General features: G+C 57.3%; 117 protein-coding genes and 3 tRNA genes (1 of these 120 cut by a window edge). 60 read left to right on the top strand and 60 right to left on the bottom strand.

Going from position 1 to position 111,959, the window contains the following annotated elements:
• Both GOX66_RS04550 and GOX66_RS04545 read left to right on the top strand, forming a co-directional pair.
• Positions 1-932 carry the end of an FtsX-like permease family protein gene (locus GOX66_RS04550; protein ID WP_170760025.1) on the top strand. The gene continues 1,483 nt to the left of window position 1, outside the view, so 932 of the gene's 2,415 nt are visible here — the last part of the coding sequence; the start codon falls outside the window, past its left edge; the stop codon is at positions 930-932.
• Complete coding sequence (locus GOX66_RS04545) at positions 922-1,962, top strand: lipocalin-like domain-containing protein (protein ID WP_170760024.1); 1,041 nt, start codon at positions 922-924, stop codon at positions 1,960-1,962. Before GOX66_RS04550 ends, GOX66_RS04545 begins: the two co-directional genes overlap by 11 nt.
• Positions 1,963-1,964: 2 nt before the next feature.
• Here GOX66_RS04545 and GOX66_RS04540 read toward each other — a convergent pair whose 3' ends face one another.
• From GOX66_RS04540 to GOX66_RS04530, 3 genes are all read right to left on the bottom strand, one after another.
• Positions 1,965-2,396, bottom strand: a complete 432-nt coding sequence (locus GOX66_RS04540; protein WP_170760022.1) for a universal stress protein — start codon at positions 2,394-2,396, stop codon at positions 1,965-1,967.
• A complete protein-coding gene (locus tag GOX66_RS04535; RefSeq protein ID WP_170760020.1) occupies positions 2,393-5,002 on the bottom strand; it encodes a TRAP transporter permease in 2,610 nt (869 codons plus the stop codon). The genes GOX66_RS04540 and GOX66_RS04535 overlap by 4 nt, the downstream gene beginning before the upstream one ends.
• A gap of 99 nt (positions 5,003-5,101) precedes the next feature.
• Complete coding sequence (locus GOX66_RS04530) at positions 5,102-6,070, bottom strand: TAXI family TRAP transporter solute-binding subunit (protein ID WP_170760018.1); 969 nt, start codon at positions 6,068-6,070, stop codon at positions 5,102-5,104.
• Between the two features lie 393 nt (positions 6,071-6,463).
• Between GOX66_RS04530 and GOX66_RS04525 the strand changes: the two genes are divergently transcribed.
• Positions 6,464-7,957, top strand: a complete 1,494-nt coding sequence (locus GOX66_RS04525) for a BCCT family transporter (RefSeq protein ID WP_170760016.1) — start codon at positions 6,464-6,466, stop codon at positions 7,955-7,957.
• Between the two features lie 204 nt (positions 7,958-8,161).
• On the opposite strand, the gene GOX66_RS04520 is transcribed toward GOX66_RS04525, so the two are convergent.
• Positions 8,162-9,355 carry a tetratricopeptide repeat protein gene (locus GOX66_RS04520; protein ID WP_170760014.1) on the bottom strand — a complete coding sequence of 398 codons (1,194 nt, stop codon included), beginning with the start codon at positions 9,353-9,355 and terminating at the stop codon, positions 8,162-8,164.
• A 1,041-nt stretch (positions 9,356-10,396) separates the two neighbouring features.
• Complete coding sequence (locus GOX66_RS04515) at positions 10,397-10,687, bottom strand: hypothetical protein (RefSeq protein ID WP_170760012.1); 291 nt, start codon at positions 10,685-10,687, stop codon at positions 10,397-10,399.
• A 117-nt stretch (positions 10,688-10,804) separates the two neighbouring features.
• Here GOX66_RS04515 and GOX66_RS04510 point away from each other — a divergent pair, with 117 nt between their 5' ends.
• A complete protein-coding gene (locus GOX66_RS04510; RefSeq protein WP_170760010.1) occupies positions 10,805-12,058 on the top strand; it encodes an O-antigen ligase family protein in 1,254 nt (417 codons plus the stop codon).
• A 1-nt stretch (position 12,059) separates the two neighbouring features.
• Here GOX66_RS04510 and GOX66_RS04505 read toward each other — a convergent pair whose 3' ends face one another.
• The 30 genes from GOX66_RS04505 to GOX66_RS04360 all read right to left on the bottom strand — a co-directional run bounded on the left by GOX66_RS04505 (position 12,060) and on the right by GOX66_RS04360 (position 40,396).
• Positions 12,060-12,815, bottom strand: a complete 756-nt coding sequence (locus tag GOX66_RS04505; protein WP_170760008.1) for a hypothetical protein — start codon at positions 12,813-12,815, stop codon at positions 12,060-12,062.
• 2 nt (positions 12,816-12,817) lie between these two features.
• Positions 12,818-13,114, bottom strand: coding sequence for a hypothetical protein (locus tag GOX66_RS04500; RefSeq protein ID WP_170760006.1), 297 nt, complete (start codon positions 13,112-13,114; stop codon positions 12,818-12,820).
• 153 nt (positions 13,115-13,267) lie between these two features.
• On the bottom strand, positions 13,268-13,573 hold the full coding sequence (locus GOX66_RS04495; RefSeq protein ID WP_170760003.1) for a hypothetical protein: 306 nt from the start codon (positions 13,571-13,573) through the stop codon (positions 13,268-13,270).
• The gene (locus tag GOX66_RS04490) at positions 13,561-14,223 is read right to left on the bottom strand and encodes a peptidoglycan recognition protein family protein (RefSeq protein WP_170760001.1); all 663 of its coding nucleotides are present in this window, start codon (positions 14,221-14,223) and stop codon (positions 13,561-13,563) included. The genes GOX66_RS04495 and GOX66_RS04490 overlap by 13 nt, the downstream gene beginning before the upstream one ends.
• Before the next feature lie 137 nt (positions 14,224-14,360).
• Entirely contained in the window at positions 14,361-14,690 is a 330-nt protein-coding gene (locus tag GOX66_RS04485) for a hypothetical protein (protein ID WP_170759999.1), read from the bottom strand.
• Between the two features lie 23 nt (positions 14,691-14,713).
• Entirely contained in the window at positions 14,714-16,909 is a 2,196-nt protein-coding gene (locus GOX66_RS04480; protein WP_170759997.1) for a hypothetical protein, read from the bottom strand.
• 64 nt (positions 16,910-16,973) lie between these two features.
• Positions 16,974-20,027, bottom strand: a complete 3,054-nt coding sequence (locus GOX66_RS04475) for a hypothetical protein (RefSeq protein ID WP_170759995.1) — start codon at positions 20,025-20,027, stop codon at positions 16,974-16,976.
• Positions 20,027-22,723, bottom strand: a complete 2,697-nt coding sequence (locus GOX66_RS04470; RefSeq protein WP_170759993.1) for a hypothetical protein — start codon at positions 22,721-22,723, stop codon at positions 20,027-20,029. The genes GOX66_RS04475 and GOX66_RS04470 overlap by 1 nt, the downstream gene beginning before the upstream one ends.
• Before the next feature lie 424 nt (positions 22,724-23,147).
• Positions 23,148-25,352 carry a phage tail protein gene (locus GOX66_RS04465; RefSeq protein ID WP_170759991.1) on the bottom strand — a complete coding sequence of 735 codons (2,205 nt, stop codon included), beginning with the start codon at positions 25,350-25,352 and terminating at the stop codon, positions 23,148-23,150.
• Positions 25,352-25,954 (bottom strand): hypothetical protein, encoded by a 603-nt coding sequence (locus GOX66_RS04460; RefSeq protein WP_170759990.1) that lies wholly within the window; start codon positions 25,952-25,954, stop codon positions 25,352-25,354. Before GOX66_RS04460 ends, GOX66_RS04465 begins: the two co-directional genes overlap by 1 nt.
• A gap of 89 nt (positions 25,955-26,043) precedes the next feature.
• On the bottom strand, positions 26,044-26,385 hold the full coding sequence (locus tag GOX66_RS04455) for a hypothetical protein (RefSeq protein ID WP_170759988.1): 342 nt from the start codon (positions 26,383-26,385) through the stop codon (positions 26,044-26,046).
• Between the two features lie 10 nt (positions 26,386-26,395).
• The gene (locus tag GOX66_RS04450; RefSeq protein WP_170759986.1) at positions 26,396-26,812 is read right to left on the bottom strand and encodes a hypothetical protein; all 417 of its coding nucleotides are present in this window, start codon (positions 26,810-26,812) and stop codon (positions 26,396-26,398) included.
• Between the two features lie 12 nt (positions 26,813-26,824).
• The gene (locus tag GOX66_RS04445) at positions 26,825-27,796 is read right to left on the bottom strand and encodes a major capsid protein (protein ID WP_170759984.1); all 972 of its coding nucleotides are present in this window, start codon (positions 27,794-27,796) and stop codon (positions 26,825-26,827) included.
• Between the two features lie 14 nt (positions 27,797-27,810).
• The gene (locus tag GOX66_RS04440; protein ID WP_170759982.1) at positions 27,811-28,668 is read right to left on the bottom strand and encodes a hypothetical protein; all 858 of its coding nucleotides are present in this window, start codon (positions 28,666-28,668) and stop codon (positions 27,811-27,813) included.
• The gene (locus GOX66_RS04435) at positions 28,661-28,957 is read right to left on the bottom strand and encodes a hypothetical protein (RefSeq protein WP_170759980.1); all 297 of its coding nucleotides are present in this window, start codon (positions 28,955-28,957) and stop codon (positions 28,661-28,663) included. Before GOX66_RS04435 ends, GOX66_RS04440 begins: the two co-directional genes overlap by 8 nt.
• Positions 28,941-30,455 (bottom strand): portal protein, encoded by a 1,515-nt coding sequence (locus GOX66_RS04430; RefSeq protein WP_170759978.1) that lies wholly within the window; start codon positions 30,453-30,455, stop codon positions 28,941-28,943. Before GOX66_RS04430 ends, GOX66_RS04435 begins: the two co-directional genes overlap by 17 nt.
• 1 nt (position 30,456) lies before the next feature.
• A complete protein-coding gene (locus tag GOX66_RS04425; RefSeq protein ID WP_170759977.1) occupies positions 30,457-30,651 on the bottom strand; it encodes a hypothetical protein in 195 nt (64 codons plus the stop codon).
• 363 nt (positions 30,652-31,014) lie between these two features.
• Positions 31,015-32,631, bottom strand: coding sequence for a hypothetical protein (locus tag GOX66_RS04420; RefSeq protein WP_170759975.1), 1,617 nt, complete (start codon positions 32,629-32,631; stop codon positions 31,015-31,017).
• Complete coding sequence (locus GOX66_RS04415; RefSeq protein ID WP_170759973.1) at positions 32,628-32,849, bottom strand: hypothetical protein; 222 nt, start codon at positions 32,847-32,849, stop codon at positions 32,628-32,630. Before GOX66_RS04415 ends, GOX66_RS04420 begins: the two co-directional genes overlap by 4 nt.
• Positions 32,849-33,277, bottom strand: coding sequence for a hypothetical protein (locus GOX66_RS04410; protein ID WP_170759971.1), 429 nt, complete (start codon positions 33,275-33,277; stop codon positions 32,849-32,851). The genes GOX66_RS04415 and GOX66_RS04410 overlap by 1 nt, the downstream gene beginning before the upstream one ends.
• A gap of 405 nt (positions 33,278-33,682) precedes the next feature.
• Positions 33,683-33,988 carry a hypothetical protein gene (locus GOX66_RS04405; RefSeq protein ID WP_170759969.1) on the bottom strand — a complete coding sequence of 102 codons (306 nt, stop codon included), beginning with the start codon at positions 33,986-33,988 and terminating at the stop codon, positions 33,683-33,685.
• Between the two features lie 127 nt (positions 33,989-34,115).
• Positions 34,116-34,616 (bottom strand): helix-turn-helix domain-containing protein, encoded by a 501-nt coding sequence (locus GOX66_RS04400; protein ID WP_170759968.1) that lies wholly within the window; start codon positions 34,614-34,616, stop codon positions 34,116-34,118.
• A gap of 61 nt (positions 34,617-34,677) precedes the next feature.
• A complete protein-coding gene (locus tag GOX66_RS04395; RefSeq protein WP_170759966.1) occupies positions 34,678-34,965 on the bottom strand; it encodes a hypothetical protein in 288 nt (95 codons plus the stop codon).
• A gap of 113 nt (positions 34,966-35,078) precedes the next feature.
• Positions 35,079-35,384: a hypothetical protein gene (locus GOX66_RS04390; protein ID WP_170759964.1), complete on the bottom strand. Its 306-nt coding sequence runs from the start codon at positions 35,382-35,384 to the stop codon at positions 35,079-35,081.
• A gap of 127 nt (positions 35,385-35,511) precedes the next feature.
• The gene (locus GOX66_RS04385; RefSeq protein ID WP_170759962.1) at positions 35,512-36,924 is read right to left on the bottom strand and encodes a DnaB-like helicase C-terminal domain-containing protein; all 1,413 of its coding nucleotides are present in this window, start codon (positions 36,922-36,924) and stop codon (positions 35,512-35,514) included.
• A complete protein-coding gene (locus GOX66_RS04380) occupies positions 36,921-37,748 on the bottom strand; it encodes a DNA adenine methylase (RefSeq protein ID WP_170759960.1) in 828 nt (275 codons plus the stop codon). Before GOX66_RS04380 ends, GOX66_RS04385 begins: the two co-directional genes overlap by 4 nt.
• The gene (locus GOX66_RS04375; RefSeq protein WP_170759958.1) at positions 37,745-38,641 is read right to left on the bottom strand and encodes a hypothetical protein; all 897 of its coding nucleotides are present in this window, start codon (positions 38,639-38,641) and stop codon (positions 37,745-37,747) included. The genes GOX66_RS04380 and GOX66_RS04375 overlap by 4 nt, the downstream gene beginning before the upstream one ends.
• Complete coding sequence (locus tag GOX66_RS04370) at positions 38,638-39,177, bottom strand: hypothetical protein (protein ID WP_170759956.1); 540 nt, start codon at positions 39,175-39,177, stop codon at positions 38,638-38,640. The genes GOX66_RS04375 and GOX66_RS04370 overlap by 4 nt, the downstream gene beginning before the upstream one ends.
• Before the next feature lie 124 nt (positions 39,178-39,301).
• A complete protein-coding gene (locus tag GOX66_RS04365; RefSeq protein WP_170759954.1) occupies positions 39,302-39,796 on the bottom strand; it encodes a hypothetical protein in 495 nt (164 codons plus the stop codon).
• A 282-nt stretch (positions 39,797-40,078) separates the two neighbouring features.
• Complete coding sequence (locus GOX66_RS04360; protein ID WP_170759952.1) at positions 40,079-40,396, bottom strand: hypothetical protein; 318 nt, start codon at positions 40,394-40,396, stop codon at positions 40,079-40,081.
• Positions 40,397-41,067: 671 nt separating this feature from the next.
• Between GOX66_RS04360 and GOX66_RS04355 the strand changes: the two genes are divergently transcribed.
• The 23 genes from GOX66_RS04355 (at position 41,068) to GOX66_RS04245 (ending at position 54,202) form a co-directional block, all read left to right on the top strand.
• Complete coding sequence (locus tag GOX66_RS04355) at positions 41,068-41,667, top strand: helix-turn-helix transcriptional regulator (RefSeq protein ID WP_170759949.1); 600 nt, start codon at positions 41,068-41,070, stop codon at positions 41,665-41,667.
• 75 nt (positions 41,668-41,742) lie between these two features.
• Positions 41,743-42,321 (top strand): acyl-homoserine-lactone synthase, encoded by a 579-nt coding sequence (locus GOX66_RS04350; RefSeq protein WP_170759947.1) that lies wholly within the window; start codon positions 41,743-41,745, stop codon positions 42,319-42,321.
• A 93-nt stretch (positions 42,322-42,414) separates the two neighbouring features.
• Positions 42,415-42,678, top strand: a complete 264-nt coding sequence (locus GOX66_RS04345; RefSeq protein ID WP_170759945.1) for a hypothetical protein — start codon at positions 42,415-42,417, stop codon at positions 42,676-42,678.
• 112 nt (positions 42,679-42,790) lie between these two features.
• Positions 42,791-43,096: a hypothetical protein gene (locus GOX66_RS04340; protein WP_170759943.1), complete on the top strand. Its 306-nt coding sequence runs from the start codon at positions 42,791-42,793 to the stop codon at positions 43,094-43,096.
• A gap of 102 nt (positions 43,097-43,198) precedes the next feature.
• Entirely contained in the window at positions 43,199-44,191 is a 993-nt protein-coding gene (locus tag GOX66_RS04335; protein ID WP_170759942.1) for a PD-(D/E)XK nuclease-like domain-containing protein, read from the top strand.
• Between the two features lie 210 nt (positions 44,192-44,401).
• Entirely contained in the window at positions 44,402-45,421 is a 1,020-nt protein-coding gene (locus GOX66_RS04330; protein ID WP_170759940.1) for a recombinase RecT, read from the top strand.
• Positions 45,418-45,594 carry a hypothetical protein gene (locus GOX66_RS04325; protein WP_170759938.1) on the top strand — a complete coding sequence of 59 codons (177 nt, stop codon included), beginning with the start codon at positions 45,418-45,420 and terminating at the stop codon, positions 45,592-45,594. The genes GOX66_RS04330 and GOX66_RS04325 overlap by 4 nt, the downstream gene beginning before the upstream one ends.
• Positions 45,591-45,884, top strand: a complete 294-nt coding sequence (locus GOX66_RS04320; protein ID WP_170759936.1) for a hypothetical protein — start codon at positions 45,591-45,593, stop codon at positions 45,882-45,884. Before GOX66_RS04325 ends, GOX66_RS04320 begins: the two co-directional genes overlap by 4 nt.
• On the top strand, positions 45,881-46,258 hold the full coding sequence (locus GOX66_RS04315) for a hypothetical protein (RefSeq protein ID WP_170759934.1): 378 nt from the start codon (positions 45,881-45,883) through the stop codon (positions 46,256-46,258). The genes GOX66_RS04320 and GOX66_RS04315 overlap by 4 nt, the downstream gene beginning before the upstream one ends.
• 136 nt (positions 46,259-46,394) lie before the next feature.
• Positions 46,395-46,676 carry a hypothetical protein gene (locus GOX66_RS04310; RefSeq protein WP_170759933.1) on the top strand — a complete coding sequence of 94 codons (282 nt, stop codon included), beginning with the start codon at positions 46,395-46,397 and terminating at the stop codon, positions 46,674-46,676.
• Positions 46,677-46,741: 65 nt separating this feature from the next.
• Complete coding sequence (locus tag GOX66_RS04305) at positions 46,742-47,164, top strand: hypothetical protein (protein ID WP_170759931.1); 423 nt, start codon at positions 46,742-46,744, stop codon at positions 47,162-47,164.
• Between the two features lie 71 nt (positions 47,165-47,235).
• Positions 47,236-47,565 (top strand): hypothetical protein, encoded by a 330-nt coding sequence (locus GOX66_RS04300; protein ID WP_170759929.1) that lies wholly within the window; start codon positions 47,236-47,238, stop codon positions 47,563-47,565.
• 67 nt (positions 47,566-47,632) lie between these two features.
• Entirely contained in the window at positions 47,633-48,334 is a 702-nt protein-coding gene (locus tag GOX66_RS04295) for a hypothetical protein (RefSeq protein ID WP_170759927.1), read from the top strand.
• Positions 48,331-48,645: an ASCH domain-containing protein gene (locus tag GOX66_RS04290; protein ID WP_170759925.1), complete on the top strand. Its 315-nt coding sequence runs from the start codon at positions 48,331-48,333 to the stop codon at positions 48,643-48,645. The genes GOX66_RS04295 and GOX66_RS04290 overlap by 4 nt, the downstream gene beginning before the upstream one ends.
• A gap of 5 nt (positions 48,646-48,650) precedes the next feature.
• The gene (locus GOX66_RS04285) at positions 48,651-50,066 is read left to right on the top strand and encodes a DNA cytosine methyltransferase (protein WP_214652561.1); all 1,416 of its coding nucleotides are present in this window, start codon (positions 48,651-48,653) and stop codon (positions 50,064-50,066) included.
• Entirely contained in the window at positions 50,063-50,599 is a 537-nt protein-coding gene (locus tag GOX66_RS04280) for a hypothetical protein (protein WP_170759921.1), read from the top strand. Before GOX66_RS04285 ends, GOX66_RS04280 begins: the two co-directional genes overlap by 4 nt.
• The gene (locus GOX66_RS04275) at positions 50,596-50,919 is read left to right on the top strand and encodes a hypothetical protein (protein ID WP_170759919.1); all 324 of its coding nucleotides are present in this window, start codon (positions 50,596-50,598) and stop codon (positions 50,917-50,919) included. Before GOX66_RS04280 ends, GOX66_RS04275 begins: the two co-directional genes overlap by 4 nt.
• A complete protein-coding gene (locus tag GOX66_RS04270) occupies positions 50,916-51,737 on the top strand; it encodes a hypothetical protein (RefSeq protein WP_170759917.1) in 822 nt (273 codons plus the stop codon). Before GOX66_RS04275 ends, GOX66_RS04270 begins: the two co-directional genes overlap by 4 nt.
• Positions 51,738-52,047: 310 nt before the next feature.
• Positions 52,048-52,425 (top strand): hypothetical protein, encoded by a 378-nt coding sequence (locus GOX66_RS04265; RefSeq protein WP_170759915.1) that lies wholly within the window; start codon positions 52,048-52,050, stop codon positions 52,423-52,425.
• A 1-nt stretch (position 52,426) separates the two neighbouring features.
• The gene (locus GOX66_RS04260; protein WP_170759913.1) at positions 52,427-52,684 is read left to right on the top strand and encodes a hypothetical protein; all 258 of its coding nucleotides are present in this window, start codon (positions 52,427-52,429) and stop codon (positions 52,682-52,684) included.
• Positions 52,681-52,944 (top strand): hypothetical protein, encoded by a 264-nt coding sequence (locus GOX66_RS04255; RefSeq protein ID WP_170759911.1) that lies wholly within the window; start codon positions 52,681-52,683, stop codon positions 52,942-52,944. The genes GOX66_RS04260 and GOX66_RS04255 overlap by 4 nt, the downstream gene beginning before the upstream one ends.
• A gap of 11 nt (positions 52,945-52,955) precedes the next feature.
• Complete coding sequence (locus GOX66_RS04250; protein ID WP_170759909.1) at positions 52,956-53,159, top strand: hypothetical protein; 204 nt, start codon at positions 52,956-52,958, stop codon at positions 53,157-53,159.
• The gene (locus GOX66_RS04245) at positions 53,156-54,202 is read left to right on the top strand and encodes a tyrosine-type recombinase/integrase (protein WP_170759907.1); all 1,047 of its coding nucleotides are present in this window, start codon (positions 53,156-53,158) and stop codon (positions 54,200-54,202) included. The genes GOX66_RS04250 and GOX66_RS04245 overlap by 4 nt, the downstream gene beginning before the upstream one ends.
• 113 nt (positions 54,203-54,315) lie before the next feature.
• On the opposite strand, the gene GOX66_RS04240 is transcribed toward GOX66_RS04245, so the two are convergent.
• A tRNA-Leu gene (locus GOX66_RS04240) sits at positions 54,316-54,401 on the bottom strand.
• A 145-nt stretch (positions 54,402-54,546) separates the two neighbouring features.
• Here GOX66_RS04240 and GOX66_RS04235 point away from each other — a divergent pair.
• A complete protein-coding gene (locus tag GOX66_RS04235) occupies positions 54,547-55,125 on the top strand; it encodes a YqaA family protein (RefSeq protein WP_170759905.1) in 579 nt (192 codons plus the stop codon).
• Positions 55,122-55,586, top strand: a complete 465-nt coding sequence (locus tag GOX66_RS04230; RefSeq protein ID WP_170759904.1) for a disulfide bond formation protein B — start codon at positions 55,122-55,124, stop codon at positions 55,584-55,586. The genes GOX66_RS04235 and GOX66_RS04230 overlap by 4 nt, the downstream gene beginning before the upstream one ends.
• Before the next feature lie 3 nt (positions 55,587-55,589).
• Here GOX66_RS04230 and GOX66_RS04225 read toward each other — a convergent pair whose 3' ends face one another.
• Complete coding sequence (locus tag GOX66_RS04225; protein ID WP_170759902.1) at positions 55,590-56,177, bottom strand: HNH endonuclease; 588 nt, start codon at positions 56,175-56,177, stop codon at positions 55,590-55,592.
• Between the two features lie 224 nt (positions 56,178-56,401).
• On the opposite strand from GOX66_RS04225, the gene GOX66_RS04220 reads away from it, so the two are divergent.
• Both GOX66_RS04220 and GOX66_RS04215 read left to right on the top strand, forming a co-directional pair.
• Positions 56,402-57,007: a pseudouridine synthase gene (locus GOX66_RS04220; protein WP_170759900.1), complete on the top strand. Its 606-nt coding sequence runs from the start codon at positions 56,402-56,404 to the stop codon at positions 57,005-57,007.
• Between the two features lie 31 nt (positions 57,008-57,038).
• Positions 57,039-57,464: a VOC family protein gene (locus GOX66_RS04215; protein WP_170759898.1), complete on the top strand. Its 426-nt coding sequence runs from the start codon at positions 57,039-57,041 to the stop codon at positions 57,462-57,464.
• Between the two features lie 72 nt (positions 57,465-57,536).
• Here the strand turns inward: GOX66_RS04215 and GOX66_RS04210 are convergent, their stop codons facing one another.
• From GOX66_RS04210 to GOX66_RS04200, 3 genes are read right to left on the bottom strand one after another with little or no spacing between them, the layout of a single operon-like run.
• Entirely contained in the window at positions 57,537-58,016 is a 480-nt protein-coding gene (locus GOX66_RS04210) for a GNAT family N-acetyltransferase (RefSeq protein WP_170759885.1), read from the bottom strand.
• A gap of 20 nt (positions 58,017-58,036) precedes the next feature.
• Entirely contained in the window at positions 58,037-58,702 is a 666-nt protein-coding gene (locus GOX66_RS04205; RefSeq protein WP_170759884.1) for an alpha/beta hydrolase, read from the bottom strand.
• Positions 58,699-59,331, bottom strand: coding sequence for a DNA-3-methyladenine glycosylase family protein (locus GOX66_RS04200; RefSeq protein ID WP_170759883.1), 633 nt, complete (start codon positions 59,329-59,331; stop codon positions 58,699-58,701). Before GOX66_RS04200 ends, GOX66_RS04205 begins: the two co-directional genes overlap by 4 nt.
• Before the next feature lie 97 nt (positions 59,332-59,428).
• Here GOX66_RS04200 and GOX66_RS04195 point away from each other — a divergent pair, with 97 nt between their 5' ends.
• The gene (locus GOX66_RS04195) at positions 59,429-60,655 is read left to right on the top strand and encodes an MFS transporter (protein ID WP_170760113.1); all 1,227 of its coding nucleotides are present in this window, start codon (positions 59,429-59,431) and stop codon (positions 60,653-60,655) included.
• Between the two features lie 3 nt (positions 60,656-60,658).
• Here the strand turns inward: GOX66_RS04195 and GOX66_RS04190 are convergent, their stop codons facing one another.
• The 3 genes from GOX66_RS04190 to cysS are packed head-to-tail and all read right to left on the bottom strand — an operon-like array spanning position 60,659 to position 64,469.
• Positions 60,659-61,435 carry a squalene/phytoene synthase family protein gene (locus GOX66_RS04190; RefSeq protein ID WP_170760112.1) on the bottom strand — a complete coding sequence of 259 codons (777 nt, stop codon included), beginning with the start codon at positions 61,433-61,435 and terminating at the stop codon, positions 60,659-60,661.
• A gap of 2 nt (positions 61,436-61,437) precedes the next feature.
• Positions 61,438-63,072 carry a citramalate synthase gene (gene cimA / locus GOX66_RS04185; RefSeq protein WP_170759882.1) on the bottom strand — a complete coding sequence of 545 codons (1,635 nt, stop codon included), beginning with the start codon at positions 63,070-63,072 and terminating at the stop codon, positions 61,438-61,440.
• Positions 63,072-64,469 (bottom strand): cysteine--tRNA ligase, encoded by a 1,398-nt coding sequence (gene cysS / locus GOX66_RS04180; protein ID WP_170759881.1) that lies wholly within the window; start codon positions 64,467-64,469, stop codon positions 63,072-63,074. Before cysS ends, cimA begins: the two co-directional genes overlap by 1 nt.
• A 216-nt stretch (positions 64,470-64,685) precedes the next feature.
• Between cysS and GOX66_RS04175 the strand changes: the two genes are divergently transcribed.
• On the top strand, positions 64,686-65,030 hold the full coding sequence (locus GOX66_RS04175) for an MmcQ/YjbR family DNA-binding protein (RefSeq protein WP_170760111.1): 345 nt from the start codon (positions 64,686-64,688) through the stop codon (positions 65,028-65,030).
• 57 nt (positions 65,031-65,087) lie between these two features.
• On the top strand, positions 65,088-66,275 hold the full coding sequence (locus GOX66_RS04170) for a pyridoxal phosphate-dependent aminotransferase (protein ID WP_170759878.1): 1,188 nt from the start codon (positions 65,088-65,090) through the stop codon (positions 66,273-66,275).
• A gap of 6 nt (positions 66,276-66,281) precedes the next feature.
• On the opposite strand, the gene GOX66_RS04165 is transcribed toward GOX66_RS04170, so the two are convergent.
• Positions 66,282-66,860: an outer membrane protein gene (locus GOX66_RS04165; protein WP_237212490.1), complete on the bottom strand. Its 579-nt coding sequence runs from the start codon at positions 66,858-66,860 to the stop codon at positions 66,282-66,284.
• Between the two features lie 360 nt (positions 66,861-67,220).
• Between GOX66_RS04165 and GOX66_RS04160 the strand changes: the two genes are divergently transcribed.
• The gene (locus tag GOX66_RS04160; RefSeq protein ID WP_170759876.1) at positions 67,221-68,765 is read left to right on the top strand and encodes a trimethylamine methyltransferase family protein; all 1,545 of its coding nucleotides are present in this window, start codon (positions 67,221-67,223) and stop codon (positions 68,763-68,765) included.
• Positions 68,766-68,818: 53 nt separating this feature from the next.
• Here GOX66_RS04160 and GOX66_RS04155 read toward each other — a convergent pair whose 3' ends face one another.
• Both GOX66_RS04155 and GOX66_RS04150 read right to left on the bottom strand, forming a co-directional pair.
• Positions 68,819-69,064 carry an EF-hand domain-containing protein gene (locus GOX66_RS04155; RefSeq protein ID WP_170759874.1) on the bottom strand — a complete coding sequence of 82 codons (246 nt, stop codon included), beginning with the start codon at positions 69,062-69,064 and terminating at the stop codon, positions 68,819-68,821.
• A gap of 541 nt (positions 69,065-69,605) precedes the next feature.
• Positions 69,606-73,226 (bottom strand): vitamin B12-dependent ribonucleotide reductase, encoded by a 3,621-nt coding sequence (locus GOX66_RS04150; protein WP_170759872.1) that lies wholly within the window; start codon positions 73,224-73,226, stop codon positions 69,606-69,608.
• Positions 73,227-73,723: 497 nt separating this feature from the next.
• On the opposite strand from GOX66_RS04150, the gene GOX66_RS04145 reads away from it, so the two are divergent.
• Positions 73,724-74,191, top strand: coding sequence for a hypothetical protein (locus GOX66_RS04145; protein ID WP_170759870.1), 468 nt, complete (start codon positions 73,724-73,726; stop codon positions 74,189-74,191).
• 10 nt (positions 74,192-74,201) lie between these two features.
• Here GOX66_RS04145 and GOX66_RS04140 read toward each other — a convergent pair.
• The 4 genes from GOX66_RS04140 to pdxH all read right to left on the bottom strand — a co-directional run bounded on the left by GOX66_RS04140 (position 74,202) and on the right by pdxH (position 76,050).
• Positions 74,202-74,278 (bottom strand) — tRNA-Pro (locus GOX66_RS04140).
• A gap of 43 nt (positions 74,279-74,321) precedes the next feature.
• On the bottom strand, positions 74,322-74,789 hold the full coding sequence (locus GOX66_RS04135; protein WP_170759868.1) for a DUF192 domain-containing protein: 468 nt from the start codon (positions 74,787-74,789) through the stop codon (positions 74,322-74,324).
• Positions 74,790-74,795: 6 nt separating this feature from the next.
• Positions 74,796-75,302 (bottom strand): cold-shock protein, encoded by a 507-nt coding sequence (locus GOX66_RS04130; protein ID WP_174822655.1) that lies wholly within the window; start codon positions 75,300-75,302, stop codon positions 74,796-74,798.
• A gap of 142 nt (positions 75,303-75,444) precedes the next feature.
• Positions 75,445-76,050, bottom strand: coding sequence for a pyridoxamine 5'-phosphate oxidase (pdxH, locus tag GOX66_RS04125; RefSeq protein ID WP_170759866.1), 606 nt, complete (start codon positions 76,048-76,050; stop codon positions 75,445-75,447).
• A gap of 135 nt (positions 76,051-76,185) precedes the next feature.
• Between pdxH and fabI the strand changes: the two genes are divergently transcribed.
• The 5 genes from fabI to trpE all read left to right on the top strand — a co-directional run bounded on the left by fabI (position 76,186) and on the right by trpE (position 82,169).
• Positions 76,186-76,992 carry an enoyl-ACP reductase FabI gene (fabI, locus tag GOX66_RS04120; protein WP_170759864.1) on the top strand — a complete coding sequence of 269 codons (807 nt, stop codon included), beginning with the start codon at positions 76,186-76,188 and terminating at the stop codon, positions 76,990-76,992.
• Between the two features lie 4 nt (positions 76,993-76,996).
• Positions 76,997-77,506 (top strand): xanthine phosphoribosyltransferase, encoded by a 510-nt coding sequence (gene gpt, locus GOX66_RS04115; RefSeq protein ID WP_170759862.1) that lies wholly within the window; start codon positions 76,997-76,999, stop codon positions 77,504-77,506.
• A 42-nt stretch (positions 77,507-77,548) separates the two neighbouring features.
• A complete protein-coding gene (locus GOX66_RS04110) occupies positions 77,549-78,724 on the top strand; it encodes an aminotransferase (protein ID WP_170759858.1) in 1,176 nt (391 codons plus the stop codon).
• A 79-nt stretch (positions 78,725-78,803) separates the two neighbouring features.
• On the top strand, positions 78,804-80,645 hold the full coding sequence (locus GOX66_RS04105; RefSeq protein WP_170759856.1) for a peptidyl-prolyl cis-trans isomerase: 1,842 nt from the start codon (positions 78,804-78,806) through the stop codon (positions 80,643-80,645).
• Positions 80,646-80,657: 12 nt separating this feature from the next.
• Positions 80,658-82,169, top strand: coding sequence for an anthranilate synthase component I (gene trpE, locus GOX66_RS04100; protein ID WP_170759855.1), 1,512 nt, complete (start codon positions 80,658-80,660; stop codon positions 82,167-82,169).
• 44 nt (positions 82,170-82,213) lie between these two features.
• Here trpE and GOX66_RS04095 read toward each other — a convergent pair whose 3' ends face one another.
• The gene (locus GOX66_RS04095) at positions 82,214-83,692 is read right to left on the bottom strand and encodes a divergent polysaccharide deacetylase family protein (protein WP_336509187.1); all 1,479 of its coding nucleotides are present in this window, start codon (positions 83,690-83,692) and stop codon (positions 82,214-82,216) included.
• Positions 83,693-83,824: 132 nt separating this feature from the next.
• Here GOX66_RS04095 and GOX66_RS04090 point away from each other — a divergent pair, with 132 nt between their 5' ends.
• The 6 genes from GOX66_RS04090 to lexA all read left to right on the top strand — a co-directional run bounded on the left by GOX66_RS04090 (position 83,825) and on the right by lexA (position 88,650).
• Positions 83,825-84,406, top strand: coding sequence for an anthranilate synthase component II (locus GOX66_RS04090; protein WP_170760105.1), 582 nt, complete (start codon positions 83,825-83,827; stop codon positions 84,404-84,406).
• Positions 84,403-85,422, top strand: coding sequence for an anthranilate phosphoribosyltransferase (trpD, locus tag GOX66_RS04085; RefSeq protein WP_170759853.1), 1,020 nt, complete (start codon positions 84,403-84,405; stop codon positions 85,420-85,422). Before GOX66_RS04090 ends, trpD begins: the two co-directional genes overlap by 4 nt.
• Positions 85,419-86,231, top strand: coding sequence for an indole-3-glycerol phosphate synthase TrpC (trpC, locus tag GOX66_RS04080; protein WP_170759851.1), 813 nt, complete (start codon positions 85,419-85,421; stop codon positions 86,229-86,231). The genes trpD and trpC overlap by 4 nt, the downstream gene beginning before the upstream one ends.
• The gene (gene moaC, locus GOX66_RS04075; RefSeq protein ID WP_170759849.1) at positions 86,231-86,704 is read left to right on the top strand and encodes a cyclic pyranopterin monophosphate synthase MoaC; all 474 of its coding nucleotides are present in this window, start codon (positions 86,231-86,233) and stop codon (positions 86,702-86,704) included. The genes trpC and moaC overlap by 1 nt, the downstream gene beginning before the upstream one ends.
• Positions 86,701-87,873, top strand: coding sequence for a molybdopterin molybdotransferase MoeA (locus GOX66_RS04070; protein ID WP_170759847.1), 1,173 nt, complete (start codon positions 86,701-86,703; stop codon positions 87,871-87,873). Before moaC ends, GOX66_RS04070 begins: the two co-directional genes overlap by 4 nt.
• A gap of 78 nt (positions 87,874-87,951) precedes the next feature.
• On the top strand, positions 87,952-88,650 hold the full coding sequence (gene lexA, locus GOX66_RS04065) for a transcriptional repressor LexA (protein WP_170759844.1): 699 nt from the start codon (positions 87,952-87,954) through the stop codon (positions 88,648-88,650).
• Here the strand turns inward: lexA and GOX66_RS04060 are convergent.
• Positions 88,644-90,695, bottom strand: a complete 2,052-nt coding sequence (locus tag GOX66_RS04060) for a ComEC/Rec2 family competence protein (protein WP_170759842.1) — start codon at positions 90,693-90,695, stop codon at positions 88,644-88,646. The genes lexA and GOX66_RS04060 overlap by 7 nt on opposite strands.
• A gap of 78 nt (positions 90,696-90,773) precedes the next feature.
• Here GOX66_RS04060 and gltX point away from each other — a divergent pair, with 78 nt between their 5' ends.
• The gene (gltX, locus tag GOX66_RS04055) at positions 90,774-92,174 is read left to right on the top strand and encodes a glutamate--tRNA ligase (protein WP_170760103.1); all 1,401 of its coding nucleotides are present in this window, start codon (positions 90,774-90,776) and stop codon (positions 92,172-92,174) included.
• A gap of 122 nt (positions 92,175-92,296) precedes the next feature.
• Entirely contained in the window at positions 92,297-93,592 is a 1,296-nt protein-coding gene (gene gltA, locus GOX66_RS04050; RefSeq protein WP_170759839.1) for a citrate synthase, read from the top strand.
• A gap of 51 nt (positions 93,593-93,643) precedes the next feature.
• On the opposite strand, the gene GOX66_RS04045 is transcribed toward gltA, so the two are convergent.
• The gene (locus GOX66_RS04045; RefSeq protein WP_170759837.1) at positions 93,644-94,708 is read right to left on the bottom strand and encodes a PA0069 family radical SAM protein; all 1,065 of its coding nucleotides are present in this window, start codon (positions 94,706-94,708) and stop codon (positions 93,644-93,646) included.
• Positions 94,709-95,026: 318 nt separating this feature from the next.
• Between GOX66_RS04045 and GOX66_RS04040 the strand changes: the two genes are divergently transcribed.
• Entirely contained in the window at positions 95,027-95,725 is a 699-nt protein-coding gene (locus tag GOX66_RS04040; protein WP_170759834.1) for a corrinoid protein, read from the top strand.
• 115 nt (positions 95,726-95,840) lie between these two features.
• Positions 95,841-96,509 carry a DUF1638 domain-containing protein gene (locus GOX66_RS04035; RefSeq protein ID WP_170759832.1) on the top strand — a complete coding sequence of 223 codons (669 nt, stop codon included), beginning with the start codon at positions 95,841-95,843 and terminating at the stop codon, positions 96,507-96,509.
• A gap of 25 nt (positions 96,510-96,534) precedes the next feature.
• Here GOX66_RS04035 and GOX66_RS04030 read toward each other — a convergent pair whose 3' ends face one another.
• Positions 96,535-96,945, bottom strand: a complete 411-nt coding sequence (locus GOX66_RS04030) for a SufE family protein (RefSeq protein ID WP_170759830.1) — start codon at positions 96,943-96,945, stop codon at positions 96,535-96,537.
• A gap of 138 nt (positions 96,946-97,083) precedes the next feature.
• On the opposite strand from GOX66_RS04030, the gene GOX66_RS04025 reads away from it, so the two are divergent.
• The gene (locus tag GOX66_RS04025) at positions 97,084-97,608 is read left to right on the top strand and encodes a hypothetical protein (RefSeq protein ID WP_170759827.1); all 525 of its coding nucleotides are present in this window, start codon (positions 97,084-97,086) and stop codon (positions 97,606-97,608) included.
• A 6-nt stretch (positions 97,609-97,614) separates the two neighbouring features.
• On the opposite strand, the gene rnd is transcribed toward GOX66_RS04025, so the two are convergent.
• The 3 genes from rnd to purM all read right to left on the bottom strand — a co-directional run bounded on the left by rnd (position 97,615) and on the right by purM (position 100,528).
• A complete protein-coding gene (gene rnd, locus GOX66_RS04020) occupies positions 97,615-98,772 on the bottom strand; it encodes a ribonuclease D (protein ID WP_170759825.1) in 1,158 nt (385 codons plus the stop codon).
• A 116-nt stretch (positions 98,773-98,888) separates the two neighbouring features.
• The gene (purN, locus tag GOX66_RS04015; RefSeq protein ID WP_170759822.1) at positions 98,889-99,485 is read right to left on the bottom strand and encodes a phosphoribosylglycinamide formyltransferase; all 597 of its coding nucleotides are present in this window, start codon (positions 99,483-99,485) and stop codon (positions 98,889-98,891) included.
• Entirely contained in the window at positions 99,482-100,528 is a 1,047-nt protein-coding gene (gene purM, locus GOX66_RS04010) for a phosphoribosylformylglycinamidine cyclo-ligase (RefSeq protein ID WP_170759820.1), read from the bottom strand. The genes purN and purM overlap by 4 nt, the downstream gene beginning before the upstream one ends.
• A 107-nt stretch (positions 100,529-100,635) precedes the next feature.
• On the opposite strand from purM, the gene GOX66_RS04005 reads away from it, so the two are divergent.
• Positions 100,636-100,712, top strand: a tRNA-Ile gene (locus GOX66_RS04005).
• A 456-nt stretch (positions 100,713-101,168) separates the two neighbouring features.
• Here the strand turns inward: GOX66_RS04005 and GOX66_RS04000 are convergent.
• Both GOX66_RS04000 and GOX66_RS03995 read right to left on the bottom strand, forming a co-directional pair.
• Positions 101,169-101,879: an aspartate/glutamate racemase family protein gene (locus GOX66_RS04000; RefSeq protein WP_170759818.1), complete on the bottom strand. Its 711-nt coding sequence runs from the start codon at positions 101,877-101,879 to the stop codon at positions 101,169-101,171.
• A gap of 3 nt (positions 101,880-101,882) precedes the next feature.
• Entirely contained in the window at positions 101,883-102,581 is a 699-nt protein-coding gene (locus GOX66_RS03995; RefSeq protein WP_170759816.1) for a GntR family transcriptional regulator, read from the bottom strand.
• Between the two features lie 108 nt (positions 102,582-102,689).
• Here GOX66_RS03995 and GOX66_RS03990 point away from each other — a divergent pair, with 108 nt between their 5' ends.
• Positions 102,690-104,384: a thiamine pyrophosphate-binding protein gene (locus GOX66_RS03990; protein WP_170759814.1), complete on the top strand. Its 1,695-nt coding sequence runs from the start codon at positions 102,690-102,692 to the stop codon at positions 104,382-104,384.
• Here GOX66_RS03990 and GOX66_RS03985 read toward each other — a convergent pair.
• Positions 104,345-105,265, bottom strand: coding sequence for a LysR family transcriptional regulator (locus GOX66_RS03985; protein WP_170759811.1), 921 nt, complete (start codon positions 105,263-105,265; stop codon positions 104,345-104,347). The genes GOX66_RS03990 and GOX66_RS03985 overlap by 40 nt on opposite strands.
• Positions 105,266-105,364: 99 nt before the next feature.
• On the opposite strand from GOX66_RS03985, the gene GOX66_RS03980 reads away from it, so the two are divergent.
• The 6 genes from GOX66_RS03980 to GOX66_RS03955 all read left to right on the top strand — a co-directional run bounded on the left by GOX66_RS03980 (position 105,365) and on the right by GOX66_RS03955 (position 111,635).
• Positions 105,365-106,498, top strand: coding sequence for an enolase C-terminal domain-like protein (locus tag GOX66_RS03980; protein WP_170759810.1), 1,134 nt, complete (start codon positions 105,365-105,367; stop codon positions 106,496-106,498).
• Complete coding sequence (locus GOX66_RS03975) at positions 106,495-107,745, top strand: NAD(P)/FAD-dependent oxidoreductase (RefSeq protein WP_170759808.1); 1,251 nt, start codon at positions 106,495-106,497, stop codon at positions 107,743-107,745. Before GOX66_RS03980 ends, GOX66_RS03975 begins: the two co-directional genes overlap by 4 nt.
• Before the next feature lie 50 nt (positions 107,746-107,795).
• Positions 107,796-108,773, top strand: coding sequence for a TRAP transporter substrate-binding protein (locus tag GOX66_RS03970; RefSeq protein ID WP_170759806.1), 978 nt, complete (start codon positions 107,796-107,798; stop codon positions 108,771-108,773).
• A 70-nt stretch (positions 108,774-108,843) separates the two neighbouring features.
• The gene (locus GOX66_RS03965) at positions 108,844-109,377 is read left to right on the top strand and encodes a TRAP transporter small permease (RefSeq protein WP_170759804.1); all 534 of its coding nucleotides are present in this window, start codon (positions 108,844-108,846) and stop codon (positions 109,375-109,377) included.
• A 4-nt stretch (positions 109,378-109,381) separates the two neighbouring features.
• Positions 109,382-110,695: a TRAP transporter large permease gene (locus GOX66_RS03960; RefSeq protein ID WP_170759802.1), complete on the top strand. Its 1,314-nt coding sequence runs from the start codon at positions 109,382-109,384 to the stop codon at positions 110,693-110,695.
• Between the two features lie 7 nt (positions 110,696-110,702).
• On the top strand, positions 110,703-111,635 hold the full coding sequence (locus tag GOX66_RS03955; RefSeq protein ID WP_170759800.1) for a hypothetical protein: 933 nt from the start codon (positions 110,703-110,705) through the stop codon (positions 111,633-111,635).
• The last annotated feature ends 324 nt before the right edge of the window (positions 111,636-111,959 follow it).

Raw genomic sequence — 111,959 nt, 5'->3', positions numbered from 1 at the left:
ACAACCAACAAGGTCAGGAAATCGCGCAGTGGCTCACACCTCATGTGGATGCGGTACTGCCGATCAGAAGCATTGAAATGGCGCACGCATCCGGGCCACTGTTCCTCCATGGCATCGTCGATCATCAGACGTACCGCAAAAACTGGCCCCTGATTGCATCATCCGACGATGTTTGGGATCGGGTTCTGGCGGGTGAGGCCGTGCTGATCAACGAACAACTTGCGCGTCGGTCGGACCTGTGGCCCGGAGACATCCTGATTCTGACCGCTGAACGGGCACTCACAATTGCCGGTGTATATTCGGATTACGGAAACCCGACCGGCCAGGCTATTGTATCAATGGAGCAACTTGATGAAATCGCTCCGGGCGCCGATATGCGCAGGTTCGGCATTCGCCTGGATCCCGACCGCGCGACAGAGATGGCACAATCATTACGCGACCACTTTGAGCTGCCGCGCCAGGCGGTGGTTCAACAGGCTGCGATGAAAGAGCGATCGCTGGCAGTATTCGAAAAGACCTTTGTGGTGACTTCTGCCCTGAACGTGCTGACGCTGGGCGTCGCCGGATTTGCCATTCTGACCAGCCTGCTAACCTTGTGGACGCAACGCCTGCCTCAGATTGCACCGGTTTGGGCGTTGGGGCTGACGCGAATGCAACTGGCGCGGCTTGAATTGATGCGTAGCGTACTACTGGCCGCGCTGACTGCTGTATTGGCCTTGCCGCTCGGACTGGTTCTGGCCTGGGCCCTGCTGGCTGTTATCAACGTTCAGGCATTTGGTTGGCGGCTGCCGATGTACCTGTTTCCTGTGGACTGGGCGTATCTGTTTGCCCTGACCCTCCTGGCCGCATTTGTCGCAGCCGCCCTGCCCGCTCTGCGGGTGCTGCGCTTGCCGCCCGCCGACCTGTTAAGAGTGTTTGCCAATGAACGCTAAAGGCCTGTTCTTTGTGTTGCTCCTGCTGCTACCCTCCGCTTTGCGCGCGCAGGGCTATGCCGGGCTGGGCGGTTCTGCCGAAGGGTTTGCCCTACCGCAACCGGGCTACCAGTTCGAATTTCCACAGGATCACGGCCCTCACCCGGATTTCCGGATTGAGTGGTGGTATCTGACGGCCAATCTGCAAGGCGAGGACGGGCGCAACTATGGCATTCAGTGGACTTTGTTTCGGTCCGCGCTGAAACCTACTGAGGTGGAAGGCTGGCAAAGCCCGCAGCTCTGGATGGGCCATGCCGCTGTGACGACTCCTGAGGAACATTACTTCGCAGAACGCCTGTCGCGCGGCGGTATCGGTCAGGCCGGAGTTATAGCCGAACCTTTTGAAGCCTGGATCGACGAATGGCACATGCGCGGCCCCAGCCCTGAAAATCTTAGCCTAAGCGCGGGCGGCGATCAGTTCGGGTATGACCTGACACTCAGCGCCCGAGGACCAATGGTGTTTCACGGAGATGCCGGATACTCGGTCAAATCCGCCGATGGGCAGGCCAGCCACTACTACTCTCAACCGTTCTATGCGGTCGAGGGCGTATTGCATCTGCCCGATGGCGATGTCGCCGTCACCGGTCAGGGCTGGCTGGACCGAGAATGGTCGTCGCAACCTCTGGCGACCGATCAGAGCGGGTGGGACTGGTTCTCGCTCAGTTTCGATGACGGCGACAAACTGATGGCTTTCCGCCTGCGGGGCGGTCGCGGAGATTTCACGGCCGCTACATGGATCGGCGCGGACGGCACAGCGACTCCGCTGCCCGATGGCTCCGTATTCTTTACACCGCTGGACACTGCACGGGTTGCCGGTCGGCAGGTCCCTGTTCAGTGGCGCCTCACCCTACCGGACCGCGATCTGGCTGTTGAAGTCTCGGCCTTAACACCCAATGCCTGGATGGCCACACGATTCCAGTATTGGGAAGGCCCCGTCACAGTATCCGGCAGCCATACCGGCCGCGGATACCTTGAGATGACGGGTTACTAACCTCAGCGCACCACGTAGACCGAGACGTTTGAATGTCGCACGACCCGCGCGGCATTCGGACCCAACAGATAGTCTTTCAGATCCGGTTTATGCGCGCCGATCACGATCAGATCGCTGCCAGCACCCTCCGCCGTTTTCAGAATCTCCTGATAGGCAGTTCCGGTCGCAATCACGTGGCGGATCTTTTTGTTACGATCCGCCCCTAGTGTCGCGATGCACATTTCGACCAGCTTCGTATGCGCATCCTCAATGGCCTTGTCGTGAAAATCCGACTGGAAGAACCCGGAAACCCAGCTTTCTCCGAAATCCGGCAAAACGGTCACAACATCCAATTGCGCATTTTCCTGATCGGCCAGGGTTGCCGCTGTCTTCAGAACATGCACGTCTAGATCGCCGTTGCTGATGTCGACGGCACAAAGGACTGATTTTGTCATGCGGGCACCTCTTGTCTGGCAGCACGGCCGCGTTGAAGGAAAGCGATCAGACCCAACAGGATCAGCGCGGGAATATAGATCAGTTGCTCCGGAGGCTGGCTGGACGGCAGGCTGACCGAGGTCAGGCGCACGGCCTCATCCCCGTAATAGTCGAACATGTCCAGCTCATCCGCAACCGGGGTGCCGAACAGCGGTTCTTCCAGCTTCACCAGACCGTCCTCTTCGATCAGCATCAGGCCCATGGCATCGACTCTCGCCTCGCCGCCTTCCTCGCTGCCGACGGAAACAACCACCGTTGTATCCGTCATTTCAAGGGTGTCGAAATCCGGGCCGCTGACAACCATGCGCACCTCGGTTCCCGGAGGAGTTTGCCCGATGGTCTCAACAAAGGCAGATGGCTCAACCGAAGTATAGGGCGGCGAAATGCGATCCATGAAATAGTCTGGCCGGAACAACGCAAAAGCCACGAAGATCAAAACCAAGCTTTCGTAGATACGGCTGTGGGTCAGGAAATAGCCCATTGTTCCTGCGGTGAAGACAAGGATGGCTATGGTCGCAAATATCGCAACGATTATGCCTTCAACCCAGGTCACGTCGATCAGCAGCAGATCGGTGTTGAAGATGAACACAAATGGCAGCGCGACGGTGCGCAGGCTGTAGAAGAACGCGGTGAAGCCGGTCTTGATCGCATCACCACCCGATACGGCGGCAGCGGCAAAGCTTGCCAATCCAACCGGCGGCGTCACATCTGCCATGATCCCAAAGTAGAAGACGAACAGATGCACCGCGATCAGCGGCACGATCAGCCCGCTTTGCGCGCCCAGTTCAACAACCACACCCGCCATCAACGAGCTGACCACGATATAGTTCGCCGTTGTCGGCAGGCCCATGCCGAGGATGAGGCTCAGAAGGCCGACCATCACCAACATGAGGATCAGATTACCGCCTGAAAGAAACTCAACCAGATCGGCCATTACCTGCCCAACGCCGGTCAGTGTTACCGTGCCCACGATCACACCCGCCGTCGCTGTCGCCAGAGCGATCCCGATCATGTTGCGCGCGCCGTCGATCAGGCCCTGCCACAGATCTACGAAACCGTCGGAGAACGAGGCCGAAAGGTTGCTTTGCCCGCGGAACAGTGCCTTGAGCGGTTTTTGCGTCAGAAGGATCACAAACAGCAGTGCAGTCGCCCAGAAGGCTGAAAGACCCGGCGATTTCTGCTCGATCATCAGGAAATAGACCAGCACGATGATTGGCAGCAGATAATGCAGACCGGCCTTATAGATGTCTGCGATGACCGGCAGGGTCACCTCTTTGGCGTTCGGGTCATCGGGTTCCAGATCCGGCACTTGCGCGGCCAAATACAGCAGGGCCACATAGACGGCGCAGACGATCAGGCTGAGGATCAGACCTGCCGAAGTCGGCGCCCAGGTGGTAACCGCTTCGACCGGGAATTGCGACCCGTAGCAAAGGCCCGCAAACACCAGGAAGAAGGACAGCATCCCTACAACGGTTCGCGCCAGATGCACCTCGCGGTCACCCAGCGTAGGCATGTTCCGCTTTACGGCTTCAAGGTGCACAATGTAGACCAGCGCGATGTAGGAAATCGCCGCAGGCAGGAAGGCGTGGGTGATCACCTCGACGTAAGAGATGCCCACATACTCCACCATCAGGAAGGCCGCCGCGCCCATCACGGGCGGCATGATCTGGCCATTCACGGATGAGGCCACCTCGACCGAACCCGCCTGTTCACTGCTGAACCCCACGCGTTTCATCAGCGGGATGGTAAATGTGCCGGTGGTGACCACATTGGCGATGGACGAGCCCGAGATCAGGCCGGTCGCCGCCGAACCCACAACCGCCGCCTTGGCCGGGCCTCCACGCAGGTGACCCAGGGCGCCAAAGGCCATCTTGATGAAGTAGTTCCCTGCCCCGGCCTTATCGAGCAACGCTCCGAACAGAACAAACAAGAACACGAATTTGGTCGACACGCCCAGTGCGATGCCGAACACGCCCTCGGACGTGATCCACATATGGCTCATCGCCTTTTTCAAGCTGGCGCCTTTCCAGCGGATAACCTCGGGCACCCATTCGGAGGAACCGAAGAACACGTAGACCAGAAAGATCGTCGCGATAATTGCCATCGCGGGGCCAAGCGCACGACGCGCGGCCTCAAACAGCAACAGCAGGCCGACCAGAGCGACCCACTTGTCCGTATCGTCCGCAAGTCCGCCCGCATCGACGATTTTGTTGTAGAAGAAATACCCGTAAAGCGCGACAAACGTGCCCAGAATCCCCATGATCCAATCCTGAACCGGGATATAGTCGCGCGGGCTGGACTTCAGCGCCGGATAGGCCGCAAAAGCCAGAAACATCGCAAACGCCAGATGAAATTGCCGTGCGTTGTTTACGACACTGCCGGGCAGAACATAGTTCGCCAGCGGCGAGGCCAGAACGACCTGAAAGATCGACCAGATAGCGGCTACAACAGCCAGGAAGATCCCGACATTACCGACCGGATTACGCCCACCCGCATCAGAGGAGGCCACAAGATCCTGTAGTTCTTCTTCGGATAGCGGACGATTGGATTGTGTGTCGGAACTCATGAAGTCTCTCCCCGTCGCGGCCTTTTCCGGCCTTCTGCTTCACCCGTTTGATACGGGTTTGATGCAGGGCGCCCGTGGGCACCCTGCTTTAGGTCTGGTTTACTGGATCCAGCCTTTTTCTTTGTAGTACTTCTCGGCACCCGGATGCAGCGGAGCAGACAGGCCGTCTGCGATCATTTCTTCGGGCTTGAGGTTCGCAAACGCAGGGTGCAGCTTTTTGAAGTCATCGAAGTTTTCAAAGACCGAGCTGACAACCGCGTAAACCGCGTCTTCAGACACGTCTGCCGAGGTTACGAAAGTTGCGCCAACACCAAAGGTCGCGGTGTCGCCGTCCGAACCGCGATACATACCACCGGGGATGGTTGCAGTACGGTAGAACGAGTTGTCGTTGACCAGCTTGTCAACGGCGTCACCGCTCACGTTCACCAGAACCGAGTCGCAGGCCGTGGTCGCTTCCTGAATCGAACCCGACGGGTGACCAACGGTGTAGACCATCGCGTCGATCTGGTTGTCGCACAGAGCTGCGGACTGTTCAGCCGCTTTCAGCTCGGTCGCCAGTTCGAAATCTTCCGTGGTCCATCCCATTTCACCCAGCAGGACTTCCATAGTGCCGCGCTGACCGGAACCCGGGTTGCCGATGTTGACCCGCTTGCCCTTCATGTCTTCAAAATTGGTGATGCCGGAGTCGGCACGCGCAACTACAGTGAACGGCTCGGGGTGAACCGAGAAAACAGCGCGCAGGTTTTCGAAGGGGCCAGCCTCTTCGAACTTCGAGCTGCCATTATAGGCATGGTACTGCCAGTCGGACTGCGCAACACCGAACTCCAGCTCGCCTTCGCGGATGGTGTTGATGTTGTAAACCGATCCGCCGGTCGACTCGACCGAGCAGCGAACGCCATGTTCCTTGCGTCCCTTGTTGACCAGACGGCAGATCGCGCCACCGGTCGGGTAATACACACCGGTAACACCGCCGGTGCCGATGGTGATGAATTCCTCTGCATACGCGGCCGGAGCCATGAGAGCGGCGGTTACGACCGCGCCGAGGCTGAGCTTGCTGCTGTTTTTCATTTTTGAGAACTCCCAATTCTTCTGGTGGATGGGAGACCGGCCAGCGGTCCCACCCAAGGACCCTGCCGGTACGGCAAGCGCGCACGCCTTGCAACAGGTGCAAGCGCCTGAAATTCCAAAATCTCCCAACATATTCGACGTTTCATTCAGACACTCCACTTGTCAAGCCCTGTGCCCGATCCAACGCGCCTGAGCCGCACATGTGAGAGAATTTTTCAAAGTTTCCCCCCTTGCACCCAAAGAATGGAACCAATTGCCTAATAAACTGAGCTTTAACAATTCTTTTGAATCTCATGCACCCGGCATCTAGTGTCGGTCCAAATACGCGATCCTCCGATGAGCGCAGGGCCGCAATAGCCTAAGTTCGGCCGCTATCGGGGAAGGTTACCCTTGATGAAGAGCATTTCCCCAAGCCCGTTGCTTGTCATCGCACTCGCAATCAGTGCCGCCATTGCAGCCTGGGGGATCATCGATCCTCAGGGATTGGGTCGCATTGCGGCGGCGGCGGTCGCCATGCAATTCGATAGCCGCGGCTGGTTCATCATGCTGGAAGCCAGCGGTCTATTGCTTGTGGTTCTTTATCTTGCCCTGTCGCGATATGGCGATGTTCGCCTTGGCCCGGACACAGCAGAACCAGAGTTTTCGACGCCCGCCTGGATCGCAATGTTGTTCGCGGCCGGAATGGGGGTCGGCCTGCTGTTCTACGGGGCGGCAGAACCCCTGACCCATTACGAAGTGCTGCGCCAATATACGAGTGACCCACAAGCAGCCAGCCATGCGATGTTCGTGACCTATTTGAACTGGGGCTTTCATGCCTGGGCAATCTACGGGATCGTCGGATTGGTCATTGCCTATTTCGCCTATCGCCGCCATCGCACGTTGTTGCTGAGCGCACCGCTCACCGACGTACTGGGTGAGGCTGGCTGGACGAAAGCACTCGGGTGGGGATTTGACCTGCTCGCAATTGTCGCAATAGCCGTTGGACTGGCGGGTTCGATGGCGATGGGTGTCTTTCAGATTCAAACGGGACTGGCCGGTTTGATCGGCGTCGAGAATCCGGGCGTTCTGACAATACCTGTTTTCGTCGCCCTCTGTATCGCATTCATCATTCCGCTACGCCGCGACCTCGGAGAAGGGATGGCTCTGCTGTCCAACGCGGCGATGCTGATCGCTGTGGGGATGATGGTCTATCTGCTGGTCCTCGGCCCGACATCTTTTCTGATGGACGGCATCGTATCGGGATTCGGGCGCTACCTGTTTGGAGTTCTTCCTGCAGGGTTCTCCACAGCGGAATTCTTTGATGAACTCCTGACCGACTGGTTTCAGGGATGGACGCTGAACTACATGATCTGGTGGCTTGCGTGGTCGCCCTTTGTGGGAATCTTCATTGCCCGGATTTCTCGCGGCCGCACAATCCGCGAATTTCTGATTGGGGTTGTGGTAACCCCCACACTCTTCTCAATTTTGTGGTTCGGCGTTTTCGGAGGGCTCGGGTTCTACGATGCTCTTCGACAGGAGGGCGCGTTGTCAGCGGTCAATGCCGAGAATCTGGATGCCACGACATTCGCCTTGCTGGAACGCTTCCCGCTGAGCGGTATTACGCGAACGGCAACAATCCTGGCCGCATTCCTGTTCGTCGTTACAAGTGTTGTCAGCGCGGGCTTTACCCTCGCGATGATCGGAACCGGAGGCGACGACAATCCCTCCCCCCGCATTCGTACGATCTGGGGCATAATCCTGGGGGCCCTGGGACTGGCCATGATCCTGGTCGGAGACATTTCGCTGGTCAGATCCATCATCGCGCTGTCAGCCATCGCGTTTGTGTTTATCGTGCCAATCCTTGTTGTATGCCTGTTCAAAAGCCTTGCCCGAGAGGAACGACCATGAGCGGCCAAATGATCGACACCGCGCTCAATCTCAGCGTTTTCGCATATATTGGATTCCTGGTGTGGCTGAGCCTGCGTCGCGACCCGTGATGAACCGATGGACAGCGTTTTCGGTTAGATAGATCCCGCCCATCTCGAACGAAAAGAGGTTCCATTTTGAGGGCAAAACTGAAGAAAATTTTTCTTAAAATACTGCAGGAAGCATCTAATTTGAAAAGGCCTCAGAAAATTTTTCCAGAGACGCATATGGGTTCAGGTTTCTCACATAGCTTTCAAAAGAAGATTTGCGTTTTTGCTCGTCAATTAGGTGAGACGGTTCATCCAACCCATCACTAAAATCTTTGATCAGTTCCCAGACAGCGTATCGGGCATAGCTACCGCCCAATGCAATGAACTCCTCAAACTCCTTTTTTGTAAGATCTTCTCGGCCAGCCATGGCAAATGCAACGGCTCGAAACAGTTTTCCCTGATGACGATAGGCATTCACCGCCTCCAGCTCAGTCTCGTTTTCCCATTTCCTAATTTCTTCCTTCAATTCTACTTTGTATTTGGGGTTTTCACGAAAGCTCTCAGACAATTTCTCAATATAAACCATACCCGCCTCTTCATCACCCAATTTCAAATGAGCAATTGCTGGAAATACCATTTCAAGAAGCGGATCCGGCTTTAAACTCATCGCCCATGAATATATCTCCAGCGCCTTCTCCTTGTCTTTTTCATAGTGCAGATAAAGAATTGAAAGGACTAGACTGGAACCATAATCATCCGGTCGGTTTTCGAAGATTGCTTTATAAAGTTTCAAAGCGCGGTCGTATTTCTTTTGACCAATAAGAATTGCGCTCTGGTTCTGTCGTGCCACAAAATCACTCGGATTTATTTTGGTGACTCTTTCATAACCTTTTCTGGCCAACTCCTTTTTGTTACGCCTGTAGTCAAAATCTGCTTTCACTCTGAGGGCTCCAATATTGACCGGATCTAACTTCAGGGCATACTCGAAAAATTCTTCGGCCTGTTGATTATCGCCCAATGCTATACTTAAGATGGCTTTCTCGACCCACAACTGAGAGTCTTCGGGGCGTAGTTCGATGGCGTTTGCCAAGTCAGACGCCGCCAATTCGTAACGCTTCGCCCGGCGATACGCCTTAGCCCTTTCCAGAAGATAGCTGGCTAACTTATCATCGGACAGCCAACTGCTGGACAACAGTTCTGAGCAAGCATCGATTGTCAGGCTTTCATCTTGTTGCGCATCTCGGCACTTCAGGACCAACCGGTTACTTTGGCCCCAATCTGAATTTGTGTGAGCAGATGCCTGAAAACTCCCAAACTGTAGTGCAACCAGCTTAGCGGACAGCAACAAGGCAGAAAACACGAAAAGACGCTGCTTACTCAATAACCACATTTGGTTCCTCAAACGACACGGACAGGTGCGCATTTCATGCTGTCACTAATCCGTATCAATGTGGCCAAACTTGGGTTTGATGCGCCGATCGTCTGAAAAGATCACGGGCGTATCCCGGAATCCTCAGTTTCAAACACGCAACGCTAGATGTATTGATGTGGTGCCCAAGGAGAGACTCGAACTCTCACGCCCGTGAAGGCGGGGGATTTTGAATTCTATCAACTTTGTTTCGTTTCAGCCCCTTAGCGTTTTTCACTCACACAAACATATCGAGAACGTATGGTGAAAGTGTGAGTTAGTGCTTTCGTCGAAGACGTTCCGCATTTCCGGCGAAGTAAATTCTCGTTCAAAGTATTCTTCTTGCTCCCGGCCATTTTTCTCGACTACCATCAATTCATGGCGGGCACCGTTGTCAGTGCCCGCCTGCTAGATAGGATTCTGCGCTGTTGATCAGCACGGCTTGGGTCATCTCACTGTTACTTGCGTCCAACATTTCTCAGTGCGATGACCAATCCTGCAATCGAAGCGACGGAACCGAGAATGGTCACGACTTCGAACAGGTTAGGCGAAAAGTTCACCATATCGAAATTATCCACCGATTCCCGAAGTCGGGGCAAATTGTATGTTTCTGGGGATAATCTGTGGTTTAAGCATTGGTCCCACATGTGGACAAATCAAGTATAAACGCGTCTACATCTTGGGCTATTAACTTTAGCCCCCTGCTTTCGGAGGGCAGCGCTAGGGGCTTTGTTCTCGTCAAAAACCCTGTTTGTTCCCGTTTTCGACCATGAACATTGGAACGCAAATCCGGGAAACGGGGGCGAAACGGGGGCTCACCCCTGTTTGTTCTAGTATCTTACCGCATCCTGTTCAGGCCATCCCGGCAGCTTTTCGGGCCCCGGCTACCCATGCTGGGGCCTTTTGGTTGAATCGCGATAGTTACCGGACTAGGCTGCTAATTGCCAAGTCGCCCCACCTTTCCGAATTGTCGCCGTAGGGTATGCGTTCCGGCCAGTCGAGTTGGATAGGAAGGTGGGGCGCTCAATATCTCACTGTATCCGGTTCTGGCCACCCCGGTAAGTTATCTGGCGCCAGCACATCGTGACGCTCAAGCCATTCCTTGATGGCCATCCAGTGATCTTGTGATTTGGCTGTGTAGCGCCGGGATTGCAGATCCGAAATCGTGCGACTCAGCTGCGGATACCACTGGATCTTGAGCTTCAGGCGATGGTGCTTCGCCCAGACACGCAGCGCCGATTCCCAATCGGTCACCGGGCGGGCTTCAAGTTCTTTGTGAAGGTCGAAGGGGATTCGGTAGGGCCAGTTTGTCATGGCATTGATATGAGGCAGTCAGGGGGCTGCGGCAAGTGCCCCCAAATGCGTGTTAAAACTTGCCTGCCGAAATTGTCTGAGATACCGAGACGGCAATTACGACCCGAGGGATAGTTTATGAGTTCATTGCTCAGATCAGAAACCGGAACGGACCGAGCGTTTCTTCGCTATTTCGCCTCTGCTTTTGGCTTCTTCCTCTGGTTCCCCGCGCTGGCAGTTCCGGCGGGCCCTATGTCCCTGCAAGTCGTAGATCTTCTGGCCGTTGCGTCTTGGCCGCTTTTGATAACGCAGCTTCCCAAAACAGGCCCCCGTTCTTTCACGGTTATATGCCTGTCTTTGTTTTCGGCGCTGGTGGCATTTCAGGGCGAGACCTCGGCAATGATCCTGGCCTACTACTTCCTTTTCCTGACGCCGTTTCTATTGATGGTCAGTCACATAATCATGCGAGATTTTGCGCGGATGGCATTCGTCAAGAGCTTCGCGTTCGGTGGGGCGGTTTCCTGTGTTCTGTTTCTCGCCCAGATCGTTGTAGGCGCTGATCTGCTGGATTTCAGAAACAACACCAATTTCTCGCTGCCGCCTCAACATGGCCGTGGGTTCGCCCTGTTCCCGGAGGTCAGCACATTCGCAACGCACGTGATCTATTTGCTGGCTGTCCTGATTGTCGCTTGGCGAAGCGGTGTCATTCGGAAGTTCTTTCCTTACGGTCGAACGGTCTCACTGATCATCATCGCTCTGATTTGCCTCGCCCTTTCCAAGTCCTCATCGGTTCTGGTCATCCTGCCCGCCGTTCTCCTGCTGGCATATCTCAAGGGGCGCCGCCTGACCTACAAAGGGCTGCTGGGGGTTTTGCTGGCATGCGGGATTTTGGTTATCGCCCTTCAACTCTACTACTCCGAGTTCTACCTTCAGCGCGCCGAGGGGTCCGCCATGCGCTCAATCGGCCTTCGTCTCGTCACCATGAAGACTGGCCTGTCAGTTATTGAAAACGGGGAGATTTTCGGCGTCGGCCTTGGGAATAACGAGGCGGTGACCTATCGTTCCTATGAAGTCGCCCGCCATATGGGTTTCCCGCTGATCTTGCTGCCGAAAGGCATCAACAGCTTTGTCGTCGCTCGGATATTCGAAGAGGGATGGATGGCAATCTTGTTCTTCGGGATGGCGGCGATCTACCTTCTCGGTGCTATTCGCAGCAAATGCGAAGACCCTTGGTTGCGGTGCCTGGTGGCTCTGGCCTTCGCCAGTTTCCTTGTATCCCTTCTGGTCACCGGATACCGCGGGATCTACATGAACTGGTTTTGGATTGCTGCGGCCCCGGCCATAGTGGATTGCGTCAAACTCCGCAGGCGTGGCGTGGTTCAGCGGGGGTAGCCTAGGCAATACCGTCAGACTTACGGGCAAGGACCGCCCGGATAAAAGCCTCTTCCTGCGCGCTGGGAACACGGTTCATGTGAAGACCGCCATAGTCTCGAATGTTCGAAAAGTTGGGTCCGAAAATGCGGTAAGGATCGGTGCCGCCGCTAGTCAGAGTCACACCGGCCGCGCTTACTGTATTTCCGTTTACGTTTGCGCGTTGCCCGGTTGGATCGTTCGACGCCGTTACAATCACATCCTTACCTACAATAGACGAACCAGTATCGACGCCCATCTGCGGGCCGCCGAAAGAGACCGTGACCTGATTAGGCGAGCCAGAGGGCGTGAAGATCAACGGCTGGCGTTGCTGCGGATCGCTGGAACCTCCGCCCCGGTAATTGATGATATGCGCGAACGAATGGCTGTGAGAAATAGTCCTGAACGCGACGGCCTCAAATACATCCACTGAGAACGGAATCGTGCCTTGGAATATCAGCACATCATTGGCACCATCGCTTTCCGCCCAGTGATGTGTTCCGTCGGTCTGATACTTCGGGGAAGCATCATCGCTGGGGGCCAACCAGTAGCTGCCCGCCGTACCCTTGTTATTGACACGCCTGATCCGATCACCGTGCGATGTTACCGGGAAAGTTCCGGCCGCATCCTGAAACAGCATAGACAGATCGGAGTAGTCTCGCACCAACTCGGCCCCAAAAGAGCCTAAGCCCCTCTGCATGATCCGCCCGCGATGCCGGGCCAGTAGTCCCGAAGACATGGCTACACCCCAGAGCCCAGATGAACCGCGACAGAACCGCCAGATCCTCCGGCCAGTGAGACACGAATGTACTCTGCCCCTGTCGACACTTCTACAAAACCGTCAGCGGTGAGGGCCGGTGCGGCGCTACCGTCCAACAATTTCAGCGGGAAAAAGTTCGCGTTGTCGTTCGAAACCTCGACCGTCAGGGTGCCGCCCCCGAAGTCGCCGACCGCCTGAACAGACGCACCAAGAGATCGGTTAGGGGGCAGTTGTTTGGCTTCGCCGGTTTCACCGTTAGCAAGTGTCCAAGTTGTCATATTCACTCCTCTCCTTGTTTGATCTTGCGGCCCGAAAGGCTTTCAACCTTGTCGCCGCAGTTAAGTAATTCCGTTCGGTCTTGTGCCCAAAGCGAAGTCACCTCTTGGTCGGACAGCCACCTCTCAGGCACAAAAACCGGCTTGCTGCAGGGCTCAGCGCCCGACACCAGGAGCGTTGAGCTGCACCCCGCGAGAAGGGCCAAGGCAACGGCTGACAACAATCGGATCGGCATTGATACTCTCCTGTACTTCTTGGGCGAGATTGGCACGTTGCTGAGCCACGTCTATGCGCTCGTTCTCCAGTTCTTTTGCCGCCTCGATCATCTCCAACTTTTCAGCGCGGTGGCCATCCTCGGCCGCGTCGTATCCCAAGCTGTATCCTTTCCAGCCAGAGCCGCCCGCGATTGCCAATGCCCCGACAAATGCAATCAGGATTGCGGTTGATTTCAGGCCGCCCATGGCATGTCCATTTTCCGCTGTACGAGTTCTCGAATCCGATCACCCACCAAGATGGGATCACCGGGTTCTTTCATGCCCGGCAACCATGTGATGTCCCACTTCCAGCGCTGACGAATACCAAGCGTCGGCTGAATTTCCGCGTGTGTGAGAACTGAGAACGGGCTGACCGGAATATCAAAGGCTTCACAGTAATAGGCGGCGCGCTCAGCAAGTGCATCGACCTGTGCCTGCGTCATCGGGGCCGACCCTTGATCAAAGGGGCGCTCTACGGCTCCCGCCATGCAGTCGACGGCCAAACCAATGGCCCCGGTATTTGCGTTCAGTGTGTGGGATGCGGCATGGCCGACCCGGTATGTTGCCTGTGCCGTGGCAGGGAAATGCCCGCTATGCGCCCTGCCCTCGTGGTCAATCACCTCGTTGTAGTGGCGCAGTTCCAAGTCAATCACACCAGCTGCGCCTGCCGTCCAGTGCAGATGAATGCGGTGCAAACCAGATGGGTGGAACAGATCCGGAAGCCTGCGCCCGCCACGCGCACGTAGAGCGTCACTGATCGCCGCTCGGGTGTTGGGCCCCATCATGCCGTCGATATCGCCCGGTGAGTGCCCAAGAGCCGCGCAACGCGCCTGAATGTCTCGGATAGAAAATGTCATATCGCGCACTCCGGCCTATAGGACAAAAGGAAGAATAATCAGCAGAACCAAGAAGATTGCCCCGCCCAGCTTGATAGTGTGCCAGAAGTCCGCACATGGGCTCTGCTTGGGGCGGCGAAACTGGCTCCGATAGTCCATCATTCCGCTCCCCCATCACCGCCAGGATCAATCATGCGCTCGATGATCGTCACCGAAAGGAGGCCGACAAGGAAAGCTGCAGCACACAGGGTGCCGAGTGCCCCGGCCATCCCGTCCGGAAGCTCACCGACCCACGGACGCAAGAGGAACGGCGCCAGCGCCCCGACGCCGAAGCTGAACACCGACCCGATGAACACCACGCGCATGCCCTCTTTCCATGTCGTCTTGAGCGCCGCGGATCGAACGGCACCGCCTAAAGCGCCGAAGATCGCGAGGATGGCCCCTCGTTCGTTGAAGATTTCAGTAAATAGGCTAGGCCCCTGGCTCATTGTCTTGCTCCTGCTCGTGCCCGTTACGCCGGCGTGATGGTGGTTCCGTCGCTCATCTTCTTCCAGTTCGACCCGGCAGTTGCGCCTAAAGCGCGATACTCTTCATTATCAGTCGAGCACCACACTGACTTGCCGAAGAATTTCCCGGTTGTGTTGATCGAATTGCTGATGCCCCCCATCGCGGCGGTCGTTGTTTGAACATGACCGATCAGGCGCTGCCACTCCCCGGACTGCCACGCAAACACCCCCTTGCCGCCATCACCCGAGCCGATTCCATCAGGGTTCCAGCCCGTACCATCCGCGAAGGCGATCACGCCGTCGTCCGTATCCGGCACCTGATCGCTTGGGTAAAGACGGAGGCCGTTCATAACGTTCCGCGCCGCAGCCTGCTTGCTGGTCGGGGCGCTCCAATTGGTTTCGATCTGCGCCGAATAGCCACTGCGATAGATATCCGGCAGGTCGATGACGGGTCGGTTGTAGGTCCAGTTGTTTTTATTGCGGAACAGATACGCCGTATTTCCGGGCGCCGCTTCTATCCCGATGTCGGAGATCACGGTTGACCGCATCCCGCCACCGATGCTCATAAGGATCGCACCGTCGTTCAGGTTGCCATGCAGGCCCCGGAACACACTATCGTAGACATTCGGCAGGCGATTACTGACGACGTTTGTAGGTGTTGGTGCGTGACCAGAAGTTGCGCCTGTCGCCGGACCGGAGGTGTCAAAGGTGCCCGTGGTGACATTGACGAACACAACGTCATTCGCTTCGGCCCACCCCTCGATCGTGCCGGACGCCGCGCCCTGCGTAACAGTCTCACCGATGGTGTAGGAATTGGCGGACGCGACTGCAAGCGATGCAACGGACGAGGAAATCTTGATGGCTTCCTTATCGGTCACGCCGCCGGTGATAGAGAGATCACGTACAATCGTGCGCGCAAAGCTCAACCCACCGTTCACGCCGCCGCTTGTGTGAAGGTTGATCACGTTACGCAGGTAGCGCCCACCGCACCCGCTGAACAGTGTCCGTTCGCAATAGGCATCGACGCCGCCTGCAAGATTGGCGTTTTCGATCAGCCAGCCTTGGCCTTCGTTTGTCCCCCCGTCGATGGACCCCCACACGGTATGGTCGTACCAGACGCAACGGCGCGCGTTCTGGACGTGCCAGCCTGCTTCGGTCGCGCTCGTCCCGGTCAGAACAACATTACCGCCATAAACAGCAAGTCGCGGATTGTCCGCTCTGTTGATTAGTTGATAGGCCCGTACTTTGGCGCTGGCATCTGTGTGCGTGATGGTCGAGCCGTGAAGGTACAAAATCTTGTCGGTCGAAGCCGCGTCCAACTGCACCGAAACCTCTGATCCGAGAACCGCATTGGCCCCGTGCGCCAATTCGAAATAAGGTCGGTTGGATGCGAAGAACGCGGTAAGATATGACGCCAGATCATCCCCGTCTTTCCACCCAAAAGCCTCCGGACGATAGATCGGGTCGTTCGAATAAAGTTTGACGCCCCCCGCAGTGGTCAGTTCGTGATCCGTTGCGGCACTCGCTGCGACCTGATACCGAAAACCGCCCGCGAGGACATATTGACCTGGCGCAACGACAACGAGGTTCGCACCGGCTACGTACGAAAGGCTTGTGTCGGTAAGAAGATCATCGACCTCCGCAAATCCGTAGGGAGTTCCAAGGGCAGCGTTGGTTGCTGCGGCCTCCGATCTTTCCGCAAACTCCTGTGCTCGACCGATGGTATCCAGATCTGGCCCGGCCTCCAAACCAAGCCCGTCCACGCTGAACGCTATTGTTTTGTTGGCCCGTGCTGCCGCATCGCCGGACAGAGGCCGTGTGATCGGAGATTGCGGCGAAACGCGAAGTGAAGACTGGAAGTCGCGGCTTTGCTCTTGTTGAACGGCTGTCACCGCGTCGACGTCGTTCTGTAGATTGTCGGCAAGACGTGGGGAGTTTCCGAGATACTGGTTTTCCCTGCGGGGCGCCCTCGCTCCGAAAAGCTCGACATCTACATCTGTGACCGCATCGTTCAGGGTGACAACCGCGTTGTCAGCCCTGCCATTGGAAAACGTTGCGGTTACCGAAAAGAGGCCTGTTTCGGTCCCGTCAACATAGACGATCACATCATTTATCGAGAAAAGCGGAAACGTCACGATGAAATCGGACGTTAAAACAACCGGTTGATGTAGTTTGTACCGCGTGGATTGAGCGAGCGTCATTGAGGATCACCACCATTTTTTGGCAGAATCCCCTTTTAGGTCGACTTCAAGCAATGCACGCGCCTCAACGCATTTCTGCAAAGGTATCCGCGACCTGTTTTGTTAGGCCCATAAAATACGGGAGGTTGTTTCCGGGTATGGGTCGAAGCACCTTTCGAGCGTCACGCGATGACATTTCCCCGCGCGACATCGCCGACACGCCCTCACCAAAACCAAGCAGCATGTCCACGCCTGGCCCAAGCAAGCCCGCCAGTTCCGACCGCGACTGAAATCTAGAAGATACTTCACCACTAATGGACAGCTTGCCGCCGGCCAGTGCATTTGTGATCCCGTGCGCTTCCATCAACCAGCCAGCCAGGCCCGCGCGATCGATGGCATCTTCCCAAAGCGCCACGCCATTCTTTCGGTCATAACCCCCAACATCTGCTTTGATATTGGAAACCAACCGCCCAAGCAAAACCATCATCGTCACCTGAGCCAGAACCGTTGCGTCCGCGCGCTGAATACCTGAAAGCAAAATCCGGTGATGAGCCGAAACTGGAAAGGACTTGAACTGTGAGATGAACTTCCCGATTTCGGAGGAAAACGACAACGGTTTGTCCTGCCCGGGAGTGACAATCATCAGGTCCATTTCCCTGTTCATAGCGTAGCGCATTGCGTCAAAGGCCTCGCTATCCTGCCATTTCCCCGCCTGCGGTAGCCAAAGCAATCCGTCGCGGTCCCCGAATTTTTCGACCTGATCGGCAATTCTGGTGGCCATGGTCGGGTCAATATTGTTCTCCGCCAGTTTAAGAATCTGCGACCTGCTGGCTGTGCCTTCCTTTACCGCTACAGCGGCTTTAGTCAGACGCGAGCCTGCAAAGGCACCGCCCACTGACTTCCAGCCCACATTCCACGGCACCATACCAGTGGCGACACCGAAGCCACGGCCCAACGCACCGACACCCCGTTCGAATCGGGAACCCTCGCCGAACTCATCCGCTACATCGGCAATCGACATAGCGCGGGAATTCAGGAACCATTCAGCCGCGGCCCCAAGTTCCGACGCCTCTTTAGCCGCCAAGCCCAAACGTTTGGGATCGGTGAGGGCTGTAACAGGTCCGAACGCCGCCTCGATGCCATTACGCCCGATGAGCCCCGCAACATCCGGCAACGCTGAAAGCGTCATTCCCCCCAGGTATCCGGTATATGTCAGGGTACGGGAAACCCGGCCGCCACGAACCCAGATGGAATTCGGATTATCTGGCACCCCATAGACACCGCGAATACGATCCTTCATCCCGTCGAGATCATTCAGACGATGCTCGGTTTCCGCAGTGATTTTCTTGCGTTCCTTCGGCGTCTTGGCGCGGCGCAGCATTCGAGTGCCTTCATCGACTATCTTCTGCCTGGCTTCTTTCATCGTGGTATCGCCGAACGTGCGGGTCAGTTCGATGTCCGGAACGATGTTGTTGAAGTAGCGGGCCATGATCACAGACATGTCTGTTTCAAGCCAAGGGATTAGCTTGTCCGTGGCCACATCAAGAACCCGCGCACGGGTCGGGCTGGACATTGCAGCGCGCATCGAATGTTCGCCCGGTTTTAGCCCAAGGATAGAATTGATCGTGTCTTCGACATCAGCCTCAAGTTCAAGATCATCCTTCCCCGCCAAGACCTCGTCCCACGTAGGTTCATCCTTAGACTTCGCCTCAATCGCCTGCTTTAGCTGGTCGGCTTCTTTTGCGGCGTCATCTGCTGCGCGCTCAAGCTCGACGCGCTTTTGAGCATCGGCACGGGCCTGCATATACTCATCTCGCAACAGCACCTTGAAATCGTCGGCACTACCATCCCCCATGTGCGCGATGATCTTCTCGACGTTGTAGGACCGCATGAAATACGATTCACCGTTCTTCAACTGCAGGTCTTCATCGAATATCCCGAGTTCCGTTGCATCCGCCTTGGCCCGGTCAAAGATAGTCTTGCGGATTTCCTCGGCCGCCTTCTGAACCTGGGGGATCGGGTGACGGTCACCGGAGATCGCAGCAAGCCCGACCTCGTTCATGAACTCATCCCGGTTCAGTTTCTCGGTGCGCCCCATCAACTGCCGATATCTACCAACCACCGGAGCGGTGACGCGCCCGACCATGCCGACCGGGCCGTCAAAAGCATATTCGGCAAAGGATCGTTCGAGATATGAATGCGCCTGTGTAAGCTCGGTGTTGCGGCGGGTCTTGATCCGGGTTTCCACTGACGGCTCAAACGCCACGCCTCGCTCGTTGACGGCGTATTGCAGCGGGGTCTCGACTAGCTGCTGCGTTGCCCTGCGGGCTTCCACATTTGGCGAGAGTTGTCCGCGAAGAATTGGGTCACTTCGGGCGATTCCCACTTTGCCCAAGGCTCCAAGCACATTTTCACGGCGCAATGTGAAATCTTCTCGGTTCTCGGCAGCACCAACACTGCGCAACCCCTCATTGATTTCCTCAATGTTTTCCGGGATTTGCTCCACTGTCTTGGCGCTTCTGGTGAAGGCTTGCCGGGACAGTGCCCCCGCGCCTGACCCCAGAAGACCGCCAAGGATCACGCTGCCTCCAATTGCGAATGCGCTTTCTTCACCTGTCCGGGTTTCCTGCGTGCCGTGCAATGCGATCTCGTCAATGGCTGCGGCAACCCCAGCAGCAGCGCCGACGCTGGCCGCCGAGCGCGCGATATTCACACCCTTGGCACCTTTCACAATGGCACCACCGGGCAAAAGGCTTGTCGGGGAAAGGACAGCAGCGCCCATGCTGGCCGCGAAACCCCACCCACCAGCGGCCGCAATGGTTTGCCGGTCTTCGAGTTCTCGGTCGATCTGTGCTTTGACCTGCTCGACCTCTGCGCGGCTGCGAGCGCTGGTGAATTTCTCCGAGAATTCCTGATAGACCGTCCCCTGAATGTCATCCCAGACCCGGTATTCGGGGTCCACCTCAACCGGATCAGAGCCATCATAGTTTGCGATTGCTGACCCGATGGGGTTTTCGACACGGAACGCAGCGCCCAGCGTACCCAAGACCCCTTTCCCCTCTGGTTCCGGCGGGTTCAGGTCGAAGCCTTCAGACAACGACAGAGGGCCGGTGACAGATTGATCAGCGTGAAACGGCATTACTCGTCACCCATGCTACGGTTGAAGTTTGTCACACGAGCGCGTTCCTCAAACCGTTTGGCCTCGGTTTCTGGATTGAACAGGCCCGCGTTGTGATGAAGGAACTCGCGCCCGCGGCCATGATCGAAAATCGCTTTGTCTCGTTCCGCCTGTGCGGTTTGATCTGCTGTGGCGTCGAACCCGTACCTCATAGGCAATTGCTCAAGAACACCGTTCTTCATGTAGTAGGCGACGTATGTTGGCGTCTGGCCTGACATCACTTGCTTTTGCGTGATGGGATCGGACACCAACTTGATGTTGCCAGGATCTAGCCTTTTGTTCGAATCCTTGCCGAATGCCTCTGCACTGATCTCGTCCACGGCCTGCCGGGTCATCCAGTCATGCGAACCGTTGATAGCCGGGTAAAACTTCTGCGGCGGGTACTTCATTAACCGGTCGGAGCCCGTCACCGCGTTGGTCCCATAGACACGCCCCATCTGATCCAGCGCGCGGGCCTGCGCGGTATCGAACTCTCCGGTTTCGATATAGGCGTCTTTGAACAAGCGCTGATACTCGGACATGATAGCAAACTGTTCACGATCAGAACCAAGATCAGGCGATGAGAACCAAGACTTGTCGAAGTGGTCGGAAACGTCAGAAATGCTCAGTTTTTTGACTTGCTTCTTTGCCTCGTCCGAAACGTTCTTCGGAACATCCTGACGCGCGTCGATGATCTTTTGCGCTGCCTCTGTTCCGTCCATGAACTGCCCGTGAAAGCGATAATCGGACAAGGCCCGTTCGATCTCTGACCGGCCGCCGTAGGGCGTGATTGCCGTGGCCTGTACATCAAGGGCATTGCCTGCGAATTCAAGTGCGCGCGACAGGGTTTCAGGATCATCCGAATTCATCGCGCCCCGCAGCGCGTTGAACGTCGACTTGGGGACGAACCCTGTCCGGTCAGCTATGCGAAGCGATGACGCAAGTCCCTGATCCGACATCGGGCTCTCTCCATCCAATGAGGCCTTGAACGCGTCATCAATGGCATTCCTCTGCTTGGTATCGTAGATATCCCAGCCGAAATCCGGGTTGTTGAGATTGGCCACGGTGGTTTGCATATCGGCTTGTTCCTTGCGGGCCTTCTGCAACTCCTTCGAAAACTTGGCCTGATCCCGCGTGGACAGGTCATGGTTTTCCATGATCTGCTGTTCGGTTATTCCCTCGCCAGACGCAATTCGCTCCGACACCTCGTCAGCGGCGGCCTGCTCGATCAGTTCCCGCTGGGCCACTCGTCCATTGAGGGCTTTTGCCGCCAAACCGCGAACTTCCGGGTCTTCAATACTTGCGAGTTGCGCGCCCATGGCGGCAATATCGGTGGCCTTCATGGTCATTTTGCGCGTCGCCCAATTTGCCACCCAAGACACTGTTTTTCCTTCGAGAAACGGATTGGCCTTGATAACGTCTGCCGATACAACGTCCGATACCATAGCGGTGGGGCTTGCCGACAAGACATCCACCGCACCACCGGCGCCAAAGAAATGGGCCAGATACTCAGTCGCAGGGGTGACCGGAAGACCGGCGGCTGCAAGAACCCCTTGGTTGGCCGCCCGGAAATGCGCGAACATCTCCGATGATTTCTCTCGATCCGCGCGCAAACCCAGCAATTCACCTTCGGATAGACCCTTGGCCCATTCCGGTTTGTGCTTCTTGACCAGCCCTAGCCAGGTGCCCTTGATAAACTGATGCGGCCCAAGCGCAGTGGAATTAGGGTTCTGCGCGGTGTCCACACCGGCACTTTCCGCCCGAACGATCATCGCCTCGTATGACCCGTCAGTCAGCGCGTTGACCATTGCCGTGGCGTCGATTCCTTTCAGCTTCCCATGGGTAGCCGCATAGAGCTTTTGCCGCGTGCCGGGGGAGATATCCGGATCGTTCAGAAGGCCAATCACCTCTTCCCGCTTTGCGTCTGAAATCTCGGACTGCCCGTCCAGCGTATCCAGTTCCCGGATCAGCTTCGCCGCTTTCGCCGCGCCACGAGCGCCGCGCATATACTCCTCAACCTCGGCGGGTGTCTCGGTGATATATGGAGCGCTCCCGCGGAATTCCGAGATTGCCTCGATCTCTTTCCACTTGAGTTCCGCAGCGTCCATGTCCCCCGACGTGTAGAGGTTTACGAAGTCATCGACCAGCATGTCCCGGGCGGTTGCTGTATTCTTGTCAGAAGCATCGTAATCACGCTGGACCTGTTTGCGATGCAGGCCGTTGAAATTGCGGGATGCCTCTTGCTTGACACCGGCAATAAGTTCTTCTTTCAGAACACCCGGAATGTTTTCGTCAGCCTGCAGGAGCTTCACATAAGCATCGGCGTCCTGCCGGAACCCATCGGGATCGAACTCGTTCTTGGTGAAAAGTTCCGACATCGTGTTCATGATGTCGATGCGCTTTTGCCCCAGGTACTTCCCATAGGCTGCAGCGTTGTGGATCTCGGCCATCTCCCCGCCAAGGGGGGAACGCTCGTCAACCTGAAGGTTTCCGTTTTCATCACGGAATACCGCTGACTCACCTTCCTGTCGGGCCTGATCCTGAGCAGCTGGTTTGACGAAATCCGCCCCTGCTTTGAATATCTCGGACAGCGCACGAAACCCCTGCCCGGCTTCGGGTGGACGGGCGGCAACCTGAGAGATCGGGTTGCGTCGAATGATCTCCGGTACTCGGGCCATGTGGTCTCCTAGAGTTGGGCTTGCGCAATTGAAGCCGTCGCCTTCGCAGCACCAGTAAGCAGTGAGAAGCGCCCCTTCCTGCGTGATGCTTCTGCGGCCGCCCTCATATTTGCGGCGCGCTGACGATAGTCCGCGACCTGAACCAGTCGCTCGTTATCCGAAACCCGTCGAGCCTCACTTTCCAAGAGCAAGGCATTCGGGGACCGTGCGCTCAAGCCGTTCGCAGCGCGAGAGGAACGAATTGTGCTGATTGTCCGGCGCAGTTCGTCCCGCGCCTGGGTGTCGCGCTGCAGGGCTTGAGTATCTGCCAGCCTAGCCTCGCTCTCTTGCCTGGCTGAATCTGACATCGCCTGCGCGTTTGCGGCGAAGGCCTGAGTTGCCGTTGAGGCTACTGTAGCGACTACGAAAAGCGTCATCGGGTCCATCAGATCGTCACCCTGTATTTGATCTTGAGAAGTCGGAATGGTCCGGGTCGATCGACTACAAGCGCGCGTTCCTCAAACGGTTTGCGCCCCCCGGTTATGAATACCGCGTCTTGCGATCTGACAGGCGGTGGCGAGGTCAAATCCTCATTCACTCGATACCCGCCGAAGCGCTTACCCTCATATGTGAACGAAAGGGTGTCTTGCACGGTAAAACTCATTTTCACGGTCCGCTTCACCGACCGTTTTCCCCGCTGGGTCTGCGCTGACCGGCGCGGCCACGGCACCGCACGGACCACAAAGATAAGGCCGATCTGCAAGATGCCGTCGTAATCCGGGTAATCCACCAGATCACCATTGTCATCGAGTGGCGCCCCAGCCGCGTCAATGACGCGATCCCCTAAGTCCCATCCCTCAAAGTAAACCGTGGCGGTCTCGCCGTTCAGATGAGTTGCCGCCTTGGTGACGCCGCCAAAATAGTCCACCCCTGTTTCGCCGGCCGGATTTGCGTCCGAAACTTTCAGGGAGGCGGTGCAGTCCAAGTAGACGCCGGTTTCGAACCGCTCCCGGATGCGTTGCGGCACCGAATTCAAAGTGCGATTGACGACGGCGTGAACATCTCCGAAAGCCTCGTAGACGGCCAGAAACTCCCCATTGGTATCCCAGGGACGCCAGCCAAAGATATTCTCATCCTTTTCCCACTGGCACACGGCAACCGTTCCATCTGAGTTTGTGACAAAGATGAATTGTTCCGGCCATTCCGAGCCGGATGCAGTTGCCCCAAGATGAATTGGACGGTTGATCAATTGAGAATGGTATTGCGAGATATTCGCCGCGCGCCATGAACGATAGATATCACCGTCCAGCAATGCTGAGTGGATCTGCTGGCCAACTGAATCAACGAAAATCGCGCCATCATCAACAGCCACCGGGGGGACGTCTGCGCAGCCAATTTTCGAGAACCGAACCGGGCCGATGGTTCTGGGGGTTACTGCGCTGCCGTCGCGCGTTTGCTGGTAGTAGAGACCTCGGGAGGTGAAGAACAACAAGTCCTCGGCCGACAGGATAAACCGCAAGTCACCGCCATAGTTGGCGCCCAAGGTTTCCACAAACCCGTCGCCGTCCGCCTCGCCCATAGTGAAGTCATCTACAAACCCGGCAACGGAGGCCGCAAACGACTGCGGTGCCCCAGGGAAATCACACAAGTACATACGACCCTTGTGCTTTTCCGCCCAGCCCGCATATCCATGAACCGGCGATTGCATCTGCAAATCCCAGATGAATGAAGCCGCAGGAGTAACATCTGTCTTGGACGAGATGGCTTGCGATGCATTGGGGGCAACAAGATTGCCAGAACCCGCAAATCCGTTCCAGATTTCGGTGGCCAACACCGTGATCGTGTTCCCGGATATGCCGGTAATAAGCCCCTTCCCGCCAAGCGTGCTATGCTCGACCGCTTCGCCCAACTGATAACCAGACGAAGAGGCAACCACGAGATCATAGGTCGGGGCGAGTTCTTCAACCACCGTCGCGTTCATCACAGTGGACGAGACAAGGCTATCGAGTGTTATTTCTCGCCCGCCGTATCGGATCGACATCCCTGCATGAGCCGACGTCCAGATTGAATCTGATGCAGTGACCGTGATGGAACCTGTGCGCGCCGATGGCTGAATAGATGAGCCCCGATCATAGAGGTAATAAGGCTGCTGGATCGCGCCGTTCAGTGCGGTCGCAAAACTCAGTTGCCCAAGCGTCCAGATTGTTCCGTTATGGACCAGCGCATAAATCGGGGTGTGTTTGCTGCCAATAAAGATCGCAGATGAATCCGGATCTGATACCACCCAGAACTTCATAGAAGTGAACGCCGGGCTGCCCCAGACGCCGGGGACAGAGGTCCAGTCGACACCGTTGAAGGATGTCTCAACCGACCCGTCAGCGTTGTAGAGAACCAACCCATTTGCTTTGATATGCAAATCGTAGACCCGGCCAGAACCCAAATCCACCTCCACACCCCAATAGGAATTGGTCGAACTCAGGTGGACCAGACCCGGCCTAATCTCCAAAGCGCCGGTGGTCAGCGTGATCGTGTTGCGGCATTCCCGCATACTCCGCTCGATCAACACGGTATCATCGCGCTCAACCGCTTCCGGTCGCACCTGACCAACTCCGAAGTCGGCCTGTGTTATTCTCTCCTTAGCGCGGGCCATCAGCGCCTCGGGTATCCATGGTGCGCTCGGACCAGACGGCCACCACGACGGAATTTCTCACCCGAACGGTTCTTCGAGGATTTCACGCCAGCCTTCATCAGTTGATAGCTCGCCTCGTTTTCGAGCGCCTGGCTTTCCTCCATCTCTTCCAGAACATCTTTGATCACAGCCTCAAGGCTGCGCTGGATTGCTCGAGCAAATTTGCCGGACCACGTGTGTTCTAGACCAACCTTGATGTATTCGATTTCAACCGTTCGCTTGTCGGCGTCGATCAGCAGCGTGCCCTTGGAGGTGTCCAGTTCCCAGCTTTCCCCAAGCCGGGCCGCTGATATCTCGTTCAGATAAACCTCCTGAACGTGGATCACGTCATGAGGCAGGGTAAATGCGTCGTCGTAACCAAAGTCCCCTTCAGCGCGCGACTTAAGTTCCACTCGGGCTTTGCCGAATGTGAACTCCTGTTCTTCAAATGCAGCGCGGACAATCTCATCATAGTTCGCCTCCAAGGCTTGCCAGATGAATGAGCCGTCGCCTTCAACTGCGGGGTCATTCCCCGTCCGGAGAAGCGCTGCGTTAAAGAGGGTGATTTTCGAACGAACTGCCATGGCCAGAGATTGAGGCAGAGCCAAAATCCCAACAATGCACGTAAAAAGGGGCGACCGAAGCCGCCCCTTCTGCTCGATATGCTAACCGATTATTCGTCGTCTACGATGAAGGTCTTGGCCTTCTCACGCAGTTCCCGAACAAACTTCTCAGCCGCCGAGCGCGACATCTGCTTGCGTGGCGGTTTACCGTGCGACGTCATTTCCTGCACCAGTTCCTCGGGCGACATCTCTTCCGGCTCTTTCAAGCCCACGATCTCAACCTGCGGTTTCGGCTCAGGCTTGAGTTCATAGAGACCCTTGCCGTTTTTCAGGGCTTCGATGGCGGTCACATAGTTGACCTCGATCTCACCCTTTGACTTGGCTTTGGCGTGGTCAGCGGCCGAAACACCTTCCGGACATTTGGCGACGGGACGAATGATTGCTTTCTTCATGTCGCCCCCCTCAGCAAGCCGAGTTCATCGAGAAGCCGATGGACGGAGCCGTACCGGCGACTTCCAGACGGACCCGCCAGTCTTTGTAGGACTGGCCGTTGACCTCGGTGAACCAAGGCACCTGGTATTCGTCACCAGCTGCGTTGTCAGGTCCACCACCAAGACGGGCTGCCGTGGCCCCAAGCGACAGTATCGCCGCAGTTTCCACGGTGGAGAAGCCATCATTGGAGACCTCGACAACGAAACGGTATTCTTCGTTGCTCGCCGAGATTTTGATGCTCTCCACCCGCAGCATCGTCACATATTCCGTGCGAGTTTTCGCCCGCTGGGTATGTGTGTCGATGGTGGTGTTTGCGGTCAGCGCGGCCGATCCGGCGGCGCGATGCTCGAGACGGGTGTCAAAGGCGCGTGCGTGGCTATTCAGCATGGGTTCACCTCCTTATGCCACGATTGCGGCGTCAGTGATCGAAGACAGGCGCAGGCCCGAATATTTGTCCTCAATCGTGATGCCGGAATCCCATTCCGCGAGGTTGCGGTGGAAGATGCCGCGGTCGGTAGGACCCAGCGGAACCACCTCGAACGGTGCGGTCTGGATGCCGCATACGCCATCTTCGCGGAAAGAGGCGACATAGATCGAGGTACACTGAGCGGCACCGCCACCCTGGCCGACTTCATCAAACGGCAGGATATCGTCCGTCTCGGACACATCGTATCCGGTCAGAATCGGCAGCTTGCCGTACATCAGAACGCGGTTGCCGGCATCCTGTTCGTAGTGGATCACATGGCCGGTCAGGTTGGTGTCGCGCATTGCCTGCGTGAATTTGACCTGCATCAGCGGTGACATGATCAGCGCGTTCGGACGAGCCACCCGGCGGATCGCGATATCCAGCTTGGTCAGCGACAGAGCGCCGCCACCGGATGCAACCGAGTTGGCGATCAGGCGCGAAACCTTATTGGTGCCATCAACGGACCCGGTGCCCTGATCGGTCAGGCGGCGCTTCAGGCCGTCGTATTCACGGGGCTCCGAAGAAGTGTCGCCATCAAAGAAGGTCTGGGTCCACAGTTCAGATGCCTTGATCATCTGACCTTGCATGTCCTGCACCATCTTGCGTTCGCCGTACCGCTTCTTTTTCAAGCGATCAACTTCCAGCAAACCGGAGAGCGGCGCGCAGTGATCCTGGAATTCTTCGGTCTCGCCGTGCGAGATTTCCGGTTCCTGATTAAGACCGCGGAACTGCATCGCGGGAAGCGCGGTGCTACGGTCAAAGACGTTCCGGCCCTGCTGCACCGTCTTGAAAGGGATGCGCGACAGAATGTCGGAGGTTTCAGAAAACTGCTGGATCATGCCTCGGGAGAGAGGGTCAGTGAGACCCTTGGCATATTCCGGCAGCGTAATCAGTTCATCAGCCATGTTTCATGCTCCTGTTATTTGCCTGCCATTTGCTGTTTCATCCCCACTTCGATCATTTCCCTCGGCGTCATGTTGTCGAGGTCTAGCCCGTTGCCGGGCGCCGGGGATACGGGCGCCGAACCGGGTTTCAATATTGCTTCGATTGCGCGCAGGGTGTCTGCGGAAGTGATGTCATCCGCCAAAGCATTGGCTTGCGCCTCCGGCAATTTGGCTGACAGCGAACGCTTGACCACATCAATGCGGGTTTGTGCGTCCGGGCCCAGAGCCTGCTTTTCTTCCTTGGCGGCCTTGCTGGCTTCGATCATGCCGCGCAGTTCGCGCCCGGCCAGAATACCGGCGAGTTCACCCATCAGTTCTTGCGGCACCTGGTGCTTATGCAGAACCGCTTGCAGCGCGGGCAAATCCGGGTCTTTGGCGTCGATCATGTCGTTGACGTCGAATTCCCGCATCTGGATTTTGCCATCGACCATGACCGGGTTGCCATCTTCGCCCAATACCGGCTGTTGGAATTCCGTGGGGTCGAAGCCCTCGGGGAATTGAAATCCTTCGCCGACCTTGAAGGCGTAGTCTTCGGCCTTCTGGGGCAGCGCCGAGATACGTTCGTCATGCTGCGATTTGAACGCGGACAGTTCGTTAAACTGGTTGCTGAACCCTTCGGTGTCGTAGGTGCCGTCTTCCTTCTTGAAGGTGTCGGGGATGAAGGAATAGTCGGCCTGCAACGCACCGCCATCGCCTCCATCCCCGCCGTCACCGCCGCCGGTATCCGAGGGGTCGGCGGCGCTGAGCGACAGGCGCAGACCGGGGTTCTGCCGTCTGTATTCGACCCACGCGGGATCATAAGGGTTTACGGGTTGTTGCAGTCGGTTAGCCATTGGAAACGATCCTTTCGATATCGAGTACAAAATTCATCACGGCGTTCTTTTCTCTCAATGCACGGTCATCAGAACCGTCTGGGCAGGGAGATTTCACAACCGCTTTTTCAAGCAATTTCAGCACCCTAAGCCCTTTTTCATCGGAAAAGACTTCGATCAGATCGGCTTCGAGAAGGTCAGCACCATCCGGGTTTTCCGATCTCAGCCAAGCCAGATACCTCTGAAGAAAACTCGCATTGGACCTGTTGAGCCGCATGTCGGCCTTAACTTTTTCAACCGCGCGGCTCACTTGGTGCCCCCTGTGCCTGCATCGCCTGGGCGATCTGCATGATTTGCTCTTGCGACCGCACCTTGACGATTTTGTCTTTCATCACTTCCTTGATGTTTTCGATGGTGGCGGGGCCGTCGATCATCAGACCCGCTTGTTCCGGCCCAAGGTTTTCTTGCGCGATGCCCATGATCTGCTGGGCGACAAGCACCTTTTCCCGGGCTTGCGCGCGTTCCAGCGGGGAAATCGGCCGGATCGTGACCGCATTTCCATTGATGGTGATAGGCTTCTCACCTTCCAGCGATCCGCCTGATTGGGTTTCCAGCCATTCCACGCGCTTGAGGACACCAACCCCCAACTCTTTCCAGAGCTTGCCAGAAGGCCGCGCCATACGCCTGATCTGCTTCTGCTCTTCCCCCATGTACTGAGAAGCCGAGGGAGGGGTTTTGCCGCGCTGCTGGAAGTCCCGATAGAAACCGTCCCGTACACGTTCCTCGATCCGTTCCTCGGTGAAGAACCCGTAATCCAGATCTCCACCGCCGATCCGCTCGATATCGTTGCCGTTTCCCGGCGCCTTCGGGTATGCGATACCCGCTTCAAGTCCATCGGATAGATCGAGAATGCCGTCGTGCGGGTAGACAATCGCGGGATCGAGCGTGTGATCCATGTTCTCCAGGTTCATGCGCGTGAGTTCATCCAACACTCGCAGAGTGGGCAGCATCCGGCGCGCTGGCCCCCTGCCCCACGGCGAGTTGGGCACCGCATTGAAACGGCCGACAATCAAGGGGCACGAACCATCCGGGCCAAGCTCTTTGGCGAGCCCCACCGATTGCTTGTCGATCTTGATCTCTTGCCGCCAGACCGGATTGCCGGGGTCTGAATAATCACGCCAGAACCCCCGGATCACCTCGGCCTTTGCCGTTTGGCTGGCGTTCTTGATCTTATCCTCAAGCTTCTTTGGGAAGTTTGCGTCCGGAAACAGCACCTTGAGATCACGGTAGTAGTACTTTTTCCGGCGAAACCGATCCTCAATGCCGTTGGGGCCGAGGATCAAATAGATTTCGGAACAAGGAACCGCCTCGAACACAATGGGGCTGGACAGTGACGGACGATCCGCCCAGAGCGCGACCGTACCAAATACCGCGTCCTGAAATGCCGTCGGGCCTTCGTCGTAGTAGTTGGACGCCTGAATCGACTTTTCCAGTTTCTTTTCGCGCGCCTCGATCTGTTCCTTAACGGAATCAACATCTTCCTCGGGGATCGCGACACCTGGCTGAAACCCAACCCAAGGCTCATTCTCGGGCGTCATCGTGTGGAACAGATCGCCGTAGAAATCTTCGGCTACGTTGGCGACGACATCGGCGAAAATCTCCGCGGGCTCACGGTTCGCCCCGCGTTTGCCCACCCACTCATCCTCACGACCGTTGAAGCAGAATTTGTAGACCTCATAGCCGTCCTCTTCGACGCGATCAGATCGCATCTCCTTGGCCGCCGCATATCGCTTGTCAAACTCGTCCATATCACATCATCGACTTGCGGCTGGCGCGGCGGCTTCTGGGATTGACGATGGAAAGGCCAGATTGGCGAATTTGACGGTTGAAACCTACGGTGCGGTCAGAAACATCCTCTTGGATCGCGCGCAGGTTATCAGCTTGCGCCCTTTGGCGTTGCGCCTTTTGTTCCGCTGTTTCCTCGGGGGCTTTCGGTTTGTTCATTTAACCACTCCGCACCATGATTTTGGGTCAGAGTGTCGAACAGCTGGTCAGGCAACAATGCACGCGAACGCAGCCCGAGAACCTGTTTCACAAAGCTCACGCAAGTCATCGGGCGCATGAAATGAGAACGGGATTCTGAAAGCACCGGAACGCGAACGACATCCGAGTAGCAAAGGCACTTGCTCAGAAATTCTTGCCGCTCATCGTAGGAGAAAAACGCCTCGGCAATGAAGCCCGATCGGTTCAGGTCGAGATGCATCCACGTCTCGTTGACAAATCCAACAACCGAAACATGCCCGTACCGCCGCGCCCACCACTGGTGTTTTTCCCGCCTGTGAAAGATGACGTGCCAAACAACAGGTTTCATCGGCGACCTTTCAGCGAGTACCGCTTCTTCTCGCGCTTCTTCGGTTTGGGCGCTGCCGAGGCGTTGGGGTTGAGCGCCTGGAACCCAAGACCGGCGCCGAGGCAGGCGTATTGGAAGGCATCACAGAAATCTGAGAACCGGTCTTTGTACGGTTCTTCCTGATACCGGGACTGCCCTTTGACCTTGGCGTAGTGGTAGGCACCCGCCATACCGGCCTTCAACGTGCGCAAGTGTGGGTCCAGAAGCAGCGCAGGGGAACCGTCGATCATCTTGTTCAAAAGGCTATCCACGGCCTCCAAGCGTATGGAAATCGCGTTATTGCCCGGTGCCGGGGCCACAGACATCCCGTGAGCAGCAAAGATCAGGTACGGGGTGTAGTCGGTGCCCTGCCCCTTTGATCCCCCGGTTGGGTCGCCCCAGAATTTAATCGTGTTGGTTTCCGCCTGCTCCCGCAGATCCCGCTCCATTTCGGCGATACTCGAATACCGGGTTTTCGCCTGATCGAGATTGACCGTCATGTTTTTGAGAACGCCGGGAAACTTCTGCATGATCCGCTGCTTCAGGAGCGGCGCAAATGTGCCGGCGGAAACATTTTCCATCCCGAACTCGTCCAGCACATACATCTGCCCTCGGATCAACTGACAGATCACCGCCGCGGGGTTGCGCGCGAAATCGAGCCCGACAATCAGCGGCCATTCGGGTTGATACCGCAGGGCCTGCTTCGAGATATGGGTTTCAGGAACGAAACTCTCGAAGACTGGTTTACCCTGGCGATACAATCCCACCCGATTCATCACATAGGTATCGATCCATGTTTTGGCCTTGCCCTTGATCAGATCAAGGTAGGACGTCGGAATCCACTTCATGTTCTCGGCCGCAGGGTTTTCTTTGTATCCGGTGAGGCGCCCGTTCTCGAATGTCTCGATCAGGCCGGGCGGCTGCACAAAGAACTTCCAGTCATCGGGCCGCTCGTATTCCCGCCGTTGGTCATCATCCCATTCCAGCGGCAACGGGACGTCTCCGCGCAGGTACGGTATCCAGTGCCCTTCTGGTGGCGCGTTGAGGTCAGCGATAACGCCTTTCCAAGTCGGCCCGCCGTCCATGAGAGGTGGGTATCGACCCTGCATCGCGCGGGAATGCGCGGCGTCAAAGATTTCCTTGGACGAGAACTGGGCTTCGTTGAACCAGACCCCCGTACATTCCATCGACAACAGCTTGGCAACATCATCCTCGCTATCCAGAGAGAGGAAGATAAATTCGGCCTGAACGGTGGTGCCGTCGGGTAGGTCCCATTTGATCCGGTGTTCCGGCGGGTTCGACATTTTAACGTCGCCAAACGCCCGTCGCGCTTTCTCCACGAACCAGAACGACCACGTTTTCAGAGTGGTTTGCTTGAGCTGGTCAAAGGTGTTTCGGACGATCAGCCAACGGGTTTTCCGAATTCCCAGCGGATCGGGCTCTTGCTCCATCGAAATCCGCCACATCTTATGGCAGCAGGCCGTGGATGTACCCGAACCGACCGGACCCTGAATGATGGAAACCGGCGATCTGTCATTGAAGAAATCGGTGAGAACTTCCCCGTCAGGGACGTATCGGACGCGCTCAACCTTCATTGATCCGTCTCCGGCAGCTTAACAGTGCCCCTGACCTGCATCCGGAAAAGAGCCTCGCGCCCTACTCCGGCCCTGCGCGCAGCCTTCGCGGAGTTGCCACCGGCCAGCTTGATCGCGTCCGAGGTGTACAAGGCATCGAACAAATAACGGGCCTGCCGCATGTTCAGATCAGATTGCGCGCATTTCCGGGCGAGTGTCTGGATATCTTCAACGCCCATCACTCACCCGCCGCGACAAGAATGCCGTCCTCGACCTTGATCAGCTTCGCCTGGAATAGATCACCTTCAGCCCGAGGAAACCGCAGCCCCGGCCAACCCAGCGCCTTTTCATGCTGCTTTGAAGTCCATCGTTTCTGCCGAACCTGCCCCAGCAACACCCGCGCATCAGGACGTAACTCATCCTTATCTACGGGTTTCCCGTCGAAATTTTTTTTCGGCTGTGGAGGCTTTTTCGAGATCGGCTTTTCGACCTCCGGTTCAGCACTATGCGGTTTTTGCATATTGCCCCGCTCAACAGCCGCCAACGCGTCAGCCACAGCCTTCCGGATAAACTCAGTCCGGTTCGGGTTGATCTTCATGATCCGGTCAAACGTCCCATCGGGAAATCTCACCGGCATCACATCATCGCCGATCTTCTCACGCGCCATAACTGAGGCCCCAATCACATATCTGTTTCAGGACCCAAACCTGCAATCAGATATCCGATTGACCAATGCACAGCACCCAAACGCATATCTGATTGAGCAAACGCATATTCGATTGGAAAATTTCCCAACAAAAAAATGGGAACCACCTAAAAGCAGGCTTGAGAGAGATGTGGTGCTTGGATGGATATGTGCGCGCGGGATTTTTCGGGCCGGGGTCGCCATATCGATGTGCCAAAGGGGGTACGGGGGTGGTCCCTTCGTATGCGTGCCCTACCCCCACCCATTCCTACTTCAATCGCGCGCTCTTAACATAATCACGGTTATAGTGCTTTTGGGATCGTTATATTTCAATGGCTTAGCTGTATTGCGTCGGCAAATGGCCAGCCTGACACAACATCTTGTGCCTCACTGGTTCTCTTCATCCTCGGGCGTGACGTCGATGGGCTCCTCTTCTCCATAGTCAAAACCCCCGAATTGGACGTTGTGATGGTGCCTGCCCTCGACCTTTTGCACGGGCGAGATACCGTCAACACCTGCAATCCACTTCCTGGTATCGAACTTCAATCGGTCGGAGTTTGCGGTGTTAGAGAGGTGAACGATGCCTAAGTACGCTGATTGTGCTGCATTTTCCCGTATAGCGTTAACCAGTTGATTAAAGGCTCTTTTGACGTGAGGGCGCTTAAAAGCCCGCTGCGCGGCTTCTACGTTCATCTCACAGTGTCTTGCGCTATCGTTTAGGGATGATCCGGTTTCGGCCATGTGTGTGATTACGGCCTTCATTTCGGCGCTTATACGGGGCTTGGGGGGCTTCCGGGTGCGCTTCTGCTTTGCTGGCGGTTTATGGGTCATCGAAAAGCCTCTTTTGTCGTGGCTTGGAGGTTCTGTCTTGGAGGGGCGCGGGCCGGTTCTCTATCGCGCGGATTGTGGCGTTTGGCAGAGGTGCCGGGGAGAGAGTGAGGGACAAGCCCAGGGTGTCGGCCCATAGCTGCAGCGTGGGAAGCTGGCCGATGCGGTGGAAGGCTTCGAGTTTGGAGACATGACCATCAGCAAGGGCCGCAGCCGCGCATACGTCCTCTTGTGAGAGACCGAGGGACCGCCTGCGGCGGATCAACTGCTCTACTAGGTTCTCGTATGCTTGGAATGTTGCGGCGGCATATTGGAATTGATGCGGCTGATCGCAAGGCTCCGGTTCCGGGCCGAGGTTATCCAGAGGCATGCTGATACGGTTGTCGCAGCCCTGCTTGCAACATTGCAGGGTCAGCACAAGCTTGTCGGCGGAGTGGACGCGCCACCCGTTGCCCTCAGCTTTCTTGATCCAGTCTTTTACGCCCATAACCATCGGGCGGTCGTGTTCACCCCAAGTTATGGGGCAAATCACGGTTGGAGGTCAATATGTTGGGTTAGAACAACAAGGAGATAGCCAGCGGAAGAGCTTGCAGGAATGTCCCGACTGCAACACATGCAAATCCCGTCAAGGCTGCCTTATATTGCTTGACCGCAGCCCTCGCTTTTGGCGTGTTTTTCCAATCTTCTGGGTTGTTCGACATAATCCGGGTTGCGTTTTCCTCACCCGCCAATACAGGCGTCGTGTAAAGAGAGAGCGCGGCCTTGCCCGCGCCGTACAATGTGATCGCTAGCCCGATAAGGCCAATTATCTCTGCCCAATGTTCGGCGAAATACTGGTCCATGCCCTATCTCTCATCCAACGTCTTCAACAACGCCCGCTCTATCGCTAGGTTCTCTTCCAGCACGGCGCGGCGCTCATCATCGGTACAATCCGCCAATTCGGCCTCAAACCGGGCTATCTGGCGCGTGTACGTCTCGCGGATCGCTTCTCTGTTCGACATGGTTCCCCGTTCCTGATCATACGCAGCCGGTACAGCTTCATATTCTTGATCTGGTGGTACATCGCGTTGCCGTCTTCGGAAAGCCCCTTCATGCCCAATACCTTGTCCCGTTCTTCATCGGCGATGCGCTCGATCTCATCCACGGTTTCGGCATCCCTGAGACGGTCTTTGATGCGGTGACCCTCTGCTATCACGTTCACTGCATCGCCCTCTTCCAGATGTCCCGCAGACGGTCGCGCCACCCTTTCGGCGGGGGCCACGGCACACCCCAATCGCGCAGAGTGTCACGGGTCCAACCACCTTTCGGGGTTTTCGCCAGCTCAACATCTTTCGGTGACGGAATCGGCTTCTGTAGATCGGCCTCGCAATATGGGCAGCGTTTCACCATCAGAACCCCGCATCCATCTGACGGTCAGGCACATCCCGGAACACGTTGGTTGTCATGTCGCATTCGACTGTGACGGAATCGATCTTGCCCATACGGGCCTTTGCAACGATGATTTCCGCCTTACCTTTCCAGTGGTCGTAGTCGGCTTCCCAATCCGCCCGCTGGTCTGGGTCTTTTGGTGGAATGCAGCGCGGCGGGGTCAGGTAGTATTCGGGTCGGAAGACGAAAACAACGTTGTCTGGCGCGTTCTCGAGGTCACCGGATCCACGCAGATCAGCAAGGCGGGGGCGCGCGTTCTGGTAATTCTCTTCCTTTCCAAGGGATCGATCGACTTGAGCCAAGGCGATTACGTGAACATCCAACTGCTTGGCGACCTGTTTCAGCGCGTTGGCGACCTCGGCCAGCCGGACATGCTGGCTTTCACCCTTGGCCCGGACAAGCTGAATGTAGTCGATCACCAGCAGCTTGAAGCCCTTGAACGGGCCGTTGGGCTTCATCTTGCGCTTCAGCTTCTTGCCCTCGGACAGAATGGCCGGCACATCGCGCACCCGCTCCGAGAAGATTTCCAGCGGCAGGGCTTCGAGTTCCTTGGCGGCTTCGACCACCTTACGGAACTGGTTTTCGCTCATAGGATCGGTGTAGGTGTTATACGGGATTTGGGAGATCACGCTGTTGATGCGGTTAGCCAAATCCTCTTCGGGCATTTCTAAGGTGACAAACCCGACGCCAAACCCGGCCCTCGCAGCGGCCAACGTTATTGACAAAGCGAGTGCCGTTTTACCCATCGAAGTAGAACCACCAAGGATTGTGTACTGTTTTGGATTCAATTTAAGAATTTCGTCCAGCGCCTGAAGTCCGGAAGGAACCTTCACCTGTTCCCCGTTTTTGATATCAATCATCCGTTGTAACGATAGAGTTTGAGCCTTGAGGAACGACATCGTCCGCGGTTCGTCCGAATGTTCCTCGCGCTCGTGCAGGTACAGCTCCAACTCGGATGCGGCTTTCCCGGCGTCCCCGCCCTTTTCCACTTCCTCGGATAGCTGTTTTAGGCGACCGGCCATCGTCCGGCGGTCATGCAACTTGACGATCATGTCCGCATAATCTCGGATCGCAAATGAACTGACGGCAGCACCGGAAAGCTTGATAAAATACGTCGGACCGCCCAGCTGCTGAGCCCCTTCATCCTCAGCAAAATCCGATTTCATCTGCACAGGGGAAACCAAGTGATCTTTGGCGATGCGCGCGGCCGCCAGTTTGTAAATCCGCGCGTGAACCGGGTCGTAGAAGTGATCCGGACGTAGCATCGAGGATATCTGATCGAACAACGTGTTGTCATTCAGGATCGCGCCCAAAAGCTGCTGTTCGGCCTCGACCGAGAACAGGGCGGATGCGGTAACCTCTTGGTGCATCATGCGACACCTGCCTGATCAAAAAGTGATTGTTGCGCGTCTGGTTCGAAATTCATCCAAAGAACCTCAGTGCGTTCGCGCGCACCATCAGCCAGCGCCTTACGGGCGACCCGTCGCCACCCAGAAAGCACCTGGTCATACGTTTCCGTCGGGTAGCCGGACAGAATTACTCGGCCCTCTACGCCGCGAAGGAATTCCAGCAATTCGCGATGATCATCGACCGTCATTTCAAAACGATAGTCAGAACCCCTGTCGCGCGTCTCTGGCATGTACGGTGGATCGACGTAGTGAAGGGTCTCGGGGCCGTCATGTTGCCTTATGACCTCAAGCGCAGGGCGAGACTGAACAACGACGCCGCGCATCCGATCTATGACCAGGCGCAAACAATCAGGGTAATTGCACCAATCATGGGCCGGGGTTGTTCCTGATCTATTTGAGTTCGCGCGAAACCCTGTAGATTGTCCCGATGCTCCGGCGGACCCGAACCCCATGAACGACCGGATTACCAATCGTCTCGCGCGCTCCATTGGATCGTCAGTTGCTTCATAGGCCGACTTGAACTCAGTTTCCGAGAACGGCGTCAGCTCAAGATTAGAAACTAGTTTTTCGCCCTTATCGCTGCGGAGTATCTCAAACAAGTTGACCAGATCCCCGTCGAGATCGTTGTAAATTTCAGCATAGGATCGGGGTTTGCGCATCAACACGGACGCCGCCCCGCCGAATGGCTCAACATAAACGCGATGCTCTGGCATATGATCAATGATCCAAGGGGCCAGTAACCATTTACCGCCGTGCCATCTCAATACAGGTCGAGTTGGTTTGTTCATGCCGCACGCCCTCCGAATTTCTTGAGAAAGAACTGAGCCATTGCGTTGGGCTGGCCGTCTTCCATCATCGACGGCGGGCACCGACCATCCCGCAGCATGATTTCCTGCTGGGCGCTCAAATCGCTATGGTTGAACTGCTGCTGATCCTGCCCAGACCGCATGAACGGTTCCCATCCTGGCTGACGCAGCCACGCCAACGGGGCCTTGAGGTATTCGAGATCACGGACAGACGCGATGTAGGCCCGAGCGCAGCGGTTCAATTCCTCGGGCGCAATCAAATCCGCTTTCTTGTGTTTCCCGAGGCAGGCGGAAAGATAGACTTTCTTGCAATCAGCTTTGCCAGCCTTCCGTTTGTGACTCGGCCAGATTTCCCCCCAGAATTCTTTGAACCCTTCATCGACAGAATCCGACGTGTCCGCTTTTTCGACCGTTTTTGCATCTGCTGAGAAAAGATCATCAGCCCCCTCTGGGGGTATGGGGGATTCTTGTATTTTGGTTTTCTTAGTATTTGTTATTCTTATGTGTGCGGATTCACCGGGACTCGGTTTTTCAGGGCCTCGGTTTTTCAGGGCCTCGGTGCCGACACCCGGATTTTCAGGGGTTCGGTCATCACGAATAACCCACGTCGATCCAACCAGTTGACCGTTTTCGAGACGGTTCTGAACCAACACGACGTAACCGACAGCGCGCAGCTCACCCATTGCTTTTTCGAACTTGTCCCGGCCCATACCTGTGACATTGCGCAAATGGGTTTTGTTGAACTCCCAATCGTCGGAATAGGTCATCAAAAGCGCCAGCAAACCGCGCGCCTCGATGGATATATCTTCATCCCGCAAGGCGGCATTCGGAATAGCGGCATAAAGCCGTTGTGATCGCCTGCTACGTTCCCTCATCTCGTACCTCTGATTTTTGAAAATAGTTCGCCGGTCGGCTTTGCCTGAAAGCCCCTGACCTGTGTTGCACACGCCCAATCCCAAGTTGCCGCAGCGTCTGCGGCGTCCAGATCAGGCACATCCCAACCCAACAAACGGCACCGCTGGGCAATCTCTTCTTTGATCGCCTGCTTGGCTTTCGCCGGTTTCAGGTGGGGGAAATCTCGGGAGGTTTTTGCCTTGCCCATGAAGTGCTTGCGCACCGTTGCCGGATAGACCGAGACCAGATTTACGCCCCGGTTGTAGGCACAGCCCTCGACACAGCCCAGCAGCTTCGTCAGGTAGGCGCTGGCGTTCTTCCCGCCGATAGCGGCCTCAACAACGATCAGATCGGGCTTGTGGGTCTCGATCAGCCCGTGGGCCATCCTGAGAGCATTGGACAACCGCCGGGCTTCCGGTGCCTGACCAAGGTTCACAGACCATGCTTTGGGGTCCGCGCCGGGTGTACCGACGCAAATCCCTGTGTTGGTGGCGATATCCAGCGCGAGGATTTTCACGCTGCTTTCCACCCGCGAGTTGCATGAAGTTGGTAGCGTTTTCCGTTCACTACCTTGAAGCGGTTCGTACGACGCTTTCCCCAAGCATTCTTTGCGGCTAGGGCTGCACTCATCATTTCGCTATTCATGCCGCATCACCGCCCGGAAGGAAGTCGATGGGCGTCACAACGTCGTCACCCATGTTGGCGTCTACCGCGTTGTTGAAATCCTCGGTCTCTTCGTCCTGAACCTCGGGCTGCGGTTCTTCGATCGGTTCTTCGTCCGTCTCGGTATCTTCCTGCGGGCCTTCCAGATCCATTTCGCCGGTGCCCTGCCCTGCGACGTGGTTTTCGATCATTGGCAGGATTTCTTTCAGCGAACGGATCACGTCCATAGCCTTGGTCTGGCCGTCTTTCTTGGGGAGCTTTTTCAAGATGGTCTTGCCCCAGCTCACAGCCTGGCTATTCAGTTCCGTCTCGTCCAAAAACTTCTTCATTTTGGCCGATGACTCGCTGGCATCGCTAGAGCGCGCATGTTCCTCGCGGATGCGGGCCTCCAACTCACTGATCAGCGCATCATGCTCGACCTTTGGGCCGTCATAGGCCTTCCGGACCTGCTGGCCTTCGGACACTTCCGTCATTGCTCGTCCTTTCACGGGTTGGTCCGGGGGACAAAGCCCCCGTTGAACACGACCGCACCCTTTGCTTGTTGAGAAACCGGATTGCCCCCGCGGCCCGGTTCCTTAGCCGCACGCATGAAAAAGCCCGGCACCGACAGGCACCGGGCAAGTTCCAACAGGGAAGATCGGGGGGCTTCCACGGACGATCCCGCCCCCCTTTTTAGGACCCTAAGCGCCGAGGTAACCGCGCCGCCCGTGAAATCTTGCTGACCTACATGCTTGAATGCCCCCGCAACCACGCCGTTACTCCGACGTGTTATCGGCCTCGTCAGAGTCGGCCTGCTGGGGTTCCGGGTCTAACAGCTGGTCAATTTCCTTGATCAGCAATTGAATTGACGGGACCGACAGGTTCTTGATGACGCCGCCCTGAAAACGACGAAGACGACTCGGACAATTGAACACCTTGCGGCTCAACCCCGACATCGTGACACCCTGCTCTTCAAGCCTCGGCAACGCTCTTTTTATGTCGGCGCGCAGGACATCCAACGAAGGAATATCCGGGAAATTCCGCCAACTTGAGGGATTTTTACCCTTATCTGAGGTTTTTTTACCATTACTCATACCGCTAGGCATAGTCTTTTTACCACACCGCATCAACAAGAATTTCTGTTATAAAGGTTGGAAAAGTACCCGTACGGGCCTGTTTGATGCGCTAAGGGCTGGAGTTGACAGCATATTAGTTTTTTTGCGACACACCGCTTAGCAACGTAGAGGTTCAAGTGTCTAAGAGTGCTAGTAACGAAGAGAAGGCTGAAAAGCTCTGGGAAGTGGTTGAAAAACGCCGCACAGAGCTCGGACTCTCCAAGCGCGCTCTATCTTTAGCGATAGGGCAAGAAGGCACTTACGTTTACAACGGGATTAGAAGAAAGAGCTTACCCAGGTGGCCCGTCATTCGAGCTCTATCTAAGGAACTAGTTATTCCGGAATCGGAACTTACCGGAGGGGATACCTCCGATCAGAAAGAGTACATTATTGAGTTGATCAGGACCGCTGAAGGCGAGGAACTGGATCGGATTCAACGAGTACTTCAAGCCGTTCTCGGCCAAGACTAAGCTCTAAGGCCCAGTAGACTTCATCCATCTGCTCATGATTCGCCTTATGGACGAGCTCAATAAGTTTGGATTTTTGGCATTTTTCTTTGATGTTATCTTGCGTCGGCATGGTTTTTAAACTACATATTTTTTCGAAACGTACCCCTACGAGTATTTTTCTAGTATCGGAGCGACATATTCATGACAAGCGTTTTGCGAGAAATTGAAAAATACCTTTCATCTCTAGGTTTTAATAAGTATTCGGTTGGCACGGCATTTCATGGTGGCGAAGTCGATTATCTGACTACCTTTCCCGATGAATGGCAAAACAGATATTTCTCAAAGAACTATCTTGATAAGGATCCGCTTCCACCGGCCGCCCTGCATGCAAAGACACCAGTTCGTTGGTCGCAGATCGCCAGCATGTTTCCCAAAAGCCAGGTAATGAACGAGGCGCGGGATTTCGGACTAAATGACGGTTTTGCTTTTGCACACAAAGGCATAGTCTCTTCGGTTTCGGTAGACACAAGGCTAACAGGTGCTGAAATTCGTTTTGTGTGCGATGGCGTCAACAAGATCATTAACGCATCGGACGCCCGTAAGAGTAACCTAAGCCAAAAACAACGAGGCATTCTTGTTCTAATGGCTTCCGGCCTTTCCAATGCGGAAATGGCTGAGACCTGCGGCGTTTCAGAGAACGCGATCAAGGGAATGAAGGCCAGGATATTCAAGACGCTGAACGTCTCAACAACGGCCCAGGCTATCGGTATGCTGGAGCATATTGTTCCATACGACGCCTAATTCCCCGTACATAGAGTATCTGAATTCGCTAGAGTAAATTCTCCCGACAATTATAAACGCTCGGGGAGATTATTCATGCAAGCATACGTTGTGGACTGGCACAGCATTCCTAAAGCTGGGCACCTTTGGAACGAGTACTTTCAATTGCGGCGAGACGAGTTTGTCGGCCGCAAGAAGTGGAACCTTCCGCACTCAGAAAGAGCAGAGTTCGATTGCTATGATACTCCCTTTGCGGAGTTCATTATTGTCGAACACAACGGTCAGTGCATCGCCGGTGCAAGACTGCTTCCAACGGACGCGCCGAACTATGGGCCTTACTCCTACATGCTGCTTGATGCTCAGAGGGGAAACATCTCGGGCATCCCTAAAGAACTTATTCCCGAAGAACTTCCTGTCGGACCGCACGCCTTTGAAGCGACTCGGTTCTTTGTTCGAAGAGATATCGGGCTCAAAACTACAATCGAGGCTCAAAGAACAATAGTTCAGTCTTGTCACGACAGAGTCAAAGAACGCGGAGGCACGCACCTATTAGCGCTTATGCCCACTCAAATTTATAGGCTCTTTAGAAAATTTGGCTTTGACGTAGAAGAACTTAACAGAACTGCGGACATTGATGAAACCCCTCACTCAGTAGGTTGTATTCGAGTGGCATAGGTGCTCAATCCTCTTTGTGGTTTTTATACCATTTTTTGTGTTGTCAGCGTGTGGTCTTTATACTATACCTGACTACACAAACAGGAGGCACCCATGCAAATCAGCAAGATCATTGAGGCAGCACAAGTCCAGCGGGGTTTGATCCCCCAGACGTTTGTTTGTGGTTGCTGTGGCGATGAACTGGACCGTGACGATCATATGCGCGGCCACTTCCAGCCTGAGTTTGAAGAAGCCGTTTTCAACGTGCTTGGCCCGAACGTTTGCTTCGGATGCGCCGACGACTTCGACAAGGACGAGACTGGCACCGAATACGGCGCTGATGACCGCTACGACGAGTGGAAGGAGGCGCAGGTATGATTGACCCCGTATCCTTCGGCCTCGGCGCGCTTGTGGGTGTGATCTGCATCTTCGGGACATCCGCCATCATTCTGACCCTTGCTAAAGGCAAGCTGAATTCGGGGGATGAGCAATGACCCACATCGCATCTTCCCTTAACCCCGACCGGATCAACGGCAAAGCCGCCACTCACTCCAAACCTTTCCGGTCGGATCGCGCGCAGACCTCCCATTGCGCGTCAGAGAGCGGCCCCCTTTCCTCCTCCTGCGGGGGCCGCTCTCAAGAATTTCGGACACCGTTTGAAGACGTGAACGATGACGTGATTTGGCAGGACTATCGGGACGCCACAAAAGCCCTTCTGACAGCCCTTACGCGCGTTTTGATCGCCTTTGTACTTGCCGGTGTCGGCACCCTGATTTGGGCAAACCTGCCCTTCTGAGGCCTCGTGTCGGGGAATTTACTGTCCCCTCCCCGGCGCATCACTGGCGGGCGGCTTCCATCCCCAAGATAGACCGCCCGCCTCTTTTCGCACGGAAACACTATGAGCCTTTTGATCACCGATATCCCTGACGGCCAGCAAGTAACCGAGCCCGGTGCTTACCGCATGTCGATGAATTGGTATCACTCGCAAGAGGTTTGTCCCGGCCCGTCGGTTAGTTCGACCGGCATCCGCAAAGCCGCGCTGGAAAGCCCCCATGCGTTCTGGAAGACATTCTACGGCAATCCGAACCGCTACCCCAAGAAAGAGGACAGCGACAGCCTGATCCTAGGTAAAGCCGCGCACTCGCTGGTCCTGGGTGATGAAGTCTTTGACGAGCATTTCATCTACGTCCCGAAGGATGCACCGAAGCGCCCGACGAAAACCCAGATCGCTAACTTTGAGCGCGACGGCAAATGGTCGGATGCAGCCCTTGAGGGCGGCGAATACTGGACCGAGTTCGAAAAGAAGGCCGCCGGTCGCCTGATGCTCAAAGAGGAACAGGTTCAGAAGATTTTCTGGATGGCCGAGAACCTGAACGCCAACCCTCTGGCGGTCGAGATTTTGAAGTCCGATCCAAAACTGATTGAGGTTTCAATGATCTGGCAGGATGACATTACCGGGCTTTGGCTAAAAAGCCGCGTCGATTGCATTCCTACTAACGGATACGATTTCGGCGACCTCAAGACCTTCGCACCCAAAAGCAAGAACCTGCGTCTTTCGGCTATCCGTGCCATCACAGACCACGGCTACCCTCTGCAGATGGCGCTAGGGCTTATGGGTTCCGAGCATGTTTTCGGGATGTCCGCGCAGAAATGCGGATTGGTCATGTGTCAGACCGCCGAACCCTATGACGTTATCCCAGCCATTGTTGAGGCTGACACCCTCTATTGGGCTCGGGTGCTGATCCGCGATGGTCTGAACAAGATCAAGCACGGGATGGACACTGGTGATTGGCCCGGTGCTGGCGCTGAACTGCTGACATACGAATACCCCCCTTCAATGACTGAACGCTTGTCCGACATGCAGGCAAACGGGGAGTTGCCAAGTGTCTGAGCGCAAGTTCCTACCCGGCCCCAGCCTCAACATCCACCAGTTGGTCGATGCGGTTCTAGACGGTGAGTACGTCATGGATAACGGCAAGCCCCAGCATCCGAGTTTCATGCTTTCCAGGCAATTCCGAGACCTCACCGTGCGGTGTCGTCGAGGCCTGATCTGCGCAGCAACCCCAAACCCAAAACACCCAGACAACGCCGAGAGGACACAATGAACGCACCCGCCACCCAGAGCCAACTCCACCCCGTTGTCCGGTTCAAGCAGGACCTGGACAAGCTGCAAACGGCCGGCGAACTGGCCCTGCCCGACAGCGTACCTTTCAAGGCGTTCAAGAATGCGGCGGTTGTGGCTGTTACCGACAACCCCGGCATTCTGAACTGCAAACCCGCCTCGGTTTTCAAAGCCGTCCGCACTCTGGCCGGTGCTGGTCTTGTCCCTGACGGACGTGAAGCCGCCATTGTCCCCTTCAAAGGTGAGGCGCAGGCAATGCCCATGGTGGCGGGTCTGGTGAAGGTAGCCCGCAACACCGGCAAGGTAGCTTCGCTCTGGGCCGAAGTCGTCTATGAGGGCGAAACCCTTGAGGTCTGGGTTGAAGACGGCGAGCGCAAATGGAACCACGTCAACGAAGACGGTAGCCGTCTGGACGCCATGGAGCGCGGTGGCGAGATCCGTGGTGCCTATGCGGTGGCAAAGCTGACGGACGGAACCGTCGAGTTCCAGCCCATGTCCCGCGCTGAGATAGAAAAGCGCCGCAAGGCCAGCGCCAACCAGAAAAGCGACAACCCCACTGGTATCTGGGAAAAATGGTACGATCAGATGGCCTTGAAAACGGTCATCCGCAACTTGTGCAAGCGTCTACCCATGTCCACCGAAGACATGGATCGGATCATGACGGAACAGGATCAACCTGAACCGATCCGCGACGTCACCCCCGAGGTGAAACCGAACCTCGCCCAGCGTTTGCAGCAACAGAATACTGAAGAGGCGGAAACGCCCGAGCAGGAACCCGGCCAGCCCATCGACGGTGAAATCCTCCCCCCAGAAGAGGATGTCCAAGATGAGCCCGATATTGACCCGTCGGAACTTGAGTTTGCAGAGGGCGTTTCCGCTGCCAACGACGGAAAGGCGGTCGCTGATTGTCCCTATGACGATGATCAGCTCGTACAGAAGGCGCATTGGCTGGCCGGGTTCAAACGGCAATCCAAACTGAACTCGGAGGCCGGGGCATGATTACTGTCGCACTGCACTTTGCCGCTGCCATCATGTTTGCTTTGTCTTGGCTCTTCGCATCGACGATGGGGCAGAACATCGCGAACAGAGACAAAGACAATACTGCCAAGATTTCTTTGATCCTGTCTGTTGCCCTTGGCGTGGTGGCCTTCGGTTTGCAGGTGATCGCATGATTACCGAAAAGCTCTGCCCCCTCGCCCGCACCTTTGGCGTCAAAGACCTGCAAGCCAAGTGTATGGGTGAAGAATGCGCCTTGTATCGCACCCTACCCCCTTCGGCATCGGAGCCCAGCTTCAAAGCGGCGATACAGCGGGAAATGGCGTGTCTGGCTCAGGAAGACGGAAAGGGGAAACCCGCCAAGAACTTCCACAACAAAGCCGTCAACAACGTCATGAAATCCCCAGAGAAATACGGGGTTAAACAAGAACGCCGTGGTTACTGCGGATTGGGTGGTCGGCCATGAACATGATCGTCAACCCGAACATGCTGCCCAAGGTCCGGTCTGACGCGCTTATGGCCGAGTGCGCGAACATGCCGTGCGAACTGCGCTTGGCTAGTTTCATTGGCCTACCGTGCGAACCGCAGGAAACCGTTGTCGGATGCCATGTAGAGGGATCGATCGGCAAAGGCACCAGCACAAAAGTCAGTGACGTATTCGTGGCCGCTGGCTGCAGGCTTTGTCACGACCTTCTGGCCGGTGTCGATCCGCGTGGCATGGAGATAGCGCGCCTCTACCCGTCTGCCTTCTGGCACCAGGTCATGCGCGCCCAGCAAGCAACAATGTCCCGATGGATCATGGCCGGTCTTGTCGTGATCCCCGACGGCAAAATCATCTGACCCACGAAAGGAAACTCCGAGTGGATCATCCCGGCCACTTACAAGCGGGACCAACGGAGCCAAGCGGGGCCAGTCAGGTCGGTCAAATCGCGGGTTCAAATCCCGCCCCCGCTGAACAACACAGAAAGGAACCCCCATGCTTGATAGCGACACCAAAGCCTTAGACGCCGTGTACAGCGACAACATTCTGATGCAGCGGATCGAGAAACTTTCGATGATCGCCGCTGTTGTTCGCAATGCCGCTGAACTGACGATGCACACTGGAGATCGGGTTTTCGGACCGGATCCAAAGAACGCGGCCATGTTGGATCAAGCCGAGCCGACAACGTTGATCGAGAACCTCGACCAAAAGCTTATCGAACTTGATACGGCCGCAAAGTGGGCGCTGGAAGAAGCTGAGCGCCTGTCCCGCATTTAACCCGACAACCGAATGAAAGCCCTTTGTCGGACTTCATGAACGGCAGAGGGCGACAGGAGGAAGCCATGAAAACCATTGCCCGTATTTCCGCAATAGCCATGCTGACCGCGCCGGTTCAGGCCGAACGGCTTGTGATCGAACCCGGCTCTTCGTGGGCCCGCGGCGGATATGTTCGAGACTATGTTCAAATGCGTGACCGTGTCGAAGCCGTAGAAATTCGCGGGCGGTGCCTATCTGCCTGCAACGTGTTCCTCAGCCACGCAAACGTTTGCCTGTCTCGAAAAGCCCGCCTTGGGTTTCACGCCCTAAAATACAAGGGCGAAATGGCTTCACCCGCAATTCAACGAGACTTCGCCAATTACCTGGGCAACCCCGCGCTCGGCCAATGGTTTGTGAACGGTCCCGCCCACGACACCAAGCGGATTGTTGTTCTCAGAGGTGGCGTAATGATCGACACCTTTGGGTTTCCCGAATGCAACAAAGACTGAACGCCCAGCAATCCCGCCGAGCGCCCCTTCCCGTAGTGAGTGGCGGGAAGGGGGAACATGGAGAGAGACGGATGGGCGAAGGAGCCGCACTTCAATTCTACTTGGACAATCAGTCGTGGATCGACAGCCCTGAGCAGGCCTACGAAATCCTGTATCCGCAACGGAAAGTTGACCGGAGCAAGTCTCAAAAGACCCGCTGCCCACGTTGCAAACGGCGGTTCAAGAGCGGTGTTGGCGTCCTTCAACATATGCGGGATGTCCATCGCGACAACAAAGGTGTCACGGCAGCTCGTGAGTTTGCCGAGACGCACAAGATCAAGAAAATTCCGCCCCACGTTAAATGCTGGCTGTCCGAAGGTGACAAGCATTTTGCCCTTCCGGAACCGGAGGTCAACCGATGACCCAGCAAACCAAGATCGAGTGGTGCGAACACAACGGCTTCCCCGCTGCTCTGATGGGGGAACAGTCATGACCGACCATCCTATTCTATTCTCCGGCCCGATGGTGCGGGCATTGCTCGACGGGCGCAAAACCCAGACGCGGCGAATTCTGAACCCTCAGCCCGAAATGAAGGAAGGTGCGAACCCAGAGTTTACCGGATGGCGCGCTGAACGAGTTGGAAAGAAACAATGGGCACTGATTGGCGGTATGGGGTACGGGTCGAACCCTTTCAAAGTGCCCTATGCCGTCGGGGATCGCCTCTGGGTCCGAGAGACATGGCGCACCCTGCAAAAGTGGGACCACCTGAAACCGTCCCTCGTGATGGATGATTTCGACAAGATCGATTTCGAGGCAACAGGCTATCACCGGAATCCCGTTTGGGCGTGGGGGAAATCCCGCCCCAGCATTTTCCTACCCCGTTGGGCATCTCGCCTGTCCCTGACCGTGACCGACGTCCGGGTGCAGCTGCTGCGGGACATCAGCGAAGAGGATGCAATTGCGGAAGGCTGCAGCCCATTCTTCGATGAGGCTGACCCGCAGATCATGAAGGGGCCGAACGGAACTGAACACCGGATGGCACCGCTGAAAGGGCCGCGCGATTCCTTCAAAAACCTTTGGGACGGCCTGAATGCCGATCGAGGCTTTGGATTTGAAGCAAACCCTTGGGTCGCCGCCTACACCTTCACCGTCCATCAGGAGAACATCGACTGCATGGGAGAGGCCGCATGACCCTCCCCGTCCTCTACATCCCGTTAATGGGCACCTATTTCGACCAGATCAAAGCGGGCGAGAAACCGGAAGAGTTCCGCAAGGTCTCGCCCTACTGGGCCAAGCGCCTTGTGGACCGCGAATACGCCTATATCGAACTCACCCGCGGCTATCCGGCCAAGAGCGACATGTCCCGCCGTCTGCGCCGTGCCTGGCGCGGTTTCAGCGAGCGCACAATCACACATGAACATTTCGGACGCGGACCCGTCGCGGTCTACGCGATCGATGTGTCCGTTCTCCACCCCCAGAACATCGACCAGGAGGCGGGATGATCGGCATGTCTGTCTGCAGCGGCATAGGTGCCCCGGAACGCGCGTCCCCGTGGATCGACTGGTGTTACCAGTCTGAAATCGAGCCCTTCCCCTGCGCGGTTCTGAAAGCGCGCTTTCCCGACGCCATCAATCTCGGGGACATGACCAAGTTCAAGGAGTGGCCAGATGCAAACATCGATGTTCTCTGCGGAGGAACCCCCTGTCAGTCGTTCTCAATCGCAGGACTTCGAAAGGGCCTTGCTGACCCGCGGGGAAACCTCGCCCTCACGTATCTTGCAATTGCTGAACGATATCGCCCCCGGTGGCTGGTCTGGGAGAACGTCCCCGGTGTTCTATCAGCGCTTTCCCACAAGGCTCCCGATCAGAGTCCGCCGGCAATCGACCTGGACGGTGACAACGGACCCGGAGACGGGGAAGAAATCGTGGTTACTGACGAATACACAAGTGTCGAAGACCATGCGCTTTGGTGCTTCGTGGCCGGAGCGGCAGAACTCGGCTATCATGGCGGGTTCATCTCTCTTGACGCTGAATACATCCAAACACCGGGCTTCGCACGCGCTGTCCCACAACGACGGGACCGTTTGTTCTTTGTCGGATATCTTGGAGACTGGACCCGTGCCGCCGCGGTTCTACTTGACGCCGAAAGCCTGCGCCGGAATCCTCCGCCGCGCCGCGAAGCGGGGAAAGAAGTTGCCCCCACAATTAGCGCATGCCCTACAGGCGGTGGCGGGCTCGGAGCAGACTTCGACTGCGACGGTGGATTAGTCCCGGGTACAGCGCATTCTCTGCGCGCACAGGCCCAGCTCAGCCATCGGGAAGATCAAGACACGCTGATAACATCTCACGACGCCGCTCCCTGGCTGTCAGGCAGGGAGCGCAAAGGAGCATTGCCGGAGGCCGATTTGTCCGCTGTCGTTGCTCATTCCCTACGCGGTGAAGGCTTCGACGCCAGCGAAGACGGAACAGGACGCGGCACGCCGATTGTGCCCGTGGCCTTCGACTGCAAGGGCACCGAGGTTCAGTATTCCGAGGACGGATCACACCCACCCCTGCGATCGATGGGACACCACCACAGCCACCAGAACGCGGGTGGGCATGCGGCGGTGGCATTCGACATGCGCGGCCGCGAAGGCGGTGCGATGCCAGAGGGACCGCACGACACGGCAAACATTCGCGCTGCCTCAGGTGGATCTAGCCGCAGCTACGTGGCCACACCTTGGGCCGTCCGTCGTCTCACACCCACGGAATGCGAGCGCCTGATGGGCTTCCCCGATGGCTGGACCCAGATCGAGTGGCGCGGAAAGCCTGCCGAGAAATGCCCAGACGGGCCTCGTTACAAAGCGCTTGGCAACTCATGGGCCGTCAACAGCGGCCAGTACATCTTCGACCGGATCAAGATGGTTGAGGAGTTCTTCGCATGAACACCCCGGCCCTCTCCCTCAACACCCCCCGGACGCCATGGGCCAGCGTAAACACACCGGGGGCAACAGGGGCAATGGAGGTAGGAGAGATGGATAACGGTAAGGACGCGGTTCAGCGGTATTCGAGCAGCCGCAACGCAAGTGGACTTGGTTTTAGTAACGGGATCGTTTTGGACAGCGAGGGTGATTTTGTCGCCTACTCCGAATACGCCGCCCTCTCAGCCCGTGTAGCTGAGTTGGAGAACGACAGAGCAGAACTCGCACTTGCCATCATGGGCGGTGAAGACGCCCCCGGTTTTGCAGCGGCACAGCTTACCGAAACATTGGTCAAACTGATTGCCGACAACAGAAAGGATGCAATCGCATGGGCTGAGTACGACGCCAAGCAAGCCGAACAGCGCGGACGCCTGCAAGGGCTCAGAGACGCCGCAGATTGGATCAATGAGATGCGGATTTCATGCCGGTCGGCAGCAGTCAATGGATTGCGCGAGAAGGCCGACAAAGAGGCGCTCAAGCAGGGAGTATCGGAATGACTGAGGCACCTGAACTCACCACATATCGACAGGCTTGCGAATACCAGCTTTCAGAATGGGTTGCTGGCCGCCCTTGGCACAACCCATTCAATCACGACAACACCCGCCACGATGGCGACAGATCGGAAGGCGAATGCTGTCCTGACTTCTCATGCTGCAACCCAGACATGCTGGCACCGAAAGAGGCCCGTGAGGCATTCGCGAATGCCGGAGATGACACCCGTTTTGAGATGCTGGGAATGTTTCTCGGCAACATGGCCCAATCAGAAACTGACGCAAAAGTTCATATTGCTGGCGGTACTTCGGAGACAACCCAATGAGCGATCAATTTCAACCAAACAAACTTGAAGACAGTGGCGCAAAATGGGCCCAAGCATTTACAGAACAGGTCCTGAACAGGGGTATCCCCGTCGATGAGGACTTAATGCTTGGGTGGTTCTGCAACGCGATTGAGATTGCGCATGATCACCGCGTGAACACCCGCGCCGACCTGTCCCCCTCTGTGAGCCGGGAAGGGATTGCGGTGAAGCCGTTGGAGTTTAAAACTACTTGGTCTCACATATGGCGATGTGATGAAGCCGGGATGATGCTTGTCGACGAATCCAAATACATCACCGGAGACAAATTCGTTGTTTATTTTTGCAATTGGCCAATTCGAGACGATGACGGGAAGGTAACTTTCTTTTGCTCTTTGGAGAGGGCCAAAAGCGCGGCGCAAATCTACCATCAGAGCCGCATCCTCTCCGCCCTCACCCCCGGCGACACGGACGCCATGACGATTGCCAAGTATGACGACGAACTGCGGAAAGCGCAGCAAGCGCTTAAATCAGTGCAGAGGCTAATTTCCTACCCCGTAGCCGAAGAAATTAATCCGCAGGGGTATGATATTAGACCCGTGAGTAAAGCACTTGTTGGAGCTGTTTATGAGGTAGTGAATAATTGTCTTACAAACACCCCAGCCCCCACCGACCAGAGCGACAATCCCGTTACGGTAGCTGAGGCAGACAAGAACAGGCTTCTGGACGAAAAAATCACCCTAGAGAATTCATTCGGGAACGGTCCTTACCTTGACGGCTTATTGCGTTCCCGGATTTCGCAAATAGACACCGCCCTGCGCGCCCTATCGGAGGGAGAGTGATGGAAACGCGCAGAATTGACGACGCTATTAGCCTTCTTGAGCGTGCTGAGTCGTGGATATCCAATCGCGCCCGCACAAGCGAAGATTACAGATTTGCCAAGACGCTCCGGGAGACAGCAAAGGACGCAAGCAAAGAGCTTAGTCGACTTCACAGCCAACAGACAGAAAAAGTGATTTACGTGGGTGATGACCCGACAGGTAATCCGCTCGGGTGCCACTGCAATGCGGGTAATGCGCCATGCAACTGGTGTGAAAACCACTGTGTCGAATGTGAAGAGCACTTGGACGAATGCGCATGCGGTGACCAGTCATGACCCATACGCCAGAGGATATCGACAAGCTGGTAGAGGGCCTTCGTAAACCCGCTAATTCTGACGAGAACATGCAGCGGTGGGATTACATCCGCAGGCTGGTGGCATCGAACAGAGGCGGCAGTTATCCACGAGACATTTTCGAAAGCATTCTCTCAGCATGTGACGAGGAACGTGAGCAAGCAGCCGACGCCCTCACCGCCCAGCAGAAGCGGATAGCTGAGTTGGAGGGGACGTTGACGGAAATCTACGAGTATCCGTCCGGGCAACCCATCACGCTCGGTCTTAGTGAAGAAGACTGGCAGAGACGTAGGGCCGAGCAAATGCGCTTCATCGCCCGCACCGCCCTACAGGCCGACACCGGGAAAGGAGAGTGAGATGCAAGACGAAACATACATCAACATGAGAAGAGAAGCGGCGCAATCGTTGCTTTCCGCAGCAGTAGAAAACGAGGAATTCAACCTTGTAAGTGTGCTAGGACTGGTCCCTTTTCGTGATGGCAATATGTGGTGCGTTCTCTGGGGTGAAAACATCCAAGATGGTATCGCGGGTTTTGGATATTCGCCTTGGGATGCGGTTATTTCCTTTAACAAGGCAGTACACGAGGGAGAAAACCCGAAAGCCCCCACCCCATGACCCGGTACGAGACACAGGATTGGCGGGGCGAACACCTGATCCGCACGGCCACGGTAACCGCTGATCCGGAACAGATCGACCGGATGGGCGAGATAGCGAAACGCCGCAACAAGGTCCGCGAATGCCACGGCCGAGGGATGACGGCCAGCGATATGAGCCGCGTCTTATGCGTGGACAAGGCCACCATCTACAAGGACGCCAAGAAGCTCGGACTTACACTCAGGTCCGGTAAGGGAAACCCGGCCGACGGAAAACCGTAGAAGTGACCGCTATGAACCACCCATTGTTTGCCAAAGAACAAACCGCGGCTAAGCTGTTGGATATGACCGCCAAAGAGTTCCGAGAATTGGTGGACAATGGCGCATTGCCACCCCCAAAGACATTGGCTGGCGGCCTAGAGCGCTGGAACGTGCAGGATTTGTGCGCGATCGCAAACGGCGACGCTGCCCGCCCAGAGGATGAAATTGAAGTATGACCCGCCCGCCTAAACCTCGGATCGTAAAGCCCCGGCTTGTCTGGAAATTCAACAAGTCGAAAGAGGTTTGGCAACCCTATTACCGGATCACATGGACCGAGAACGGCAAGCCGAAACAACGGGTGATTCTACTCAAGTGGAAGGGTGACCCGAAAGAGTTGGATACGCTCTATTGGGCGTGCCAGGCTGGCCGACACGAAAAGCAGCAAAAGACCGAGAAATACACATGGCAATCTCTGGTCGAAGCATGGCGTACCGACAAACGCATTCAATCCAAGCTGAGCGACGGGACAAAAAGCTCTTACCGGCGCTCTATGGATGATCTGCTGTTGAAGAATTCGGCCAAAGATGTACGTCGCACCACGCGGCAGGGATTGCGCAAGGTGCATGACGCGCTGGCCGACACACCAAGAAAGGCCGATAAGCGCCTGCAAACCGTCAGTCTTTTGTGGAATTACGCTGCCAACAAACTGGATTGGCCTTTGGGTCCGAATCCCGCTGCCGGAATCGAACACTTCGGCAAGCAGCGCGAATTCGAGCCGTGGCCCGAGTGGATGGTCGCAAAGCTGGCAGACGCCCCGGATACCGTGCGCATCGCGGCCGAACTTATTCTCGGCACTGGTCAGCGCCCCAACGCCGCCATTCAAATGGAACACAAACAGTTCCGGGGCGAGTGGATGGATGTTCTCGACGAAAAGTCAAACGAACTGTTCGAAACTTACTGCCCGAGTGATCTTCGCGATTATGTGGCAACCCTGCCCAAAACCGGCAAACACGTGCTGGCAAAGAACCTCAGCCAACCGCTGGGTTACAATGCGGTGGAAAAGGCATTTCGTGCCTGGCGCAAAGATCTGGGACCCAAGGCTAAACCGTTTGTTTTGCACGGGCTGCGAAAGCTGGCGATTATCCGGTTAGCAGAGGCCGGGTGTTCGGATGCTGAAATTCAGGCCGTCACCAACCAGAGCGCCGAAATGGTCGCGTACTATCGTCGCAAGGCCGACCGCCGACGCCTTTCCAAGGCCGCCCAAACCCGTCGAATCTGAGGCGGGAACAGAACAAGACCAGAACGTGAAAGTGTGAGTTAGTAGTGTGAGCAGCCAAAATGCCCGAAAAGAAAAAACAGAGAGCAGGTTCCCCTAACCCTCTGTTTTTACTTTGGTACCCAAGGCCGGACTCGAACCGGCACGGTATCACTACCGGGGGATTTTGAATCCCCTGCGTCTACCATTCCGCCACTTGGGCCACGAACACTGGATTAGCGTTCATGACCAGGAAGGTCCAGAGGCAAAAACCAACCCAATTACAGTTTGTTTTCACCGCAATGGTTGACGGTTCTGCAGTCGCATGATTTGGCTTGCCCTGCATGAGAACGGGATTTTAGTACTTTATGTTGCGATCGCTCTATGACTGGACCATCCGTCTGGCCGAACATCCGCATGCCCTGTGGGCGCTGGCCGTTGTGGCTTTCATCGAAAGCTCGTTTTTTCCGATCCCCCCGGACGTGCTGATGATTCCGATGATTCTGGCCCGTCCGTCGCGTGCGTGGCTGATTGCAACTGTTGCTCTGGTTGCTTCGGTTCTTGGTGGCTTGCTGGGATATGCAATCGGTGCGTTCTTTTATGAAAGTGTGGGCCAACCCATTCTCGAATCCATGGGCAAGGCGCATGCCATGGAAGAGTTCAACACCAGGTTCAACGACTTCGGCTTCTGGGCCGTGCTGGGCGCCGGAGTTACTCCGTTTCCGTACAAGGTCATCACCATCATGTCCGGATGGACCGGGATGCCGCTGGCAACCTTCATTGCAACGTCGATCCTGGCTCGGGCCTTGCGGTTCTTCGTGGTTGCAGGGCTGCTTTGGGGCTTTGGCGAACCGATCCGGGCCTTCATTGAAAAGCGTCTGGGCCTTATGTTTACACTGTTCATCGTCCTGCTGTTCGGCGGGTTCCTTGTGGTGAGATACCTATGACACGTAGAAACTTGCTTGTTCTGATCGCCACCTGCGGCTCGGCGGCGCTTTTGCTGGGCGCGTGGGGATTTCAGTACATTGGCGGCCTGGCGCCCTGTAAAATGTGCATCTGGCAGCGTTACCCTCATGGCGCGGCCATCCTGATTGGGGCAATGGCACTTGCCCTGCCCCGACAGGTGCTATTGCCCCTTCTCGGCGCCCTTGCGGCATTAACGACTGCGGCTTTTGGCGTGTTTCATGCAGGAGTCGAGCAAAATTGGTGGGAAGGCCCTTCGACCTGCACCTCCGGTGATATCGGAGGGCTTTCGTCGCAGGAACTGATGGATCAGATCATGAATGCGCCGCTGGTGCGCTGCGATGAGATTCCGTGGGAAATGCTTGGCCTGTCCATGGCCGGGTGGAACGCTGTTCTGTCGGGTGTCCTGGTTCTGGTCTGGCTCGCCGCGTGGCGCGCCCGATAGGCCTCAGAGTTCGTCCAGTTCCGCATCCCAATACAGGAAGTCGATCCAGCTGTCATGCAGATGGTTCGGCGGGAACTTACGCCCAATATTCCGCAACGCTTCGGCATCCGGTTGTCGTGGAGGTTTTCGCAGATTCATCCCCGCCTGCCGCAAGGATTTCGACCCTTTGCGAAGGTTGCAGGGGCTACACGCAGCCACGACGTTCTGCCAGCTTGTCACGCCGCCCGCGGCCCGGGGTACGACATGATCAAAAGTCAGGTCCCCGCGGCTACCGCAGTACTGACAGCGGAATTCATCCCTCAAAAATAAATTAAAGCGCGTGAAGGCCACGCGCTTTCTGGGTTTTACATAGTCTTTGAGGACAACGACCGACGGTATTCGTATCGCCGTACTCGGGCTTCGAACGACCTCGTCGTACTCGGCCACGATATCCACCCTGTCCAGCCAAGCTGCCTTTATAGCCTCTTGCCACGGCCACAGGGACAATGGGTAGTAGGACAAGGGGCGGTAATCGGCGTTCAAAACCAATGCCGGATGATGCTTAAGCGCACCGGGTTCCCTGACAAATTCGGTTCTGAAGTCTCCATCCATACCAGAATCGCTCCTCGCTCTGCTCTGCCCGTTTTTGACATCAGAGCGGGGAACACCCGCCCCGGCCTTAACTTAACTATATATCGTGTTAAAACTCTGACAAGCCCTGAGTTTCCACAATATCTCGGGTATTGCTTAAGCGGATTTCGTAACAATTTCGTAACAATATCGTGACAGTTATCCACAGGTTGCGCAAAGCGTGTTCCTCGGGCTATGGCGAACACATGAGCTGGTTCATCCGATTCAACAAACCCTTCAACGTGCTGCCGCAGTTTACCGACCGCGCGAATGCGGATTCGCCGCGCAGTACATTGTCGGATTTCATCGACCTGCCCGGTGTCTATCCGGCTGGCCGGTTGGACCGGGACAGCGAAGGGCTGATGCTGCTGACCGATAACGGACGGCTGCAGGCGCAGGTTTCCGATCCCAAGCACAAGATGGCAAAGACCTATTGGGTCCAGATCGAAGGTCTGCCAGATACCGCCGCCCTGAATGCGCTGCGCGACGGAGTCGAGTTGAAGGGCGGGATGACCCGCCCCGCCACGGCGAGGTTAATGGACGAGCCGGAGGGTTTGTGGCCGCGCACGCCTCCGATCCGCGTGAGGCAAACGGTTCCCGACTGTTGGATCGAACTGACGCTGCGCGAAGGCCGCAACCGTCAGGTTCGGCGAATGACGGCAGCAGTAGGGCATCCGACACTGCGTCTGATCCGGGCCCGGATCGGCGACTGGTCATTGGACGGGCTGAAACCGGGTCAGTGGGACAGCCTGCCTGCGCCACTGATGGATGCAGCGCCACAACGCAAACGGGACCGCCGCCCGCGCCGGTGACAAAAACGCCCTGTTGTGATAGACTTAGGGCATGAAGGTTACACCAGATATACCATCGCCCGCGGGCGTTCTCGAAGCTGCTCTCTACGTCGACGACCTGGACGCGGCAGAGCGGTTTTACGGAGAAGTTCTGGCGCTGGAGAAAGTCCAAAGTGTTGCGGACCGACACGTATTCTTCCGTGTGGGCGGGTCGGTATTGTTACTGTTCAACGCTGAGGAAACCGAAAAACCGCCGGGAAACCCGGACTTGCCGGTGCCACCCCATGGTGCACGTGGTCCGGGCCATGTCTGTCTGATTCTGACACGTCCTCAGATCGACGTCATGCGCAAGCATCTGCTGGACTGGAACGTTCCCATCGATGCGGAATTCGACTGGCCCAACGGCGCGCGATCGCTCTACGTGCGGGACCCTTCCGGAAATTCGGTCGAATTTGCCGAGGGGCATTTATGGGAATAACCCGGACCGGCTAAACCTTTGGTGTTTCGGCACTTTATGTTTAGGCAGTGTCCGTTCCTACGGCGATCTGCATTAACGCCCGATGCTCAGATCAAAACGTTTTGAGATTCGATCAACCGGGGTGCCGTCCTGCAGCGCCACACCGTAGGCCACCGAGTAATCCTGAAACCCCATCTTGTCGTAGTAACTCAGACCCTGCCGATTATCTGCCCGAATGGTCGCGTTGATTGCGCTTAATCCCAGAGCCGCGGCGAATTTAGAGGTTTCCTCGAACAGCGCTCGCCCCGCGCCTTTTAGTGCAGGCTCGCGCCGCGTATAAGTGGCGATATCACCAAAATTATCAGGCAAGGCATCGTTCGCGCCCCGCCATTGGAAACCGGCCACCTCACCCTGATCGTCCAGAGCGACGTGGCAGCAAATCTTATCCGCCCCTTCCAGAAAGCTCTGCGCGAACAGAGCTTGGGAAAACGGCGCTTCGAGCGCAGTCGTACCCCCGATCGCGATAATCTGGTTGAGGATCTGGCACGCCGGTACCACATCCTCTCGCATCATGGGGCGAACCGTGATCATCGCTACAGGCTTAGCTTGTCACGCATGAAGGCCAACGCAACACTCAGGCCATCCGGCGCGATTCCGTGGCCGGTGCCCTTCATGACATGGGCGTAGACTTCCTTGAAATCTGCCGCCTGCAAAGCCTCTGCCGCCTCGGGCAGCGATTGCGGCGGCACCACGTCATCGGCGTCACCATGCACCAGCAGTACCGGCATCCGGCTGACCGTTTCGTCAGGCAGCAGGTCCGGTTCCAGCAAACGGCCCGAGAATGCAACGATCCCCGCCACGGGGTCTTCGCGGCGCGGAGCCACATACAGGCTCATCATTGTGCCCTGCGAGAACCCGAACAGAACCACCTGCTCAGGCAGCACGTCCTCATCCACCATCAGGGCGTCGAGAAACGCGTTGAAATCCTCAACCGCCATTTCCATGCCCCGACGCGCTTCTTCCTCCGACGAGCCGTCGATCCAAGGGATCGGAAACCACTGGAAACCGTTGGGCATTCCGGGGATTTGTTCGGGCGCATCGGGGGCCACGAACAGTGTGTCAGGTAGGTGTTCGCCCAGAACATCAGCCAGCCCCAACAGGTCGGCCCCATTCGCACCATAGCCGTGCACGAACACCACGACCGAGCGCGTATCGCCCGAAACCGGCTCTTTTCGGAGCGCATTCAAAACCCGTGTCATCTGATCCCTTCTCGTTCTTTTGCGACCCGGTAATAGGCCCACAACACCCGGGCCGCAACCGACCGCCACGGCGACCAGGCCTCGGCCATCTGGTGCAGTTCCTTGTCGGTGGGGCGTTTCGGTAAGTCATAAAGTATGCGCACTGCTTCTTGCAGGGCCAGATCACCCGGCGCGATGACATCGGCGCGGCCCAGCGAAAACATTGCGTAGATCTCGGCGGTCCAGACGCCGATGCCCGGCACCTCGGTCAGTATGGCGACGACATCCTCGTTAGGAACGTCGCGTAATGCTTTGTAATCAATGCGCGCTTCCGCCAGCGCGCGCGCATACCGAATCTTCTGGCGGCTCAGCCCGACGGCGCGCAGATCATCGTCCGTTGCCCACATGATCTTGCGGGGACCGGTCAGTTTTGCGTCTTTCAACCGCTTCCAGATCGCGTTTGCCGAAGCCACACTGACCTGCTGGCTGACAATCGCGCTGAGAAGCTGAGCAAACCCGTCCGGACGGCGGCGCAAGGGCAACGGGCCGGTCCGTTCCATCGCATAGGCCATGCGTGGGCAGGTTCCGGCCAGCCATGTGGCCCCCTCGGCAACACAGTCTGGTGTTTCAATGATACGTCCGACGGACATGCGCGCTCCGGCAATTGCTGTTGAACGCACGTTAGGTTGCTTTGTCGCAGATGCAACCCGCTTGTATGGCTGGCATTTCGCAGATACGCATGAGCGCATGACGATGATCTCCGCCACACCCGATAACAGTCAGGCCAAGCGCAATGTTGCCGTTCTGGTGGCGGCGCAGGCTTTGCTGGGCTCACAGATGCCGATGATCTTTATCGTCGGCGGGCTTGCGGGGCAGTCGCTTGCTACAAACGCCTGCCTTGCCACCCTGCCCATCTCTTTGATTGTTCTCGGCTCTATGCTGGCGGCCACGCCGGTCTCGGCGATCATGCAACGTTGGGGCCGACGCGCGGGATTTCTGGTCGGAGCGACAGCGGGCGCGTGCGGCGGTGTAGTCGGCGCCTACGGGCTCTATCTGGGTTCCTTTCCGGTCTTTCTGCTGGGCAGCCTGCTGACTGGCATCTACATGAGCGCCCACGGGTTTTATCGGTTCGCGGCGGCTGACACGGCGTCCGACGACTTTCGACCCAAAGCCATTTCATATGTTATGGCCGGAGGTCTGGCGGCGGCCATCATTGGCCCTCAGATCGTCAAGCTGACCGCGCAGGCCTATGTCATCCCGTTTCTCGGCACTTATCTGGCCGTAATCGCGGTAAACATCTTTGGCTCGGCACTGTTCTTTTTCCTCGACATTCCGACGCCCCCCAAGCCAGTCGAAGGATCACCCAAAGGCCGGACCCGTCTTGAAATGCTCAAAACACCGCGCATCGCAGTGGCGATTATTTGCGCGATGGTGTCCTACGCGCTGATGAATCTGGTGATGACGTCCACACCGCTGGCCGTGGTCGGCTGCGGATTTTCAGCCAATGACGCGGCAGATGTCGTGACAGGTCACGTTCTGGCCATGTACATCCCCAGTTTTTTCACCGGCCAGTTGATCGCGCGCTTTGGCGTTGAGAAAATCGTGGCCCTTGGCCTGGCTATTCTGGGCGGAGCCGGAGTCGTCGCCCTGCAAGGGGTCGATCTGGGTAATTTCTTCGTCGCGCTTATCTTGCTGGGTATCGGTTGGAACTTTGGCTTTATCGGTGCCACGACAATGCTGGCCGCTTCGCATGACGTAAACGAACGCGGACGGATGCAGGGCCTGAACGACCTTCTGGTATTTGGCGGTGTGACCTTGGCGTCGCTGGCCTCGGGCGGTCTGATGAACTGTTCGGGAGGTTCCCCGGTCGAGGGCTGGACAGCTGTGAACCTTGCCATGATCCCACTGTTGACACTGGCCGGAGGGGCGCTTTTGTGGCTGGTCCTCAGGCCAGGCGAACCGGAAACGATTTGAGGTCTACCAACGCCCGCTGGCTGCTGCCCACATCAGTGACAGTCTTCGCCGGATTTCCCCTTGTGCCAGCGCGCCCGCTGCAACGCGTTCAGGCCGCGCGACCGCCTGACGCAGGACCCAATCGGCCTGCCACCCCGTAAACAAAGCAGGTCGGGCTTCCGCCGACACGGCATGCGAGTTCAACCGGGCACGCTGCAAACGATCCTGTGCATTTGCGGCAAGGCTGCGAACACCCTCGGGTGTTCCGTCCAGCAACGGGATGCGACCCCGAGATTCAAGATCGGGAATGGCTCGCAACCAGTTCGAAACGCCTACGGCATAGCCATAATCGCGCAGTACAGTCTCGTCCGCAGCGCCCAGTGCCTGCGCGGACGCCACCATCAGGCTTGCTGAACTGTGGTTGATGTAGGCCTCGAAATGTGACTCGTCTTCGAACGGATCACGGTATATGTCCCAGCGCCTTACGGCCACATATTCATCCAGCGTAGCTGCCAGATGAGGGGAAATCACCCGTGACAAGGGCGTCACGACCTCATGCCGGCGCACGGTTTGCCCTTCGGCTATCTCCTGCAGCGCGTCGCGCCACCATTGCAGGCGCATCTCGGCGATCATCGCCTCCTGCGTCACCCACGGTGCACGCGCGACCTCGACATTCATCGCATAAATCGGAAACAGCACTGACCGCGCAGCGATCGGTGCGGCCATCGCCGCCATGAAGCGATCCGGATCGGCCCGGTGAACCAACGCCGCACAGGCCTTCACATCATCGTCGAATTGCACTGTCACTCGGCAACCACCGCCTGCGGCCCGCAGTCCCGTACCAGTTTCCACTGAATCGCATCCAGCAGCGCCTCGAACGAGGCATCAACTATGTTCGCGCTGACGCCGACTGTCGACCAGCGCCGTCCCTGCCCGTCTTCACTGTCGATAATGACGCGGGTCACCGCCTCGGTCCCGCCCTGCGTTATGCGCACCTTGAAGTCGACCAGATGCATATCGTTCAGTACGCGCGAATATTGTCCCAGGTCCTTGGCCAGAGCCTTGGCCAACGCGTTGACCGGGCCACGGTCGCTACCGTCCTGATCCAGAGACTCACTGACCGACAGTTTCTTTTCGCCATCAACCTTCACGACGACAACCGCCTCGGACAGGCTGACCATCTTGTTGTACTTGTTCTTGCGGCGCTCGACCGTGACTTTGTAGCGCTTGACCTCGAAAAACTCGGGTAGCTGCCCCAGTTCGTCGCGCGCCAGCAGTTCGAAACTGGCCTGCGCAGTGTCATAAGAATAACCTTCCGCCTCACGCAGCTTGATCCGGTCAAGAATGCGTCCCAGCGCGGGATCGCCCATATCGACAATCAATCCAGCCTCGGTCAGTCGCTTGCGCAGGTTCGACTGCCCCGCCTGGTTCGACATCGGGATGATCCGTTCATTCCCGACCGCGCCCGGATCGACATGCTCATATGTCGACGGGTCCTTAAGGATCGCACTGGCGTGCAGCCCAGCCTTATGTGCGAATGCCGACGCCCCGACATAGGCCGATTGCTTGCTGGGTACCCGGTTCAGAATATCGTCCAGCATCCGGCTGACGCGGGTCAGACCGGACAAGGCCTCGGCAGTGACACCGACGTCAAATGCCGATGCATAGGGCTCTTTCAGCAGCAAAGTCGGGATCAACGCCGTTAGGTTGGCATTACCACAACGCTCCCCCAACCCATTCAGCGTGCCCTGAATTTGCCGGGCCCCTGCGTCCACCGCTGCCAGAGAGCAGGCTACCGCGTTTTCCGTATCATTATGGGTGTGAATCCCCAGACGATCTCCGGACAGCCCTGCGGCGATCACCTCAGACACGATCCGCGACACTTCTGCAGGCAACGCGCCCCCGTTTGTGTCGCACAGAACAACCCAGCGCGCACCGGCATCCAGCGCGGCACGACATACCTCGACCGCGTAACCCGGATTGTCCTTATAGCCGTCAAAGAAATGCTCGGCATCAAACAGAGCCTCGCGTCCCCGCGCCACGATATGCGCGACCGAGGCACGAACGTTCTCGACATTCTCTTCAAGCGAAATACCAAGCGCATGGGTGACATGATAGTCATGGGACTTGCCCACCAGACACACCGCCCGCGTGCCTGCGTTCATCACTGCGGCCAGTACATCGTCGTTCTCCGCCGAGCGGCCCGACCGTTTGGTCATCCCGAATGCGGTCAGGCGCGCCGAAGTCCCGGGAGCAACCTCGAAAAACGCACTGTCTGTCGGGTTTGCCCCAGGCCAGCCGCCTTCGATATAGTCGACTCCCAGCTCATCCAATGCCTGCGCGATTTGCACTTTTTCGGCGGTCGAGAACTGGACGCCTTGCGTCTGCTGCCCGTCGCGCAAGGTCGTGTCGTAGAGGTAGAGACGTTCTTTCGTCATCACACCGACTCCAGTTTGGCCGCATCAAAACCGGCACCGGGCACCAGTTCAACGCTGTCCTTACTCATGCGCACCTCAAGGCCAGCGGCCAGATACGCGGCTTTCAGGCGATCTACTTCCGAGAAATCCTTGCTCTGCATCGCGACGGCCCGGGCATCCGCCAATCGGTCCGCATGCGCTGACAGATCCACCGAAGCGGTATCCGCCCATGCCCCCATCTCGGGCGTCAACAGACCCAACAACCGCGCGCTCGCCAACAATCCGGCGACATCTCCATCCGCCGCCAGACGGTAGAGCTCTGCCAACGCGCCCGCCGTGTTCAGGTCATCACTCAGCGCAGCGACAACCGCGGGTGCAGCGCTGGCGGCGGGCTCGATGCCCGCTGTCAGCGCCTGCCATTTGCGCAGTGTTGCCTCGGCCTCGCGCGCCTTCTTCTCGGTCCAGTCCATCGGCTTGCGATAATGGGTCTGCAGGAAGACAAAGCGGATCACCTCACCTGGCACGCCCTGTTCCAGCAGGTCGTGCACGGTAAAGAAATTGCCCAGTGACTTGGACATTTTCTTGCCCTCTACCTGCAGCATCTCGTTGTGCAGCCAAACCCTTGCGAACTCGCCATGCGGATGAGCGCAACGGCTCTGAGCGATCTCGTTTTCATGATGCGGGAACATCAGGTCATTGCCGCCACCATGGATATCGAAACTCGCTCCGAGCAGTTCGTAGCTCATGGCCGAGCATTCGATATGCCAGCCCGGACGACCCCGACCCCAGGGTGATTCCCACCCCGGCAGCTCGTCCGTCGAAGGTTTCCACAGCACGAAATCCATCGGGTTCTTCTTGTACGGCGCCACTTCTACCCGTGCGCCAGCAATCATGTCGTCGACGGAGCGGCCAGACAGAGCGCCGTACTGCTCTTTCCAGCTATCCACGGCGAACAGCACATGCCCCTCGGCCGCATAGGCGTGGCCCTTTGCGATAAGATCTTCGATTATAGCGATCATCTGGGCGATATACTGCGTGGCGCGCGGCATCTCATTAGGCTCCAATGCGCCCAAAGCGCCCATGTCGTGAAGATACCATCCGATGGTTTCATCCGATCGGTCCTGAACCAACTGCTCCAATGTTCCCTCGGACCCGGCCTTCTGCCGTGCCAATGCGGTCGCGTTGATCTTGTCGTCGACATCGGTGAAATTGCGCACATAAGTCACATGATCCGGGCCATACACATTGCGCAACAGCCGGTAGAGCACGTCAAATACCACTACCGGGCGCGCATTGCCCAGATGGGCGCGGTCGTAGACGGTCGGTCCGCAGACATACATCCGCACATTGTCGGAGCTAATCGGCACGAAATCCTCTTTCGTCCGCGTCCGTGTGTTGTGCAGTTTGATCGTCGTCATCGGTCGGCTCCTAAAGACAGCATAAGCTTGCGCGTTGGCGCGGGCTTAGCAACTTGTCTCAGGGATGAAAACGAAAGAAACCGGCCCGCTTGATAAATCAGCAGGTAATGCAGCAGATAATGATGCAAGTCATCCGGTTCATGAGGTTTCACGTATCACGGGCAAGCCGTTATGCCAAGACTTGAGTTCTCGCGGCGCACGGCGCACCATCCGGACATGACCCGAGAACACGTGAATTCCATCTGCCGAACGTTCCCCGGCGCCGAGCTGTCCGACCCCTGGGGCGGAGGGCACGATGCCTGGAAGGTCGGCGGTAAGATGTTCGCCTGTATAGGGACGGCCAATGACGGCGTATCCGTGAAAACTCCCGATATCGAAACGGCCCTGATGCTGATAGACGCGGGTGTTGGCGAAAAAGCCCCGTATTTTCACCGCAGCTGGATACGTCTGCCTTTCGATTGTGACGAGGATGAACTGCGCCATCGCCTGACCTCATCCTACGATCTGGTGCGGTCATCTCTGACCAAGAAGGTTCAGGCCGCCCTGCCCCCAAGAAGCTGATTGACTTTCGCCAAATGCTCTGGCCCTGTCTGCGAAATCGACCAAAGGGGGCGCGTCATGAAATTGTCGCAGCGTATCACTCACCTGACCGGGGGCAGCAGTGACGGATGGGATGTATTTTACCGCGCGCGCCGCATGATCAGCGAAGGTCACGCAGTGACCGAATTGACCATTGGTGAGCACGATATTCGCACCGACCCGTCGATTCTGAACGCCATGAACCTTTCGGCGCAGCAAGGCCATACCGGCTACGCCATGGTCCCGGGCACGGATTTGCTGCGCGATACCGTCGCCGCCCGGCTTCAGGCGCGCACGGGTGTTCCAACGACACGCAACAATGTGCTGATCACTCCCGGCGGTCAGTCCGCCCTGTTTGCCGCACATGTCGCAGTGTGCGACCCCGGTGACGTCGGCCTGTATCTCGACCCTTACTATGCCACTTTTCCCGGCACGATCCGCGCTGCAGGCGCGACGGCACAGTCGATCCAAACGACCGCCGAAGACGGCTTTCAGCCACGCGCCGAGCAGATCGACGCAGCAGCCGATGAGGCGGTGTCGCTGCTGGTCAACTCTCCGAACAACCCCACCGGGGTCGTCTATTCTCGCCAAACACTGACAGGAATCGCCGACGTTTGCCGTAACCGTGACCTTTGGCTGATTTCAGATGAAGTGTACGACACACAGGTCTGGGATGGCGTGCATATTTCACCTCGCACACTGCCCGGCATGGCAGAGCGCACTCTGGTCGTCGGGTCGATGTCCAAATCGCACGCCATGACCGGGTCGCGATGCGGTTGGATCGTTGGACCAGAAGACGTGATCACCCATCTGGTCAACCTTGCCACCCATACAACCTATGGCGTACCAGGATTCATTCAGGACGCGGCCAGCTTTGCATTGAACGCGGGCATTGAGTTGGAAGAGGAAGTCGCTACGCCCTTCCTGAGGCGGCGCAGTCTTGCCATTGATATCCTCAATGCACAGAGCGCCGTCGGGTTGGTTCCCGCGCAAGGCGCAATGTATCTGATGCTGGATATCCGGGCCACCGGCCTTAGTGGCGAAGGGTTCGCCAACGCTCTGCTCGACGCCCACGCGATTGCTGTCATGCCGGGCGAGAGCTTTGGCACTGCTGCCGCAGGTCACATCCGTGTCGCGATGACGATCGACGATGAAAGATTCGCTGCTGCGCTGAAGACGATCTGCGACTTTGCCGCCGATCTGGCCGACAAACACGCCGCCGAGTGACGACACTTAGAAACGGAAAGTAGTGCGCAGGTTGAACACGTTCGAATCCAGGCTGCCGTCAGATCGGGTGACATCGTCAAAATTCTGACGCAGTGCCTCGCCGCTGATTATAAATTTATCATTTATGGGATAGGCCACACCAATTCCGTAAACAGCCGCGGTGTCACTATCGACGGAGGAATCCACTCTGGCGGCGCCAACCACGACGTACCCCAGCGCTGCCCCGAAATCGTAACCACCGCGCAGTTTCAAGCGCGTCATGCTGTCCAATGTGCCCTCGTTGCCGCCGAGGTTCAAAGACAGGCGGTTGTATTCCAGTTCTCCACCTAGAACGAAGTTTCCGAAGTCGCGGTCGTAACCGATATGAGGCCCGAAAACTGTATCATTCCCACTGGACCCGTTCGGTCCATCGGCATCCGCATATCCAAAACTGAAACCGGCATAGGCCCCTGTCCAATCCTCCGCCATCACCGGTGCGGAGATAGTTGCTATAGAGGAAATAATGAGGGCCTTAAGGACTTTCATAAACCTCTCCAAAAAAAACCTTTCGCCAAAGCGCAGGTCAATCAGGGTGTCGTCACTCAAAAACTTGGTCTGCAATCCCTAAAATTCAATTGAGACCGAGGACCACTCTTAAATAAGTGAAGGAACTATAACAAATTTTTGACTGCACATGAAAAAAACTTGTGCAGATAAAAGTTGACAGTGACATCTGCATGAATACTTCGCTTTTGGGCGCTCAGGTCGCAAACAGAACAGATTGCCATGGCCCACATCGGAATACTTCGTGTCACATTGTGAGGACCTGCATGCAGAACGAAGTTTGGAAGATTCGCCTGGTTAGCCGTACCATTGGTGCGGACCGTGGGCGTGCAGCGCGTGGGCGGCCATCGGGGGGCTGAGTACAGTCACCCTGAAAACACCTTTACGACCGGATTCCGAACTATGAATGATCAAACCCGCAACACACCGCGAAGTGGCGGACGCGCCGCGCGTCGTGCGGCCCGAGCCTCGGCGCTTCCAGAACATCTGCGCCCCATACGCCCCGGCATGGAGGGCGGCACCCTTAAGGTTCTGACGCAAGCGCAAGTCGAACGGATTCACGAAGCCGCGCTAACGGCATTGGAAACCATCGGACTGGCGGACGCCCCTCAAAGCGGGATCGACTACTTGGTGGCCGCTGGTTGCGCCTTGGGGGACGACGGCCGAATTCGTTTCCCACGCGCATTGGTGGAAGACACCATCGCCAAGGCCAATCGTTCGGTCACATTGTACAGCCGGGATGGCAAGACGGATCTAGAGCTGTCGGGCACCCGTGTTCACTATGGCACCGCCGGTGCGGCAGTCAGCATGGTCGATGTACACGGACAGGAATACCGGGATTCCACGGTTCAGGACCTGCATGATGCGTCCCGGATTTGCGAACAGCTGGAAAATATCCATTTCGTTCAGCGTCCGATGGTGTGTCGCGATATCGCGGACAACCTGGAAATGGATCTGAACACGATCTATGCCACGACCTCCGGCACGTTCAAACATATCGGCACATCGTTCACCGAACCCAGCCACGTAGCCCCGGCAATGGAAATGCTGCACATGATCGCTGGCGGCGAAGACAAGTGGCGGGAACGGCCGTTCATGTCCAACTCGAACTGCTTTGTGGTTCCGCCGATGAAATTCGCAACGGAAAGTTGCGAAGTGATGGAAGAGTGCATCAAGGCGGGAATGCCGGTCCTGCTGCTGTCCGCCGGGATGGCCGGAGCCACTGCGCCCTCGACAGTCGCTGGCGCAATCACCCAAGCCACAGCCGAATGCCTGGCCGGTTTGATTTACGTAAACGCCGTAAAGCCAGGCGCACCAGCAATATTTGGCACCTGGCCCTTTGGTCTGGATCTGCGCACAGGCGCCATGTCCATAGGCTCGGGTGAGCAGGCCCTGCTGACCGCGGGGTGCGCCCAAATGCACAAGTTCTACGACCTGCCTGGCGGTGCCGCCGCGGGGGCCTCGGATTCAAAACTGCCGGACATGCAGGCCGGGTGGGAACAAATGTGCTCGAATGTCATGGCCGGGCTATCAGGCCTGAACATGGTGTATGAATCGGCGGGCATGCACGCGTCGTTGCTGGGGTTCTGCTTTGAAAGCCTCATCCTCAGCGACGACCTGATCGGTCAGGCGCAGCGCTGCGTGCGCGGAATCGAGGTGACGGATGAAACGCTGGCGTTGGACCAGATTGCCGAAGTCTGCATGGGTGGACCGGGTCACTATCTTGGAACCGATGCAACGCTCAGCCGGATGCAGGCGGATTACGTCTACCCAACTTTTGGTGATCGTTCTTCACCCAAGGAATGGGTGGAACTTGGCAAGCCAGACCTGATCGAAAAGGCAATCAAGCGGAAAGAAGAAATCCTGTTTGCACCCTCGCCAGCCCGATTTGATCCGCTTCTGGATGCCGAGCTTCGCGGCAAGTTCAACATCCACTTGCCGATGTAAAATATTGAAAAGGCGACCCGAAATCCATCGGGCCGCCTCTTTTCGCCGTGGCCTCAGCCGTTGGAAGGCGGCAACAGGCCTGCTTCCTGCGCCACGGCAATCTCTGCCTCATCCAGCGCGCCGTCACCATTTGTGTCCATCGCCGAGAAGCCGTCTGCGTCAACTTCGGGCAGAACGGCCTGCACTTCTTCGATCGTCAAAACACCATCTCCGTTGGCGTCGGCTGTGGATTGCGCGACGGCCAGCGCCGGCAGTCCAAGAGCGAGTACGGAAATAGCGGCCAGAGTTTGCGGTTTCATTGTGATGCCTCCTGATTGAGTTCTGTATGTTTCGTGTCCGGACAGGCACCAGAAACACCTCAACCCCAACCCGTGTCACCCGCAATGAGGGATTCGGGAACTTTCGCGCCAATCTCCGCGTGTTTGGCAGAGTCGCGTATGCGGGCAGCCGCTGGTCAAAATCGCCCCATCCACGCTCGGCGGTTCTTGCCCGACGCGAATTGGCAATCCGGCAATGCTCTGCTCAAAACCCGCCGAAACTCCCCCAAAAAAGAAAGGGGGCCGAAGCCCCCTGTCAGTTTCGCCTTCCAGGCTCATTTCGTTGACCGCCCGGTGTTTTTTTGCCTGCGGCCTGGACTGCGCATGGGACGAGCGCACCCGCCCCGTGAAAGAGTGGGAAAGAGCAAATATTCCGCCCCACCCTGTTCCCGACCAACACGGGCATGTTGGCCGAGTGGAGCAAAGCGCCTTGGTAAGTCTCAGGCTTTGCCCCGTGTTCGTCGGGACCGAATATCCGGGGGGAAATTCAGGTCCCTACACCCCGCCTGGCGGGGCGTTTGCCTTAGCTACACCCGCTGGTCGCGCCGCAGGTGTTGCATTTCATGCAGGTGCCGTTGCGCACCAGCGTATAGTTTCCGCATTCGCCGCAGGGATCGCCCTCATAGCCCTGCATCTTGGCCTTGGTCCGTGCATCCATGCCGGTTGCAACTGCAGTTTCCGCGACCGGCGCCTCGAATGAAGCTGCGGTCTCTGACATGCCGCTGACCTCAACCTGACCACCATTGAACACTGCCAGATCCTGCGGCAGACGTTTGCGCAGATAGCCGGTCGAGCTGATTTGTTTCAGAACTTCCAATGACTTGGATGCCGCGCTGTCGCTGATTTCCGAGACATTGGATAGACCGTCTTCTTCACCACGCCCCAGGTCGTCAAAGGTTGCGCCCTCGGGCTTCACATGGGCCAGATCGGTGCGATCCAGATAAGACACAGCCAGTTCGCGGAAGATGTAGTCCAGGATCGACGTCGCATTCTTGATCGAGTCGTTACCCTGCACCATTCCTGCCGGTTCGAACTTGGTGAAGGTGAAAGCGTCGACGAACTCTTCCAGCGGCACGCCGTATTGCAGGCCAACCGATACGGCGATGGCAAAGTTGTTCATCATCGCCCGGAAGCCAGCACCTTCCTTGTGCATGTCGATGAAAATCTCGCCCAGCTTGCCGTCTTCGAACTCACCCGTGCGCAGATAGACTTTGTGGCCGCCTACGATCGCCTTTTGGGTGTAACCCTTGCGGCGATGCGGCAGTTTCTCGCGATGGCTGCGGATCATTTCCTTGACCACAACCTTTTCGATCACCTTCTCGGCCAGGACGACGGCCTTTTCCTGCGTCGAACCGCTTTCCAGCACTTCTGCCGCTTCGTCATCATCCTCGACCAGTGCTGCGGCCAACGGCTGCGACAGTTTCGAGCCATCGCGGTACAGCGCATTGGCTTTCACACCCAGCGACCAGCTGAGTTCATAGGCTTTCTGGCAGTCCTCGATAGTTGCGTCATTCGGCATGTTGATCGTTTTCGAGATCGCGCCCGAGATAAAGCTCTGCGCCGCCGCCATCATGGTGATATGGCTATCAACCCCAAGGAAACGCTTGCCTTTCTTGCCGCACGGGTTGGCGCAGTCGAAGATCGAATAGTGCTCTTCCTTCAGATGCGGTGCGCCTTCCAGCGTCATCGTTCCGCAGACATGGTCGTTGGCCGCGTCGATATCCGCCTTGGTAAAGCCCAAGTGGCGCAGCAGATCGAAGGTCGGGTCATTCAGCTTGGTTGCCGGGATGCCCAGAACACCGGTGCAGAAGTCCTCACCCAGTGTCCACTGGTTGAAGACAAACCTGATATCAAAGGCGCTTTCCAGCGCGGCGTCTACCTTGGCCAGTTCATTCGGGCCAAAGCCGTGACCTGTCAGCGAAGTGTGGTTGATGCCCGGCGCATTGCCGATGGTGCCGTGACCGACGGCATAGCCCACAATCTCTTCGATCTGAGACGAGGAATAGCCCAGTTTCTCAAGCGCCGACGGCACCGAGCGGTTGATGATCTTGAAGTAACCGCCACCGGCCAGCTTCTTGAACTTGACGAGCGCAAAATCCGGCTCGATCCCAGTGGTGTCGCAATCCATTACCAGACCGATGGTGCCGGTCGGCGCGATCACGGTGGCCTGTGCGTTGCGGTAACCGTTCTTTTCACCGAGGTTCAGCGCTTCGTCCCAAGCCGACATGGCCAGATCGATCAGACGCTTGTCCGGGCAGTTGCTATGATCTAGGGGCACCGGTTTGACCGCCAGTTTCTCGTAACCGTTGGTCACGCCCTGCGCCGCGCGGCGGTGGTTGCGGATGACACGCAGCATGTGGTCAGCATTGCGTTCATAGCCTTTGAACGGGCCAAGCTCTCCGGCAATCTCAGCCGACGTCGCATAAGCCACACCGGTCATGATCGCTGTCAGTGCACCACAGATTGAGCGCCCCTCGTCCGAGTCATAGCTGTAGCCCATGTTCATCAGCAGACCGCCAATGTTGGCATAGCCCAGACCCAGCGTGCGGAAATCATAGGACAGCTGCGCGATTTCCTTCGACGGGAACTGCGCCATGGTTACCGAGATTTCCAGCGTCAGGGTCCACAGACGCGAGGCGTGCATGTAGTCGGCCGCCTGAAACTCGCCGTCCTTCAGGAAAGTCAGCAGATTCATCGACGCCAGATTACAGGCCGTGTCATCGAGGAACATGTATTCCGAGCACGGGTTCGAACCGCGAATCTCGCCGTCTTCGGGGCATGTGTGCCACTCATTGACAGTGTCATGGAACTGGATGCCCGGATCGGCGCAGGCCCAAGCCGCGTGGCCGACCTTTTCCCACAGATCGCGCGCCTTGACGGTCCGCGCGACCTTACCATCAGTGCGGTTGATCAGTTCCCAATCCGCATCCTTTTCGGCCGCGGTCAGGAACGCGTTGGTCACGCGAATCGAGTTGTTCGAGTTCTGGCCCGAGACCGAGCTATACGCTTCCGAATCCCAGTCGGTGTCATAGGTCGGGAACTCGATGCTGTCGTGACCCTGCTTGGCGTAATCCAGAACGCGCTTGATGTAAGTCTCAGGGATCGCAACCTTTTTCGCCTCACGAACCGCTTTTTTGAGGGCGTCATTCTTGTTGGGATCATACGCGTCTTCCTGCGCGCCATCCCAGGTGCGGATGGCCTCGAAAATGCCGTTCAGCATCTTCTCGTGCATCTTCGATCCGGCAACGATCGAGGCCACCTTCTGCTCTTCGATCACCTTCCATTCGATGAATTGCTCGATGTCCGGGTGATCTGCATCGACGATTACCATCTTTGCTGCTCGACGGGTTGTTCCGCCTGATTTGATCGCGCCAGCGGCGCGGTCGCCGATCTTGAGAAAGCCCATAAGGCCCGAGGACTTGCCGCCACCCGACAGCGATTCGCCTTCTGCACGCAGATGGCTGAAGTTGGTCCCGGTGCCCGAGCCATATTTGAACAGGCGCGCCTCACGCACCCAAAGATCCATGATGCCACCTTCGTTCACCAGGTCATCATCGACAGACTGGATAAAGCACGCGTGCGGCTGCGGATGTTCGTAAGCGGATTTCGATTTAGTCAGCTTGCCGGTTTTATGGTCGACATAGTGGTGCCCCTGCGCCGGGCCGTCGATTCCGTAGGCCCAGTGCAGACCGGTGTTGAACCATTGCGGGCTGTTCGGGGCGGCGCGCTGCGTCGCCAGCATATAGCGCATCTCGTCGAAATAGGCGCGCGCGTCTTCCTCGGTTGAGAAATAGCCGCCCTTCCAGCCCCAATAGGCCCAGGCGCCTGCCAGACGGTCGAACACTTGCTTGGAGGAGGTTTCCCCTTCAAATTCAGCGCCTTCTGCGGGGACGGAACGCCACAGGAATTCGGGAACGTCTTTCTCTTTGACCTTTTTCAGCTGGGTCGGAACGCCCGCCTTGCGGAAATACTTCTGCGCAATGACATCGCTTGCGACCTGGCTCCAACTAGTGGGGACTTCGATATCATCCAGGCGGAACACAATTGTGCCATCCGGGTTTCGGATTTCGGAGGTCGCAGAGACGAAGTCCAGATCTGCGTAAGCGTCCTGCCCCGGTTTAGTAAATTTCCTGTCAATCTTCATGTCCGCCGCCCTAGATACAATCAACTTGTCCGTTTGCGTCAGGTCCAAATATTCAGACCGTCCGCCATGCCGGAAATCTGGGCGTAAATGACCGGACGCTGCTCTTAACAGCGCAAAACCGCTCAAACGGCTGCACGTTAATACGATGTGCTTTCCGACCCTCGCCCTATGCCTTATTCTGGTCTTACTACCAGATTTAGTGGCATCGCTTTCGGCCTATACAACTTGGCGTATTCAACCATAGAAGGTCAACGCCATTTTTCAGCCATTTTGAAATCTTTTTTGTTGACCGCTTTGATCACGACGCGTGTCACAAGGCGGAAACCGATTCCTCCACAGGGTCATCCACGGAAACCCTTTGCCGGGCGCGAAAACTCTCAGCGCAATTAACTGTGTTTGTCAGCATAGTTATCGGCATTTGATAATCCGAGGTTAAGATGGCGAGGCTGAAGGAGAATCAGCGCACGGATATTCAGCGATAAGAAACAAGACGACGTATGCGGCGCAAACGAACGAAGGGACCGGGACCGTTGTTGTTAATTCGCTTACTTCCCGTAATGGCGCTATTCGTGGCATGCACACCACAAGATGTGCCCCCTCCCGCACGTAGCGCGCAGTTCGATACATACCCGAAACGGCTGTTCGACACGTTTGAAATTGAATGTGACGGCCCGGGCGAGCGATTTGAAAAGACTGGTAACCGGGTATTTGAATGCTCCGAGCTCATTCCTCCGGAAACAACGGCGTTTTTGATTCTCAATTATGACGGATACCCTCAGGACCTTCCGAAAAGCGTCATGCGGATGACATCGACCCAGAACTCGAGGGGCTATCGTGTGGATGCCGAACTCTACTTTGATGTCCCGCAAAAGAACGGCCCAACGGTCAGAGTTCCTGTGGAAAGCAAAACGCTGGATAAGGCGCTGAGCGCGCTTTATCAAGCGATGGGTGGTTCACCGACATAAGTGAGAAAAGTGGTCGGGGCGGCAGGATTCGAACCTACGACCCCCTGTACCCAAAACAGGTGCGCTACCAGACTGCGCCACGCCCCGGACCGTGCGCCTTCCTAACGATGCCGTTCCGATTTGAAAAGCCCTAACAAGGCCAAATTGCGGGACCTTGCGAAAAAACTATGTGGCGCATCTGGGTTCCCGGTGTGATCAGATAACGATCTGCAAGTCCGGCGTTGATTTCCAGCACGGCAAACACCGAATCGCCGCCCTCAATCGGGGTCAGATCTCCGGGCTGCGCGTTCGCGTGAACACTGGTCACTGTGCCGGCCCGGTCTACAAAAACGATGTCCAGAGGAATCAGGGTGTTCTTCATCCAGAATGCCACGGGTTGTGGCGGATCGAATATGAACAACATTCCAGACCGCTGCGGCAACGACTCGCGAAACATCAGGCCGCGCGCCCTTTCCTGCGGAGTAACCGCCAATTCGATGTCAAAACTGATCTGAGTCTTGTCGTTCCTCAGCCCAACGCGATCGTCACGACAAGCCGCAAGAACACTTCCGGTCCAGACCATCGAAACAATCGCAAGAACCGGGAACAGCCTGATCATAGGGAATCAATCGTCCAGTGCGGCTTCCCAGGCAAGAACCTGAGCTGCCATGCGCCCACGTTTGCCATCAATAACCCGCATTGCCAGCGCCTCGCCCGGTTGCAGATCCGCAAGACCAGAGCGACGCAAAACTTCGATATGCAGGAAGACATCTTCGTTGCGCCCGAAGACATTCGCAAAGCCAAAGCCCTTGCCCTTGTCGAACCACTTCACCCGTGCAGCTTCCAGCGGCGCCTCGGCGATCACCACCGGATCGAGTTCGGCGAAATCCGCCAACATCATTGAGTCGGTCCGTGCGGGCGGATCGACACTGATGACTTCAACCGCCTGAACGCCGCGATCGGTGCGGTGCGTCATGATCTCGATGCCAGCGCCATCCGCGACAGAGCTTTGGCCAAAATTACGCAACACGTTCACATGCAACAGAATATCCGGGCCGCCCTCGTCCGACACAACGAATCCGTACCCCTTTGCGGGGTCGAACCATTTCACGTGTCCACGGACGCGATACATGTTGTTCAGATCTTCTGGCACGGTTTTCCCATCGCGAAATTTAGCAATTCGTTAAGGTTTCGATGTGTATGGGAATGGGCCGCAAATTCAAGCTGAAAAATCCCTTTGATATCTGCAAGTTGCATTTCACGATACGCGAACGTCATGGATTCAACCTCTGCACTTGCCACGCGGAACCAATCTGGTCCCGCCGCCATCTGAACCTGTCGTGCAGCCGAAACGCACCATCGGCCCAAAACTCAACTTCGGTCGGAACCAGCCTGTATCCGCCCCAGAAAGGAGGCCGCGGTGGATTCGGACCAAACTTTGCCGTCACTTTTGCAACCTCTGCCATCAATGCGGACCGGCTGTTCAGGGGCCGAGACTGCTTGGATGCCCATGCTCCCAAACGGCTTTTCAAAGAACGGGACGCATAGTATTCGTCGGCTTTCGGCCCGTTCTCAATAGTGATTGTACCACGAACGCGGATTTGTCGCCGCAATGATTTCCAGTGCATGACAAATGCGGCTTTGCCGGCGCTGTCAAGCTCGGCTGCCTTTGCGCTCTCGTAATTGGTGTAAAAAACGAAGGCACCGGATTCGATTTCCTTCAACAGCACCATGCGCACATTCGGCATACCGTCCGAATCCACAGTTGCCAGGGCAATCGCGTTCGGATCATTCGGTTCACTGTCCTTGGCTTCGTCCAGCCACCGCGCCGCAATTTCAAACGGATCGGTGCCGGCGAATATGCCGTCGCGCTCGCTCATTTCCATCCCCCGGAAACTTTTGATAACTACCCTAGGGCGAGAACCCGCCACGAGCAAGAGTTCGCGGCCTTGATGCAGCGCATCCAATGGCATAAACCAACGCAACATGACGCGAAGACAGGCGGAGAACCAAACATGTCAAATCAGTTGATGGCCGGAAAACGCGGCCTCATCATGGGACTGGCCAATGATAAATCGATCGCATGGGGAATTGCCCGCGCTTTATCCGAAGCCGGGGCTGAACTTGCCTTTTCCTATCAGGGGGAAGCCCTGAAAAAACGGGTAGACCCATTGGCGGCGCAACTTGGCAGTGAAATTGTCCTGCCCTGTGATGTCAGCGACGAAGCGTCGATTGACGCCCTGTTCTCATCTCTGAAAGAGAAATGGGGCAAACTGGACTTCGTTGTTCATGCGATTGGCTTTTCGGACAAGAACGAGCTGCGCGGTCGCTACGTCGATACCAGCCGGGCAAATTTCAAGCTGACCATGGACGTGTCGGTCTACTCCTTCACCGCAGTGATGCAGCGCGCCGAGAAGATGATGTCCGAAGGCGGCAGCGCCGTTACACTGACTTATTATGGTGCTGAGCAGGTGATGCCGCACTATAACGTGATGGGTGTCGCCAAAGCCGCACTGGAAGCGTCAGTCAAATATCTGGCCGAGGATCTGGGCAAGGACGGCATCCGCGTCAACTCGATCTCGGCCGGACCGATAAAAACCCTGGCTGCCAGTGGCATTGGTGACTTCCGCTATATCATGAAGTGGAACGAGTATAATTCGCCCCTGCGCCGCAACGTGACCATCGACGATGTGGGCAAGTCGGCGCTTTACCTGCTGTCGGATCTCAGCAGCGGGGTTACTGGTGAGAACCTGCACGTGGATTCGGGCTATCACATCGTCGGCATGAAGGCCGTCGACGCACCAGACGTTGAAAAGGGTTAATCTCATGAGCGCCAAAGACCGCCTGCCGCACGAAAAAGGGTTTCACATCAGTTGGGACCAAATTCACCGGGATTCCCGCGCTCTGGCCTGGCGGCTGGACGGGCAAGGTCCGGATGACGGCGCCTGGCGCGCCGTAGTTGCCATCACACGGGGCGGCATGGCGCCAGCGATGATTGTCAGCCGCGAACTGGACATACGCACCGTCGATACGGTCAGTGTCCGGTCCTACCACCATCAGGCACAGGGTGAAGCTGAAGTTCTCAAGGCGCCTGATGCAGAGCTGATGGGGGACGGCACTGGCATTCTGATCATTGACGACCTCGTCGACAGCGGCAAAACGCTGGAACTGGTACGCAAGATGTACCCCAATGCGCATTTCGCCACGGTCTATGCCAAGCCCAAAGGTCGTCCTATGGTTGATACGTTCATCACCGAGGTCAGCCAGGACACATGGATTTTCTTCCCGTGGGATATGGCCCTGCAATATGTCGAGCCCTATCGCGGTACGGACTAAATCAGTCCCAAAACAAACTCTGCTGAACAATTGGGACGACCCATGACCCGGACACGTACTGCTGCCACTTTCGCCCCTCCGGTGATGGAGGCGCGGCGTTGGCTGGACGGCGTGGATTTTCCTGACGACCGCCCTCTGATCAATGTCAGCCAGGCAGCGCCGGTTGATCCTCCGCCATTGGCTTTGCGCGAAGCCATGGCAGAATTCGCGGTGACCGAAGACAGCGCCCATCTGTACGGGCCTGTTCTGGGCAATGCCGATCTGCGGGCTGAACTCGCGGATCAGATCGGTCGGCATTATGCTGCTGCGATTTCGACGGATCAGGTTGCGATCACTTCGGGTTGCAATCAGGCCTTCGCGGCCGTGATTACGGCAATCACGGATGAAGGAGATGAGGTCATCCTGCCAACTCCATGGTATTTCAACCATAAAATGTGGCTGGACATGGTCGGCGTTCATTCGGTCGACCTGAAGACGGGTGACGATTTGCTGCCCGACCCGGACGCGGCTCGCGCCCTAATAACCGATAAAACACGTGCCATCGCGCTGGTAACCCCGAACAACCCGGGCGGCGTGGAATACCCGGCGGAACTGGTGCGTGCGTTCTACGAACTGGCGCGCGAAACCGGTATCCGTTTGCTGGTAGATGAGACCTATCGCGATTTCGACAGTCGTAGTGGCCCACCGCACGATCTGCTCAGCCAATCCAGATGGGAAGACACACTCGTCCATCTCTACTCCTTTTCCAAGGCTTACCGCCTGACGGGCCATCGGGTCGGCGCGGTTGCGTCCAGCGCGGAACTGCTGTCCGAAGTTGAGAAATTTCTGGACACTGTAGCAATCTGCCCCGGCCAGATCGGTCAATTCGCGGCGCTTTGGGGAATGCAGAACCTGTCGCAATGGGTTTCCGAGGAGCGTGATGAAATCCTCGACCGGCGCGCGGCGATTGAAGAGCTACTGCCCCGTCTGACGGAAAATGGCTGGCGATTGCTGGGGCTGGGCGCCTATTTCGCCTATTTCGAGCATCCATTCGATATCCCATCGGATGAGCTGGCGCGACGGCTGGTACGTGAGGCCGGCGTCCTGCTGCTGCCCGGCACCATGTTCATGCCCGACGAAGATCCGACCGGAAAACGTCAGGTCCGTATCGCGTTCGCGAATCTGGATCGCACGGGAATTGAACAATTGTTCGACCGGTTACAGGCCCTGTCCTTCTAAGCTTGCCCCCCGGCGGTGCGCGTCGTATTCAGGGCCGCAACCGACAGGGCAGACACTTGCCACAGAATAAGAGGGCACCATGGCCGCAGGCATGAAAAACCTTTCGAAGACCTTTGTCTGGATTCTCATGGGCCTTCTGATGCTGGGCCTTGCAGGGTTCGGAGCAACCAGCCTAACGGGCACTGTGCGCAGTGTGGCACAGGTCGGGAACGAGGACGTTTCGATTGACGCCTATGTTCGCGAACTGCAGCGCGAAATCCGTGCAGTAGAAAGCCAGACAGGCCAACCCCTGCAGATGTCGCAGGCCATTGAATTCGGTCTCGACCAACTGGCTCTGTCGCGCCTGACCGCACTGGCCGCATTGGACAACGAGGTTGGACAACTGGGTATTTCGATCGGCGATGAGAACCTTCAGAAAGAAATCGTCGCCATCCCGGCCTTTCAAGGCGTTAATGGCACATTCGACCGCGAAGCCTACCAGTTCCAGCTTGAACAGGTGGGGATGACGGATTCCGAGTTCGAATCGGATTTACGCAAGGAAGCTTCTCGGACCATCGTGCAGACCGCGGTGATCAGCGGTGTGGAAATGCCCGCGATCCTGACACAGGTGCTGACCGATTACGTTGGTGCGCGGCGCAGCTTTACCGTTGCGACGGTTGCGCCTGATGCGCTGCCCGCGCCTGTAGCAGAGCCAACGGACGAGCAGATACAGGCCTATTACGACGAGAACTCGGACCAGTTCACCCTGCCCCGCACCAAACAACTGACCTATGCGATCCTGTCGCCCGAGATGCTGCTGGACAGCGTCGAAGTGGACGAGGACGCGGTGCGCCGTCTCTATGATCAGCGCGCGGCTGAGTTCCAACAGCCCGAGCGTCGCCTGGTCGAACGCCTGACTTATCCGAGTGAAGAAGCGGCGCAGACAGCGATGGCGCAGTTGGAAGTAGGCGGCACCACATTCGAAAATCTGGTGCGCGATCGCCAGCTGGAACTCAGCGACGTCGATCTGGGCGATGTGACACGCGAAGACCTGGGCGATGCCGCGGATGCGGTTTTTGCCGCTGATCTGGATACCGTGGTCGGCCCGTTACCCTCCACCTTCGGTCCCGCCCTATTCCGCATCAACGGTTCGCTCGCTGAAAACAACACGTCTTTCGAGGACGCTGCACCTGCCCTCCGTGAAGAGCTGGCCGCAGACCGTGCCCGCCGCCAGATCGAAGCGCAGGCCGAAGATATCAACGACCTTCTGGCCGGAGGCGCGACACTGGAAGAACTGGTCGGCGAGAGCGATATGGAACTGGGTCAAATCGATTGGACCCGGCAAAGCGAAGATGGCGTCGCTGCTTATGAAGGCTTCCGCACAGCAGCCGAAGCGGTGAACGAAGGCGACTTCCCCGAGGTTGCGTTCCTCGAAGACGGTTCGATCTTTGCCCTGCGCCTGAACGAAGTGCTGCCCCGCCGTCCCGAGCCATTGGAAACCGCCCGTGACCGTGTCGCCGCTGCGTGGACGCAAGCCGAAATCAACAAGGCTTTGGAAGATCAGGCGAATACCGTACTGGAGCAACTGAACGACGACGATGACTTCAGCGCCACTGGTTTGCCTTTCCGTGTGGAAAACGCGCTGACCCGGACCGCATTCCTGGATGATGTACCCGCTGATTTCATGGCAAAAGTTTTCGAGATGGAGCCCGGTGAGTTGCAAGTGGTTCCCGGTAACGGCGCTGCTCTGATCGTGCGCCTTGACGAACTGTTGCCACCCGCCGAGACAGACGAACGTCGGCAAATGCAAGAAGCTCTTTCGGCGCAGCTTGATCAAGCCCTGGCCCAGAACATCTTCGACGCTTATGTGCGCGACGCCCAAACTCGCGCCCGGCCAGTCATAGATCAGCGCGCGCTGAACGCCGTGCAGTCGAGCTATTAAAAGAGACCGAACATGGCCCTGACCCCCGAGTTCGACAGTTTCGCCCGCGCGTATGGGGCCGGTGAAAATCAGGTTGTTTACACCCGCCTTGCGGCTGATCTGGATACGCCCGTCTCGCTGATGCTCAAGCTGACAGGCGCGCAGAAAGACGCGTTTATGCTGGAATCGGTCACTGGCGGCGAGGTGCGTGGCCGGTATTCGATCATCGGGATGAAGCCAGATCTGATCTGGCGCTGCCGTGGCGAGGTCTCGGAACTTAACCGCTCAGCGCGTTTCGATCCCGAGGCGTTTTCGCCTCAGGACGGAAATCCGATGGACAACCTGCGGGCGCTTCTGGCTGAAAACCGGATCGACCTGCCGGATGACCTGCCGCAGGCGGCGGCGGGCCTGTTCGGTTATCTGGGCTATGACATGGTTCGACTGGTTGAATATCTGCCGGACGTAAACCCTGATCCACTTGGCCTGCCCGATGCGATCATGCTGCGGCCATCCGTCATCGCGGTTCTGGACGGCGTGAAGGGAGAGGTTACTGTTGTTTCACCCGCCTGGGTTAGCGAAGGTCAGTCGGCCAAGGCCGCCTATGCGCAGGCTGCGGAACGGGTGATGGACGCGGTGCGCGATCTGGAACGCGCCATGCCTGCGGAAACCCGCGATCTGGGAGACGCTTCTGAGGTCGCGCCGCCCATGTCGAACTTCACCAAATCTGGTTACATGGAAGCGGTTGAAAAGGCCAAGGAATACATCCGTGCGGGTGACATTTTTCAGGTCGTCCCGGCGCAGCGCTGGACGCAGGACTTTCCGCAGCCGCCTTTTGCACTTTACCGCTCGTTGCGGCGAACCAACCCGTCGCCGTTCATGTTCTATTTCAATTTCGGCGGTTTTCAGGTTGTGGGAGCCAGCCCCGAGATTCTGGTGCGCGTGTTTGGAGATGAGGTCACGATCCGCCCCATCGCCGGTACCCGCCCGCGCGGAGCAACTCCTGAAGAGGACAAGGCCCACGAAGTCGACCTGCTGGCCGATAAAAAAGAACTGGCTGAACACCTGATGCTGCTGGATCTGGGGCGCAACGACACAGGCCGTGTCTCGAAAATCGGTACCGTGCGCCCAACCGAAGAGTTCATCATCGAACGCTACAGCCACGTGATGCATATCGTATCGAACGTGGTCGGAGAACTGGCCGAAGACAAGGACGCGCTGGATGCGTTTTTTGCCGGGATGCCTGCCGGAACGGTATCCGGTGCCCCCAAGGTCCGCGCGATGGAGATCATCGACGAGCTGGAACCCGAGAAACGTGGAATCTATGGCGGCGGCGTCGGATACTTCAGCGCAGGCGGTGACATGGACATGTGTATCGCCCTGCGGACGGCCATTGTGAAAGATCACAAGCTCTATATTCAGGCAGGTGGCGGTGTCGTTTACGACAGCGATCCAGAAGCCGAATATATGGAAACCGTTCACAAATCGAACGCCATACGACGTGCTGCAGCCGACGCGGCGCGATTTACCGGCTCAGGAAATAGCTAACGCAAGGGCTGACCTTCCGGGTCAGCCTTTGCTGCGTTCAGATCTTACTGAACCTCTTTCATCATGACAGCCGAAATCGGGGCCATGGCTACACGTCCGCCCCGATCTTCCAGCCCCCACAGCAACAGGGCCGAGATCGTGTCAGGGCGCAACCTGCCCAGCATCACAACTGTTCCCTCCTGACCGGCGCGGAAGGCGGCCTGATCCAGAAAACGCCGCATGATCTTAGGATCCTGACGGGCACCATCGATATCACGGAAGATGACACCCGAGGGCACACCGTTTCGCGCCGCCAGCTTTTGCACCGTGTTGAGCCCGTTATCCTGTGTGATCAACCCGCGGCCGGTATCTCCTGCAATCGCAGCGACCTGATCGGCAAGCTTGCGGTTGCCTTGAATTCCCGATCCCACACCCTCGAGGATGCCAACGGTTTCTGGCAGGGTTTCGAGCCAGACAGCCATTGAAACTTCGGCATCCTGAGCACTGGCGGCCTCGGGCAGATCGGCCAGGGCCAGAACCTCAAAACCCGCCTCGCGGTGCCGCGTCATTTTTTTTGCAGCCTCCGGGTCAGACGGGCTGACGGCAAAGCTGAGAGGATACGGAAAATCCTGCAGAGCTTCGGCCCCAAAAGCGCCTTCGTCGTCGATCAGGATGATCGACATCAGCGGCTTGGCCTCGGGGTTTTTGAATGACGCAGCATAGGCTTCGATCGGCTTGCCAGGAATGACGGGGACACTTTGGCTATTGTCGGCCTCGACCGCGTCATCACGCTCGGTCAGAGGGACCACACGCGTGCCGATCGTCAATCCCGCAGGAGCCTCCTCTGCGCCTCCGATTTGCGGCACAGATGCTATCCGGGGAAGATTGCGCGGTGCCGTGTCCTCATTACCTTCGACGGCAATCGGACTGTCCTCAAAAGGATTTTCTTGGGGCTCTGGCTTCGTGATCGAGGCTACATCAACTTCAGGTTCGGGCTCCTCGGCCTCTGCGATCTCCTCGGTTGGCACTTCGGGTGCCTGGGGAACGTCGATTACCACTTCGGGCAATGTCTCGGCCTCGGGCGTCCCTTGTACCAGCGGTGTTGCCTGAAGCGCCGCCGGCGCCTCTGTTGACACGGCGACCTCAGCGGATTCTGTTACATTCGGCGCATCAACCTGATCGGTGGAATTCTGAACCTCGGGCAGCGAATCCGGCAAAGTTTCTACATCCGCAAGTTCTGCCAGGGTGTCAGACATTTCGCCCGAAGTTTCCGGCACGGTTGGTGGCAATTCCACCAGATCAGCATCTGTACCGACATCCGTTGTTTCCTGGATAGTCTCCGGAACCTCCACCGCAGGGGGTTCAGGTGCCGAAACCGCAACTTTTGGAACTTTGGTCAAGGGCGCAGTCAGAGACAGCGCTGCCCCTAGCGCAAGTACAACGATCGTTCCCACGATCAATCCGCCGACAAATCCGCCCATCACTTTTGCCTCTCGTCCTAGTCCTGCTTCGATCGCATATACGCCGTCTGTCGCGGCGTTCACTTACCGCAACATCAAGGACGGGATGTCCCCTTGACGCTGCCGCGCAAGCCTGAGCATGTATGTCCCGACATTATACCGTGGCAGGGGGCTGCATCGCCAGCCCGAAATGCCCAATCCGAGACAAGTGCCCAAATGCTGCTGCTGATCGACAACTACGACTCGTTTACCTACAACCTGGTGCATTACCTAGGCGAACTTGGCGCCGAAATGGTCATTCGGCGAAATGATGCCTTGGATGTTCAGGAAGCCATGGCCATGAACCCGGCTGGAATCCTGCTAAGCCCCGGCCCGTGCGACCCGGATCAGGCCGGGATTTGCCTGGCCCTGACCGAAGCGGCGGCCGAAACAAAAACGCCGTTGATGGGTGTGTGCCTGGGGCATCAGACAATTGGGCAGGCCTTTGGCGGCGACGTCATCCGCTGTCACGAGATCGTGCATGGCAAGATGGGCACGATGCACCACACAGGAAAAGGCGTGTTTGCCGGGTTGCCCTCGCCGTTCGAGGCGACGCGCTATCATTCCCTTGTGGTCGACCGCACCACCCTACCCGAGTGCCTTGAAATTACTGCCGAGTTGGAGGACGGGACAATCATGGGCCTGCAGCATAAAGAGCTGCCCATTCACGGCGTTCAGTTCCACCCGGAATCCATCGCTTCCGAGCATGGCCACGCTCTGCTCAAGAATTTCCTGTCCGAAATGAAAGTCCCCGCATGAGCGACGCTCTGAAACCGCTGATCGGTGCCGCAGCTGACCGGCCCCTAACACGCGCCGAGGCTGAACAGGCTTTTGGCATCCTGTTTGACGGTGAAGCCACCCCCAGCCAGATCGGCGGCTTGCTTATGGCCATGCGAACCCGAGGCGAAACGGTTGACGAATACGCCGCCGCCGCCGCCGTGATGCGTTCAAAATGCAACGCCGTCATTGCCCCGGCGGGCGCTATGGACATCGTCGGAACCGGGGGTGACGGCAAAGGCACCCTGAACATCTCTACCGCGACCGCATTTGTGGTTGCAGGTGCAGGCGTCACGGTCGCCAAGCATGGCAATCGCAATCTCAGTTCCAAATCCGGTGCGGCAGATGCCTTGGGGCAACTGGGAATCAACGTGATGGTCGGGCCACAAACTGTTGAAAAAGCTTTGGAAGAAGCCGGCATCGGATTCATGATGGCGCCGATGCACCACCCTGCTATCGCTCATGTCATGCCTTCCCGGCAGGAACTCGGAACCCGAACGATTTTCAACATACTAGGCCCGCTGACCAACCCGGCAGGTGTCAAGCGCCAACTGACCGGAGCCTTCAGCCGCGAGTTGATCCGCCCAATGGCCGAAACCCTAGGTGTTCTCGGTTCGGAACACGCCTGGCTGGTCCATGGGTCCGACGGCACGGATGAATTGACCATTACCGGCGTTAGTTGGGTTGCCGCTCTGGAAGACGGGGTCGTCAAAGAAGTTGAACTGCACCCCGAAGATGCCGGGCTGCCGGTCCATCCATTCAAAGACATCCTCGGCGGAACACCGGAAGAAAACGCCGTCGCGTTTCGCGCCCTGCTGGACGGCACACCCTCTGCCTACCGCGACGCGGTTCTGCTGAATGCGGCGGCCGCTCTGGTGGTCGCAGATGTTGCAACTGACCTGCGGGATGGTGTCGCCAAAGCCGCCGAAAGTATCGACAGCGGAAAAGCCAAAGAAAAAATCGCCGCACTGGCCCGAATTACTCAGGAGGCCGCATGACAGAGACGGTTCTGGACAAGATCAAAGCCTACAAACTGGAAGAAGTTGCCGCAGATAAGGCGCAGAAGTCTCTGGAGACGCTCGAAAGTGAAGCAAGGGTAGCCCCAGAGGTCCGTGGCTTCGCCGAGGCACTCCAAACTGCTGCTCGCAAGGGCTATGGCCTGATTGCCGAGGTCAAGAAGGCCAGCCCATCCAAAGGTTTGATCCGTCCGGATTTCGATCCCCCAGTGCTGGCCAAAGCCTATGAAGATGGCGGCGCCGCCTGTTTGTCCGTTCTGACGGACACGCCTAGTTTCCAAGGGGCCAAGGAATACCTGACAGAAGCACGCGCAGCCACCTCACTGCCTGCTTTACGCAAGGACTTCATGTACGATCCCTATCAGGTGGTCGAGGCACGTGCCTTGGGCGCTGATTGCATCTTGATTATCATGGCGTCAGTCGAAGACAGTCAGGCGGAAGAGCTGGAGCAGACCGCTTTTGACTGGGGCATGGATGTTCTGATCGAAGTTCACGACGAGGCTGAATTGGAACGCGCAACCCAGCTGAAAAGCCCGCTGATTGGGATAAATAACCGCAATCTCAAGACGTTCGAGACCACTCTTGACACGACGCGTCACTTGTCGAAACTTGTTCCGGGAGATCGGACGATCGTCTGCGAAAGCGGTTTGAGCACGCCCGAGGACCTCGCTGACATCGCCCGTTATGGCGCACGTTGTTTCCTGATCGGCGAAAGCCTGATGCGCCAGAATGATGTCGCGGCAGCGACGCGCAATCTGATGGCAAACCCGCTTATCCCCGGAGTGATGTGATGCCACTGACCCATTTTGATGCTCAGGGACAGGCCCATATGGTCGATGTCTCTGATAAGGCTGTAACGGATCGTGTGGCGGTTGCTGCCGCACACATAAAAATGGCGCGGGCAACCTATGATCTAATTTCTGAAGGCCGCGCCAAGAAAGGCGACGTACTGGGCGTCGCGCGGCTGGCGGGCATCATGGGGGCCAAGAAAACACCTGATCTGATCCCATTGTGCCATCCTCTGCCCGTCACCAAAGTTGCGGTGGAATTGACCTTGGACCCCGATCTACCCGGCGTCCAGATCGAAGCAATTGTCAAAACCTCTGGCCAGACCGGCGTAGAGATGGAGGCGCTGACGGCGGCCTCGACCGCGGCACTGACGGTTTATGACATGACCAAGGCGGTGGATAAAGCCATGGAGATAGGCGGCATCCGCGTTTTGCTGAAAGATGGCGGTAAATCAGGGCGTTACGAGGCGAAATGATTACGGTCGAAGACGCCCGCTTGCTACTGTTTGATCTGGTTTCACCGCTGGAGTCTGAAACAGTAGGCTTGGCAGACGCCGCCGGGCGCGTTCTGGTGCAGGATGTCACCGCCACGCGCGATCAGCCCCCATTTGCGGCCTCTTCAATGGACGGTTACGCTTTGAAATCGACCGAGGTCGAATTACACGCCATGTTCAAGGTCATCGGCGAGTCCGCGGCAGGTCGTCGTTTCGAAGGACCTGTCGGACCGGGTCAGGCTGTTCGTATCTTTACCGGGGCTCCTGTGCCGGAAGGCGCAGATTTCGTTGTTATTCAAGAAGATACGGAACGTCGTGGTGATCTGCTTACGATCTCCGACCAGCCGGGCCCCAAATCAAATATCCGCCCCGCCGGCGTCGATTTCACCTCTGGAACCAAAATCAACGCGCCCCGCAATCTGCGCCCTGAGGATATCGCGTTGATCGCGGCAATGAACATCGCCAATGTGCCGGTGACACGGAAACCAAAGATAGCGCTGATCTCTACCGGCGACGAGCTGGTCATGCCGGGTGAGACCCCCGGCCCTGATCAGATCATTGCATCCAATACCTTTGGCCTAAAGGCGTTGCTGGAAAATGCCGGAGCGCTTGTGCGCATCCTGCCGATCGCGAAAGATACTGTGGCCTCGCTGGAAACCGCGTTCGGGCTGGCAGAAGGCGCGGATCTGGTCGTTACCATCGGCGGAGCGTCGGTTGGGGAGTATGATCTGGTGGCCGATGTCTCAGAGGCGCTTGGGATGGAGCGGTCGTTCTACAAAATCAGGATGCGCCCGGGCAAACCCCTGATGGCCGGACGTCTCGGCAAAACCGCGATGGTGGGACTCCCTGGAAATCCTGTCAGTGCAATGGTTTGCGGCTATCTCTTCTTGCTACCTATGGTGCGGCGCATGTTGGGCGTCGAACAGGTTCTGACGCCATTTCGACATGCGCGACTGTCGGAGCCAATCGGCAAGAATGGACCCCGTGAGCACTATATGCGCGCCGTTCTGGACGACCGGGGCATCCGTGCATGCTCGGATCAGGACAGTTCACTGCTTAGCGTACTGGCGCAGGCGAACGCGCTTTTAGTGAGAGCCCCCCATGACCCGGCACGGTCTGCCGGAAATGAAGTCCGGTATCTGCCGATTTAGGTCACATGCAAGTCCATTGACACAAAACGTGAACATGCGTAGAACAAAAGAAAACGCATGACCGACGAGGTGTGAGCAATGCTGACCAAGAAACAGTTGGATTTGTTGGAATTCATCCACAAACGCGTTCAGGCGGACGGTGTTCCGCCCAGTTTCGACGAAATGAAGGCCGCGCTGAATCTGCGGTCAAAATCCGGTATTCACCGCCTGATCACCGCGCTGGAAGAACGCGGCTTTATCCGCCGTCTCGCCCATCGCGCCCGTGCCATCGAAATCGTGAAACTGCCGGAAAGCCTGGGTGGTGAGCCGACGGTCGCGTTCAAACCGCGTGTCATCGAAGGTGATAAACCCAAAGGCCCGCGTCCGGCGAATTTTGAACCCGTGACAGTGGACGCTATGGAATTGCCGGTGATGGGCCGGATCGCCGCCGGGGTTCCGATCGAGGCAATCAGCCATGTGTCCCACCGGGTTGCCGTTCCTGGAACCATGGTCTCCGGCAAAGGGGAGCATTACGCGCTGGAGGTGCGCGGCGACTCGATGATCGATGCGGGCATCAACGACGGCGACGTTGTCGTTATCCGCGAGACTTCGGTGGCCGATAGCGGCGATATCGTGGTTGCGCTGGTCGAAAATCATGAGGCCACCCTGAAGCGGTTCTTCCGCCGTGGTCATGCCATAGCCCTTGAGGCTGCAAACCCCGCCTATGAAACCCGCGTCCTCCCGGAGGAAAAGGTCAAGGTTCAGGGGCGGCTGGTCGGGTTGATCCGCAGCTACTGATCCCGTTTCTCCCTGTGGTGCGCTGACATACCCGGGGACCACAGCCTGTTACCGATGGCTTCGCGGCTGGTTCTTATCCGACCATTCGCGAATGCCAGACTACCGGTTTCCATCAAGCGCTTTGGATCGTAGACGCCGCACTCTCCGGTCAGGTCTAACGCGACTGCCGAGACGACGATCTGGTTGTCATGGCATTCATCAAATCCTTGCGCGGCGCGTTTCCCGGTGATGTGAACCAGTTCTTTTCCTTGCCAAATATAGCGTTGAACGATGTCTGCCCCAGCAGGCCAGCGGCTGGCGGCATGTTTCTGATCAACCCCGTCTCCGTCATTTTCAAGCCAAACCATAGCGACAAATCCACTGCCTTTTTCCTTGCTCAGTGCCCGCCCGTTTTCGGTCATCACACCTACCAAACCGCCAGAATCCGCAACCAGCACATCGGGTCGGTGCCCCTGCCCCCACAGCAAAAATGCCAAAGCGACCGGGGCAACCCCCAACCACTTTGCCCGACCGCGCCACAGCGCCAGCCACAAGGCTCCCATCGCAAATGACGGCAGGACGTAATGCGGCGGGCTGACCACATACCCTTGCGCACCGTCCAGCCCCGAAACCCACGCGGAAACGACCATGATCCATTCCAGCCCAAACCCCATGACGGTCAATGCCAAGGCTTCCAGACCAAAAGGCGCCAAGAGGGCCGCAAGAACGGCGGATGGCACAACAACGGTGCCCATTACCGGCACCGAGAGAACGTTGGCCAGCAAACCGTAATGCGACATCGTATTGAAATGTGCAGCCCCGATCGGCGCCGTTGCCAGCCCCGCAATGGCGGATGACAACAGCAACGTGGCCATAGGTTTCAGCCACTTTGGACCCGGCATCGGCCCATAATCACGCAATGCGCCGAACACCGCGACCAGCGCCGTGGTCGCGGCAAAAGACATCTGGAACCCGGGACTTAGCAGAGATTCGGGGCGCAGAATCAACACGATCAGGGCGGCCACGGCCACCGCGCGCAGGGAAATCGCCCGGCGATCGATCAGGATGGCGCCCAACATGACGCTCGCCATCACAAAAGCCCGCTCGGTGGCAACGTTTCCACCGGACAGCATCAGATAGATTACAGCAGCGATCAGCGCGCAGAGAGCGGCCAACTTGCGCACCGGCAACCGCAAGGCCACCACCGGAATTGCGGAAAGAACCAGCCTGCAGACCAGAAACACAAACCCGGTCAGCAGCCCCATATGCAGACCCGAGATCGCCAGCAAATGTGCCAGGTTCGACGCGCGCAAAGACTCCAGCGTTGATTGCCCCATTCCACTGCGGTCACCCGTTGTAACAGCCGCCGCAAAACCACCTACTTCTCCGGGCAGGATGGCGCGCACCCGCTCTGATATCGCCATCCGCAGGGCAGTTGTCCGAACTTCCTGGGGTTCGCTCTCAGGCGGAGCGATAGTCAGAACCGGAACGCGAGTGTATCCAACTGCGCCAAGCCGCTGAAACCAGGCGTGGCGGCGAAAATCAAAACCGCCCGGTTCAACAGGGCCTTGCGGCGTTGAAAGGTGTCCGGTGGTCATTATCCTTTGGCCAGGCTTCAGTGATACCGAACCACCGTGCAACGAAAGTCGGACGCGCTGCGGTCTGCGATCCAACGGCACGTCCCCTATACGTACCCGGTCCAGCGTAACCCGCAGCGCATCCGACGCGGAGCGGTCCATGGCTACGACCCGCCCCTCGACCGGGCCGTAATAGCGCCAGGACAAAACCGGCTCCGCGACCGTATGAGCCCGTGCGCCTGCCAGGGTGAACCCAGCCGCGACCAACGCGCCACCTGTTGCCAACGCAGCCCAACCGGATGATACGGTGCGCCCAACCCAGGCAGACGTTGCGACCAGAACCAGCAAACATGCGTAAACCTGCCAGTCCGGTTCGAACCGAAGACTGAAATACAGGCCAATGCCGACAGCCAGACACACCGGGCACCATTGAAACAAATACCCGGTCTGGTTCAGCAATGCGGCCTCGACCCGTGCCAGAACACGCATGGTTGCTCCCGTCCTTCGGGCTCGTTAGACAGGCGCAAAACTATGCCCGACACGGTTACCAAAAGGTTAATCCACACAATGTCCGATCAGGTCGTCACCCGCTTCGCCCCCTCGCCCACTGGTTTCTTGCATATCGGCGGCGCACGCACCGCACTGTTCAACTGGCTTTATGCCCGCGGACGTGGCGGCAAGTTCCTGCTGCGGATTGAAGACACGGATCGTGAGCGCTCGACCCCCGAGGCGACGGCGGCCATTTTACAAGGTATGGCGTGGCTGGGCTTGGATCACGACGGCGAAGTGATCAGCCAGTTCGAAGGCGCAGCCCGGCACGCCGAGGTCGCGCACCTGTTGCTGGCCGAGGGTAAAGCGTACAAGTGTTTTTCCACGCAGGAAGAAATTGCTGCCTTCCGCGAGCAGGCCCGTGCCGAGGGCAAATCGACTCTGTTCCGCAGCCCCTGGCGCGACGCTGATCCCGCGACGCACCCGGACGCACCGTATGCAATCCGTATCAAGGCCCCGCAGGACGGAGAAACCGTGATCCGCGATCAGGTGCAGGGCGACGTGACCATCCGCAACGACCAGTTGGACGATATGATCCTGCTGCGCTCGGACGGCACTCCGGTCTACATGCTGGCCGTGGTGGTGGACGATCATGACATGGGCGTGACCCATGTGATCCGCGGTGACGACCACCTGAACAACGCCGCGCGTCAGATGATGATTTATGAGGCGATGGGCTGGGACGTGCCGGTCTGGGCGCATATCCCGCTGATCCACGGCCCCGACGGCAAGAAGCTCTCCAAACGTCATGGGGCGTTGGGCGCGCAGGAATATCAGGCCATGGGCTACCCGGCGTCCGGTATGCGTAACTATCTGGCGCGTCTGGGTTGGAGCCACGGCGATGACGAGTTTTTCACCGATGAACAAGCCAAAGAATGGTTCGATCTGGGCGGCATCGGCAAAAGCCCAGCCCGGTTTGACCTGAAAAAACTGGAAAACCTGTGCGGCCAGCATATTGCAACCTCAGATGATGCCGCACTGCGGCAAGGGATCGAATCTTATCTCGCGGCAGCCGACCTGGTGCCGCTAACGCAAACACAATCCGGTGATCTGGAACGTGCGATGTATTGCCTCAAGGATCGCGCGCGCACTTTCCCGGAACTGCTTGAAAAAGCTCATTTTGTACTAACCATCCGACCGATCGACCCGGATGAGAAGGCGGCAAAAGCCCTCACTTCAGTACCCGATGGTATACTGGAAGAATTGACGCCGCAGCTGCAAAATGCTAGCTGGACACGAAGCGAACTGGAGGAGGCCCTGAATTCGTTCGCAGATGCGAAAGGGCTTAAGTTCGGCAAGTTGGCGGGCCCTCTTCGGGCCGTACTGGCAGGTCGGGCAGTGACACCTTCGGTTTTTGACATGATGCTTGTGCTGGGGCGCGACGAAACCCTGGCGCGGCTTTCTGATGCAGCGAACTAAACCCAGTCTTCACATTCGGGTAACGCTGCTCCGCTAACACCCGGACTGCGCGCTCGCGCGCAGCCGTTGCCCGCAAGGTCGGACAGCGATCCGATACGCGCAAGATTGAGGAAGGGACAACCATGACCGATAGCAACAAATCAGCCACTCTGACTGTTCATGGCAAAGACTATGAGTTGCCGGTTTATTCGCCAACTACTGGACCCGACGTCATAGACATCCGCAAGCTTTATAGTGAAGCAGGTGTCTTTACCTATGACCCCGGTTTCACCTCGACCGCCAGCTGCGACAGCACGATTACCTATATCGACGGCGATAAGGGCGAGCTGTTGCATCGCGGCTATCCGATCGATCAACTGGCCGAGAAGTCCCACTTCCTCGAGGTTTGCTATCTGCTGCTGTACGGAGAACTGCCGGTCGCAAAAGATCTGGAAAAGTTCGAAACCACGATCACCCAGCACACCATGCTGCACGAGCAGATGCAGTATTTCTACCGCGGATTCCGTCGCGATGCGCATCCTATGGCCATTATGGTCGGCGTCGTCGGCGCGATGTCGGCCTTCTACCACGACTCGACCGATATCTCCGACCCGCGCCAGCGCGAAATCGCGTCTCACCGATTGATCGCCAAGATGCCCACAATCGCGGCCTGGGCTTACAAATATCATACTGGTCAGCCATTCGTTTATCCGCGCAACGATCTCGACTATGCGTCGAACTTCCTGCGTATGTGCTTCAGCGTTCCGGCCGAAGAATATGAGGTCAACCCGATCCTCAGCCGCGCGATGGACCGCATCTTTACCCTGCACGCGGATCACGAACAGAATGCATCGACCTCGACAGTGCGCCTTGCGTCGTCCTCGGGTGCGAACCCGTTCGCTTGCATTGCGGCTGGCATCGCATGTCTGTGGGGCCCGGCCCATGGCGGCGCCAACCAGGCATGTCTGGAAATGTTGGAAGAGATCGGAAGCGTTGATCGCATCCCCGAATACATCGCCCGCGCCAAAGACAAGAACGACCCGTTCCGCCTGATGGGCTTTGGCCACCGCGTCTACAAGAACTTTGATCCGCGCGCCAAGGTGATGAAGCAGTCGGCAGACGAAGTACTTGATCTGCTGGGAATCGAGGACAACCCGAAACTGCAGGTCGCCAAGGAGCTGGAGAAAGAAGCTCTGGAAGATCCATACTTCGCCGAGAAGAAGCTGTTCCCGAACGTCGACTTCTATTCGGGTATCATCCTAGAGGCGATGGGCTTCCCGACCTCGATGTTCACACCAATCTTCGCGCTGTCGCGTACCGTTGGCTGGGTCAGCCAATGGAAAGAAATGATTGCGGATCCTCAGAACAAGATCGGTCGCCCGCGCCAGCTGTACCTGGGCGAAACCATGCGCGACTACGTGGATATCGAAAACCGCTGATCGTCACAGTTAAACGACAAAGCCCCGGACCGATGCCCGGGGCTTTTTTTGTCAGAGCAAGCTTAGTTGGTCGCCAATTTGGGCTGGTCTCCCGAACAGATCGCACCGCAAGGGCGGCGTTCGCGACGCAAGCCCCAAACGCTTGATCGCCAGGGCGAACCGTTTGGCAATAAGACCGGCGTATTCGCCCTCGCCCCTCATGCGATGGCCCCAGCGAGGGTCATAATCCCTGCCTCCATGCATTTCGCGCAGCTTGGACATGATTTTCTCGGCCCGTGCGGGTTCGTGGTCCTTCAGCCAGCCCTGCCACAGCTCGGACACTTCACGGGGCAGACGCAGCATGATCCAACTGGCCGCATCGGCACCAGCGTCCCGACCGGCCGCTAGCAGGTTTTCCAGTTCGTGATCCGTCAGCCCGGGAATCACAGGAGAAGTCATGACCCGAACCGGCACGCCCGCCTCGGTCAGGCGCCGTATAATCGTCAGTCGTCGCCGGGGCGACGGCGCGCGTGGCTCCATCCGGCGGGACAAGCCAGCGTCCAGTGTTGTCAGGGAAACTCCGACCCGAACCAACCCCTCTTGCGCCATGGGGGCCAATATGTCCAAATCTCGTTCGATCAAGGCCCCTTTGGTAACGATGCCCACAGGATGGTGGAACTCCTGCAGGACCGACAAGCATGACCTTGTAACCAAACGGGTTTTCTCGATCGGCTGGTACGGATCCGTATTCGTCCCAAGCGCGATGGCGGCCACTTTATATCGCTTGGAAGACAATTCTTTTCTAAGGATCTCCGCCGCATTCGGGCGCGCGATCAGACGGGATTCGAAATCCAGGCCGGGCGATAACCCAAGATAGGCATGGGTGGGGCGGGCAAAACAATAAACGCACCCATGTTCACACCCACGATACGGGTTAATTGAACGGTCAAATGGCAGATCCGGTGAACGGTTATAGGTGATCAGGCTGCGGGCAACCTCGTCCCTGATATCTGTCCGCAACGGCGGGATATCGTCCTCAGAATCCCAGCCATCGTCGCACGGAACGGTGTCGAATTGCTCGAACCGGCCTGATGCGTTTGTGGCTACTCCCCGGCCCCTGATGCTGTTCGAAATCATGTGCGTTCTCTGTTTGTTCTCATCCTATATCTAAAGGTCGCTGGCCAATCGTACAAGCGCGCCATGACGGCTCAGCCTGATCGCTGTAATATCAGGGCTTTGTACAGCAATTCGAGCCAAAGGAACTTTCGTCCCAGCTTGAACGGAATACAGGATTATCTTGCAGAAATTTCTATCGAGCTATGCAAAAATCTGACGTATAGGTCGGTCCCGAAACCACCGACGTCGCAATCGTCACAGTCAAGCTGCGACGTTTTGGCCAAAACGGGAAAAATGCCACCACGGGCCTTAGGCCCGCACAGCTCAGGGAAACGCCCCATGTCTGATGAAGAAGACATCGTCCTGTCCGAACTGAACGACGACGAACTCGTCGAGCAGATGTTCGACGATCTTTATGACGGCCTGAAAGAAGAAATCGAAGAAGGTGTGAACATCCTGCTGGAACGTGGATGGACGCCTTATGACATCCTGACCAAAGCGCTGGTCGGTGGCATGACGATTGTTGGCCACGACTTCCGCGACGGCATCCTGTTCGTCCCCGAAGTTCTGCTGGCCGCCAACGCCATGAAGGGCGGTATGACGATCCTCAAACCGCTGCTGGCCGAAACCGGCGCACCTCGCGTTGGCAAGATGGTGATCGGAACGGTGAAAGGCGACATCCACGACATCGGCAAGAATTTGGTTTCGATGATGATGGAAGGTGCCGGTTTCGAGGTTGTCGATATTGGCATCAACAACCCGGTCGAAAACTATCTGGAAACGCTTGAGGCCGAAAAGCCCGACATTCTGGGCATGTCTGCCCTGCTGACAACGACCATGCCCTACATGAAGGTCGTGATCGACACTCTGGTCGAGCAAGGCCTGCGCGAGGAATACATCGTTCTGGTCGGTGGCGCACCTTTGAACGAAGAGTTCGGCAAAGCCATTGGCGCAGACGCGTATTGCCGTGACGCGGCTGTTGCGGTCGAGACCGCCAAGGATTTTGTGTCGCGCAAGCACAACCAACTGGCCGGCTGATCGGACACACAGGAATGTTTGAGGGCCGTCCGGAGTTCGGGCGGCCCTATTTGTATCCTTTGACTTGTCCGGTAAACGGTTCAGTTTCTGTCGCACACACTCCGAGGGGAACCCAATGCAGCAGGACAAATTGCCAGACGATGCCAGCCTAACGACCAGGGGCTACACATCGGATGATAAACAGGGACGTATTCTGTTGCTGGCTTGCGGCGCATTGGCCCGTGAGATTCTGGATTTGAAACGCCGAAACGGCTGGGACCACATGGCGTTGACCTGCCTTCCCGCCATTCTTCATATCCACCCAGAAAAGATCACTCAGGCCGTTCGTGATGCAGTTGACAAGCACCGCGACAATTATGACCAGATCTTTGTCGTCTATGCGGATTGCGGAACCGGTGGCCTACTTCAGAAAGCGTGTGAGGAAATGGGCATAGAAATGGTCCAAGGTCCCCACTGCTATTCCTTCTTCGAAGGGAACCAGGCATTTGAAGCTCATGGTGAGGACGAAACCACCGCCTTTTACCTGACGGACTTTCTGGCCAGACAGTTCGACGCTTTTATCTGGAAGCCGCTGGGTCTGGATCGCCATCCCGAGTTGCGCGACATGTATTTCGGCAACTATACCAAGCTGGTCTACCAGGCGCAGATCGAAGACCCGGAACTGACTGAACGCGCGCGGGCATGCGCCGAGAAGATGGGTCTGGAATTCGAGCGCCGCTTTACCGGATATGGCGATCTAGAGTCCACGCTGACGGATTGGGCCAACCGCACAACGCGTGACTAAACATGATCTAACCAGAGTCAGGCGGTCAGGCGTTTTCTTGCGCAACCTCTCGGATACGCTCGATCATGGAACGCAATCCGTTTGAACGCTGTGCCGAAAGGTGATCGTTCAGTCCAAGGCGGGCCAGTTCACCGCCGGCATCGACCTTGGGAACATCCCTTACCGGCAGGCCGTTATACAGCGATCGCAGCACCGCGATCAGGCCCCGCACGATCAACGCATCGCTGTCCCCGTCAAACCGAAACACACCGCCTTCGATAACCGGATGCAGCCAGACCTGACTTGCGCAGCCGTGTACCTTGGTCGCGGGTACTTTCAACGCGTCGTCCAGCGGCTCCATCGCTTTGCCCTGATCGATTACATGGCGGTACCGGTCCTCCCAGTCCTCCAGAAACTCAAAATCCTCGACGATTTCTTCAAAGGCAGGCGTTGCCATTTCGCGGCGGTCCTTTTGTAGCGGTCACAATTGTGACCTATGTCGCGGAACTGTGGCTGTCCAGCCCCTTGCGCGGCTTTTCAAACAATGGAATTTGCGATAACCCATTGCTGAAATTACTGCTCTGGACGTTGGGACATGCAAAAATCGTTTACTCTTCTTATGGTCGCGACCCTGACCTTGTCCGCATGTAACAGCTGGCGGGACTCGCGCGTAAACCCGTCCAACTGGTTTGGCTCCAGCACACCGGCACCTGTCGAGACATCCGCAGACGACGCCAACGCCCTCGTACCGGAGCAAAAAGAAGGCAGCGGCCTGTTCTCCAGACAGGACGCCGAAGATACCAGCGTTCCAATTGCCAAAATTGATGAGCTGCGGATTAATCCAACCCCGTCAGGCGCGATTGTCTATGTCGCGGGGACGGCCTTCCGGCAAGGGGCTTACAACGCTCAGCTTGTCCCCACAGACAGTGAAGAAAACCAAAAGGACGGCGTTCTGGAGTACACGTTTCGGGTAAACTATCCGACCTATGCAACCAATCAGGGCACTGAACGCTCTCGCATGGTTTCCGACGCCATCAACGTCAGTCAGGATGACCTGCAGAACATCCGCCTTGTGCGGGTAGTAGGGCAACAGAACGCTTTGGAATCCCGGCGCCGCTGACGATCGCTATAGCGACACGACCTTGACCATCTGGCCCTTGGCGGCCAGCGCAATCTTGCCTTCACAGAGTTTCAGGGCATCCTCGCCGAAGACTTCGAAACGCCATCCTGTCATTGCAGGCAGTTCACGTTCACCGGCTGCGATTTGGTCCAGTTCTGAGCTGGTGGCGATCAGTTTCGCGGCCACGCCCGAGCTTTCAGTCTTGGATTTCAGCAGCACCCGAAGAAGATCAGACAGCGCCGGGTTGACCTTTAGCTTGTCCCGGCTGTTGTCGACCTGCGGCAGTTGGTCAGAGGGGCAGTTCACCCCTTTTTTCACGGCTACAAGGATTCCATCCGCAATCGCCCCCTTGCGCGCCTCGCGCAGCAGCAGGCGCGATCCACCCAGATCAGACGGTGATTTAGGCTTTGTCGACGCGAGTTCAATCAGCGCGTCATCCTTGAACACGCGACTGCGCGGGACGTTGTTTTCTTGCGCATAGGTCTCGCGGAACTGCGCCAATTCGCGCACAACCGCCAGGAACTTGGCCGAGTTCGTGCGCGTTTTCACACGCTTCCACGCATCCTCGGGCCTAACGTCATAGGTCGCCGCCTCTGTCAGAGTACGCAACTCTTCCGCAACCCAATGGCTGCGCTGAGACTTCCTCAGCTCGGCTGCAAGATATTCGTAGATCTGCCGCAGATGGGTCACATCCGCCAAAGCATAGGTTTTCTGCGCCTCGGACAATGGCCGACGAGACCAGTCGGTAAAGCGCGAAGTCTTGTCGACGCCCTGCTTACAGATTTTTCGTACCAGCGTTTCATACCCGACCTGCTCGCCGAATCCGCAGACCATGGCTGCAACCTGCGTGTCGAACAGAGGCTTGGGAAACACGCCCGCTTCTACCCAGAAAATCTCAAGGTCCTGACGCGCGGCATGGAATACTTTTACGATGTTCTCGTTGCCGAACAGCTCGTACAGCGGATCCAGCGACATCCCATCGGCCAATGGGTCAACCAGAACCGCACTGTCCTCATCCGCCGAAGGGACCGCAAGCTGCAATAGGCAGAGTTTCGAGTAATACGTCCGTTCGCGCAGAAACTCGGTGTCCACGGTGACATAGTCGTATTCCGCAGCGGCCTTGCAGAAATCGGCCAGCTCTTGCGTCGTTGTCAGGGTCTTCATACGAGGTGCTATTCTTGCTCTTTTTCTTTGTGTCAGCCCGTCAGTTCTTTGCCATACCAAGCCGTAGTGCAGACCATAGGCCGAATAATGCGCGCGTGTAAATCACTCTGAGACACTCAGGACAGCAACACCGGCGTTCTGTCTCCATTGGCGTATCGCTGCAACACTGCGGGGTAAAGCCTGTGCTCCCATACCAGCACGCGGGCAGCCAACGCTTCAGGAGTTTCTCCGGGCTGAATATTCAGCCTGGCCTGCCCCAAAATGGGCCCGTCATCCAATGCCGCCGTCACTTCGTGAACCGAGCACCCGTGTTCGGCGTCCCCCGCTTCGATTGCCCGCGCATGGGTGTTCAGACCCTTGTATTTCGGCAGTAAAGACGGATGGATATTCAGTATCCGACCCTGAAAGCGCGAAACGAATTCGCCCGTCAGAACCCGCATGAAACCGGCCAGACATACGATATCGGGCTGTGCCTGCTCCAGCGGTCTGAGCAGTTCGGCCTCAAATGTTGCGCGGTCCCCCCCGAACGGCCGGTGATCCACTGCCGCGGTCGGGATGCCGCGATCAGCCGCCTTTTTCAACCCGCCCGCTTCGGGGTCGTTGGACAATACCAGACAGGGCCGCGCCGGGTGGTCGCCGGTCATGCTGTCGACCAGCGACACCATGTTGGACCCACCCCCTGAAATCAGGATGGCGACGCGCTTGTGGCTCACAGCAGTTTGCCCGAATAGGCCACGCCCGTCGCGTCGGTTACAGCCCCGATCCGCGCGACCGTTTCACCGGCTTCGACCAGCAAAGTGGTCAGATCATCGACACGCTCGGCGTCGCAGACGACGATCATGCCAATGCCGCAATTGAAGGTCTTCAGCATCTCGGCCTCAGCAATCCCGCCGATTTCGGCCATCCAGCGGAACACGGGCGCCAGCTCCCAAGCATTCAGGTCAATCTCGGCCCCCAGCCCCTCAGGCAGCACGCGCGGCAGGTTTTCGGTCAGGCCGCCGCCGGTGATATGGGCCAGCGCGTGTACACCCCCTGCCCGGATCGCCTGCAGCGCTGGTTTCACGTATAGCCGGGTCGGTGTCAGCAGCGCCTCGCCCAGCGAGCCGTCGCCAAAGGGCGACGCCGCATCCCAGCCCAGCCCCGACATTTCGACCAGTTTGCGCACCAGCGAATAGCCGTTGGAATGCACCCCGTTCGAGGCCAGCCCCAACAGTACGTCACCCTGTTTCACGCCCGCAGGCAGATGCGCCCCGCGCTCCATCGCGCCGACCGAGAACCCGGCCAGATCGAAATCGCCGTCAGGGTACATGCCCGGCATCTCGGCGGTCTCGCCTCCGATCAGCGCGCACCCGGACTGAACACAGCCCTCGGCAATGCCTTCGATAATCCGCGCGGCAGTATCCGTGTCCAGCTTGCCGGTCGCGAAGTAGTCGAGGAAGAACAGAGGCTCTGCCCCCTGACAGATCAGGTCATTGACGCACATAGCCACCAGATCGATGCCAACGCCGTCGACCACACCGGTATCTATGGCAATGCGCAGCTTGGTGCCAACGCCATCGGTCGCGCCAACAAGAATCGGATCTTCGTATCCGGCGGCCTTCAGGTCGAACAAGGCTCCGAAGCCACCCAGACCACTCATCACGCCCGAGCGGTTGGTCCGCTTGGCCGCAGGCTTGATCCGGTCGACCAGAGCGTTCCCCGCATCAATGTCAACGCCTGCATCGGCATAGGTGATTCCGTTCTTGCCCGTCGTCATGGCCAACCTCTCATGAATGGTTCCCGCGCGGGTTATTCGATTGTTGGGCCTGTTGCAACGGTCAGGCTTGACGCGGGCGTTCACCGTGATAGGCAAAGCGCTCAGGCGGGCCTGTAGCTCAATTGGTTAGAGCAGAGCGCTCATAACGCTTTGGTTGGGGGTTCGAGTCCCTCCGGGCCTACCAAAATACCCGCTAACTTATTGAATTCAAGGAATTCTGACGCCCCAAGGGGTATGGTTTCAACCCAATATGAACTCAATAATGTAAATTCAGGAATACCCCACGAAATCAGTACCGCTTTTTCGAATCCGGATTAGGTCATTCCGGCAATTTTCCGGCACAGACGCGCCGCGACATTCCAGTTAACCCTTGTTCCAAGCCCAATGATCCATCTGCGATACTGTAAAGCGTGCAGCATGCATGCTGATCAAGATGACCGTAGTTGAGTAAGCGCATCCCTGAAAAATATCAGCCTTTGGTATCGTCCCGTTCCGCCAACTCAGGCGGGATTTCGATAGCGTCTTTGACGCCAGCCCGAATTCGTCTTCTTGAAACGTGCCGGCATGCCACGCGCAGCGACCTGATAACGTTCAGACTCGAACAGGCTATTTGGGCATCGAACTGCGATGCGTACCCCCCCTAATAAACAGGTGGTCTGAGCCCGGCCTGAAACCAACTGACCAGAGATACGACCGAATAGACCGGCAATCCCGTGGCTGCTCGGATATCGGCGGCGTAGGGGCACATGTTCGTGCACTCCAACACCAGCGCGCCGAGGTCGGGATGTTCCTTCTGCATCGCAAGCGCAGCTTCGACATTGTCCTCGCGGGCCTTTTCCACGTCCATCGTCAGTTCATTGTTTAGGATTACCCGCGTGAATTCCTGCCCGCCTTCGGTCGACCCAATCGGAGTGCCCTCGGGTACCTGAGCACTGCGCAAATGGTCCTCGGTCAGAGTCGAGGCCGAAATCGTCAGCACCCCTGCCCGTCTGCCTGCTGGCAATAGCCGATTCACCATCTCGACCTGCATCAGCGATGACGTAACCACGGGAACAGGGACCGCCTCGGTCAGCTCTTTTTGGAGTAACGACAAGAACCCGCAATTGGTGGTGATTCCATCCACACCGTCATCAACCAGCTCGCGCGCGGCATCAATGAAAGCACCCAGCATGCCTTCAGCCTTGCGGCGCACCACAAGATCGGGCGAGGCATTCCGTACGATGCGATAATGTACCGGAAAGGGCCATGTCAGGGCGTTACCCATATCGCCGGGAATACGCGGAAAGCGGGCATCCAGCATCAGGATACCCACCGACGCACCATATACTGATTTGCCACCTGTCGCGATCATGATTTATGCCTCTTCGATGATCCGGGCCGAGATATCCTCGGACCCCTCCATGTAGATATTTGAGATCCCGTGACGCACGGCGTCCTGAACCTGATCCATCCTCTTGGCGATGTGACGACTTAGCGCTTCGGCCGCCCCGTCCGCGTCACGTTCCATCAGCGCCTGCATGACCCGCTTGTGCTCTTCTTTCGAGCGCTGCACCCGATCCAGGCTCATGGAAATCCAACGGATATAACGGATACGCTCGTTGATCCGGCGCAGGGATTCCAGCAGTTCCGCGTTACCTGAAAGTTTGGCGATCCCAAGGTGAAACGCCTCATCCCGGTTCACAGCCTCTTCGACGGTCAGGCCAGTGATGTCTATTCCCGTGGCGTAGAGTTCGTCGTGAAGCGCCTGCAACTCTGTATCCGTCGCTTTTTCACAGGCGGATCGCACGGCGGCCACTTCGATGATCTGACGCAACTCGAACAGGTCGAACACACTTTTGGCATCCAACGGGCGGCAGAAGAACCCCAACCCAGGTCTAAAATCGAACATCCGTTCGGCAACCAGCCGATTCAGAGCTTCGCGCAGCGGCGTGCGGCTGACGCCCAATTCTTTGGACAGTGCAACTTCGTTCAGGCGATCGCCAGGACGCAGGCGAAATGACACAGCCATCGCTTTGACCTGCTCATAGATTTCGTCAACCCGTGGACCCGCCATGTACCCGCCTTTTCCTGTTTCCGCACAGGTGACACAGACCAAGCTTGAAATCAATATACAAAACTGTATACAGCTCTGAACACAGATTTGAAGCGGGAGCGGCAAGCCATGACAAGAACCAACTATCTGACCGGAGCCGAGGCGATGGTGCGCATGCTTGAGGCGCACGGTGTGAAACATATGTTCGGCCTGTGCGGCGACACCACGCTGCCTTTCTATGACGCGCTAGCGCGGATGGATCATGGTATTGAGCACATCCTGACCCGCGACGAACGGCACGCGGCCTATATGGCGGACGGCTATGCCCGCGTGACCGGCAAACCCGGTGTATGCGAAGGACCATCTGGTGGTGGCGCGACATACATCCTGCCGGGCGTGATCGAGGCCAACGAAAGCTCGGTCCCGATTCTTGCGATCACTTCGGACGTGGCAACGACCAGCCGGGGGAAATACCCGCTGACCGAACTGGATCAGGAAGCACTGTTCAAGCCGCTGTCCAAGTGGAATACCTCTCTGGATGACGCGACCCGCCTGCCCGCCATGGTCCGAGCCGCGTTCAGGGCGATGACCACCGGCACACCCGGCGCGACTCATCTGGCCCTGCCCTTCGACACGCAGAAAGGTCAGGTGGACGAGGCTGAAATCTGGGCCGATGCGCGCCACTGCAGCTATCCGACTGAACGGGCTGCTCCGGATCAGGCGGCCATCGACGCGGCAGTTGATATCTTGGCCAAGGCAAAGTCGGCCATCGCGATCTGCGGTGGCGGGCCCGTTTTGTCGGGAGCAACCGATGCATTGCACCGGGTGGCCTCACTGCTGGACATGCCGGTTGCGACAACGGTGTCCGGCCAGGGTTCGATCTCGGAAACGGACCCTTTGGCCTTGGGAGTCGTGGGATCGAACGGCGGTATCCCGGCAACGCGTGCCGTAGTGGATGAGGCTGATGTCGTCCTGTTCATCGGATGCCGGGCAGGCTCCGTCACCACCGAACGCTGGCGCAGCCCGACCCGCGACGTGACCGTCATTCATATCGACAGCGATCCGATGGTCATCGGCGCGAATTACCAGATCGAAGTGGCCATCTGTGCCGATGCCCGACTGGCGCTGGAGGCGTTGGCGGCTGGGTTGGAATCGCGCGAGGGTCTGGCTGCCCAGGGCGGTGCCGCCAAGGCCGCTGACGCATGGGAAGCTAAACTAGCCGCTTACGCTCCTCTTGCTGCCAGCCGGGAAACTCCGATCCGGCCTGAGGCCGTGATGTCCGCCATGATGGACATTCTGGATGACGACGCCATCATAGTGGCCGATCCGGGGACCCCCTGCCCTTACTTCAGCGCGTATTACCGCTGGCAGAAACCCGGGCGGCATTTCATCACCAACCGCGCGCATGGGGCGCTGGGGTATTCGCTGGGTGCCGCAATGGGCGCACATGTTGGTCGTCCGTCTGTCAAAACGCTGGCCGTAATGGGTGACGGATCGTTTGGCTTCGCCTGTGGTGAGTTCGAAACCATGGTTCGGCACAACATGCCGATCACGTCAATCGTGTTCTCGAATTCGGTATTCGGCTGGATCAAGGCCGGGCAGAATGCCGGCTTCGGTCAGCGGTACTACAACGTTGATTTCAACCGCACCGACCATGCCGCCGTCGCCTCTGCCTTTGGGGTAAAATCATGGACCGTGAAAGACCCTGACGACCTGCGCCGCATTCTGAAAGAAGCGGTCGAACATGACGGACCGACGCTGGTGGACATCCATTCCCAGCCCCTTCACGAAGCAGCTGCACCTGTGTCCGAGTGGGTGGCGTAGGACGCGAATGAGGGTGTCAGTTGGGCCAGAAACTCCTGCGCGATGGTCGACAGCGGGCGCCCTTTGGCCGTGATGATGGCGAGGTCCAGCATCACGGCGGGCCGGAACGGGCGGGTTTGATACCCGCTCTCGGCATCGAAGGTCACGGTAAAGGGATCGATCACCGCCACGCCCATGCCCTGTTTGACGAAGCTCAGCAGGTTCTCGAACAGGTGCGTATGAATCTTGGTCCTCCAGTTCCGCCCCGCCGCCTGAAAGATGTCGCGGGTGCGGCGGTGAGTCTGGTGTTCCGGCCCCATCACGATAAATAGCTCATTCTCCAGCAATTCCGGCGTCAACACGTCGTATTGCGCCAGGTGGCTGTCCTCGGGAAACGTGGCCAGTGTTTCGAACTTGAAGACCTGATAGTTGAGCGTGTCGTGCAGAATGGGCATCTCGACGATGCCCACTTCGAAAAGGCCCGAAATCACCCATTCCTGAATCTTCGACGAGTATTGCGACTGAAAGCTGACCGACAGGTTCGGGCGTTTCTCCGCAAAACGCGCGATCTCCCGTGGCATGAAGCCAAACGACAGCGCATGCGGGGCCGCCACCTGCAGTTGGCCGGGATGCTTGTTCTGCAGGTCTGTCACCGCCTGCGCCACGTGGTCCAGCCCGCGCACAACCGTATCTACTTCGCGGAACAGCAAGTCTGCCTCTGGCGTTGGCAGCAAACGTCCCTTGTTGCGTTCAAACAACGGCAGGCGAGCTTCGCGTTCCAACTGGGCTAGCAAGTTGCTGATTCCTGGCTGCGAGATACCCAGAACTGAGGCGGCACCGGTCACCGTTCCAGTCTCCATTATCGCGTGAAAGGCCTGCAGTTGTCGAAACCGAAGCGACATCGCCCCTCCTCATCATTTTTTCTGATACTCTTGCCATAACATAATATTTGAAATGATACACTCGCCACGGCACGGTTCTTTCCGAATACCGGAGGACCAATGAGCGACCTGAATCAGACCATCACGGGATTTGACCTTTGGCATCTTGAACTGCCCGTCACGTCGCGACGCGATCACGGCATAGGGTCGGTCGAGGGCACCTGCGAGGTGGTCATCCTGCGCCTGACCTCGGAAGATGGCACTGAAGGGTTTGGCGAGGCCTCGCCCTGGTCGGTTTTCACCGGAACGCCCGAGGCAACGTATGTGGCGCTGAACCGATACCTCCGCCCGCTGGTGCTTGGGTCTCGGGTGGCGGACCGGGCGGCGATCATGACGCAAGCCGCCTATGCGGTTGCCCATTGTACCGAGGCCAAGGCGGCTCTGGAAACCGCTCTGCTTGACCTTGCCGGACGCATCAGTGGGGTTCCGGTTTGGGCGATGCTGGGTGGCAAATGTCGGGACACGATCCCCCTTAGCTGTTCCATCGCCAATCCTGATTTTCAGCAGGATGTCGCGCTGCTGGATCAGCTTCGGGAAGATGGTGTTCGGATCGTCAAACTGAAGACCGGGTTCCGGGACCACGCCTTTGACGTCATGCGCTTGGAACATCTGGCGCAGAACTGCCCCGAGTTTTCTGTGCGCGTGGATTATAACCAGGGGCTGTCCATCGAGGATGCACCGGCGCAGGTTCGCGATGTCGCCCAATTCCAACCGGATTTTATCGAACAGCCGGTGCGGGCACATCACTATGGGATGATGGCCAGGCTGCGGGACCAGATCGACGTGCCCCTTCTCGCCGACGAAAGTGTATTCGGCCCCGAAGACATGGAGCGCGCCGCAAGGGAAGGCATATGTGACGGCGTTTCGGTCAAGATCATGAAGTCGGGCGGCCTGAGCCGCGGCCAGACGGTTGCGCGCATCGCTGCTGCCCATGGGCTCAGCGCCTATGGTGGGGACATGTTCGAAGCCGGACTGGCGCATCTGGCCGGAACGCACATGATTGCCGCAACACCCGAAGTAACCCTGGGCTGCGAGTTTTATCAGGCTTCTTACTTCCTGAAAGAAGACATTCTGGAAGAACCGTTTATCGTGCGAACCGGCAAAGTCTTAGTACCGGAAGCACCCGGACTGGGCGGTCGCCCGGACCTGGGCAAACTGAATCACTATGCAGTGGCCAAAGCGGTGGCTGCATGAGCGAGAAAAAGACCATAGCCATCATCGGTGCCGGTATCGTGGGCGTGTCAGCGGCGATATGGCTGCAACGCGATGGCCACGATGTGATCCTGATAGACAAAGCCGGTCCGGGTGAAGGCACCTCGCACGGAAACGGTGGAGTATTGGCGTCCTGTTCGATTGTCCCGGTCACGGTGCCGGGACTGCTGAACAAAGCCCCTAAAATGCTGTTTGATCCCTCTCAGCCATTGTTCCTGAAATGGGGCTACGTGCCCAAGCTGATTCCATGGCTGATGCGTTATTTGAAACACGCCAACGCAACGGACGTCGAACGAATTGCCGCCGCTCTGACCCCCATCGTCGGCGACAGCCTGAACGACCACAAGGCTTTGGCTGAGGGAACAGGTGCTGAAAAATGGATCATCCCGTCGGATTATCTATTTCTGTATGAAAACCGGAAACATTTTGAGGATGACGCCTTTGGATGGGGCGTGCGCCGCAAGCACGGATTCACCTGGGAGGAACTGGAGGGACAAGCCTTTCACGACTACGACCCGGTTTTCAGCAAGGACATCGGTTTTGCTGCGCGGCTTGGCGATCATGGTCACATCACTGACCCGGGGCGTTATGTGAAAGATCTGGCCGCGTATGTTGAGGTCAATGGCGGCAAAGTCATACGCGCTGCGGTCGAGGATGTGGTGCGCGAAAACAGTAAGGTGACAGGTGTGCGCGCGGGCGGCGAAACCATCCCCTGCGAAACCGCGATTATAACCGCTGGCGTCTGGTCCGGTCCGTTGGCCCGGCAGTTGGGTATTTCTGTTCCTATGGAAAGCGAACGCGGGTATCATCTTGAATTGGTGGAACCTTCCGCGATGCCGCGAAGTCCGGTTATGGTGGCGTCAGGCAAGTTCGTCGCTACGCCGATGGAGGGCCGGATACGCCTGGCGGGGATTGTGGAGTTCGGCGGACTCGACGCGCCGCCTTCGCGGGCACCGTATGAGTTGATGCGCAAAAACGCCCGGGCCGCCTTTCCGGGCGTGACATGGAAGGACGAAGTGGAATGGATGGGGCACAGACCCGCCCCGGCGGACTCGATCCCGATTGTCGGAGAGGTTCCGGGGATTGACGGCGCTTTCATGGGCTTTGGGCACCATCATATCGGCCTGACAGGCGGGCCCAAAACAGGACGCCTTTTGGCGCAGATGATTGCGGGCAGAACTCCGAACGCGGATGTGAGCGTGTACGCCCCATCGCGGTACAAAATCTAAACCAGCCGGTGAAAAATACCGGTGCCACAAATGACAACTGGGAGAAAACAATGAGAAAACTGACGAGCCTTCTGGCGGCAACCGCACTGACAGCCACCGCAGTACTTCCGGCCGCCGCCGAGAAATGGGACATGCCGATGGCCTATTCGGCGTCGAATTTCCACTCGGCAACCGGTGCCGAGTTCGCCAAATGCGTGACCACCGGCACAGGCGGGGAGATCGAGATCGTGACCCACCCGTCGGGATCGCTGTTCAAAGGCGCTGACATCAAACGGGCGATCCAGACCGGTCAGGCCCCGATTGGCGAGCGCCTGCTTTCCGGCCACCAGAATGAAAATGCGCTGTTCGGGTTTGACTCGATCCCGTTCCTCGCCACTTCGTTCGATGACAGCGAAAAGCTGTGGCAAGCGGCCAAACCATCTCTTGAAAAATTGCTGGCCGAACAGAACCTGACCTTGCTTTACGCCGTGCCATGGCCGCCTCAGGGGCTGTATTTCAAGGACGAAGTGAACTCTGTAGCCGAGATGAAGGGCATCAAGTTCCGCTCGTACAACAACGCCACCTCGCGTCTGGCCGAATTGACCGGGATGCTACCGGTGACAATCGAGGCTGCTGAAATCAGCCAGGCCTTTGCCACTGGTGTTGCCGATTCCATGGTGTCGTCTGGATCGACCGGGTACGACCGGAAAGTCTGGGAAAGCCTGAACTACTTCTATGAAGTGGATGCCTGGCTGCCGCGCAACTACGTGATGGTGAACTCGGATGTCTGGTCGGGCGTGTCGGACGCCAACAAGAACGTCATCAAGGGATGCGCTGAACTGGCCGAATACGCCGGCAACTGGCGGGCCAAGGAATATACCGGGTTCACTCTGCAAGGTCTGCGCGATGGCGGCATGAACGTCGGTCCGGCATCCGAGCAGATGACGAACGAACTGAAAGAGATCGGGGTCACCATGACCAATGAATGGCTGGAAGCCGCCGGGGACGAAGGCAAGGCCATCGTCGACGCGTTCAACTCGGATCAATAACCCAACCGACACGGGCGGCAGTGTGATTTGCCGCCCGTTTTCCATCCAATCAAAACAAAGCGGGGACGGTATGGCGGCACTACGAGGGCTTCGGTCCGTACTGGATTTCATTTATCTGGCAGCGGGGGTGCTGGCGGCGCTCAGCCTGATTGCCATTCTGCTGCTTATTGTGGTGCAGATGCTGGCCCGCTGGACCGGTGAAGTCTTTCCCGGCGCGCCGGACTATGCCGGATACGCGATGGCGGCGGCTTCGTTCCTGTCCTTTGCCAATGCACTGAACCGTGGCAGCCATATCCGCGTTTCGATCTTGTTGAATGCGGTACCGGATAAATTCCGGCGGGTCCTGGAAATCTGGTGCTTCACCATCGGCACAGCCGTGATGTGGTATTTCTGCTGGTACGCCTATCGTTTTGTCTACTGGAGTTGGAAGTTCAACGACATCAGCCAGGGACAAGACAGAACCCCCCTTTGGATACCGCAATCAGCGATGCTTATAGGCGCGATCATTCTGGCCATCGCACTGACCGATCACCTGATTCACGTGCTCTTCCGCGGCGATCACCGCATCACCCGCGATCTCGCTGACCAAAGCCACGGAGAGTAAGAGCATGGAAAACGCATCAATCATCATCCTCTTCCTCTTTGTCCTGTTCACGCTGCTGGGCACCGGTGTCTGGGTCGGGCTGGCCCTGATGGGTGTTGCCTGGGTCGGTATGGAACTGTTCACAACGCGCCCCGTGGGCGACGTCATGATTACGACGATCTGGTCGGCATCATCCTCGTGGACTCTGACGGCGCTGCCAATGTTCATCTGGATGGGCGAAATCCTGTATCGAACGCGATTGTCCGAGGACATGTTCAAGGGGCTTTCGCCGTGGATGGCCCCCCTGCCCGGCGGACTGGTGCACACCAACATTGTAGGTTGCACGGTCTTTGCCGCCGTGTCGGGCTCATCCGCCGCTACGCTGACAACAGTGGGCAAAATGTCGATCCCGGAGCTGCGGAAACGCAACTATCCGGAACGCATGATCATCGGTACGCTGACCGGCGCGGCAACACTGGGGCTGATGATCCCGCCGTCGCTGACACTGATCGTCTATGGCGTCACTATCAATGAATCGATCACCAAGTTGTTTTTCGCAGGCATTCTGCCGGGGCTGGTTCTGGCGTGCATGTTCATGGGCTATGTCGCGATCTACTCGAAGATTGGCAAAGACTGGAACCCTAACGAGGAAGGCAAGTTGACCTTTTCAGAGAAGGTCAGGAACTCACGCTTTCTGCTGCCGGTCATCCTGCTGATCACAGTCGTTATCGGTTCGATGTATCTGGGTTACGCCACCGCAACCGAAGCTGCCGCATTTGGTGTGATCGGAGGGCTGCTGCTGGCCGCAAGTCAGGGTTCGCTGAGTTGGAAAACCTTTACCGAAAGCCTGATGGGCGCAACCCGAACAAGCGCCATGATCGCATTGATTTTGGCTGGCGCTGCGTTTCTATCCCTATCGATGGGCTTCACCGGTCTACCGCGCGGGCTGGCCGACCTGATCGCCGGATGGGATCTGACCCGGTTCGAACTGCTGATGGTCTTGTTGGTATTCTACATCATCCTTGGATGTTTCCTTGACGGCATTTCCTCGGTCGTGCTGACGATGGCCGTGGTCGAACCGATGATCCGTCAGGCGGGAATCGACCTGATCTGGTTCGGCATCTTCATCGTTGTTGTGGTCGAAATGGCGCAGATCACACCGCCGATCGGGTTCAACCTGTTCGTCATGCAGGGCATGACCAATCATGAGATGAGCTATATCGCCCGCGCAGCGATACCGATGTTCCTGATCATGGTTGTAATGGTGTTTGTACTGATATGGTTCCCGGAACTGGCCACATGGCTGCCGGAAAACCTGCGTCAAAGCCCGACCGGGTAGCTCGTCTTTGCTCCTTCTGCACATTGCTGCCCGCCACGGACCTTATGTTCTGCTGGCGGGCCTCTTGGCGGGATTGCTGCTGCCGAATCTTGCTCAACCGATGCGACCTCTGCTGCCACCGATGGTGGTGTTGCTGATGTTCGTTACCGTGCTGCGAATGAAGCCGGAGAGCATTCTGGGCTCACTGGCAGACCTGCCTCGGGTAATCCTGATGGTTGTTGGATTGCAACTTGCGCTGCCCCTGATCGTTCTGACCGTGGGCTTCGCAGGTGGATGGGCCGGCAGTCCGGTTCTGTTTGCCCTACTTGTCATGACGGCCGCCCCGTCCATCGCCGGAAGCCCGAATCTGTGCCGGATGATGGGGCAACCTTCGGAATTTGCCTTGCGTCTGCTGGTGGTCGGCACGGCAATGTTGCCACTTACAATGGCGCCTGTCTTCTGGTTCGCGCCGGAACTCGGCGGGTTTGCTCAGGTACTCTGGGCCGCCTTTAAACTGCTGATAACAATCGTGCTGACCACCTCCGCCGCTATTGTCATCCGCAAAACTATCCTTCGATGGCCTTCGCAGAGCACCGAACTCAGCCTTGAAGGCATCGCGAACATCACAATGGCCGTGTTTGTCATTGGCTTGATGCCGTCAGTCAGCGAGGCCCTCCTTCTGGACACACAGCGTGCACTGTTCTGGATCGTCTTTACCTGCCTCATCAATTTAGGCGCTCAAATCATATTTTTCAGGCTGACACGTTTCCAACTGCCTGCGGACAAAGCGACCGCCATCTCCATAATTGCCGCAAACCGCAACATCGCATTATTCTTCGTCGCCCTCCCGCCCGAGGTGACGACTCCGATTATGGTTTTCATCGGGGCCTATCAGATACCCATGTACCTGACACCACTCGTAATGCGACGAATGTACAGGAAGTCTTGGGCCCAGCGTTGATTTCAGCTTGCCAGTGATCGATTATGGCATCCTGCCCAAATGCTCGCTCTTGCCAAGGCGCAATATACCGCCCTGGGCGAAGGTGACACCGGACTCGATGCCAAGACTCGCCCTAATAAAATGCGCTGGGCGCGGCTTTCTTAATTTGATCAGCAAAGAACGCCAAAAAGCTTTTGCAGGAAGTTTGAGTTCCTGCAGACCTGCCAATTTTCATTTACTGGCGACTTCAGATCAGCTTTCCAGCTATCCCTTCAGGTCGCTTTGCAGCTTGAGGTTTCGGATTAGGCTCGGTATCGTCTGAAGGTTAAAAAGACATAACCTCCC

This window comes from Ruegeria lacuscaerulensis (assembly GCF_013031245.1).
Classification (GTDB): Bacteria; Pseudomonadota; Alphaproteobacteria; order Rhodobacterales; family Rhodobacteraceae; genus Ruegeria; species Ruegeria lacuscaerulensis_C.
Note: the sequence above shows the minus strand (reverse complement) of the source record. Positions and strands in the feature narration are given on the sequence as shown.

What these genes read in the sequence shown, in the direction of transcription:
- GOX66_RS04245 (WP_170759907.1), top strand. Translation starts at nt 53,156, where the DNA reads ATGACCCGCCCGCCTAAACCTCGGATCGTAAAGCCCCGGCTTGTCTGG.
- GOX66_RS04350 (WP_170759947.1), top strand. Translation starts at nt 41,743, where the DNA reads ATGCAAGCATACGTTGTGGACTGGCACAGCATTCCTAAAGCTGGGCAC.
- GOX66_RS04105 (WP_170759856.1), top strand. Translation starts at nt 78,804, where the DNA reads ATGGCCGCAGGCATGAAAAACCTTTCGAAGACCTTTGTCTGGATTCTC.
- GOX66_RS04365 (WP_170759954.1), bottom strand. Translation starts at nt 39,796, where the DNA reads ATGACGGAAGTGTCCGAAGGCCAGCAGGTCCGGAAGGCCTATGACGGC.
- GOX66_RS04440 (WP_170759982.1), bottom strand. Translation starts at nt 28,668, where the DNA reads ATGGCTAACCGACTGCAACAACCCGTAAACCCTTATGATCCCGCGTGG.
- GOX66_RS03985 (WP_170759811.1), bottom strand. Translation starts at nt 105,265, where the DNA reads ATGTCGCTTCGGTTTCGACAACTGCAGGCCTTTCACGCGATAATGGAG.
- trpD (WP_170759853.1), top strand. Translation starts at nt 84,403, where the DNA reads ATGAGCGACGCTCTGAAACCGCTGATCGGTGCCGCAGCTGACCGGCCC.
- GOX66_RS04430 (WP_170759978.1), bottom strand. Translation starts at nt 30,455, where the DNA reads ATGGACGAGTTTGACAAGCGATATGCGGCGGCCAAGGAGATGCGATCT.
- GOX66_RS04290 (WP_170759925.1), top strand. Translation starts at nt 48,331, where the DNA reads ATGACCCTCCCCGTCCTCTACATCCCGTTAATGGGCACCTATTTCGAC.
- GOX66_RS04475 (WP_170759995.1), bottom strand. Translation starts at nt 20,027, where the DNA reads ATGCCGTTTCACGCTGATCAATCTGTCACCGGCCCTCTGTCGTTGTCT.
- GOX66_RS04235 (WP_170759905.1), top strand. Translation starts at nt 54,547, where the DNA reads ATGTTGCGATCGCTCTATGACTGGACCATCCGTCTGGCCGAACATCCG.
- GOX66_RS04340 (WP_170759943.1), top strand. Translation starts at nt 42,791, where the DNA reads ATGACCCACATCGCATCTTCCCTTAACCCCGACCGGATCAACGGCAAA.
- GOX66_RS04195 (WP_170760113.1), top strand. Translation starts at nt 59,429, where the DNA reads ATGACGATGATCTCCGCCACACCCGATAACAGTCAGGCCAAGCGCAAT.
- GOX66_RS04070 (WP_170759847.1), top strand. Translation starts at nt 86,701, where the DNA reads ATGATTACGGTCGAAGACGCCCGCTTGCTACTGTTTGATCTGGTTTCA.
- GOX66_RS04495 (WP_170760003.1), bottom strand. Translation starts at nt 13,573, where the DNA reads ATGGGCGGCCTGAAATCAACCGCAATCCTGATTGCATTTGTCGGGGCA.
- GOX66_RS03975 (WP_170759808.1), top strand. Translation starts at nt 106,495, where the DNA reads ATGAGCGAGAAAAAGACCATAGCCATCATCGGTGCCGGTATCGTGGGC.
- GOX66_RS04410 (WP_170759971.1), bottom strand. Translation starts at nt 33,277, where the DNA reads ATGGCGCGTGAGAAGATCGGCGATGATGTGATGCCGGTGAGATTTCCC.
- GOX66_RS04445 (WP_170759984.1), bottom strand. Translation starts at nt 27,796, where the DNA reads ATGGCTGATGAACTGATTACGCTGCCGGAATATGCCAAGGGTCTCACT.
- GOX66_RS04275 (WP_170759919.1), top strand. Translation starts at nt 50,596, where the DNA reads ATGACTGAGGCACCTGAACTCACCACATATCGACAGGCTTGCGAATAC.
- GOX66_RS04400 (WP_170759968.1), bottom strand. Translation starts at nt 34,616, where the DNA reads ATGGTTATGGGCGTAAAAGACTGGATCAAGAAAGCTGAGGGCAACGGG.
- GOX66_RS04040 (WP_170759834.1), top strand. Translation starts at nt 95,027, where the DNA reads ATGTCTGATGAAGAAGACATCGTCCTGTCCGAACTGAACGACGACGAA.
- rnd (WP_170759825.1), bottom strand. Translation starts at nt 98,772, where the DNA reads ATGAAGACCCTGACAACGACGCAAGAGCTGGCCGATTTCTGCAAGGCC.
- GOX66_RS04295 (WP_170759927.1), top strand. Translation starts at nt 47,633, where the DNA reads ATGACCGACCATCCTATTCTATTCTCCGGCCCGATGGTGCGGGCATTG.
- GOX66_RS04000 (WP_170759818.1), bottom strand. Translation starts at nt 101,879, where the DNA reads ATGATCGCGACAGGTGGCAAATCAGTATATGGTGCGTCGGTGGGTATC.
- GOX66_RS04315 (WP_170759934.1), top strand. Translation starts at nt 45,881, where the DNA reads ATGAACATGATCGTCAACCCGAACATGCTGCCCAAGGTCCGGTCTGAC.
- gltA (WP_170759839.1), top strand. Translation starts at nt 92,297, where the DNA reads ATGACCGATAGCAACAAATCAGCCACTCTGACTGTTCATGGCAAAGAC.
- GOX66_RS04280 (WP_170759921.1), top strand. Translation starts at nt 50,063, where the DNA reads ATGAACACCCCGGCCCTCTCCCTCAACACCCCCCGGACGCCATGGGCC.
- GOX66_RS04030 (WP_170759830.1), bottom strand. Translation starts at nt 96,945, where the DNA reads ATGGCAACGCCTGCCTTTGAAGAAATCGTCGAGGATTTTGAGTTTCTG.
- GOX66_RS04150 (WP_170759872.1), bottom strand. Translation starts at nt 73,226, where the DNA reads ATGAAGATTGACAGGAAATTTACTAAACCGGGGCAGGACGCTTACGCA.
- lexA (WP_170759844.1), top strand. Translation starts at nt 87,952, where the DNA reads ATGCTGACCAAGAAACAGTTGGATTTGTTGGAATTCATCCACAAACGC.
- GOX66_RS04540 (WP_170760022.1), bottom strand. Translation starts at nt 2,396, where the DNA reads ATGACAAAATCAGTCCTTTGTGCCGTCGACATCAGCAACGGCGATCTA.
- GOX66_RS04450 (WP_170759986.1), bottom strand. Translation starts at nt 26,812, where the DNA reads ATGCTGAATAGCCACGCACGCGCCTTTGACACCCGTCTCGAGCATCGC.
- GOX66_RS04305 (WP_170759931.1), top strand. Translation starts at nt 46,742, where the DNA reads ATGAAAACCATTGCCCGTATTTCCGCAATAGCCATGCTGACCGCGCCG.
- GOX66_RS03970 (WP_170759806.1), top strand. Translation starts at nt 107,796, where the DNA reads ATGAGAAAACTGACGAGCCTTCTGGCGGCAACCGCACTGACAGCCACC.
- GOX66_RS04485 (WP_170759999.1), bottom strand. Translation starts at nt 14,690, where the DNA reads ATGAGCCAGGGGCCTAGCCTATTTACTGAAATCTTCAACGAACGAGGG.
- GOX66_RS04025 (WP_170759827.1), top strand. Translation starts at nt 97,084, where the DNA reads ATGCAAAAATCGTTTACTCTTCTTATGGTCGCGACCCTGACCTTGTCC.
- GOX66_RS04155 (WP_170759874.1), bottom strand. Translation starts at nt 69,064, where the DNA reads ATGAAACCGCAAACTCTGGCCGCTATTTCCGTACTCGCTCTTGGACTG.
- GOX66_RS04110 (WP_170759858.1), top strand. Translation starts at nt 77,549, where the DNA reads ATGACCCGGACACGTACTGCTGCCACTTTCGCCCCTCCGGTGATGGAG.
- GOX66_RS04490 (WP_170760001.1), bottom strand. Translation starts at nt 14,223, where the DNA reads ATGACATTTTCTATCCGAGACATTCAGGCGCGTTGCGCGGCTCTTGGG.
- GOX66_RS04530 (WP_170760018.1), bottom strand. Translation starts at nt 6,070, where the DNA reads ATGAAAAACAGCAGCAAGCTCAGCCTCGGCGCGGTCGTAACCGCCGCT.
- fabI (WP_170759864.1), top strand. Translation starts at nt 76,186, where the DNA reads ATGTCAAATCAGTTGATGGCCGGAAAACGCGGCCTCATCATGGGACTG.
- GOX66_RS03980 (WP_170759810.1), top strand. Translation starts at nt 105,365, where the DNA reads ATGAGCGACCTGAATCAGACCATCACGGGATTTGACCTTTGGCATCTT.
- GOX66_RS04355 (WP_170759949.1), top strand. Translation starts at nt 41,068, where the DNA reads ATGACAAGCGTTTTGCGAGAAATTGAAAAATACCTTTCATCTCTAGGT.
- GOX66_RS04460 (WP_170759990.1), bottom strand. Translation starts at nt 25,954, where the DNA reads ATGGCAGTTCGTTCGAAAATCACCCTCTTTAACGCAGCGCTTCTCCGG.
- GOX66_RS04335 (WP_170759942.1), top strand. Translation starts at nt 43,199, where the DNA reads ATGAGCCTTTTGATCACCGATATCCCTGACGGCCAGCAAGTAACCGAG.
- GOX66_RS04205 (WP_170759884.1), bottom strand. Translation starts at nt 58,702, where the DNA reads ATGACACGGGTTTTGAATGCGCTCCGAAAAGAGCCGGTTTCGGGCGAT.
- GOX66_RS04480 (WP_170759997.1), bottom strand. Translation starts at nt 16,909, where the DNA reads ATGACGCTCGCTCAATCCACGCGGTACAAACTACATCAACCGGTTGTT.
- GOX66_RS04375 (WP_170759958.1), bottom strand. Translation starts at nt 38,641, where the DNA reads ATGAGGGAACGTAGCAGGCGATCACAACGGCTTTATGCCGCTATTCCG.
- GOX66_RS04520 (WP_170760014.1), bottom strand. Translation starts at nt 9,355, where the DNA reads ATGTGGTTATTGAGTAAGCAGCGTCTTTTCGTGTTTTCTGCCTTGTTG.
- GOX66_RS04215 (WP_170759898.1), top strand. Translation starts at nt 57,039, where the DNA reads ATGAAGGTTACACCAGATATACCATCGCCCGCGGGCGTTCTCGAAGCT.
- GOX66_RS04035 (WP_170759832.1), top strand. Translation starts at nt 95,841, where the DNA reads ATGCAGCAGGACAAATTGCCAGACGATGCCAGCCTAACGACCAGGGGC.
- GOX66_RS04200 (WP_170759883.1), bottom strand. Translation starts at nt 59,331, where the DNA reads ATGTCCGTCGGACGTATCATTGAAACACCAGACTGTGTTGCCGAGGGG.
- GOX66_RS04545 (WP_170760024.1), top strand. Translation starts at nt 922, where the DNA reads ATGAACGCTAAAGGCCTGTTCTTTGTGTTGCTCCTGCTGCTACCCTCC.
- GOX66_RS04220 (WP_170759900.1), top strand. Translation starts at nt 56,402, where the DNA reads ATGAGCTGGTTCATCCGATTCAACAAACCCTTCAACGTGCTGCCGCAG.
- GOX66_RS04380 (WP_170759960.1), bottom strand. Translation starts at nt 37,748, where the DNA reads ATGAACAAACCAACTCGACCTGTATTGAGATGGCACGGCGGTAAATGG.
- GOX66_RS04265 (WP_170759915.1), top strand. Translation starts at nt 52,048, where the DNA reads ATGACCCATACGCCAGAGGATATCGACAAGCTGGTAGAGGGCCTTCGT.
- GOX66_RS04455 (WP_170759988.1), bottom strand. Translation starts at nt 26,385, where the DNA reads ATGAAGAAAGCAATCATTCGTCCCGTCGCCAAATGTCCGGAAGGTGTT.
- GOX66_RS04535 (WP_170760020.1), bottom strand. Translation starts at nt 5,002, where the DNA reads ATGAGTTCCGACACACAATCCAATCGTCCGCTATCCGAAGAAGAACTA.
- GOX66_RS04160 (WP_170759876.1), top strand. Translation starts at nt 67,221, where the DNA reads ATGAATGATCAAACCCGCAACACACCGCGAAGTGGCGGACGCGCCGCG.
- GOX66_RS04255 (WP_170759911.1), top strand. Translation starts at nt 52,681, where the DNA reads ATGACCCGGTACGAGACACAGGATTGGCGGGGCGAACACCTGATCCGC.
- cysS (WP_170759881.1), bottom strand. Translation starts at nt 64,469, where the DNA reads ATGACGACGATCAAACTGCACAACACACGGACGCGGACGAAAGAGGAT.
- GOX66_RS04045 (WP_170759837.1), bottom strand. Translation starts at nt 94,708, where the DNA reads ATGATTTCGAACAGCATCAGGGGCCGGGGAGTAGCCACAAACGCATCA.
- GOX66_RS04130 (WP_174822655.1), bottom strand. Translation starts at nt 75,302, where the DNA reads ATGTATCGCGTCCGTGGACACGTGAAATGGTTCGACCCCGCAAAGGGG.
- GOX66_RS04500 (WP_170760006.1), bottom strand. Translation starts at nt 13,114, where the DNA reads ATGACAACTTGGACACTTGCTAACGGTGAAACCGGCGAAGCCAAACAA.
- GOX66_RS04060 (WP_170759842.1), bottom strand. Translation starts at nt 90,695, where the DNA reads ATGCGTGTTCTGGCACGGGTCGAGGCCGCATTGCTGAACCAGACCGGG.
- GOX66_RS04345 (WP_170759945.1), top strand. Translation starts at nt 42,415, where the DNA reads ATGCAAATCAGCAAGATCATTGAGGCAGCACAAGTCCAGCGGGGTTTG.
- moaC (WP_170759849.1), top strand. Translation starts at nt 86,231, where the DNA reads ATGCCACTGACCCATTTTGATGCTCAGGGACAGGCCCATATGGTCGAT.
- GOX66_RS04145 (WP_170759870.1), top strand. Translation starts at nt 73,724, where the DNA reads ATGCGGCGCAAACGAACGAAGGGACCGGGACCGTTGTTGTTAATTCGC.
- GOX66_RS04510 (WP_170760010.1), top strand. Translation starts at nt 10,805, where the DNA reads ATGAGTTCATTGCTCAGATCAGAAACCGGAACGGACCGAGCGTTTCTT.
- GOX66_RS04465 (WP_170759991.1), bottom strand. Translation starts at nt 25,352, where the DNA reads ATGGCCCGCGCTAAGGAGAGAATAACACAGGCCGACTTCGGAGTTGGT.
- pdxH (WP_170759866.1), bottom strand. Translation starts at nt 76,050, where the DNA reads ATGAGCGAGCGCGACGGCATATTCGCCGGCACCGATCCGTTTGAAATT.
- gpt (WP_170759862.1), top strand. Translation starts at nt 76,997, where the DNA reads ATGAGCGCCAAAGACCGCCTGCCGCACGAAAAAGGGTTTCACATCAGT.
- GOX66_RS04425 (WP_170759977.1), bottom strand. Translation starts at nt 30,651, where the DNA reads ATGAACAAACCGAAAGCCCCCGAGGAAACAGCGGAACAAAAGGCGCAA.
- GOX66_RS04300 (WP_170759929.1), top strand. Translation starts at nt 47,236, where the DNA reads ATGGGCGAAGGAGCCGCACTTCAATTCTACTTGGACAATCAGTCGTGG.
- GOX66_RS03965 (WP_170759804.1), top strand. Translation starts at nt 108,844, where the DNA reads ATGGCGGCACTACGAGGGCTTCGGTCCGTACTGGATTTCATTTATCTG.
- GOX66_RS04170 (WP_170759878.1), top strand. Translation starts at nt 65,088, where the DNA reads ATGAAATTGTCGCAGCGTATCACTCACCTGACCGGGGGCAGCAGTGAC.
- GOX66_RS04270 (WP_170759917.1), top strand. Translation starts at nt 50,916, where the DNA reads ATGAGCGATCAATTTCAACCAAACAAACTTGAAGACAGTGGCGCAAAA.
- purM (WP_170759820.1), bottom strand. Translation starts at nt 100,528, where the DNA reads ATGACGACGGGCAAGAACGGAATCACCTATGCCGATGCAGGCGTTGAC.
- GOX66_RS04250 (WP_170759909.1), top strand. Translation starts at nt 52,956, where the DNA reads ATGAACCACCCATTGTTTGCCAAAGAACAAACCGCGGCTAAGCTGTTG.
- GOX66_RS04225 (WP_170759902.1), bottom strand. Translation starts at nt 56,177, where the DNA reads ATGGATGGAGACTTCAGAACCGAATTTGTCAGGGAACCCGGTGCGCTT.
- GOX66_RS04525 (WP_170760016.1), top strand. Translation starts at nt 6,464, where the DNA reads ATGAAGAGCATTTCCCCAAGCCCGTTGCTTGTCATCGCACTCGCAATC.
- GOX66_RS04515 (WP_170760012.1), bottom strand. Translation starts at nt 10,687, where the DNA reads ATGACAAACTGGCCCTACCGAATCCCCTTCGACCTTCACAAAGAACTT.
- GOX66_RS04330 (WP_170759940.1), top strand. Translation starts at nt 44,402, where the DNA reads ATGAACGCACCCGCCACCCAGAGCCAACTCCACCCCGTTGTCCGGTTC.
- GOX66_RS04175 (WP_170760111.1), top strand. Translation starts at nt 64,686, where the DNA reads ATGACCCGAGAACACGTGAATTCCATCTGCCGAACGTTCCCCGGCGCC.
- GOX66_RS04505 (WP_170760008.1), bottom strand. Translation starts at nt 12,815, where the DNA reads ATGTCTTCGGGACTACTGGCCCGGCATCGCGGGCGGATCATGCAGAGG.
- GOX66_RS04360 (WP_170759952.1), bottom strand. Translation starts at nt 40,396, where the DNA reads ATGAGTAATGGTAAAAAAACCTCAGATAAGGGTAAAAATCCCTCAAGT.
- GOX66_RS04385 (WP_170759962.1), bottom strand. Translation starts at nt 36,924, where the DNA reads ATGATGCACCAAGAGGTTACCGCATCCGCCCTGTTCTCGGTCGAGGCC.
- GOX66_RS04415 (WP_170759973.1), bottom strand. Translation starts at nt 32,849, where the DNA reads ATGGGCGTTGAAGATATCCAGACACTCGCCCGGAAATGCGCGCAATCT.
- GOX66_RS04230 (WP_170759904.1), top strand. Translation starts at nt 55,122, where the DNA reads ATGACACGTAGAAACTTGCTTGTTCTGATCGCCACCTGCGGCTCGGCG.
- GOX66_RS03990 (WP_170759814.1), top strand. Translation starts at nt 102,690, where the DNA reads ATGACAAGAACCAACTATCTGACCGGAGCCGAGGCGATGGTGCGCATG.
- trpC (WP_170759851.1), top strand. Translation starts at nt 85,419, where the DNA reads ATGACAGAGACGGTTCTGGACAAGATCAAAGCCTACAAACTGGAAGAA.
- GOX66_RS04395 (WP_170759966.1), bottom strand. Translation starts at nt 34,965, where the DNA reads ATGGACCAGTATTTCGCCGAACATTGGGCAGAGATAATTGGCCTTATC.
- GOX66_RS04470 (WP_170759993.1), bottom strand. Translation starts at nt 22,723, where the DNA reads ATGGCCCGAGTACCGGAGATCATTCGACGCAACCCGATCTCTCAGGTT.
- GOX66_RS04310 (WP_170759933.1), top strand. Translation starts at nt 46,395, where the DNA reads ATGCTTGATAGCGACACCAAAGCCTTAGACGCCGTGTACAGCGACAAC.
- gltX (WP_170760103.1), top strand. Translation starts at nt 90,774, where the DNA reads ATGTCCGATCAGGTCGTCACCCGCTTCGCCCCCTCGCCCACTGGTTTC.
- GOX66_RS04260 (WP_170759913.1), top strand. Translation starts at nt 52,427, where the DNA reads ATGCAAGACGAAACATACATCAACATGAGAAGAGAAGCGGCGCAATCG.
- GOX66_RS03960 (WP_170759802.1), top strand. Translation starts at nt 109,382, where the DNA reads ATGGAAAACGCATCAATCATCATCCTCTTCCTCTTTGTCCTGTTCACG.
- GOX66_RS04320 (WP_170759936.1), top strand. Translation starts at nt 45,591, where the DNA reads ATGATTACCGAAAAGCTCTGCCCCCTCGCCCGCACCTTTGGCGTCAAA.
- trpE (WP_170759855.1), top strand. Translation starts at nt 80,658, where the DNA reads ATGGCCCTGACCCCCGAGTTCGACAGTTTCGCCCGCGCGTATGGGGCC.
- GOX66_RS04325 (WP_170759938.1), top strand. Translation starts at nt 45,418, where the DNA reads ATGATTACTGTCGCACTGCACTTTGCCGCTGCCATCATGTTTGCTTTG.
- GOX66_RS03995 (WP_170759816.1), bottom strand. Translation starts at nt 102,581, where the DNA reads ATGGCGGGTCCACGGGTTGACGAAATCTATGAGCAGGTCAAAGCGATG.
- GOX66_RS04405 (WP_170759969.1), bottom strand. Translation starts at nt 33,988, where the DNA reads ATGAACGTAGAAGCCGCGCAGCGGGCTTTTAAGCGCCCTCACGTCAAA.
- GOX66_RS04210 (WP_170759885.1), bottom strand. Translation starts at nt 58,016, where the DNA reads ATGATGCGAGAGGATGTGGTACCGGCGTGCCAGATCCTCAACCAGATT.
- GOX66_RS04285 (WP_214652561.1), top strand. Translation starts at nt 48,651, where the DNA reads ATGTCTGTCTGCAGCGGCATAGGTGCCCCGGAACGCGCGTCCCCGTGG.
- GOX66_RS04135 (WP_170759868.1), bottom strand. Translation starts at nt 74,789, where the DNA reads ATGATCAGGCTGTTCCCGGTTCTTGCGATTGTTTCGATGGTCTGGACC.
- GOX66_RS04090 (WP_170760105.1), top strand. Translation starts at nt 83,825, where the DNA reads ATGCTGCTGCTGATCGACAACTACGACTCGTTTACCTACAACCTGGTG.
- cimA (WP_170759882.1), bottom strand. Translation starts at nt 63,072, where the DNA reads ATGACGAAAGAACGTCTCTACCTCTACGACACGACCTTGCGCGACGGG.
- GOX66_RS04420 (WP_170759975.1), bottom strand. Translation starts at nt 32,631, where the DNA reads ATGAAGGTTGAGCGCGTCCGATACGTCCCTGACGGGGAAGTTCTCACC.